We start from the raw sequence: 115,343 nt of genomic DNA on the forward strand, positions 1-115,343 counted from the left end.
CTGGTCGACGTCCTCTGGGCACTGCTGCGCGACAACCGTCCCTGGCAAACCAGCACACCCGCAGCCATCAACGCTTGACACGATCATTGAGATCCTCCGGTGCCTTCGTGGTGTGGGCGGGTAGCTGGCCAATGACGTCGTCGGTGTTGGCCACCAGCGGTGCCTCCTGCCGGCCGGCGGCGGCCAGCGTCTTGATGCCGTGCCCGGTGAGCATGCAGACAACCAGCTCGTCCTGGTGTATCCATCCCCGGTCGCGCGCGGTCCGCACGGCGGCGAGATTGGCCGCCGCGCCGGATTCGATCAGCAGGCCTTCGTCTCGCGCGAGGGCTTCGGCCGCCTCCTCGGCTTCCGCGTCCCGTACCGCGACCATCGCGCCACGCGTTTCCCGCACCAACCGGAGCGTGTAGGTGCCGTCGGAGGGATAGCCCCGTAACGGGTCGGATATCGCCGATATCCGAGTGGACACGGTCGGCCATGGCGTGACCCGCTCGACATCGCGGTCGAACGCGTCGACGATCGGGGCACAGCCATGGGCTTGCACTCCAAGAATCCGCGGCAGTTCCGTATGCATCCCGGCGGCACGCAGTTCCTGGTACGCCGTGACGATCCCGTGTACGAGCGGGCCAGAGCCGATCGGTACCACGATCCAGTCCGGCACCTCGCTGAGCTGTTCCGCGAGTTCATAGCCCGCGCTGCGCAGGCCGGATACCGCCACCGGATTGACGAAGGTGGTCGTCAGGTTCAGCCATCCCAGCCGTGCGGCCAGCTCGCGCGCGACCTGGAACGAGTTGCTGTAGTCGCCGCGTACCCGTAGCACGGTCGCGCCGTGTGCCTGAGCGACCGCTGCCTTGCCGGGTGGGACCGCCTCCGGCACCAGCACGACCGAGGGCAAGCCGGCGCGGGCGGCGTAGGCGGCGGTGGAGCCCGCGGCGTTTCCGCTGGACGCGCACACCACTGCCGGCGCGCCCTGGGTGATCGCCTGGGCGATACCCACCGCGGTCGCCCGGTCCTTGAACGACCCGGATGGATTGAGGTGATCGAGTTTGTACCGCAGCCGTTCAGTGGCACACCAGGCCCGGGTGCTGGTGGCAGACACCAGCGGGGTCTGTCCTTCGCCCATGCTCAGCCACGCGGTCTCCTGGCTGATCGGCAGCCGTCCCGCGTATCGCCAGGCACCCGTTGACTCCGTGGTGGCCGGCAGTGCGACGGGAGCGGGTGGGAGCACGACTGGTCCGCCGCAACCCGCGCAGTAGTCCGGAAACTCCGTGCGCTGCGGTCGATCGCAGAGCACACAGTGCGCGAGACCTTCGGGCCGGTCGCGGTGGTCCAATTCGGTCTCCTGTTCGTCAGTGCCACGCCGACCGCATCTGGTCGAAGGGGGAGTGCGGGGTAGCGAGATCTGTGTACTTGCATATAATGCAAGTAGATTGCGTATACTGATGTTATGAAGCAGCACAGTACGGAGTCGCCCTGTGCGGGTCAAGCGACGGTTGGGAGGAATCGGTGAGTGAGAGCCTCCGGCGAGGCCTGCGAGTGCTTGCCGCGCTCGCGGACGAACCGGCGACCGCGAGTCGGATCGCCGAGTCGCATGACATCAGCCTGTCGACGGCAGTGCGACTGCTGCGCTTGCTCGCGGACGAGGGGTTCGCGCTACGCGATGACGCCGGTCGATACCACGTGGGGAGCCAGTTACTGCGGGTTGCCTACCAGGTGGTGGCCGAGATGGATGTCCGGCAGGTGGCCGCACCGGTGTTGCGGGCATTGAACGCGGAAACCAACCACACCGTCCACCTCGGCTACTTCGAGAACCCGACGCTGATCTATGTGGACAAGTACGCGGGTACCGCGCCGGTCCAGATGCATTCCCGGATCGGACAGCCAGCACCGTTGCACTGCACCGCGATGGGCAAAGCCGTTGCCGCGTACTTGCCGGACGATGAGCGGGCCGCGTTGGTCACCGAGCTCGAGTTCGTCGCGAGTACGCCACGAACGATTACCAATGGCGCGGAGTACCTACATGCCCTCGATGAGGTGTGCGCTACCGGATACGCGCTGAACCTCGGCGAGCACGAGGAGGTGGTTTCCGCGGTCGCGGTTCCGATCCGCCGGCCGGACGGGCGTGTGCAGTATGCGATCGATGTGGCGGTACCGAACTTCCTCGTCGATGAGCAGGCACTGCGCGCGTTGATTCCGCGGGTCGTTGCCGCGGCCGCGGAGATCGAATCCGCGCTCGGCTACGCATAGGCGCCAGAGTCGGTTCTACTGGGCGATGGTCCACCCGCCGTCCACGGGTAGCACCACCCCGTTGATGTATGTCGCTAATGGACTGAGTAGGAACAAGACTGTCCATGCCACCTCATCCGGCTTGCCGGCCCGACCGAGTGGTATCCGGCCGAGGATCCGCTGGCCCAGTTCGGTTTCCGTGAACCCGGCGATTCGTGGCGTCGCGGTCATGCCTGGTGCGACGGCATTGGCGCGGAACTCGGCGGCGCGGTAGGTGGCGATATGCCGTGTATAGCCAGCGATACCTGCCTTGCTCGCGCAGTACCAGTCCGAAGCGGTACCAAGCAGGTTGCCAGCGACCGAGGCGATATTCACCATCGCGGCGCCCGCGGGAGCGCCTGCCGACAGCCAGCTGTCCACCATCGTTCGCGTACTGCCGATGGCGATACGGACGGCCTCGTCAAAGTCGAGATCGAACTGCGATGCCGGCCCGGCATTATTGACCAGATAGCGAATGGTGCCGAGGGTTCGGCTGTCCGCGAAACCGTCCGCAACCTGCTCTGGTGAGCTGACGTCCGCGATGATTTTCCGCGCCGTGCCACCGGTTCGGGCGATCTCCGCTGCGGTTTCCGCGAGTTCCTGGGCGTTCCGGTCCCATGCGGCAACGTAGAGCCCGAGCTCGGCGGCCCGTAGTGCGATCGATTTCCCGATCCCGCTTGCGGCGCCGCTGACCACCAGTACATCACCTGCGCTGAAGCCAAGGTCGATCCGTTGCTCAGACGCCATAACCGCCGTCCACATCGAGTTTCTGTCCGGTGATGAAACCGGCTCGATCGGAGGCGAGAAAGGTGACCGCCTCGGCTATATCGGTGGCGCGGCCGAACCGGCGCAGCGGGATGTTGCGTCGCGCTACCGCGAGGGCATGCTCGTCGAGCTCACCGGTACCGATCAACTCGGCGGCCATCCCGTCGGTCAGCATTCCTGGCCCGACACAGTTGAATCGCACTCCGAAGCGGCCTTCCTCGGCGGCAAAGGCGCGCACCAACGCCTCGACCGCGCCCTTGGTGCCCGCGGAAAGCCCGTCGCGCGCCGGGTAGCGAGTGGTCGCCGCCGTGGTGACCGCGACCACGTTGCCGGCACTGGCGCGCAGCGCGGGAAGTGTTTCGTGTACGACGGTAAAGAAGCCCGCGGCTTCCTGGTTCAGCTGTGCGATGTATCGCGCCGGCGGCACCGTGGACAGATAGGTCATCGGTACCTGCGGCCCGGCGGCGTGTACGAGTGTGTGGATCGCTCCGAATCTGGCTTTGGTCGCCGCGATGAACTCAGCCGCCGAGGAGCCATCGGTGAGGTCGAGCTGGGTTGCCTCGGCCGTTACTCCCGCCGACTCCAGCTCGGCGACCAACGCCTTCGCCGACGATTCCGCCGTGCGATACGTGAAAGCGAGGGAACTGCCTTCGATTCCCAGCGCACGACACACCGCCGTGCCAATTCCGCCGGTACCGCCGGTCACCACGGCGGCCCCTTGGCGTTCCGCGAACTCCGACACGACGACTCCTCGGTGCCAGTGAGCCAACAGGCACTTGGCTGAACCCAGGGTGACGATACCGTGGAATCAATACAAGACCAAGCGCTTGCTTGATTATCCTGAACGGGTGTGGTTGCCTGCCAGCAGGGGTGCGAACGCGGCGAGGTGAGGTGGCCAATGGTCGGGTCATGCGTGGATCGCTCGGTAATCATTACGGGTGCGGGGCAAGGGCTCGGTCGGTCGCATGCCCTCGAGTTCGCTCGGCACGGCGCCAAGCTGGTACTGAACGATGCAGGCACCGCGGTGCACGGAGTCGCCGAGGAGATCCGTGCCGCCGGCGGCACCGTCGTGGTGAGTACCGGCGATATCGCCGATTGGCACTATGCGGCGGAGCTGGTGCATACCGCTGTCGATGCGTTTGGCCAGCTGGACACTCTGGTGAACAACGCGGGAATCAACCGCGACCGGATGCTGGCGACGATGTCCGAACAGGATTGGGACGAGGTCCTCAGGGTCGATCTGAAGGGGCATTTCGCGCCCTTGCGGCATGCCGCGGCGTACTGGCGGGAGCGTGCCAAATCCGGTGGGAGCATCGCGGCGCGGATCGTGAACACCTCATCGGGCGCCGGCTTGCTCGGCAGCGTCGGTCAGGGCAACTATGCGGCGGCGAAAGCGGGTATCGCGGTACTTACCCAGATTGCCGCCGTGGAACTGGGTAGGTACGGCGTCCAGGTGAACGCTATCGCGCCCTCGGCGAGAACACCGATGACCGAATCGGTCTTTGCCGAGATGATGGCCAAACCCGCTGACGGGTTTGACGCCATGGATCCAGCCAACGTCGCGCCTCTGGTGGTGTGGTTGGGTAGCGCGCGCTCGGTCGCCGTCACCGGCAGGGTGTTCGAAGTGTCTGGTGGTGACGTGGCACTTGCTGATGGTTGGCGATACGGCGAACCAGTCGCCAAGCGGGATCGTTGGCAGGTCGACGAGCTCGACGCCGTCGTCGCCGAACTGCTCGAGCGCGCCGGGCCACCCGCAGCGGTATACGGAGCCTGATATGTCAGCTGGTCTGAAGTTGTCCGATGCGGACGAACGGTTTCGGCTGCGGGCACGTGCCTGGCTCGCCGACAACCTTGCCGGGGAGTTCGCGGACGTCGTCGGTACTGGTGGCCCTGGCCGGGAGCACCAGGCGGTGCGGCGGCGCCGGCAGTGGGAGCGCCGGTTGGGTGCGAGTGGCTGGATCGGGCTCGGTTGGCCGAAGCGGCATGGTGGACAGGACGCCTCGCTCCTGCGCCAGGTCGTCTTTCATGAGGAGTATGCCCGCGCCGGCGCGCCCGCACGGCTCGGGCATATGAGCGAACAACTTGTCGGACCAACGTTACTCACCTTCGGCACGGCCGAACAGCAGGCGCGGTTCCTGCCAGGCATCCTGCGCGGCGAGGTGTTGTGGTGCCAGGGATACTCCGAGCCGGACGCGGGTTCGGATCTGGCTGGCGTGCGTACCAGCGCGGTTCGAGAAGGCGGGCACTATGTGCTCAGCGGGCAGAAGATATGGACGTCCTTGGCGGATATCGCGGATTGGTGTTTCGTGCTCGCGCGCACCGACCCGGACCAGACGCGCCATCGAGGGTTGTCGTATCTGCTGGTGCCGCTGGATCAGCCGGGCATCGAGATCCGGCCGATCCGGCAGATCACCGGCACCTCGGAGTTCAACGAGGTGTTCTTCGATGGCGCGCGAACCGCGGTGGACAATCTCGTTGGCGCGGAAGGCGATGGCTGGCGGGTGGCGATGGGCACGCTGGCCTTCGAACGCGGCGTCGCGACTCTTGGCCAGCAGATCGGTTTCGAGCGTGAACTGAACGCGATCATCGCAACCGCCCGAGCGACCGGAGCCATCGACGATCCCGCGTTGCACGCACGTATCGTCGACGCGTGGATCGGGCTGCGGGTGATGCGCTACACCGCGCTCCACACACTGAGTTCCGCTGGCACGGGACCTTCGGGAAGCGAAGGCTCGATTTCCAAGCTGCAGTGGGCAAACTGGCATCGAAACCTTGGCGAGCTCGCCGTGGACGTCACCGGTGCGGCCGGGCTCGTCGCCGGCGGCGCTTCGGATGAGCTGACCGAGGAACAGTTGCTGTTCCTGTACACCCGGGCGGACACGATCTACGGCGGCACCAACGAGATCCAGCGCAACATTGTCGCCGAGCGAGTGCTCGGTATGCCCCGGTGAGCTGAGGAGTCGAGCCGTGCGCCAGTACGATCGAAACGAACCGCCGGGGCTGTCCGAGCCAACAGAGCTGTCCGAACCAACAGAGCCGTCTGAACCAATAGAGCGCAGGGAGATGCGCCGCACCGTGGCCGACTTCCTCGACCGGCACGCCGATATTCGCACGGCGATGACCAACGCCGATGGTTACGACAGGGAGCTATGGCGCCGGGGAGTCGACGAGCTCGGCGTGAGCGCGTTGCTGGTACCCGAGCGCTGCGGGGGGCTGGGGATGAGCTTTGCGGACGGCGCGGTGTTGGTAGCGGAGTTCGGTCGTCGGCTGGTACCAAGTCCGCTGCTGGACACCGTGGTCGCGACAGCCGTACTCGCCGCCTGTGGTACCGATGAGGCGGATTGGCTGCTGACCGAGATCGCGACGGAAGGACTGTCCGTAGCGGTGGCGTTCGCGGAACCGGAAGCCGGTTGGTGCGCCGATTCGCTCGCATCTCGCGCCGCGTCGCATTCCGCTGGCTGGACGTTGCGTGGCGCCAAGGAATACGTGGCGCACGGGGCGACAGCGGATCTTCTGCTGGTACCCGCGCGGACCACCGAGGGGGAGCTGCGGCTCTATGTGACAAGGGCCAGCGATGCCGGTCTGCGCCGCACCAGTCGGACCGCTCTTGACCATACGCGGACTCTGGCCGAGATCGAGTTCACCGATGCCGTCGCGGTGCGGGTGGACGGTTCCGCCGGTGGCGCGGACAGCGTCGCGTTGCTGAGCGGGCTGATGCTGACCGCGCTTGCCGTCGAGTCTGCCGCCGCGGCGCGGTCGTGCCTGTCGGGGATCGTGACGTATCTGTCCGTCCGGCAGCAGTTCGGTCGCGCGCTCGGTTCGTTTCAGGCGCTCAAGCACCGGTGCGCCGACCTGGCCGTACGCGTCGCTGGCGCCGAAGCCACCGCCTGGTATGCCACCGAATCGGTCGGAAACGGCGCCCAGGCCGCCACGACTCCCGAACTGGCCAAGGTGGTGTGTGCCGATGCACTGTTACGGGTCGCCGCGGAGTCGGTTCAGCTACACGGCGGTATCGGCTTCACGTTCGACCACGACGCGCACCTCTTCCTCAAACGCGGCAAGGCGAATCAGCTGCTGTTCGGATCTGGTCAGCAGTTGCGTACCCGGGTAGCCGAAGCCGCCGGGCTAGGCACCTAGCGCCGGAACTCCGGATTGACCGCGAGATAGCGGGCCGGGATCTCGCCGCCGCCGTCGACCAGGAGCTCGGCACCGCTGACGTAGCCCGCTTCGGGGGCGGTCAGCAGTAAGCAGGCGGAAGCGACATCCTCCGGGCTGGCCATCCTGGCCATCGGAATGGTTGCGGCTACCCGGAGCTGGCCATCCGCGTCGCCGTAGTTCTGTTGCGACAGTTCGGTGTGCACCAGGCCGACGGTGACCTGGTTGACCCTTACCTTCGGCGCGAACTCCATACCGAGCGTGCGGGTGAGCATGCTCAGCCCGGCCTTCGCGGCGGAGTAGGCCGCGGCGCCCGGCGCGGGGTGACGGCCTGCCACACTACCGATGTTGATGATCTGTCCACCCTCTGGCTGGTCTCGCATCACCTGATACGCCGGTTGCGCCAGGTAGAACGGCGCGAGCAAGTTCAGGGTCACCACCGCCGAGACGAATCGCGGGGATACCGTCGTACTGTCCGCGGGCGGTGCGCCGCCCGCGTTGTTGACCAGCACGTCGAGCCTGCCGAACCGTTCCTTCGCGGCCGCTACGACGGCGGCGGCCTGCTCGGGCTGCCGGATATCGGCCTGTTCGAAGACAGCCGTTCGTTCCCCGCTGGTGGGCAGCCGCTCGACCTCGGAACGACCGCATACCAAAACATCCGCGCCGGAGGCGAGAAATCGCTCGGCGATCGCGGCGCCGATTCCTCGGGTCCCGCCGGTGACGATGACGGCGCGGCCGACCTGCTCGCTCATCCCAGCCGCTCCACGATCGTGACATTGGCCTGGCCGCCGCCCTCACACATGACCTGCAGGCCATAACGGCCGCCGGTTCGATCGAGCTCGTGCACCAAGGTGGTCATCAGCCGGGCGCCGGTCGCGCCAAGCGGATGGCCGAGCGCGATCGCCCCACCGTGCACGTTCACCCGTTCCGGATCGGCTCCGCTCTCGTCGAGCCAAGCGAGCACTACCGAGGCAAAGGCTTCGTTGATCTCGATCCGGTCGATGTCGGTGATGGCGAGCCCCGCGCGGCTGAGCGCGTGCGCGGTAGCTGGGATCGGCGCGGTGAGCATCCACACTGGATCCGCGCCGCGCGCGGAGAGATGGTGGACCCGCGCTCGGGGCGTGATGCCATGCGCCCGTACCGCCTGTTCGGACATCACGAGCAGGGCGGCGGCACCATCGCAAACCTGACTGGAAACCGCCGCGGTTATCTTGCCCCCTTCGGTGATCGGCGCGAGTTTGGCCATCTTCGCCAACGAGGTGTCCTGGCGGGGACAGGTGTCTACTTCAGCGGCGCCGAGCGGCATGATCTCCCGGTCAAAGTGGCCATCTCGAATCGCCGCGGTGGCGCGCTGATGGCTCCGCAGTGCGAAGGACTCCATGGCTGTCCGGCTGATTCGCCATTCCTCGGCGATCATCTCCGCGGCGCGAAACTGGGATACGGAGGCGTTGCCATAGCGGCGTTGCCAGCCGGGTGAACCGGAGAACGGGTCGGCGAAGCCGAACTGTTCTCCGGCTGTCATCGCCGCCGAGATGGGGATGGCACTCATGTTCTGCACGCCGCCCGCGACCACGATATCCGCCGTTGCGCTCAGTACGGCCTGCGCGGCGAAGTGCAGGGCCTGCTGGGAGGAACCACATTGCCGGTCCACGGTGACGCCAGGTACGGCATCGGGTAATCCCGCGACAAGCCATGCGGTTCTGGCGATATCGCCGGCCTGCGAACCTATCGTGTCCACGCAACCAAGAATCACGTCGTCCACGGCGGCGGGATCGATTCCCGTTCGCTCCACCAGTCCGGCGAGGACGTGCGCGGCCAAGTCCGCGGAATGTACCTCCGCCAGCGCGCCACCTCGCTTGGTGACGGGCGTGCGCACCGCGTCCACGATGTAGGCCTCGGCCATATACGGACCCTCTCCGGTAGGGGATGCTGGGTTCCCAGGCATGCTGAGTCTAGCAAGCGCTTGGTTGGCGTACTAGGATTGGTGAGAACGTTCGAAGCGGGACGGTCACGGGAGGTTCGGTGTCGCGTGTAGTTACCGGAAGTTCCACGACGATCCCCGAGTGTTTACGGTCGGCGGCCGTCGAAGTGCCTGGCAGGCCGGCGATCATCGACGGCGACCGCTGGTTCAGTTACGCCGAGCTGGATGCGGCCGCCACCCGATTTGCCAGCGCACTGATCGCGCGGGGCGTGCGCGCCGGCGACCGGGCGGCGATCTGGGCGCCGAACACGGCGGAATGGGTGATCGCCGCGCTGGGTATGCATGCGGCGGGCGCGATCCTGGTGCCCATCAACACACGCTTTCGTGGGGCTGAGGCCAGTTACGCGCTGCGGAAGGTCGGCGCGACGGTACTGGTTGTCCAGGATGGCTTTCTGGATACCGGTTACCTGGCCATGGTCAGGGAAAGCCTGGGTTCCGAAACCGGCACGGCGCCAGCGGAGCGTTCTCCGGTTCCCGGTATACCCACGTTGCATACCGTCGTCACGACCGACGACCGCGGCGATGACTCCGTGTGGCCGTTCGACCGATTTCTCGAACTCGCCGATAACGGGCACAGCGCCGAGGTGGATCGTCGGATCGCGACACTGCGCGGGAAAGACGTGGCGGATATTCTGTTCACCTCGGGTACTACCGGATATCCGAAGGGAGCGATGGTCAGCCATCGGGCCAATCTCGTGGTCAACGCGGCCTGGAGCGATATGGTGGGACTCGAGCCAGCTGACCGGTACCTGCTGGTCAATCCGTTCTTTCACAGCTTTGGCTACCGCGCGGGTATTCTGGCTTGTCTCATTCGCAGGGCAACCATGATCCCGCTCCCGGTATTCGATGTGGACACCGCGCTGCGGGCCATCGCGCGGGAACGCGTCACGGTCTTTCCCGGTGCGCCGGCGGTGTATTCCGCGATCCTGGCGCATCCTCGGCTCGCCGATTACGACATCGGCTCGGTGCGGCTCGCGGTGACCGGCGCTACCGTGGTTCCGGTCCCGCTATTGCGAAGTATGCGCACCGAACTGGGCTTTCGAGACGTGATCACCGCTTACGGGTTGACCGAGACCTGTGGCACGGTAACCGTTTGTCCACCGGATACCGACGAGGATCGGCTGTCTACCAGTTGCGGTAAGGCGATTCCCGGCACGGAGGTGATCGTCGTCGACGCGGCCAACCAGCGGCTGCCAGCAGGAGAGACCGGCGAGATACTGGTACGTGGCGACAATGTGATGCTTGGCTACTACGCGGACCAGGACGCTACCGACGCCGCGATCGACTCGGCTGGCTGGCTGCGCACCGGTGATATCGGTTGGCTGGATTCCGACGGGTATCTCCGGGTCACCGACCGGCTCAAGGATATGTTCGTGGTTGGCGGGTTCAACGTTTATCCGGCCGAAGTCGAAAGACTGCTCGCCGAGCACCCCGCGGTGTCCGAAGTGGCCGTGGTCGGCATGCCGGATGAGCGCCTTGGCGAGGTTGGCCACGCGTACGTGGTGCGCCGGCGAGGTGTTGAACCGACCGAAGACGAACTGATCGAACATTGCCGGGCGATCATGGCGAACTTCAAGGTGCCGCGAAAGGTGTCGTTCTGCCCCGAACTGCCGCGTACCGCGAGCGGCAAGGTGCAGAAATTCCGGCTCGGCGCCGCAGGCTGATGGTCTCCCGGTAGCGACTGCGGCGCCAGCCTCCCTGGCTTGACGGTGGAGTCCTTGCTGGTAAGCTAAACCAACCAAGCGCTTGCTACGGATCGCGATGCGAGGAGCCGTGGATGGTTGATAAGCGGATGACGGGAGCTGATGTGATCTCCCGGTTGAGGTCCGGGATGACCATCGGGATTGGCGGCTGGGGATCGCGTCGTAAACCGATGTCCTTGGTACGGGAAATCCTCCGTTCGGACCTGCGAGACCTGACGATCGTCAGCTATGGCGGCCCCGATGTCGGCCTGTTGTGTGCCGCGGGCAAGGTGCGCAAGCTGGTGTTCGGCTTCGTCTCGCTGGACTCGATCGCGCTGGACCCGCATTTCCGGGCCACCAGGCAAGCCGGCGCTATTGACGTCGTCGAGCTGGACGAGGGAATGCTGCAGTGGGGCCTGTACGCCGCTGGGCTCAACTTGCCGTTCCTGCCAACCCGTGCTGGCCTTGGTTCGGATGTCCTTACCCATACTCCGGAACTGCGGACGGTCATTGACCCGTACGACGGTGACGAGCTCGTCGCGATGCCTGCCTTGCCGCTGGATGCCGCGGTGGTGCACATGAACCGTGCTGACGAACACGGCAACGCGCAGTTTCTCGGTCCGGACCCCTACTTCGATGACCTGTTCTGCATGGCTGCCGAGCAAGCCTTCGTGTCCTGTGAGCGGATCGTGCCCACGGCGGAATTCACCGAGGTTGCCCATCCGGCGACGTTGCGGATCAGCCGCATGATGGTGACCGGAGTTGTCGAAGCCCCCGGCGGCGCGCGTTTCACCTCATGTGTTCCGGACTATGAGCGCGATGAGGAACTGCAACGCGAGTACGCCGCGGCCGCGGCCGATGACGAGGCATGGCAGGCGTTCGCCGGACGGTACTTGCGGGAGGCATTGGCATGACCGATTCCACTGTGCCCGCCGACCGGTGGGCGGAGCCGGACATGACAACCGGCGACGAAACGGTGACGCGCGCCGAAGTCTGCGTCGTTGCCTGTGCCGAGGTGTTCCGGGGCAGTGGGGAAATAATGGCCAGCGCGTTTGGCACCATACCGGCAATCGGCGTGCGCCTTGCCCGGCATACCTTCGCCCCCGATTTGTTGCTATCGGACGGTGAAGCGCTGTTGATGCGCGGTACCTGGCCGGTAGGCACTCCGGCGGAAGGCGACATCGAGGGCTGGGCGCCCTTTCGGGCCGTCTTTGATCTGGTGTGGCACGGGAAACGGCATGTGATGATGATTCCCAGCCAGCTCGATGTTCATGGAAACATGAATATTTCGGCGATCGGCGATTACCACCGGCCGAAGGTGCAGTTGCTCGGTGCGCGTGGCGGTCCGGGGAATACAGTTTGTCATCCAACCAGCTACTGGATACCCAAACATTCCCCGAGGTCTCTCGTGTCCAAGGTGGACATGGTTAGTGGTGTAGGTCATGACCGGGCAGCCGCCGCCGGTCCCGCCGCGCGGCGCTACCACCAGTTGCACCGGGTGGTCACGAATCTCGGCGTTCTGGACTTCGCCGCTGATGGCCGGCTTCGTCTGGTATCCGTGCATCCCGGCGTGACCGTGCCGCAGGTACGCGCGGAAACCGGGTTTCCGCTCGACTTGGCCGGTGCCACGGAGAACACGGTGGCCACCACCCGGTTGCCGACGGCTGCCGAGCTGCGACTGATCAGGGAGGAACTCGACCCAGCGGGTCTGCGGGAACACGAGGTGCCGTCGTGAACGCGGATTCGTCTGCGATTGCGGCCCCGCTGTACACCAGGGCCTGCGAGCTGTTCGGGGTGCGATACCCCATCGTGCAGACCGGTATGGGTTATGTCTCGGATGTCGGGCTGACGGCCGCTACCGCGCGGGCCGGCGGTCTTGGCATCCTCTCCGCGGCGCTGCTCGACTATGCCGAGCTGGCTACCGCGATCGAGGCGATACAGGCGAGAACCGATCGGCCCTTCGGCGTGAACATCCGTGCCGATCAGCCCGATGTGGCACGCCGGATCGATCTGCTGATCAGCGCCGGCGTGCGCGTGGCCTCATTTGCCCTTGCCCCACGGCAGGGCCTGATCGACCGCTGCAAAGAAGGCGGTCTTGTCGTGCTGCCTTCCGTCGGGGCACGGCGCCATGCCGAGAAAGTCGCCTCCTGGGGCGCGGATGCCGTCGTCGTGCAGGGCAGCGAAGGTGGTGGGCACACCGGAGGGGTACCCACCAGCCTGCTGCTGCCGCAGGTGGTGGACGCCGTTGATATCCCGGTACTCGCCGCGGGTGGTTTCTTTGACGGCCGTGGCCTTGTCGCGGCGCTTTCCTATGGCGCCGCCGGTGTCGCGATGGGTACGCGTTTCCTGTTGACCAGCGATTCTCCCGTTCAGGACAGCATCAAAGCGGCCTATCTGCGTGGAACCGTCGATGACACCGTGCTGACCACCGAAGTTGACGGCGTGCCCCAACGGGTGCTGCGCACCGGCATGGTGGACAGGCTGGAACGAGGTTCCACGGCTGGCCGGTGGCTGCGCGCCGGCCGCAACGCGATCGCTTTTCGCAAGCTGTCCGGAACCCGCTGGCGCGACCTGGTGCAGGAGGGCCTTGCGATGCGCAAGGACGGGCAGCTCACCTGGAGCCAGGTGGTGATGGCGGCAAACGCCCCGATGCTGTATCGCGCCGGCCTACTGGACGGCGAGGCGGAGCTCGGGGTGTTCGCCACCGGCCAGGTGGTGGGGCTGATCGACGACTTGCCCAGTTGCGCGGGGCTGATCGAGCGGATCGTCGGGCAAGCCACGGAAGTATTGCGGGGATTCGGTGTCGCTCCCGATACGGATACCGCGGGGTCCATAGCCGACAGCAAGGCGGTGGACCGTGCCTGAACCGAGCGCGCCTCCGGTCGCGCATAACCTGCTTGCCGAGCGTACCGTGTTGGTCACCGCCTCGGCCGGCACCGGCATCGGCTATGCCACCGCGCGGCGGTGTGCCGAAGAGGGAGCGCGCGTCGCGATCAGCGACCGGCACGAACGCCGACTGGCGGAGGCAGCCGATCAGCTCGCCGAACTCACCGGCACACGCCCGCTTGCCGTGCCCTGTGATGTCACCGACCGGGCACAGATCGATCGACTGGTGGACACCGTCGCGGCGGAGTACGGCGGCATCGATGTACTGGTGAACAATGCCGGGCTCGGCGGTACGGCGAGCGTGCTCGAGATGACCGACGAGCAATGGGACACGGTGTTGGGGATCAGCCTGACCGCGACCTTCAAAGTCACCCGTGCCACGCTCCGGCATATGGTTCCAGCCGGCCGTGGCGTCATCGTGAACAACGCCTCGGTGATCGGCTGGCGCGCACAGGCTGGCCAGGCGCACTACGCAGCGGCCAAGGCCGGAGTGATGGCACTGACCCGCTGTGCGGCCATGGATGTGTCCGAGCACGGAATCCGGATCAATGCCGTCGCACCCAGTATCGCGACGCATCCGCATCTGGCCAAAGTCACCAGCGCCGAACTGCTCGCCACGCTCGCGGAGCGCGAGGCCTTCGGCCGCGCGGCCGAACCGTGGGAGGTAGCCAACGTGATCGTGTTTCTGGCCAGCGATTACTCGTCGTACCTGACCGGCGAGGTCGTCTCCGTCAGCAGTCAACACCCGTGACTCGCAACGAAATGAGGCAGCAATGGTCGACCCTGCCGCGGTGGGAAATGCCGGCACGGCGTTTCGAATGGACATCGAGCGCGGCAAGATTCGAGAGTTCGCTCATGCCACGCGCAGCGCCGATCCACGTTACCTCGAAGTGGATCGGCCGGTTGTCCCGCCGACTTTCCTGACCACAACCTTCTTCTGGCAGCACGACCAGGCGGACCCGTGGCCGTCGGTTCAGCTGGACCAGCAGCGCGGCCTACACGCCGAGCAGGAGTACGAGTTCTTCGGCCCGCCTCCCCGCGCCGGTACTCGACTCACCTGCCAATCCCGGATCGGTGAGATCTACACCAAGCAGGGACGCCGGGGCGGTGAACTCACCTTCGCGACCATGCACACCGATTTCTGGGACGAGGATGGCCGGTTGGTCGCCCGGGCGACCATGACCGGCGTGGAAACCGGCCAGCCACCGAAGGGGGAGACGTGACCGTGCCAGCCGCGCCCGCAGCCTGGCGGATCGGTCCGGTTTGCCGGACGGATTTCGTTCGGTATCAAGGCGCTTCCGGTGATATGAACCCGATCCACCACGATGAGCCGTTTGCTCAGGAAGCCGGGTTCCCGACCCCGTTCTCGGTGGGCATGTGGCAGGCGGGGCTACTCGGCAGCTATGCGGCGAGCTGGCTTGGCCCGGAGAACGTGCGCCGGTTCCGAATCAGATTCCGGGAGCAGGTATGGCCCGAGGATGTGCTCACTTGCGACGGAAAGATCCTGCGGGAGTATGCCGAAAATGGCCAACGGATAGCTGAGGTTGAGCTGACCTGCCGGCGGCAGACGGGCTCCGTGGCGGTTACGGCCCTGGCAACCTTTGTGATCCCCGCCGAGACGGAGGCAGCCGATGGCGAATGAGCCGGTTCCGTCGTCAGAACCGAACCCAGTGCGCCGTACCGTCCGCGCGGACGGCGTGGCTGAGCTGGTCGTAGACCACCCGCCGGTGAATGCGTTACCGGTAGCGGGATGGTTTGCCCTCGCGGAAGCCGTCACCGCCATGGGCGCCGACCCTACCGTGCGGTCCGTTGTGCTGCGGGCTGCGGGGCGTGGGTTCAACGCGGGCGTGGATATCAAGGAGATGCAACGAACCGCCGGATTCAGCGCGTTGGTCGGGGCGAATCGCGGGTGCTACGCCGCGTTCAAAGCGGTGTACGAGTGTCCTGTCCCGGTCATCGCCGCGGTACACGGATTCTGCCTTGGTGGTGGTATCGGACTCGTCGGCAACGCCGATGTGATCCTTGCCGCCGAGGACGCGACCTTCGGGCTGCCCGAAGTGGACCGTGGGGCACTTGGTGCCGCGACGCATCTTGCCCGACTGGTACCACAGCACCGGATGCGTGCGATGGTTTACACCGCGGCCACGGCCACCGCGGCGGAACTACACGGCTATGGTTCGATCCACGCGGTCGTTCCCGTAGACCAGCTGCGTGCCTCCGCGTTGGAGCTTGCCGCGCGGATCGCTGGCAAAGACCCGACGGTGATCCTCGCGGCGAAGGAATCGCTCAACGGAATTGATCCCTGGGACGTGAACCGCAGTTACCGGTTCGAGCAGGGCTTTACGTTCGAACTCAATCTCGCCGGCGTGGCCGAGGACCTGCGTAGCGAATTCGGCCGCTCGTCGCTACCCGGCGAAGGGGCTGGCTGATGGATCTGACCTGGAGCGAGCGGGAACAGGCCTTTCGCGCCGAGGCGAAAGCATGGCTGACCGCGAACGTGCCTGCCGAGCCACTGCCTTCCGGGGACACCAGGGAAGGGTTTGCCGCCCATGTCGACTGGGAGCGCAGGATGTTCGCGGACCGTTGGTCGGTGGTCTCCTGGCCGCCCGAATACGGTGGCCGGGATGCGAGCCTGTGGGAATGGCTGATCTTCGAAGAAGAGTACTACCGGGCAGGGGCGCCACAGCGGGTCACGCAGAACGGCATATTCCTGCTCGCGCCAACCTTGTTCGAGTTCGGCACGCCGGAGCAACAGCGGTACTGGCTGCCCCGAATGGCCGCCGCGGAGGATCTCTGGTGTCAGGGCTGGTCCGAGCCCGGCGCGGGGAGTGATCTCGCGGCGATCCGCAGCCGTGCCGACCGGGACGATCAAGCGGGTGGTTGGCGGCTCACCGGACAGAAGACGTGGACCACCCGTGGCGCTTTCTGCACGCACCTTTTCGGACTGTTTCGCAGCGGTCCCAGTGCCGACCGGCACAGGGGGCTCAGCTATTTCCTGGTCCCTTTGGATACGCCTGGGGTCACGGTGCGGGGATTTCCGCGACTGGACGGCGACGAGGGTTTCGCTGAGGTGTTCTTCGCGGACGCCTTCGTGCCGGATAGTCACGTACTCGGCGAGGTGCACGAGGGTTGGCGGGTGGCCATGGCCACCACCGGCTCGGAACGCGGCCTTACCCTGCGCTCGCCTGGCCGGTTCAAGCACGCCGCGGATCGGCTGATCGCGGAGGTCGCGCACCGCCATCCGGCGGCGACGGATGCGCTGATCGAGAGGGTGACCGGAGTGTGGCTGAGGGCTTTCGCCTACCAGCAGTTCACCCTGGCACAGGTAAGTCAGCTCATCGCTGGCGAAGCACCCGGTGCCCGATCCAGCCTGAACAAGGTCTACTGGTCCGAACTGGACATCGAGCTGCACGAGACCGCTCTCGAGCTGCTGGGTATGGACGGTCAGCTGGACAACGAGTGGAGTCGAGGTTTCCAGTTCTCGCTGGCCGGCCCGATCTATGCCGGTACCAACGAGATTCAACGGAACATCATCGCCGAACGGCTACTCGGCTTGCCGAGGAAGTGATCCGATGCGATTCGCCCCAACAGCAGAGCAGCAGGACCTTCGGATCGCGGTACGGGAACTGATGCGGGACCGTTGCCCATCCTCGGTGGTACGCGCCGAGCCGGACGATCCGGCGATCAACGGGCTGGCCGAGGAAATCTGCCGGATGGGTGCGCTCGGCTTGCTTGTCGCCGAGCGAGACGGCGGCCTTGGCTTGGATGAGAACTACCTGGTTCCGCTGATGGTCGAGACCGGCTGGGCGGCGGCGCCGCTACCGCTGGTGGATTCTATCGCGTTCGCTCCGGGTTTACTGTCCCACGCCGGGTATTCCGACGGTCCGGATTACCGGAAGCGGTGGTGCGTAGCGGATCCAGCGAAGCGAGCTGAGACACGCTTCGGCCAGCCAGCAGGATTGCTGCTGCGGGGCGGATTCGGTGGTACCGGGGCGGTCCAGTTGGTCGATCTCGACACCGCGGTCCGTAGCCACCTCGCCGCGATGGATCCATCCGCCGATGTGCACGACGTTCGCGGCGGGCAGGAGTTGGCCATCGTGGACGATCCAGTCCTTGTTCGGCAAGCATGGCAACGTGGCGTGCTTGCCGCGGCCGCCCAGCTGATCGGACTCGCTCGACATATGCTCGAGATGACAGTGGACTATGTCGCGGGGCGCACCCAGTTCGGCGTTCCAGTGGGGAGTTTCCAGGCCGTCAAGCATCGCCTTGCCACGGCCCTACTCGCCGTCGAGTTCGCGGCGCCCGTAGTGGATCGCGCCGGACACTCCATGGCCAGTGCGAATCCCGGGGCCGACCGGGATGTGTCCAGTGCCAAGGCACTCGCCTCGGAGGCCGCTCGCGCGGTGGGCAGGGAAGCCATCCAGTGCCACGGCGCGATGGGCTATACGACGGAGTACGACCTGCAGCTGTACCTGAAGCGGGCTTGGGCACTCGCCGCGGACTGGGGATCCGCCAGCTGGCATCGCGCGCGCCTTGCCGGCCACCTCGGCATGAGCCTTACCGGCAGTACGCCAGCCGGGTAGCGATGTGGTCGCAGTCGACAACGGGAAGGCAGGAACGGCATCGTGAGCGACAGGGACAACACCGAGATCGTGACCTACGAGCAGCGAGGCGGGGTCGCTGTCGTGACGATGAATCGGCCGAAGTATCGCAATGCGCAGAATTCAGCGATGACATACGCGCTGGATGACGCCTTCTACCGAGCGAGCGCGGACAACGATGTCAAGGCCGTGGTGCTGGCTGGCGCGGGCGAGCACTTCTCGGCTGGACACGATATCGGTTCGCCCGACCGAGACGCCGATGCATCGTTCGATCGCCGAGCTGGCCTGTGGTGGGACCACACCGACAAGCACGGTATGGACAACCGGCTCGCGCGCGAGTCCGAGGTCTACCTCGGGATGTGCCGGCGCTGGCGAGAACTGCCCAAGCCGATGGTCGCGATGGTGCAGGGTGCCTGCATCGCCGGCGGACTGATGCTCGCCTGGTGTGCCGATCTGATCATCGCGGCCGATGACGCGTTCTTCGCGGATCCCGTTGTGCGGATGGGTATACCTGGCGTGGAGTACTTCGCCCACCCATGGGTACTCGGACCTCGGTTCGCCAAGGAGTTCCTGTTCACCGGAGAGCGGTTTGCCGCCGACCGTGCGTTGGCGATCGGTATGGTGAACAGGGTGGTGCCGCGTGCGGAACTGGAAGCGGAAACGTTCGGGGTTGCCGAGAAAATAGCGGAGATGCCACGCCTCGGTCTCGCTCTCACCAAGAAGGCGATCAACCAGGCCGAAGACCTGATGGGGATGCGTTCCGGAATGGACGCGGCATTCGGTCTGCATCATGCGGCACACGCGCACAACGCGGAAGTGGGTGCCGATTCGCTGGCCGGACACACGGCCAAGTCGATGAAGGCGTCGGCGGACAAGTCCAGTTGAGCTGATCTGTCGAACCGCGTTTCTTAGTGATCTTGCGGTGGCTGGCTGTCGTGGGGCGTGGCGACGTCGTATGTTCGCGTTCTTTAAGGTTAGCGTGCTTATCGGGTTCGCGCGGGAGGTTGCCAGGCTGCGCCTGACCGCAATCTTTACGGATCTTGCGGTCGTCGTGCGACCGGGACTCGCTGCGTGCTCGTGCCACTCGACGCGTGATCGGCGAAATAGAGTTGAGCTGGTCGCGTGGCCGGCTCCGGCGAACGTGGCACGAACGCAGTCGGACAGTGGAGGTCGCGGTGGTCACGGTACCGGATCGGAAAGAAACGATCATGGCAGTATCGGCCGAATTGTTTGCCACGAAGGGTATTGGCCCAACCACGGTTCGGGATATTGGTGAAGCCGCCGGAGTGTTCTCCGGCAGCCTGTACCACTATTTCAGGTCCAAGAACGCGATCGTCGATGCCGTGCTGGCGCGGTTCATGGACGATATCGGTAGTCGGTTCCAGGCCGCCGTCACGAGAGCCGGTTCGCCCGTGGCAGTCGTCCGTGCCTTGATCAACGAAACCCTCCTGGTTATCGACGACCATCCGCATCCGACCAAGATGTACCAGAACGATCGGCAGTACCTCCGGGACAATGGGCTGCTCGAACGCGTGGACAGCGCTTCCCGCGCCATGCGGGGGTTCTGGCTGACTGCTATCCGTGCGGGCATCGCGGATGGCAGTTTCCGCGCGGACATACCACCTGAGGTGTTCTACCGTTCGCTGCGGGACACGTTGTGGGCGACGATGCACTGGCCGAACCGATCGCGGTACTCGACCCCGGAGTTTGCCGAGCTGATCAGCACCCTGTTCTTCGATGGGTTCGTCGTCAACCATCCCTGATTCATTGCTGGCGCTCCAACCAGCGGAAACGCCAGTACGACGGAAATCGTCCCCCGCTTAGGTCTGCCATTTCCGACCGTCAGCTGCTAACCTCGAATCAAGCGCTTGCTCAACTCGCTCTCCAGCGAAGGGATCACCGTGCGGAATCTCCAGGATCAGTTGGATCGGTTCGCCGGAGTCGCCGCTGAGCCACGGCGGGTAGCGCGATACCCGGTTAACGAGGCGATGATCCGGAACTGGGTAGAGGCGCACGACGACGATAATCCGATCTATGTGGACGATGCGGCCGCTCGGGCGGCCGGGCGGCCCGGGGTCGTATGCCCGCCGGCGATGATCTCGACGTGGGTGATGGCCGGTTATCGCCGGTACCGCGAGATACATCGACTGCGCGCGGAAGGTCACACGGAGGACTTTCCCTACTCGCGACTGCTCAGCTTGCTTGATGAGGCCGGCTTCACTTCCGTGGTCGCCACCGATCTGACCCAGGAGTATGTCCGGGACATTCATGTCGGCGAGCACATCACCGCGCATATCACCATCGAGGCGATATCGCCGATGAAGCGGACCGCGCTTGGCAACGGTCACTTCATCACGCTGCTGAAGAAGTACGTGAACCAGGATGGCGAGCTGCTCGTCGAGGAACGTTTCCGGCTCCTGCGCTTCGCCCCCGAATCGCGGAAGGATCCCTGATGAGTCATCAGTCAACCGCCGTACCGCCGCTGATCATCACCGAGGACAACAGGTTCTGGTTCGCCGCGGCAGAGCAGGGGTGGCTGGCGATCCAGCGCTGCACGCGGTGTCATACACTGCGTCATCCGCCCGCGCCGTGCTGCGCCCGGTGCCAGTCGTTCGAGTGGGATACCATCGAATCCAGTCGAAGGGCGAATCTGTGTAGCTACACGGTAATCCACCATCCGCGCGATACGGCTTTTGACTATCCGCTCGTGGTCGGACTCGTAGATCTTCCCGAAGGTATCCGGCTGGTCGCGGACATTGTCGGGATCGAGCCGGACGAGTTGGTTGCCGGCATGGAACTCGACGTGACCTTCGCAGAACACGCGCACGGCGCCGTCCTGCCGCGTCTGACCAGGCCGGAGGTGTGGCGGTGAACCAGCGCTTGACGAACTTGTCAGCGTGTCCGGTCGGTACGGCACTGCCGGAACTCAGCCTCGCGCTGGACCGCACGTCGATCGTGGCCACCGCGCTCGCTTCGCAGGACTTCGAGGATGTGCACCATGATCCGGCGAAGGCCGAATCGCGTGGCGCCTCGGATATCTTTCTGAGTATCAACGCGACCAACGGCTTCGTGGACAGATACATCACTGACTGGGCCGGACCGTCGGCCCGGATCACCAAGGTTTCGCTGCGTCTTGGCGCGCCGAGTTTTCCCGGGGACACTCTGCGAATGACGGGCGAGGTCACCGAGGTGGCGGGTGCGGCCGTGACGGTACGGGTGCTCGGGCACAACGAGCGTGGTGTGCACGTTACCGCCGATGTCACGGTGCTTGCCGGTCTGGCGGGGACCGAGTGATGTCCGGCCGGGGTTTCTCCGGTGTCGCCGCGATCGCGGGGATCGGGGCCACCGAGTTCTCAAAGGACTCCGGGCGTAGCGAATGGCAGCTTGCCTGCGAATGTGTGCTGGCCGCGCTCGAGGATGCGGGTATCGGTGTTCCGGAAGTCGACGGCTTCGCGCTGTTCACGATGGAGAACAATCCCGAGATAGCGGTAGCCCGTGCACTGGGGATTCCCGAGCTGACCTTCTTCAGCAGGATCCCGCACGGTGGTGGTGGCGCCTGCGCCCCCGTTCAGCAGGCAGCCATGGCCGTATCCACGGGGATCGCCGAGGTCGTGGTGGTCTACCGAGCCTTCAACGAACGTTCCGGGCACCGGTTCGGCGCTGGCCCGCCGAAGTTCGCTTACAGCCCGTCCACCGACCAGGAGTACCGCAACTGGATCAATCCGTATGGTTTGCTTACCCCCGCGCAACAAGAGGCCTTCCTTGCCAGGGAGTACATGCGCAAGTACGGTGCCACGAGCGCGGATTTCGGCCAGGTTTCGGTGCTTTCCCGTAAACACGCGGCGAACAATCCCAGGGCGTGGTACTACCAGCGGCCGATCACCATTGCGGATCATCAGAGCTCGAGGATGATCGCGGATCCGTTGCGCCTGCTCGACTGTTGTCAGGAAAGCGATGGTGGCCAGGCGCTCGTCGTGGTCAGTACCGAGCGCGCGCGGGATCTGCGCCGGCCGCCAGCGGTAATCAGAGCGGCGGCTCAAGGTGTTGGTCCACAACAGATCTCCATGAGCAGTTACTCTCGGTCGGAAATCGAGCGGTTGCCGGAAGTCGGTGTCGTCGCTAAACAGTTGTGGCGACAGTCTGGCCTGCGTCCGGCCGAACTGGACGCTGCGGTGCTCTACGACGCGTTTACCCCGATGGTGCTGCTGCAGCTCGAAGAATACGGTTTCTGTGGTGTCGGTGAGGCGAAAGACTTCATCGCTGATGGCCATCTCGAGGTTGATGGTCGACTGCCGATGAACACCCACGGCGGCCAGCTGGGTGAGGGCTATATCCACGGCGTCAATGGGATCGCGGAAGGTGTCCGGCTCATCCGTGGCGGCTCGACCAATCAGCCGGCAAAGCGCGTCGACAGTGTGCTGGTGACGGGTGGTTCTCCGGTGCCGCACAGTGCGATCGTGTTGGGTACGGACGGTTAGAGGTGCGAACGTGTCCCTTCCGTTGAATGACGAACATCGGGCCCTCGCCGAATCCGTGCGCGGATTCGTGGGACAAGTGGCGCGGACAGATTCGGTGCGGGACGAGTTTGCCGGGTTCGCCGCCGGTGGTCGTCCGAAACACTGGCCGACGTTGCTGGCGCAGGGATTGCACGGCGCGCATCTCCCCGAATCGGTGGGCGGTGCCGGCGGCGGTCTACTCGATCTTTCGGTGATCGTGGAAGAGTGCGGGAAAGGGTTGCTGCCTGGGCCGTTCCTGCCGACCGTGTTGACCAGCGCGGTGCTGGCCGCTGCCGACCGAACTTGCCCCGCGGTCGCCGAACCGCTCCGGTCATGTGCTGATGGAGCTACCGGTGCCTTCGTCAGTGGTGCGGGGCTGTCCGCCACCGAGGTCGCGGGAGGTTGGCTGGTTACCGGCGAATCAGCACCGGTGGTGGGCTTGCCCGGAGCGGAGATCGTGCTTGTCCGGGTCACTCAGGTGGATGGCGAACCGCTCTGGTTCGTAGTTCCGGCCGATCGGTGCCCGGAAACGGTTGTGCCGGACAACGGCGTGGACCTCACGCGTTCGGTTGGCCGTCTTGTGCTTCGTGGATATCGGGTACGTCGAGGCGAGGCACTGCCGCAGCCCGCCGAAGACGCGGTCGACCTTGTGGTGAACGCCCTGGTCGCGGCCGAGGCGAGCGGGATCATCAGGTGGTGCCTGGATACCGTGGTCGAACACGTCAGCGGCCGCGAGCAGTTCGGTCGCCCGGTGGGAAGCTTTCAAGCCGTGCAACACAAAGCGGCGATGCTGCTTGTGCACGCGGAGATCGCCTGTGCCTCGGCGTGGGATGCGGCGCGGGCGGAAGGAACGGACTACGCGCAACAACGGATCGCCGCCGCGCAGGCAGCGATCACCGCACCCGCGCTCGCCGTGGACTGTGCGCTCGACTCCGTCACGCTGCTCGGCGGCATCGGGTTCACCTGGGAACACGACGCGCATCTTTACTGGCGAAGGGCGATCAGCATCGCTTCGGTCGTCGGTGCGGAGCGCGATTGGTCGAGCCGGCTCGGTTCTACTGCACTATCCACGCACCGTGACTTCGGGCTGGCTGGCGCGGAAGCGCCCGAGCTGCGCGCCTATGTGGCCGAAGTGCTTGCCGAAGTAAACGAACTTCCTTCGGACCCGGTCGGTGCTGCGGGGCTCGCATGGTCCGGCCCACGCCGTAACCGGTTGGCCAGTGCCCGGCTCGTCGCTCCGCACTACCCCGAACCGTATGGGATCGCTGCAGGGCCGGCCGAGCAGGCGGTGATCAGCGAAGAGTTCGCGCTGGCTGGACTGGATCAGCCGACTACGGTCGTCGGGGAGTGGGTGCTGCCCACCCTGCTGACCCATGGCAGCGCCGAACAGCAGCAGCGCTTTGTCGGGCCCACGTTGCGCGGCGAGATCGTGTGGTGCCAGCTGTTCAGTGAACCTGAAGCCGGATCCGATCTCGCCGGGTTGCGCACCAGTGCACGCAAGGTCGAAGGTGGTTGGTCGATCAGCGGTCAGAAGGTGTGGACGTCAATGGCGCACGAGGCCGACTGGGGCGTGTGTCTGGCTCGGACAGATCCCGGGGCAGCCAAGCACCGCGGACTGTCCTACTTTGTCATCGATATGCGATCACCGGGAATCGAGGTGCGACCGCTGCGCCAGGCCACCGGGAGAACCGAGTTCAATGAGGTTTTTCTGGACGAGGTCTTCGTGCCGGACGATAGCCTCGTCGGATCCAGCGGAAGCGGCTGGAAGCTCGCGGTCACCACATTGTCCCACGAACGGCTCAGCATGGGATCGGTCCAGTTTGGGCACGGCGGTACCGATGCGATCCGGCGGCTGCTGGCCGACGGCGCGCCGGTACGCAGGTCCGATGCGATCCGCGTCCTCGGGGAGAACACCGCGCGGGAGATCGCGCGATCCACGCTCAATCTGCGAGCGATGCATGCCAGGCTGGCCGACCTCGACCCAGGCGCGGAAATGAGTGTGCTCAAGGTGTACAGCGCGATCGCGCAACGATCCAACTCGCGAGCGCTACTTACCTTACTGGGATCACTCGGCTGTGTGGCGACTGGCGAATCCGATCCGGTTATCGACCATATTGGACTGCCTGCCGTCCTGCTTGGCGGCGGCACGATCGAGATCCAGCTCAACGTCATCGCGCAGCGGGTCCTGGGCCTGCCTCGCGAGCCGATGCCGTCCGGTTAGCCGAGCCGCAGAGGAGTAACCCACCATGCAACTGGACCTGTCGCCAGAAGCCAAGGCGCTGCGTCGGCGGCTGCGTGACTACTTCGCCAGCCTGATCAACGATGAGGATCGTCGCGACCTGGCCGAGCAGACCGAAGGTGGTCCGACCTTCAGCCGGCTGTGGCGACAGATCGGTGCCGATGGGTGGCTCGGCGTTGGCTGGCCGGAGAAATACGGTGGCAATGGGGAAGACCCGGAGGCGCTGTTCGTCTTCTACGACGAAGCGCTACGTGCAAGCGCGCCACTATCGCTGGTCACCTTGAACACCGTGGCGCCGGCGCTGATGAAGTACGGTACATCGGAGCAGAAAGACTACTTCCTGCCAAGGATTCTCGCCGGTGAACTGATCTTCGCGATCGGCTACACCGAACCGGACGCTGGTACGGACCTCGCCGCGCTCACCACTCGAGCCAGGGTCGACGGAGATGAGCTGGTGATCAATGGAAACAAGATCTTCACCAGCGCGGGAATTTATGCCGACTGGATATGGCTGGCGGTACGGACCGACCCGCAAGCACAGCGTCACCGGGGTATTTCAGTGGTACTCGTACCGACCGACGACCCCGGATTCTCCGCGACGGAGATCCGTACGGTCGGTGGGATCAGCACCGCGGCGACCTACTACACGGACGTCCGGGTTCCGTTGTCCAATGTGGTAGGTGAACTTGGCGGTGGCTGGCGGATGATCACCAATCAGCTCAATCATGAGCGGGTCGCACTCGCGGCTCGGGGTGGGATCGCCAATGAGCTGTTCACCGAGGTTCTCGAGTGGAGCAAGCGGCAGCGCTGTGGCGATCGCCGGCTGTTCGACCTCGGCTGGGTGCGCGACACGCTTGCCGAGGTGTACGCCTTGTTGAGCGCCAGCGATCTGATCAGCCTGCGCCTGGTCGCTGACGTGGCGAACAACAGCCTCAGTGGTGGTGACTCGGCCGCGGCCAAGGTGTTCGGTACCGAAGCGGTGGTGACCGCGTACGGGAAGCTGCAGGAGGTGCTTGGTGCCGCCGGGTTGGTACGGCCGGGTAGCGACGGTGCCGCGCTGCGCGGACGGGTTGAGGCACTGGGTAGAAGGGCACAGACCAACACCTTCGGCGGCGGTTCGAATGAGGTGATGCGCGACATCGTCGCGGCCTCGGCGCTGGGTATGCCGGTTGCTGGGCGACGTGGCACCGGGACGAGCCAGCGGAACAATGGAGGCAACTGAGATGGACTTCACGCTGGATGACGATCTGCGGGCGCTCGCCGAACTGAGTGGACGCATTCTTACCGACTTCGGGGAGCCGGCGCATCTCGCCAAGGTCGAAGCGGACCACGGCGGGGTCGATTGGCAGCTGTGGGCGGCATTAGCCGAAGCTGGCCTGCTGGGTATCGCCGTTCCCGAGCGTGTCGGTGGCGCCGGGATGGGGATGCTTGGCCTGGTCACGCTGCTCGAGCAGCAGGGCCGGTCGGTGACGCCGGTGCCACTGTGGTCGACGGCGGTCGCCATGCAGGCACTCGTCCAGTTCGGCTCAGCCGAACTGGTTGACCACTGGTTACCGGAGCTGCTGACTGGCTCAACGGTGCTGAGCTGTGCCTTCGCGACATCCCCAGGGGAGACCGCGGTGGCCACCGCGACCGCGAACGGCGCGGGATGGTTGGTGCGCGGCGACCTCGGGCCGGTGCCAGCTGGCGATATCGCCGAGGCGATCCTGCTACCGGCCGTTACCGAGGGCGGCGAGCTGATCATGGTTGTTCTGCGCACCAAGCAGACCGGCGTACACATCACGCGGATTGGCGTCACGAGCAGGGAAAGCTATGCGCTGGTATGCCTCGATGGCGCTCAGGTGGACGCGGGTCAGCGGCTTCCCGGGGATGGATCGCGGATTCTCGAGTGGACCGTGCGGCGCGCACGCGTGGCGCTTGCGGCACTACAGCTCGGTGTTTGCGCGCAGGCATTACGGATGACCGCCGACTACACCGCCAAGCGGGTGCAGTTCGGCCGGCCGCTGGCCACGAATCAAGCCGTCACTCAACGCGCGGCGGACGGCTACCTCGATGTCGAGGGGATACGGCTGACCACTCAACGCGCGGCGCTGCTGATGGACGGCGAGCACACCGACGAAGAGCCAAAGGCAGCGCTCACCGCCAAGTGGTGGGCGGCAACGGCGGGGTTACGCGTCGTGCACACCGCCCAACATCTGCACGGCGGAATTGGCGCGGATATCGACTACCCGATCCATCGGTACTTCCTGTGGGGGCGACAGCTTGCGTTCACCATGGGGAGCGCGGGTGCGATCGCCGCCGAACTCGGTATCGAACTAGCGCACGGCGCTTCGATTGGTGCTCCCGCACTGACCGAACCCAGGCATACCGAACCAGCGAGCTAGGAGGATTGCGATGCCCGCACCGGTGATTGTGGATGCCGCCCGCACGCCCTACGGCAAGCGTGGCGGGGTACTCGCCAGCTGGCACCCTGCCGAGCTGCTTGGCCTTGCGCAGGCAGATCTGTGCAAGCGAGCCGGAATCGATCCGGCCGAGATCGGCGAGATCATTGGCGGCTGTGTTACCCAGGCGGGGGAGCAGGCCGGACATATCGTGCGGACCGCCTGGCTGCATGCCGGCCTACCAGAGGAGACCGGCGCGACCACGATCGACGCGCAATGTGGGTCCGCGCAACAGTCCGTCCACCTGGTCGCGGCACAGATCGCCGCCGGCGCGATCGACGCGGGCCTTGCCTGTGGCGTCGAAGCGATGTCCAGGGTTCCGCTGAGAGCCAATATCGGCGAAGGGATCGGCTCACCGCGCCCGGACAGCTGGGCCATTGACCTTCCCGCGCAGTACGAAGCCGCGGATCGGATCGCCAGACGGCGTGGTTTCACCCGTGCCGAGATCGACGCGTTCGGCCTCCGCTCGCAGCAGCGGGCTCGCGCGGCATGGGATGCCGGCCGGCTCGACCGCCAGATTCTGCCGGTTCCGACCGCGGACGGTGGCACGATGACCGTGGATGAAGGCCTGCGGGAAACCAGTATGTCGGCGCTGGCTGGGCTACGGCCGATCCTGGGCGACGGCTTGCATACCGCGGGGACCGCCTCGCAGATCTCCGACGGGGCAAGCGCCGCGCTGCTGGTCGAGGAAGGCAGGGCGCGCGCCATCGGCTTGCGTCCACGGGCGCGGATCCTCGCGCACTGCCTGGTTGGCGCCGAACCGAGGTACCTGCTCGATGGGCCGGTCCGGGCGGCCGAGCGGTTGCTGGATCGCACTGGGACGACCATCGCTGATTTCGACCTTTTCGAGGTGAACGAAGCCTTCGCGGCCGTACCGATGTCGTTCGCTCGGGCGCACGATGTCGATCCGGAGAAACTCAATGTCAACGGTGGCGCGATCGCGGTTGGCCATCCGGTCGGTTCGAGCGGTATCCGACTCCTTGCCACGATCATCGACGAGCTGGAACGCCGGGATCAGACACTCGGCCTGGTCGCGGTATGCGCTGGCGGCGCGATGGCCACGGGCGCGGTGATCGAACGGATCTGAGCGTTCTATCGAGCGAGGGAAAGGAGCGCCGATGACCGTGCGGGACGAGGTGCTCGCCGCGTTGACCGCCCCTGGCGCACCCTTCGAGATCGGGGAGGCTGATGTACTGGGTGAACCGATGCGGGTATTCGCCAACCGGCACCGCGCCCTGAGCGAACTGATTCGCGGATCGACTCGGTTCGGCGACCGGCCCTATCTGGTGACCGAATATGGCAGTCTCAGCTTCACCGCGCACTATCGAGCCGTTGCGGCGATAGCCACCGCGTTGCGTACCGAGTATGGCGTCGGCAAGGGCGATCGGGTCGCCATCTGTGCGCCAAACTGTCCAGAATGGATTATCGCGTTCTGGGCTACGGTGTCGCTCGGCGCCATCGCCGTCGGAATGAATTCGATGTGGACGGCTCAGGAGACCGAGTACGGGTTGGACCTGACCGAGCCGGTGTTGCTGGTCGCGGATGGCCCGCGCGCGGAGCTTGCCGGTAACCGGGAGGTGCCGGTGCTTACCGTGGAATCGGGTATTCCGGAGCTGATCGACCGATACGCGGATGCCGAGCTTCCCGAGGTCCAGGTGGACGAGGACGACCCCGCGGTCATCCTGTTCACCAGCGGCACGACGGGAAGGGCAAAGGGCGCCACCCATTCGCACCGCAACGTGCTCGCCGCCTGCTGGTTCCACCTCGTCAACGACGCGGTGGCAACGGAGCTGGGCAACCCGCCGGGGTACCGGCGGTTCCTCCTCGTGACGCCGCTGTTTCATATCGCTTCGCTGCACAACCTTGCCGTGGCCCGGCTCGTCGATGGTGACACGGCGGTACTGCATCTCGGCCGGTTCGATATCAACGAGGTGCTGCGCCTCGTCGAGCGGGAACGGGTCACGAACTGGGGCGCGGTGCCCACGATGGTCTCGCGGCTGATCGAGCATTCCCAGCTGGCCGCATACGATCTGAGCTCATTGCGCGCGATCTCGGTCAACAGCGCGCCGTCTTCGCCGGAACTGAAACAACGCCTGCGCGAGGTGCTACCCGCGGCGGAGCGTTCCCTTGGCACCAGCTATGGGCTTACCGAATCGTCGACCGCGGCTACTCTGGCCTCGCCCGCGGACCTGCGCGCCGATCCGGAAACAGTCGGATCGCCAGTGCCCACAATGGAGGTCGAGGTTCGTGATGTGCACGGCAATGCGGTCGTGGACGGCACTGAGGGGGAGATCTGTCTGCGCGGGCCGCAGATGATGCTTGGCTACTGGCGTGATCCGCGGGCCACCGAGGCATCGAGCGCGCCGCATCGTTGGTTCCGCACCGGTGATCTTGGCGCCATGGTGGATGGTCAGTTGCGGGTGTCGAGCCGGCGATCAGATCTGATCCTGCGCGGCGGGGAGAACGTCTATCCGGCCGAAGTGGAGAACCAGCTGAGTACCCACCCAGCGGTTCGGGAATGCATCGTGCTCGGTACGCCACATCAGGATCTCGGGCAAGAGGTGGCGGCCGTTGTGGTGGTCTGGCCAGGGATTGTGGTTACCGAGCAGGAATTGCGGGACTATGTGGGGACACAGATCGCGCGCTACAAGGTGCCTTCCCGGTGGGTGATCACCACCCATGGGCTGCCAAGGAACGCCACCGGAAAGGTCAACCGGGCACAGGTGCGGTTGACCTCGCGCGGCTAGCTAGGTGTCGTCTGGCCTCACGATCCCGCGAGCGACACCGAGTTCGACAAGGTCCTGTGGACGCAGTCGAAGCTGGTTGGCGATGGCGGGTACGTCCGCTTCGGGGCGTTTGAGGATCGCGGTAGCGGCTTCGGGGGAGGTCACCGAGAAGTAGCTGTCCGGTGTTACCCAGGTGTGTTCCGGCGACGCGAACGCCAGCGCGCCGCCCGAACCGCCCTCGCCGATCACCAGGGAGGTTACCGGTACCGCAGCTTCGGCGATCGCGGCGAACAGCTCGGCGATCGCCGAGCCGGCTCCGGCACGCTCGGCCATACCGTCATTGGCCGCGCCATTGGTGTCCACAAGCGTCAGTACGGGGATGCTCAACCTGTCGGCGAGCCGAACCAACCGCGCGGCTGTCCGGAAACCGGCGGGCAACGTGGCGGTGCCGCATTGTGCGGCGTAGGCGACCGCCTCGCCGTGCCGGAACCCGATACCGCACAGCACACCGGCGTCCACCCCGCCGCACCGGTCCCCGCTGAGGTTCTCGCGCCAGGCGAAGTAGCTATCCAGATACCTCGCCGCGCGCGGCCTGCTGGGTTCCCGTGCCGCGCGCACCGCTGCCCAACCGGTGGCTGGTGCCGTGCTGTGGCCGAGCGCGGCCGGCGGTGGCGCAGCCTTCGATGCCGGGCGGGTGAGCAGTCGGACCCAGCGCGTCACGGCGGCACCAAGCGATTCCGGTGTGACGATCTGGTCCACGTGACCGCCGGCGAGCTGCCCCTCCGCGGTGTACGCCGTCGGATCCCCCTCGGGCCGTACCCGCGAACCAGCGAAGCCGACCTGCGCGCCGGTAAGAGCAAGCGTCACGTCCGCGCCGGCGCCGAGTGTGGCCCAACCGCCACCCGTTGTCGGGTCGCGCAGTACCGCCAGCTGCGGCAGACCGGCCTGCCGGGTCAGTGCCGATTCCCTGGCGATGCGCTGTAGTTGGCTCAGCGCCCGCATACCTTCCTGCATACGGCTGCCGCCCGTTGCCACGAGAGACACCACGGGCGCCCGTAACTCTCGCGCCGCCCGGAAGGCCGCCGCTATCCGGTTTCCCGTCTCGCCGCCGACGGAACCACCGAGAAAACCGAACTCGAATGCGATAACGACGGTCCGCGTGCCGCCGATGTCCCCAACTCCGCATACCACCGATTCGCGTTCACCCGTGCGATCGGCGGCTTCGGCGAGCGCGCGGGAATAACCTGGCCACTCGATCGGTCCGTCCGTAGTGGACACCGTGACTTGATCGGTGGCGAACTCGACAAACGAGGACGCCACCCGGTCGATGACCGCGCGCGCCGGTTCAGCCATGCAGAGCCCGCTTCATCACCTTGCCCATGTCGTTGCGCGGCAAGGATTCTTGAAACCGTACCACCCTCGGCCGCTTATGCGGGGTGAGCAGCCGTGCCACATGATCGGCCAGCTCGCGTTCGGTGGGCGGGGTACCGTCCGGTACGACCCACGCCACGATTCGCTCGCCGAGGTCGTCGTCCGGTTCGCCGGTAACAGCCACCTCGGCAACCGCGGGATGCTCGAGCAGCGCGTTCTCGATCTCACCCGCGCCGATCTTGTAACCACCGCTTTTGATGATGTCGGTGGCTTTCCTGCCGACGATTCGAATGTAACCGTCGGAATCCCGAGTGGCCACGTCGCCGGTGGCGAACCAGCCGTCCACGAACGCCGCTGCCGTCGCGTCCGGGCGGTTCAGGTACTCGGTGAACAGGTTCGGGCCACGTACGTGGATTTCTCCCACGGTTTCACCATCGCTCGTGTCGATCGTTGTGCCGGCCTCATCGACGAGGCGCAACTCGACTCCGTGCAGCGGAACACCCACGGTTCCCGGCTTGGCCGGCCCCCGTGCGGGGACACTGGTGTTCATCAGTGTCTCGCTCATCCCGTACCGCTCCACGACATGCTGACCGGTCGCCTCGAAGATGCGCTGGTGATCGGTAACCGGGAGGGCCGCCGAGCCGGATACCAGCAGCCGGGCACCGCGTAGGGCAGCCGCGAGTGCGGGGGCATCGGCGACTTCCAGTGCGATCCGGTGATACATCGTGGGTACGCCGAACAGCATCGTGCCGTCGTCGGCCAGGGTGTTCGCGAGCTCAGCGGTGTCGAACCGACCAAGGTGGCGCACCGAACCACCTCGGCGCAGGGGGCCGAGGATGCCCAGAATCAAGCCGTGTACGTGAAACAGCGGCAGCGCGTGCACCAGTACGTCCTCGTCGGTCCACTGCCAGATGTCGGCGACCGCGTCCAGCGTCGCGGCGATCGCGCCCTGGGTAAGCACGACACCTTTCGGTAGACCGGTTGTTCCCGAGGTGTAGACGATCACCGCCGGCGCCGCGTCGTTCGGCTCCGGCGTCGCGGCTACCGGCGAAGGGCTGAGGTCCACATCGTGTCGCGGCAGTGCGGCCAGCTCCGGTGGCAGCTGTGCCGCCGGTTCGGCGAGTACCAGCGCGGGCGCACTGTCCGCGACGATATGCGCGAGCTCGCGCTCGCCGATCTTCGGGTTCACCGGAACTACGGGTACTCCAGCCAGCAGAGCGGCTACCACCCCCACGCTGGTCTCTAATGTGGACGTTGCCCACACCGCGACCCGGCTGGCGCCCGTGGCGCGCAAGGAGTTGGCGAGTCCGCCCGCGACGGCGGCCAACTCGGCGTAGCTCAGTGACCGATCCGGAAAGCTCAGTGCGAGTTTGCTGGACGCGGTTTCCAACACGGGAAACAGCCCCGCGGATGCCTGGTCGGACACGAGTGCTCCTTATCGTCGATATGCCATGCGCTGGCCTGCCCGCGCCGGTCAGCCGAAGCCGGGCACGATCAGGACGAGCCAGATCACGAGCGGGGCCACGGCTACGATAATGCCCCCATAAACCAGAAGCTGTTGGAAGAACCGGTCTCGGTCCACGTCCTGGGCACTGGCCAGGACAAGGGCGCCGTTGGTGGAAAACGGGCTCACGTCCACGACCGTCGCGGATACGGCGAGGGCGGCAATCAGCACGACCGGACCGACCGTGCCGTCCAGCAGGAATGGCACGGCAAGGGGGATCAGCGCGCCCATAATGGCTACCGAGGAAGCGAACGCGGAGACGATGCCGCCGATGTAGCAGATCAGCAGCGCGGCGAGCAGTGGGATGCCGACGTCGGAAACCGCGTTGCCGGCATAGTCGATGGTGCCCATTTCCTGCAGCACCCCGACATAGGTGAGCATGCCGCAGATCAGCAGCACGGTCGGCCAGGTGATCTGATTCACTGCCTGCTTGCTGGTTTCCGGCCAGACCACGCTGAGCAGGACCGCGACACTGATCGCGGTGAGGCCAACATCCAGGTCGAACCCCAGCGCGCAGACCACCAACGCGACGAGGCCGATGAGCGTAGCGATGCGTGGCGGCGTCAGTCGGATCGTCGGATCGTTGGTGTCCTGGTCCTCGCTGGCGCCAGTGCCTTCCGGTGAGCCGGTGCCTTCCGGTGCGCCAGTGCCGGCAGGAACGAGACGTCCAGCCCTGCGGGCGAGTCGCAGCCCGCCACAACTGACGAACACGATGATCGCGATGATCAGGTTGGCCAGGAAACTCGCCAGGAAGAGTACGAGTTCGTTGCCGGGCAGGTTCTCCCGCGCCACGATGCCGTTCACGATCGTGCCGTAGATGCTGATCGGCGAGAAACCGCCGGCCTGTGCCCCATGCACCACCATCGCGCCCATCAGCAGCGGGCTGATGCCGTGCCGTGCCGCGAAGCCCAGCGCGATCGGGGCGATGATCGCGACCGCCGCGGGGCTCACCGCGCCGATGGCCGTCAGGGTCGCGGTGACCAGGAACATCACCCAGGGAATGAGTGCCAGCCGGCCACCGACGAGCCGGATTGAGGCGCTGATCAGCCAGTCGGTGGTGCCGTTCGCTCTGGCGATGGCGAACAGGTAGGTCACCCCGACGAGGACGACGAACAGGTCCCCGGGAAACCCGGCGAAGATCGCGTCGGCGTCCATGCCCGCGGCCAGCGTGCCAACCCCGAACGCGGCCGCGAACGCCAGTGCCCCCATGTTGATCGACCGGGTGGTCGCGACGATGAACAACACCGCGAGGACGAGTATCGAGACGAGTTCGGCGGACATGCGGGGCTCCCGTCGTTGGGCTCGCTGTGTCGAACAACTGGCCGAGTGGCTGAACCACTTTGCGGGAACTTGGCGACCCTTGTCAAGAGGGAAATGGGCGAGTGGCTCAGCCATTTCCGCTAGCTGCGGTACCCTGTACGAAACGCTGACCAGTACTGACAGACAGGGGAGCGAGTGTCCGACGCCCTGCGCCCGATGGCCAAACAGCGGCTCTACGAGCAGGTGATCGAGCGGCTTCGGGAGTACGTGGAGCGCGCCGGCCTGCGCGGTGGGGACCGGCTTCCGGCGGAGCGCGAGCTCGCGCAGCGCCTCGAGGTCAGCAGGGCGTCAGTGAAACAGGCGATCGTGGTGCTCGAAGTGCAGGGTCTGGTCGAGGCCCGGCATGGGGGCGGAACCTACCTGGTGCGCGACACCCTGGCCGCTGAACCGGTCGATGAGCTGGTGCGCCGCAGGCGCAGATTGCCCGATGTGCTGGAAGCACGGGAGGCACTGGAAACCAAGCTGGCTGAACTCGCGGCCGAGCGCCGGACGGCGCAGGATCTGGAGGCGATCGCCGGCGCGCTCGAGCACATGCGACAGGAGATCGAGGATGGCGGCCACGGAGTGGAGGGTGACCGCCGGTTCCATGCGGCGGTCACCGTCGCCGCGCACAGTTCGATGCTCGCCGAGTTCATGCGCGCGATGGCCGAGCAGGTCACCGAGAGCCGGACCGAATCGCTTCGCCAGCCCGGCCGGCCGAACAGATCACTGAGCCAGCACCGAGCGATTTACGAGGCGATCAGCAACGGGGCGCCGAGTAAGGCGGCCGCCGCGATGCGCCGGCATCTGCGCACCGTCGCCAAGGTGCGGCTACTTTCCTGGAACCCCGATGACGAGGAAACCGATCTCGCGGATTAGCCCGCGCGGGCGTTACCGGGAAAGCTCATCGGCGATGAGTGCCACCTGTAATGAGACGCGCGTGTCCGGATCGTCAAGGGAAACGGTCAGTAGCCGTTCGATTTTCGCCAGGCGGTCGTAGAACGAAGCCCGAGAAAGGTGGACCGCGGCGGCGGCGTCGGACTTGCTTGTGGGGTGTTGCAGCAGTGCCCGCAACACGGAAAGCAGATCGCTCCCGTGTCGCGCGTCGTGATCGGTGAGGATCTCGAGTTCCCGAGCGACGAACGCGCGAACCCGCTCGTCGTCACCGAGCATGGCGAGCAAGCCACGTAGGTGCACGTCTTCCAGCCGGTGCACCACAGGACGGGTCGTAGCTGGTGGAATCGATTCCACCACATGCCGCGATTCGCGAACGGTGCGGTCGATATGCCCAGCCTGGCCGACTGCTCTGCCCGCGCCGATCAGGACGACGTGATTTCCGGCTACCCGCTCGGCCAGCGTGGCCACGTACGGTTCGGGATCCGCCGAGGGCAGGAACGAAAGCAGTATTCGGACATCTCGGTCGATCTCGCAGATCAGCGCCGGAACGTCGATCGCATAGGCCGCGTGGGCTACCGAGGCCAGTACGTCGTCCACAACGGACTGACCGCGACCGGGCCGCTCCTGGGTGCTCGCTTCGGGGCGGACGGTGAGGCCGACGAAGATTCGGTTGGCGGTGGGCAGACCGGCCAGTTCGCAGCGGCGCAACAGATCCGGCTCGGTGGGATCGGCGAGTAGTCCGAGCAGCAGTTCGTGATGGACGCGCCGGTCGAGGCTGTCCCGATGGCGGTCCTGCAGCCGGTGCATCGCCAGCGCGGCGGCCGCCCGTTCCGCTACCACGGTGAGGCGCCGTGCGGGAGCGGTCGGTGCCTGCACGATCAGCCGGCCCCAGCCCTTGTCGCGCCGGCCGAGTCGAGTGAGCAGCCAGCCGTTCGCCGCGTCCCATGTGGTGCGTGCGAGGTGCTCGACCGCGCGTGAGCGGGATTGCCAGTCCGCGAGGAAGTCGCTGATGTCCTCGGGGCCTGCCCGGTAGTCCAGCACCCGGTGTTGCGCGTCCTCGAGCACGACGGCCGCGCCAGCGAGGCGCTGCACCGCGGCCAGTATCTCCGCGGGGCCGGCATCCTCGATGCTCAGCGCGGTGAACGTGTCGTGTACGCGTTCGGCCTCGCGGAGTTCGGCCAGCTGTTCGTCGACGATTCGCTCACCCACATCCTGGGTCACCGCGGCGAAGCGCACCTCGCGAGTCAGCGCGACGAGCGGCAGATTCAGCCGCTCGCAGGCGGTGATCAGCGGCGATGGCACCTGGTCCCAGCGCCGGCCGAGTTCGATGAGCAGGCCGGCGGCGTTGGTCTCGGACAGGCTGCTGGCGAGCGCTTCGAGGTCGGGCGTGGTTTCCGGAAACGCGATTCCGGTGCTGAGGACCAGGTCGCCGCCGCGCAGCAGGGGCGCGATGTCGGAAAGCTCGGTGGTGTGTACCCAACGTACTTCGCGTGCCAAACCCGATTCGCCGGCCAGGACTCGCGGACCCGCTGCGCGCAGTACGGGCATCTCGAGTGCCTGCGCGACGGTTACGACGGCCACTGGTCACCTCGCCCTGACGTATTGTCGGATAATCGTTCCTGATCCGACATTATGTCAGGTTCGTTCCTGGGTGTGCCCGGCTAGTCTGCGGTCGAGCTATAAGGAGGCGAATACATGACCACGTCGATCACGCACTGGCTGGATGGCGCCGAATTCCGCGGTGACCCGAAGGGTTGGGCCGATGTCACCAATCCCGCCACCGGCCAGGTTTCCGGTCGCGTGGCGCTGGCCAGCGAGCGGGATGCCGAGCAGGTCATCGCCGCCGCGGCCAAGGCAAGCGCCGAATGGGGTGCCACCTCGCTGGCCAAACGGACGCAGATCCTGTTCGCCTTCCGCGAGCTGCTCAATGAGCGTAAGGACGAGCTGGCCCGGCTGATCACCGCCGAGCACGGCAAGGTGCACTCCGATGCGCTGGGTGAGGTAGCCCGTGGCCAGGAGGTCGTGGAATTCGCCTGCGGTATCTCGCATCTGCTCAAAGGCGGGCACTCGGAGGGCGTGTCAACCGGCGTCGACGTGCACGCCAAACGCGAGCCGCTCGGCGTTGTCGGCATCATCAGCCCGTTCAACTTTCCGGCCATGGTCCCGATGTGGTTCTTCCCGATCGCAATCGCCGCCGGCAACGCGGTTGTCCTCAAACCAAGTGAGAAGGACCCCTCAGCCGCGTTGTGGATGGCTCGCCTGTGGCAGGAGGCGGGGCTGCCTGACGGGGTGTTCAACGTGCTGCACGGCGATAAGGTCGCGGTGGACGCACTGTTGCACAGTCCGGAAGTGGCGGCGATCAGCTTCGTGGGATCCACGCCGATCGCCTCGTATGTCTATGCGGAAGCCAGCCGGCACGGCAAGCGTGTACAGGCGCTTGGTGGCGCGAAGAACCATATGGTCGTACTGCCGGACGCCGATCTTGATCTCGCGGCCGACGCCGCGGTCAGCGCCGGCTACGGCAGTGCGGGTGAGCGGTGCATGGCGATCAGCGTAGTCGTCGCGGTGGACCCGGTCGGGGATGATCTTGTCGCCCGGATCGCCGACCGTACCAGGACGCTGGTCACCGGAGACGGCCAAGCGGGTACCGGGGTCGAGGCCGATATGGGACCGCTGGTCACCAGGGCGCATCGAGACAGGGTCGCCGGCTTCGTGGCGGCCGGTGAGCAGGCAGGCGCCACACTGGTTATTGATGGCCGCGTGGTCGAGCCGAGGGGCGGTCAGCATGGCCATTGGCTCGGTCCGACGCTTTTCGACCATGTGACGTCCGATATGGACATCTACACCGAGGAGATCTTTGGCCCGGTCCTGAGCGTGGTGCGGGCGTCGTCGTATGCCGAAGCCGTCGAGCTGATCAACAATAACCAGTATGGGAACGGCACCGCGATCTTCACCAACGACGGCGGAGCCGCTCGCCGTTTCGAAGCGGATGTCCAAGTAGGCATGATCGGGATCAACGTGCCCATCCCGGTCCCGGTCGCTTTTTACTCGTTCGGTGGTTGGAAGCAGTCGCTGTTCGGTGACACCCATGCGCACGGCGCGGAAGGAGTACATTTCTTCACCCGCGCGAAGGTCGTCACGTCCCGTTGGATCAATCCGGCCGCCCGACCTGCTGGTGGCCTCGAACTGGGGTTCCCGCGGAATGTCTGAAGATCACGGGGTATCGCCCGGCCTCCGGGCGGCGCTCGATCCGGAGCGTGCCTATGAACTTGATCGCCGGCACGTGTTTCACTCCTGGTCGGCCCAGGCCACAGTGGACCCGATGGTCATCACCAAGGCCGATGGGCCCTATGTCTGGGACCGGCATGGCAATCGACTACTGGATTTCACCTCCCAGTTGGTATTCACCAACCTCGGGCACCAGCATCCAGCGGTGGTAGGCGCCATCCAGGAACAGGCGGCCACGCTGTGCACCGTGGCCCCGTCACACGCCAACGGTGCCCGCTCCGAGGCCGCCCGGCTGATTGCCAAGCACGCCCCGGACGGCCTCGACCGGGTGTTTTTCACCAATGGCGGTGCGGATGCCAATGAACACGCGATCCGGATGGCGCGGCTGCATACCGGCCGGCCGAAGGTGCTTTCCCGATATCGTTCGTACCATGGGGGAACCCAACTCGCGCTCAACGCGACGGGTGATCCGAGGCGATGGCCGAATGACACCGCGTCGACCGGCACGGTGCACTTCTTCGGGCCGTACCGATACCGCAGCGCCTTCTCCGCGAGCACCGAAGAAGAGGAGTGTCAACGGGCGCTGGCCCACCTGGAGCAGGTGATTGCCCTCGAGGGACCGTCGACAATCGCCGCGATCCTGCTCGAGTCGATTCCCGGCACCGCGGGCATCATGGTCCCGCCGCCGGGCTACCTTGCCGGCGTCCGGGAACTCTGCGACCGATTCGGCATCCTGCTCATCGCCGATGAGGTGATGTCCGGATTCGGTCGGGCGGGCGAATGGTTCGCCATCCAACGCGATGCGGTCGTACCCGATCTGCTGACCTTCGCCAAGGGTGTGAATTCGGGGTACGTCCCGCTTGGCGGTGTGTTGCTCGGGGAAGCCGTCTACTCGACTTTCGCCCAGCGGCCCTATCCCGGCGGGCTGACGTACTCCGGCCACCCGCTGGCCTGCGCGGCCGCGGTGGCGACGATCGAGACGATGGAGCGGGACGGAGTTGTCGCGGGCGCGGCGGAACTCGGCACGGAGGTGTTCGGTCCTGGGCTGGCCGAGCTGGCCGCTCACCACGAGTGGATCGGGGAGGTTCGTGGTACTGGCGTGTTCTGGGCCCTTGAGCTGGTGACGGACCGGGCATCACGGGAACCCCTCGCGCCGTACGGAGGAACCAGTCCGGCTATGACCGAACTCGTCGCGGCCTGCCAGCGGCGTGGTCTGCTGCCCTTCGCCAATGCCAACCGCATTCACCTTGTTCCTCCGCTGACGATTACCGAGGAACAGGCGCGGACCGGGATCGACATTCTCGATCAGGCCCTTACCGCGGCATGTGCGAAGCTCGGCTGAGTCACGTCCGTCAGTGCGCCACCGCCGCTGTGCAGCGATGCGCAAGCAGCTCGAACGCCGCGCCGAGTTCGGTGGGCCCGACCACTTCGATATCCGCGTCGAACATGCCGATGGTGGCGGCGAGGCCAGGCCAGGACCAGGAGCTCAGCGTCAGCAGGCAGCGGTCCCTGGTGAGTTCCTCGACGACGCCATCGCGGAGGTACTGGGACACCGTTTCGGCTGGTAGGTCCAGGATCACCTGACCGCGGCATGGTTGACCACCAGTCGTGCTGAACTTGCTGGTCACGAAACTGGCCACATCGTCGGCGGGCAACTGTCGTGGGGTGAACCGCGGCCCGGTCGGGGTGCGCGGCGAGATGCGGTCGGCGCGGAAGGTTCGCCAGTCAGCGCGGTCCAGATCCCACGCGACGAGGTACCAGCGGCCGCCCCAGGTGACGAGGTGGTGCGGTTCCGTTCGGCGTGGTGCCGCGGGATCGCGGACCCGTGCTGCCGAGACGGGCCGGTAGTCGAAGCGCAACACTTCCCGTGCCTGTACGGCGGTGCTCAGTGCCAGCAGTACCTCGGCGTCGACCTGCGGGTTCCGTTCCGACGCCGGATCTCGGATCGCCGTGATCCGCATCGTGTCGATCCGGTGGCGCAGCCTGCTCGGCATCACCTGCCGGACGGTACGCAAGGCGCGCGCGGCGGCTTCCTCGATACCGGCGCTGGCCGTGGTGGCGAGTTGGAGGGCAACGGCGAGCGCGATGGCCTGCTCATCGTCGAAGAACAGTGGGGGTAGGTCCTGACCGGCCCGCAGCCGGTACCCGCCATCGGGCCCCTTGCTGGTCGCGATCGGATAGCCGAGTTCGCGCAGCCGGTCGATATCGCGGCGCACGGTGCGCGAGCTGACCGCCAATCGATCGGCAAGCAGCGCGGCCGGCCAGTCCCTGCGCGCCTGAAGTAAGGAGAGCAGGGACAGCAATCGTGCTGAGGTTGTCGGCATACGTCCGATTCTCGCTGAAGTAGCGGACACAACCTGGCCGCTACTGCCGTGATCCTGGATTTCGGATCGACCAACGACGAGCCGAAGGACAACACGGATGACCAGTACAACGGATCGCGCCACAAACCTGGACGCCGAACGGGGCGAGCTGCTTGCCGCGCTCGCGGAGGCGCGTGCCAATCTGATCGCCACGACCGAAGGGCTTACCGATGAGCAGGCGGCCGAGCGGCCAACGGTCAGTGCGCTGTGCCTCGGCGGCCTACTGAAACACGTGGCGGAGGGCGAGCAGCAGTGGATGAGTTTCGTGACTGATGGCCCCTCGGCGATGACGTTCGAGCTGCCTGACGGCGCCCGCTGGGCGGACATCATGGCCGGAACCGCGCGGGAGGTTCCACAATGGATGATCGAGTACGCGGAAGGATTCCAGCTGCGGTCGGGCGAGACCCTGGCCGGAGTGGTGGCGAACTACGAACGAGTCGCCGCCCGCACCGAGAAAATCATCGCCGAAGTACCGGATCTCTCCGCGGCGCGGCGGCTGCCGGCCGTGCCGTGGGGAGATTCCGGGAAGATGTTCAGTATTCGGCAGGTACTGCTGCACCTCATCGCTGAGGTCGCCGAGCATGCCGGGCACGCCGATATCCTCCGGGAGACGCTGGATCACGGCGGTAAGGACTAGCTACCTCGTCCGGGGGATACCGGAACCAACATGCAAGTACCTACTTGCATGCAAGCGGCTACTTGCGTATCGTCTTCGGTATGGCTGATGTGTACCAGGCCCTCGCTGAGCCGACTCGTCGGGCCATCCTCGATGAGCTTCGGGAACAAGATGGCCAGACGATATTCGAACTTTGCGGCAGGCTTACCGGAAAACACGAGCTGAGCTCGTCCCGGCAAGCGATCTCGCAGCATTTGGGGATACTCGAAGGGGCCGGTTTGGTCAGAACCAGTAGGCAGGGGCGGCGCAAGCGGCACAGCCTGGACACGTCACCGCTGCGGGAAATTGTCGAGCGATGGCCAATTGAGGACGAGAGGTAGCGGATCGTGCGGATCAACATCACCAGCGTGTTCGTGGACGACCAGGACAAGGCGCTGCGGTTCTACACCGAGGTTCTCGGTTTTCAGAAGAAGGTCGATGTGCCGCTTGGCGGGCCGCGCTGGTTGACCGTGGTGTCTGCCGAGGAGCCGGACGGCACCGAGTTGCTGCTCGAGCCGGATGGACACCCCGCCGTCGGGCCTTACAAGACGGCGTTGGTCGCCGACGGGATTCCGTGCACGTCGTTTGCCGTCGACGATGTCTTCGCCGAGGCCGAGCGGCTGCGCGGGCTCGGTGTGCGGTTCACCCAGGAGCCGACCGATATGGGAACCGTGACTACGGCTGTCTTCGAGGACACCTGCGGCAATCTCATTCAGATCGCCGCCGAGAAGTAGCTAATTACCGGTCCTGCCCGCGCTCCGGCGAGCGGGGATGGAGACCGGCTCACCGGCTGGGCCTTCGAAGCGTCGGCCCCAGCCGGTGAGTATCGCGGTCAGCATGACCAGCGTCAGTACCAGTGGATACCAGGTGACCACGAATAGCGTCAGCGCGGATACCTGCGCGGTGCCCGGCACGTCCGCGGTGAGCGAACTGGCGATCAGCAGGAACGAGCTGACGACGGGCACGATCGAGCCGATGCCGAGGACGACACAGTCCATGACGTTGGCGCGCCGATAGGGATGCAGGCCGGCGGCGGCGCCGATCCGGTCCGCGAGGGGACCGTAGAACAGCATGGTCGGCCCGTTGACCCCGGCAAAGAGTCCGCCAGCGAGTACCGCTCCGGCTCCGATCGTCAGTTCAGCGCCCCGTGGGTTGGTCGGGTTCGACCAGCGTGCGATCGCGTTGACCAGTATGTCGAAGGCCCCGGATGCCTCGAGCACGCCAATGATGGCGAAAATGACCAGCCCCAGTCCGATCAGTGGCAGCATGTCCGTCACGCCTGTCACCAGAAAACCGGTCGCCGCACCGTCTTCCGCGCCGATGATCGCCGAACCCGGTACCAGTCCGGTTGGCACCGCGACGATGAGCCCCGCGGCCAGGCCGGCAGAGGTGGCCAGGAAGATGTCTCGCTTCCAGAAGGCGACACCGACCAGCACCGCCACGGCCACCAGCATCAGCAGTGGTTTGGCGCCAGCGGTCAGGCCGGCGGTGGCCGAACCCTGCTGATCAGCCATCGCCGGACCAGCGATCGCGTACAGTACGACGCTCGCGGCGAACGCGGTCAGCGCGTAGCGAGCGCGCGAGCGTACGACTCCGGCGATATCCGCGACACCTTCGCGGCCGCGATAGCGCTGGGTGGTGGCCGAGACGATCGTGGAATCCGAGATCGGCGCGATGTTGTCGCCGAAAAGCGCGCCGGACAGGATTGCCCCGGCGAGCAGGAGCGGGTCGGCGCCGAGCGCGATCCCGGCGGGAAACAGGATCGGGAACGCGGTGAACAGGGTGCTGATCGACGAACCGGTTGCCATGGCGAGTGCACCCGCGAGCACGAAGACAACGGCTGGGAACAGACCCCCGGACAGGCCAAACTGGCCGGCGAGCCACACCATCCCGCCGGCGACCCCGGACACATCAAGCAATGCCGCGAACAGGCTGACGACCAGCAGGATCAACAGGAGCGTTGCCGACATCGGGGTGGCGATACCGCGCAAGGCGGCATTCCAGTAGGACTGGTAGTTCCGTGCAAGCAGCGCACCAGCCAGCAGCCCGAGCAGTCCGGCGACCGTCAGCGCGGTCATATCGAAGGTTTCGAACACGACGAAGTAACTGATCACGCCGATCATGAAGATCAGCGGCGCGGCGAAGGCGAGGTACCAGCCGCCAATGAAGTGCAGTCGCTCGGGTTTGGCTGCGGAATCCACGGGGTGCTCCTTCACTCGCGTTGGCCGGTATGCCTTCGGTAGTCCCGGACGGCGGACAGCAACCGGTCGATATCGCTGTCATCGGAGTAGTAGTGCAGGGACACACGCAGTCGGCTGCCGCGCGGTGCGGTACTGATCTTGCGTTCGGTGAGTAGCCAGCCCGCCAAGGCATCCGGATCCTGCTCGACCAGCGCGACCTGTGGCCCGGCGAGGTCCGGATCGGTTGGCCGGTCGACCCGTTCGCCCATCGCGCGGAGTTCGCCGGTGAGGTGCTCGGCGCGGCGTTGCAGCTGGCGCCAGCCAGCCGTTTCGTCCACTGTGTCCAGTGCGTCCAGTCCGCCGAGAGCGGCGTAAACCGAGGGGACCCCGACCGTGCCGGTTTCGAAGCGCGCCGCCGTGTTGGGATAGTCGACGGTTTCGGCGTCGAAGGCGAACGGGTTACCTCGGCCGAACCAGCCGGTGAGCGCGGGTGATTCCAGCGCCGAGGGATCACGTGCGTACAGGAACGCGATGCCCGGAAGGCCGAGCAGATACTTCAGCGCGCCGACGACAAGGAAGTCGCAATCCAGCTCGTCAACGTTGCACGGTACGACGCCGGCACCCTGGTAGGCGTCCACGAAGACCTTCGCGCCAGCCGCGTGCGCGGCCTCCGCGATCGCACGTACCGGCGGGCGCGTGCCGTTGGCGTAGCCAGCAAGCGGCACTGAGACCATGGCCGTGTTGTCGTCGATAGCTTGCTGCCAGGCCGCTGGGTCCAGCGCCTGTTCCGCCGCGACCGACCGGACCGGTATCCCGTCTTCCGGTGCTCGCCAGACATGGCCGATCGACGGGAACTCGAGTCCACTTGAGACGATCGCAGCACGTGGTTGTTGCCGGAACGCGGGAAGGTTCGCGCGTACCTGATAAGCGGCGACCGACGCGTTCGGCGCGAGCGCGATCTGGGCAGGTGAAGCGCCGAGTCGCGCGGCCATCCGGTTCCGCAGCTGCTCGGCAAGTTCCATCCAGCGGCCCCATGGCGCGGGGTTGGCCATGAGGTCGTCTTGCATATCAGCGAGGCGCTGGCGTACGTCGATGGAAAGGGCCCCCTGGCTGCAACTGGCGAAGTGGGTGACCGCCGGCAGGGTAGGAAAACGATCACGGAAGGTGACAAGATCAGCGGGTGATGTGGACTCCGGCATCGGGTGATGGTGGCGTGAATTATTAATGGAGTCAATATTGATATTATCGCTGGATGGTTGCGGGTGGGCGGCGCGGTGGTAGTGCGGATGCGGTCGCGCTGGGGCGGCGCATCCGGTCGGCCCGCAAGGAGCGCGGGCTGACCTCGGTCGAGTTGGCCGACCTCGCCGGTGTCTCGCAGGGGTTGATCAGTCAGGTGGAAAACGGCCGCAGTGATCCGAGCCTGGAGACACTGCGGCGGTTGGCCGAAGCGCTGGATCTGCCATTGTTCGACCTCTTCCAGGAAACCGCGTCGCATGGGGTGGCTGTCCGGCGATCGGATGCCCGACCGGCGGTGACGACACCGCGGTCGGAGTTCAGTTATGCGAAGCTCTCGCCACCCGATCCGGTCCTCGAGGTCCTGCGCGGTCGGTTGCGACCGGGCGCGGTATCCAGCGCGCAGGAGCATCGTCACCCCGCGCACGAGTGTGTGTTGGTGGAGCAGGGCACGTTGACTGTCCAGGTGGAAACCGAAGAGTTGACCTTGGGGCAAGGGGATAGTTGCGCCTTCGACTCCCGGCGACCGCACCGCTACCTGAACCGCACCGACGAGGACGTCAGCTTCCTCGTCTTCGCCACCCCGCCGAGCTTCTGATACGTCGGGTGCGGTGCGCGTTCACGCCGTAGACTGCCGGAGTGACCCCTGCGATGTTCCGCGAGTTGTGCCTCGGCTTTCCTGGCACGGGCGAGGAGTTCCCGTTCGGCGAGGCGAACAGCGTGTTCAAGGTTGCCGGCAAGATGTTCGCGCTCAGTCCACTCGCGTCCGAGCCATTGCGGGTGAGCTTGAAGTGTGACCCCGACGTCGCCGTGAACCTGCGGGCAAACTATTCCGCGATCACCGCCGGATATCACCTGAACAAGCGGCACTGGAACACCATCGTGATAGACGGCACGGTGCCGGACGAGTTGCTGCGCGAAATGGTCGAAGACTCCTACGATCTGGTGGTCGCCGGGCTTTCCCGGCGTCAGCAGGAGAAGCTGCACTGGATTGGGCTCAGTCGCGAGTCCTGAGCGCTCGGTGATAGTGGACGGTTCGGAAAATCACGCGCGCGCCCCGGCGGAATCCGTTACGCTGGACGGTATGGGTCAAGCACTCCAGTTCTACCTCTGATCAACAGCAACCGAGCCACCCGCGCCATGTGCGCATGAGGTGTTGCTCGGCGGCGCCGTGCCCAGACCTCCCGGGCCATCCGGCCAGGTCACTCTCATTGGCAACTCCAGTGGCGCCGCGCAGGTGAAGTCATGCCTTGTCGAAGCTGAGCCGTAGCACGGCTCGGCTCAACCATGCGTTGCTGTACAGATTAGATAGGAGTACGTCATGCCTGCCCAGAATGGCTACCGCATCAGGAAGCCCGCGCATATCGCGTTCATGTCGATCCCGGCGCACGGGCATGTGAATCCGGGCCTCGGCTTGGTATCGGAGCTCGCTCGGCGGGGGCACGGTGTCACGTATGCGGTCCCGGAGTCCTTCGCGCCTCAGGTGATCGAGGCCGGGGCGACCCATATCGGCTACGAGACGATGCTGCCGACCGGGGAAAAGGGCGACGAGTGGACCACGGACTACCTCGAGGCCGCGAATATGTTCCTCGATGAAGCCATCGCGGTAGTGCCCCAGCTTCGCGCGGCGTACCAGGACGACGTCCCCGACGTGGTGGTACACGACATCGGTGCGCAGCACGCACCGGTGCTGGCCGCGTGCTGGGGAGTGCCGGCCGTTTCGCTGTCACCCACGCACGTCGCCTTCGAAGGATTCGAGGAGGTGTTTGGCATTGGGCACGAGGTGGACGGGCTGGCCACGCACCGCGCGGAGTTCCAAGCGTTTCTCGACCGCTATGAGACCGGGCTGGACTACGAATCGATGATGCGACCGCCCAACTCGTTGGTGACTATCCCGCGCAGCTTCCAGTACTGCGGGGATCGAGTCGCCGACGACGTGATCTTCGCCGGTCCGATGCTCACCGAACGCGCCTTCCAAGGCGACTGGCAGCCGCCAACCGGTAAGCGCGTGCTGCTGATCTCGCTGGGTTCGGCCTACACCAACCAGCCGGAGTTCTTCCGTGACTGTGTGCGGGCTTTCGGCGACGATCCGAGCTGGCATGTGGTGCTCACCATCGGCAAACACGTGGATCGCGCGGCGATCGGACCTGTTCCGGAGCATTTCGAGGTGCATCGGTGGGTACCGCAACTGCGGATACTGTCCTATGCGGATGCTTTTATCTCGCATTGCGGTATGGGTGGCACGATGGAGGGACTGTACTCGGGGGTGCCGATCATCGGCGTGGGGCAACTTGGCGAGCAGTACGCCAACGCGGCCAGGATCGCCGAACTTGGGCTCGGGGTACACATTCCGCTGGAGGAGGCCACGTCCGAGTCGTTGCGTGCCGCCCTGGAACGGGTGAGCACCGACGCAGCGATCCAGGAGAACATCGCGGCGATGCGGGCGGAGATCAACGCCGCCGGTGGCGTGCGAGCTGGGGTCGAGCTGATCGAGTCGGCCCTCGCAACCTCGTCGTCTCCGGAAAAGCCGACTCGCGTCTAACGCGCGCCGTCGATCGTTTCGGCGATCTGGTCGAGGTTGGCGCGGACATCCCGAACACGCGCGTCGAGGGTGTCCGCGCTCCGCCGGTCCGTGGGGTCCTTCTGCACGGTATGGCTCAGCTCGCGGTACCGCACGACGAGTCGGTCGAACTCCGTGCTGAGTTCGGCATCGTCGTGCACCGTGACCAGAGGTTCTAGGCGCAGCACCGTATTGGCCATCGCGGAGATCTCGGACCGCAGCCGTTCACCTTCGGCGGCCAACGCGGCCGCGTCTTTCGCGCGCCGCCGGCGGCGCTCCCACCAGCGGCCAACGACGGCCACCGCGATGATCAGTACGACCGCGGCGCCGATGATCCAGCCCCACGGCGGTCCGGGTGCGGTGAGCTCGTCCACGAATGCCTGAGCGGCAACCGCGTCATCGCCAGCGGGAAGATTGGCCACGGCAGCGGCGGAATCACCATCCGCGCTCCAAGCTGCCGCGGAATCCGGGCTGAGCGCGAGCACCGTGCCACCACGGTCGAGGGCCAGTTCCTGGGCGAGGTCCTGCAACTCGCTTTCGGTGCCGTCTGGCAAGGTCACTACGGACAGCTCGAGGTCGTGATCGGCGCGGGCCTGTTGCACGACCTTGGCGATCCGGTCCTGCGCACCGTCGCCGGCCACACCGTTGTCCCGGAGATCGGCGGCGATCTCGTCGAGGTCGACGCCAGCCGGCTGTGCGATGACGGCGTCGGCACGGGCAATGTGGTGGCCGGACATGATGAACACTCCGCGGTAGAGGTATCTGGGCGGTAGGGAATCTGGAGGGATTGAGCGTGCGAGAACGGTACGTGACGGACCCCGAAGGGATGCAGTGGGTAGTGGGACGCAAGTTCCTCTTTGGTGCCCCACGTTACCGGGGGTTTCGATTCGGTCTCGGCAAGAAGCGCAAGTTCGAGCCGCCGGTGACGGCCGCCGAACCGGCGGAACAGGCCGAGCCGCCACCGCACCGCATCGCACGCAGCCGCCCCGTGCCCCAGGGGCCCGTCCGGCATGACCCGCCCGCCCGATACCGCGATATGGACGGGTACTACCGACGTCGCCCTCGGCGGCGCGGCGGGATGATTTTCGTGCCTACCGGTGGCTTCGGCGGCGGTGGTTTCTCCGGTGGTGGCGGCGGAGGGCTGGGCAGTGGCGGCTCAGGTAGTCGCGGTGGCGGCGGCTCGGGTAGCAGGGGCGGTGGCGGCTCCGGAAACCGTGGCGGCGGCGCTGGCGGCGTACTGGGTGGTCTTGGAGCCGGCGCTGGGGCACTGGCCAAGATCGCCTCGACCGTGCTCATCGTCATCGCCATCTCGGCAGCGATCTTTCTCACTATCTTCGTAGCCCTGCCAGCCCTCGTGCTGTTGTTCGAATTGTTGCTCGTCGCGTTGCTGATCGGTTGGCGCGCCCTCACCGGCCGTCCATGGGTGGTCGAGGCGCGGCAGAACCGCGCGGCGCCCATCGTGCATACCTGGGCGATCCAGGGCTGGCAGGCCGCGGGCGGTACGGTCGATGAGGTGGCCGAAGCACTCCGTCGCGGGCAGACACCGGAACCGGTCGGCGCGGAAGCGTTGGAAAACCACGGAACCTGACCGGTAACCGGATCATCACAGTGCGAGCGTTCTACCCCAGCCGCACTCCGTGGTCTGCTTGTCGTGCGGTGTCTGAGGTCAACGGCAACTACGGCAGTGTCGAGGTGTGTGCGGCAAATGGACGATGTGCTTGATCTTCGTGTACTTGGTCCTTTTGAAGTACGCAGGAATGGCAGCGTCGTTCCCATCACGGCGGGAATGCAGCGGGCCGTGCTGGCCAGCCTGGTGCTTCGAGACCAGGCCGTCGTACCTGTCCGCACACTTGTCGACGATCTGTGGGGTTCAACGCCGCCAGAATCGGCGATAGCGACGGTGCGCAACTATGTTCGTCGGCTCAGACGGGTGTTGCCAGCGGGCGTCGTGGAAACCGCCTCGTCCGGCTACCGGTTGCGGGTCTCGCCGGAGAAGGTGGATTCGCATCGCTTGGTAACGCTTGGCGCGCGGGCCAAGGAGATGGCGAATTCCGATCCGGACGGCGCTGTTGTGGTCTTTCGGCAAGCCATGGAGCTGTGGCGAGCGACCCCGTTGCTGAACATCGGTGACATTCCGCTGCGCACGTGGCAAGTACCCCGACTCGAGGAGATCTACCTCGACATCGTGGAGGAATATCTCGATCTTGAACTGCGTCGTGGCTCCGCACAGCAGGTACTCGCCGACATCACCCGTTTCCACATGGAGTATCCACTGCGGGAACGGATCGCAGGTCAGTTGATGCTCGCGTTGTATCGGACCGGTCGCACCGCCGAGGCGACCGAGCGGTTCCGTCGGCTCCGGGCTTCCTTCGTCAACCGGCTCGGCATCGAGCCAGGCCCCCGGCTCAGCCAGCTGCATCAGGCGATCCTGCGTCAGGATCCCGACCTGGCTGCTCCGGAGCAGGACGGGCCACCCGCGGACGCCCCCGTCGCGGACCACACCGCGAGCCTGCCGAGTGTGCCGCATGACTTCGTTGGCCGCGGTGCCGTCCTTGGCGAGCTCGACGGCCGGCTCGAGAGTTTTACCGCCCACCCAACGGATGCGCTGACCTGGGTCATACACGGGCAGGGTGGAGTTGGGAAGTCGACCGTCGCGCTGCACGTGGCGCGCCGCTTCGCCGATCGTTTCCCGGACGGTTCGCTGTACGTGGACCTCCATGGGTCGACGCCGAGCGCGCGCCCGCTGACCACCATGCAAACGCTCGCTTTGCTCATCCGTGAGCTGGGCGGCGCCGAAGTCGACCCACGGTGCGCGCCGGAGGAGGTCGCGCGGATGTATCGCGCCCGCTTGCGTGGTAGGCGGGTCTTACTCGTGCTGGACAATGCGATCAGCTTGGCGCAGATCGCGCCCGCGCTTCCTGAGGAGCTGGGTTGCGCGGCCATCATCACTACCCGGTCGCCGTTTGGCGAGGGGATCGAGATGTGCCGGGTCCACTTGTCTGCCATGCCGGAGCACGAGGCCATTGAGCTGTTGGCGCGTACCGCGGGTAAACGCAAGGTCGCTGAGGATCCGGTGCATGCTGAGCGGCTGGTCACGCTGTGCGGCGGACTTCCACTCGCATTGCGATTGGTGGGCACGCGTGCGGCGTTGCGGCCGCATTGGCCCCTCGAATCCTGGGTGGGTCTGCTCGCTGACGAGCGGGGACGACTCGACCAGCTGCAACACGAGAGTGTCGACCTGCGGGCGAGTTTGCTTGTCAGCATTGAGAGCCTGCGCTCGTCCGCTGACGAGCTCGATCAGGCGGCGGTGGCATTGTTTGATCTGGCTGGGGCGATACCGGCGCCGGGAATCACTCCTGCCTTGGTGGCGGGGCTGACGGGGTGGTCGCCCGAGTGGGCGGATTCGGCGCTGGTGCGACTGACCGAAACGCATATCATGTTCAGCCCACGTCCTGGCTACTACTCGTTTTACGATCTGATCGCGCTGCTGGCCAAGGAAGCCGCCGCGGACCGTACTGAAGTGGACCTCGGCGAGCTGGTGTTGGGTGCCTGTCGCTGGTATCTGGCCGCGGCGCGGCAGGCAGCCGCCGCGATCACCGGTGCCCCCTCGCCCCGGGGGCTTGCGCAATACCATCCTGTTGATGACATAGAGACCCTGCGGTTTTCGTCCGTTGGTGCCGCGACGCGGTGGTTGAACCACGAGATCGAGCTGATCGTCGCGATATTCCGGCACGGCGCCGGCCTACGGGCCAGCGAAGCGGCATCGTTGCTGGTACCGCTGACCCACGCGTTGGCCTTCTATTTCAACATCACCATGCGATGGCGGGAAAGGGACGCCATCGCCACCTGCATGCTCGAGCTGGCTCCCGGAACTGATGATGAGCTACTTGAGCCCGTTGCCCTTGCGCAGCTCGTCAACGTCGAGGGGCAGCGCGGCAACCTGACTGAGGCCGCCCGGCTAGCCGAGCGAGCGCGGGAACTGTTCGTCAACGGCGGTCACGAATCGAACGTGGACTACGTCGGCCTCTTGCTGAACTGGTCGACGGTGCTGTTCCTTTCCGAGCAGGTCGAACAGGCCACGGCGTTGTGCGAACGGGCAATCGAATCGTCGGCGGAGCACGGGTTCTCCTATCTCACGGCAGCCGCCCTGTGCAATCTGGCCAGCGTCCGCCGGATCTACGGGGACACGACACACGCCCTTTCGTTACTCGAGCGTGCGGCAGATATCCATGAAGCCTGCGGGAATCGCTACGGACAAGCGATGACCTACAACGTGCTGCTCGCAATCCACGGAGAACGTGGCGATCACCGTGCGGTGTTGCGTGATTCCTCCACCGCGCTCAAGTTGTGTGACGAGCTTGGTGACGGCTACTGCACCGCCGAGTGTCACGCCCGCACGGCACGGTCACTGGCGGCGCTGCGGCGGCACGAGGAGGCCGACGAACATCTGGCGAGAGCCCACGAGGTCATGGCCGGCATCAGTGGCAGGGAACGGCTCCGGCTCGAGCCCCTGCTGGACAACATCGAGATTCGTAACAGCTGGCGGGACGGCCTGCGCGGTCAGTGAGTTAAGGCCGCTGACCTGCTGGTATGTCGCCGAGATAGCGGCTGGATAGCGCGAGAGAGAAAACCGGAACGATCTCGCGAATCATGGCGGTCTGATGCGGGTCATGTTGACAACCGCGAATGGAGGCCGCCGTGCGAAGTCGGCGTACGAATCGGAGAATGCTCGCGGGCGCGGGCATGTTGTGTGCGGCATTGGCCGTCGGCGCGGCCGGACCACCCGCGGCTGCCCAGCAGCAGGAGCAGCAACTGGCTCCGGTCATGGTGACCTTGGATGCCTCCGGCTCGATGGCGGACACGCTGCCATCCGGCGGCACGAAGATGGACGCAGCCAAGAGCGCGCTAACCGGTCTTGTGGACAGCGTGGACGAAACCGCGGAGTTGGGCCTGCAAGTCTACGGTAGCCAGACAGGGGAGAGCCCCGAGGAAAAGGCCGAGGGGTGTACTGACGTCGTTACGGCGCAGCCCGTAGGTCCGGTCGAGCCGGACACCATCAAACAGGCCGTGAACGACGTCGAACCTTCCGGCTACACACCGATCGGCGCGGCGCTTCGGGCGGCGAGCGACGAGCTGCCTTCGGAAGGGCCACGTGCTGTCGTACTGATCTCGGATGGTCTGGATACCTGCGCGCCACCGGACCCGTGCGAGGTGGCCAGCGAACTCGCGGAGGACGGCGTCGACCTCTCCGTACACGCCGTGGGTTTCCAGGTCGACGCCAAGGCACGCGAGCAACTGTCCTGCATCGCCGAATCCACGGGTGGTAGTTATACCGACGCCTCGGACGAGGGGCAGCTGGAAGAGGAACTGCCTGAGGTGGTCAAGCAGGCACAGCGCACCTACGAGGCGCAGGGAACACCGATCACGGGCACCGAGGACTTCCCCAACGCGCCGTCGATGACCCCGGGCCAACACCTTGACACCATTGACGCGGGGCAGACCAAGTACTACCGACTCGCCGTACCGGAGAACTACACGGCGCACGTCTCGGCCACGTCGATCATTCCCAACGACGAGAACAACATGGGGGTTCCCAGGCTCTACACGAGAATATTCGACGAGGCCCGGAAACAGTGCGCCGAGAACTTCGACATCCAGTCCATGTGGCAGCCGCATTTGACCTCCACGATGAGCTGGAACCCGCAGGAGGACAGCGGTGACTGCAACCCTGGTGACGAGGTCTACTTCGCGGTCGAGCGAGAGGGGCCCGATGACACGAAGCACTGGACGTACGAGCTGGAACTGATGGTGACACTCGAGCCGCCAGTAACCGGGTCGGCTGGTCCCAAGGCGAACTCAACCGATGTTCCTTTCCAGCAACCGAGCGGTACGGAAAAGCCCGTAACTGGTGGTGGTAGTTTCAACGACGCGACTGAGCTTCCTGGCAGCGGCGTCTATGTGGACGAGATGCGACTGGGCGAAATGGCCACATACAAGGTCAAACTCGACTGGGGTGAGTCGGTTTCGGCGCAGACCAATGTGGACGGTCGAGGGATCGATGATGTGATCACCGTCGACACGACCCTCCGTACTCCGCAGCGGTCGTTGACATCCGAGTCGGTGACACAGCATGTGTACTTGAACGACAACCAGGATTCCGCACAGCCGGCAACGATGGCCCGGGTGCTCTACGACAACCGCGCGGAAGGCTACCCATCGCTGGCTGGCTGGCATTACATCACGCTGCAGAGCAGCACGGGTGAGAGCGACGAGTCGATGCCGGTGCGGTTGTCCGTCAGCAAGGGCGGTGAGCGCGTCGAGGCGCCCGCGTACGCGAACGCGGAAGGCATGCCAGCCGGTCCCGTCACCAACACGGAAGACACTCGGAACGACGCCCAGCACGACGTGACGGCCCAAGCACAAACCGAGCAGGTCTCTGGGCCGCCAACCTGGTTCTGGATCCTGATCTCGGCCATAGGCGGCGGTGCGCTACTTACTGGCGGCCTGCTACTAGGACGTCAACGCAAACGAAACAGCCGTCGAGCCAACCAGCCGCTCAACTACTGATCGGGCATAGATCTGCCGGGTAACCGCGGCACGCTGGTCGTCGTGCCGCGGTTACCCGGCGTATTCCGGAAGAATGCGTGGTGACACTGGGCGGTGTGTCCTGCGCACTGAAAGATGCTGGAGTCGAAATTGACTAAGATTCATCGAGCCGAAGTAGTCGGATCGCTGTTGCGCTCCGAGGCCCTCAAGGAAGCGCGTCGCGCCGTCGCGGAGAACGAGATTTCAGCTCGGGAGTTCAAGCGCCGAGAAGACAGGGCGATCGACGACGCCGTCGAAATTCAAGAAAGTGCCGGGCTCGACAACATTACCGATGGTGAACTTCGTCGAAGCTTTTTCTGTGACCACATCGTGACGGCCCTCGATAGCGTCAGCGAGATCGAAGCTCCGCCGCTCGATCTATTTCACGTCGTTACTGGCGAACGGGTACGCATGGGTATGCCAGTTACCGTAACGGGCAAGATCGCCGGTAAGCGGATGCTTTCAACTGAAGAATTCAGCTATTTGCGGTCTCGGAGCACTGTGCCCCTCAAGGCGACATTATCTAGTCCTATTACGCTCAACTATCTCTGGAACCCGGCATATACAACCGAGTACTATTCTGATCCCTATGATCTGTTTCGGGACGCGGCGCAGATCTTGCGGAACGAAGCGCTCGAGCTCGCTAGATTGGGATGCGAGTATATTCAAATCGATGCTCCGGAGTTGATCCAGGTCCTTGCTGACGATGCAAGCTGGCAGCGGTGGCTCCGGCTCGACCTGCAGCCGGAGCGAGTCATTCCAGAAGCTGTCGAGATCATCAACTCCGTTGCCGAGCCCATCCCCGGCGTAACCTTTGGCCTGCATGTCTGCCGCGCGAATGCGACGAATATGGCGATCGCGTCTGGTGGCTATGGAAACTTTGTCAGCAAACTCGTGCCGCGCGCCACGAACTTCAGCAACCTGCTTCTTGAGTACGATGATGAACGGTCGGGCGACTTCGCTCCGCTCGCCGAGATTCCGGATGACAGGAAGATTGTCCTTGGTCTCGTCTCGACGAAACGCGGCCAGCTGGAAAGTCAGGAGGAGCTCCGAACCCGGATCAATGAGGCGGCCAAGTACACGGGTATCGACAGGCTTGCGTTATCGACGCAATGTGGGTTCGCCTCGATGGAAAGCGGTAACGATCTAACGATGGCTCAGCAAGCGAACAAACTGCGCCTCGTCGTCGATACCTCCCGCGAGGTCTGGCCATAGACCATTGTCCAGTCGAACGTGATCCTGCTGGATCAGCCCGCCACCCGCTCGCCGGATACCGTATTGGGGGCAGCCCTAGCGTCCTCGATATCGGTCCTGGCGATGACCGCACTCAGGCCGCGACGCCCACGGGTTGTAAAGATCATGATGGCGGACACCAGCACGAACACCATGGCCCACATGCCGCCGAGCGGGACGACCTCGGTGACCAGAATTCCGTAACCGCCGATACCGCCAAGGAAACGCAGTACTCGCGTGACCGGTGTGGTGAAACGAGGGTTCGTTGGTCGCAGCAGCACGGCGCGTTCCCCGATGGTGGATCCCGTTGCCAACACGACGACGAACTGGATAAGCAGCGGTAGCCAGGTGCTCAGCACGGGTTCGACCGGGGACTGCGGCACGCCGAAGGGTTCGCCGGTGCCGATCAGCAGGCCGATCCGCCACAGCAATCCCACTACGGCGCCAGCCAGGAACAGGAACAGCAGGTCGCAGAGCATCCCGAGGAACCTGCGGCCGGCGGTGACGCGGCCGAGTGCCGGCGAGCCGACCGGGCGCGCGCGGCGGACGACAGCCAGCGCGATAAGGGAACCAAGGAACGCGCCAGTGGTGTTCGTCAGCAGATCGGAGACATCGAATACCCGATACGCGCACTCGTAGAGGCCCCAGACGCCGGTCAGCTGCGTCAGTTCGACCACTAAGGACACCGCGAGCCCGGCCGTGGTGGCAATGACCACCCCACGGCGAAACATCGTACGAAGCAGGAAGCCAAGTGGCATGAACAGCGCCACATTGAACAGGAACTGCATCACGGCCGGGTTGGTGAGGACAGCTCGTGGTCCGGACACGTCGTACTTGTTGATATCCGCCACGGCCTCGGCGAGATTCAGCTGAACCCCCGCGCAGGTGTACCCTTCGGACGGCAGCGGAAGCAAGGTATACGACCAGATCGCGATCGCGTAAACACACGTCGAAACCCAGCCCAGCAGTCGTGCCAGCGAAAGTCTGCCGTGTCGGCGATAGGACACGACGACGATCGGGATGAACAATGCGACCGCCAACGCCATACCGACGAAGATCGCGATCAGGCCAGACGCCACTGTGCTAGACACGGCGAGGACCGTAACGCAACAGAGTGGGATCCACTATCTGGGACCGCGTTTTCCCTGAAGAAGGCGATCATTCGGGCAAGTGTCACCTTGACAGGCAAGTTGACACTTGCGTATAAGTGGTATGTGGACGATGAGGGTGATCTGTTCAAGGCGATTGGTGACGCGACGCGACGCGCCATTCTGGACGAACTGGCCGACCAGGATGGTCAGACCTTGTTCGAGATCTGTGGCCGGCTGACTATGAAGCACGGCCTTGCCTCGTCGCGGCAGGCAATCTCGCAGCATCTTGGGGTGCTCGAGCAGGCAGGCCTTGTGCACACCCGACGGGAGGGCCGCTACAAGTTTCACCATCTCGACACGAGCCCGCTGCGCGCGATCACCGAACGGTGGCCGGTGGACCAGCCTGACCCGAGCTAGTCCTGCTGGGCGGCGGTTTCCGCCTCCGCCAGCATGGCTTCGCGTTCTCGCGAGGAGATATAACGACCCCGGGACACCACGGCGTCGATCGTGGTCGTATGGCGAATATCCTCGAGCGGGTTCTGGCGCAGGATCAGCAGGTCGGCCAGCTTTCCAGGGGTCACCGTGCCGGATTGCTCGCCCCAGCCGACACACCGCGCCGCATCCCTGGTTGCCGCCTGCAGCGCGCGCATCGGGGTCAGTCCGGCTTGGACAAGTAGTGCCAGCTCGTCGTGCATTGAGAAACCGGGAAAAACAAAGGGAATCCAGCAGTCGGTACCGGCGATGATTGGTACGCCCGACCCGGCGGCCGCGCCGGTCAGGCGTGCCTGCGCCGCGACGTACTCGCGCATCCGCGCGTTCTGCTCAGGAGGTCGGTTCAACCTGGCACGCGCGTTGGCCAGCCACTGTTCCCGCATGGTCGGTTGGATATAGCGCTCAAGTAGATCGAGCAGTCTGGAATCGGCGAGAAGGTCCTCGCCGGGCAACCTGGCCGTCCGTTCCACGCCCAACGTGGGCGAGTACCAGGTGCCGTGCCGGCGCATCAGCGCGAACAGCTCTTCGGCTTGCCGTCGATCGTGCCGCCGCACCGAGTCCATCTCCAACTGGCCCATGGTCTCGGCCCATTCCCCGGCCCTGTCCGGATCGGCGAACACCTCGCGCAACCGGCGATAGCGGTCTTCCCTGTCGGTTGCGGTGGACAGGTAGATTCCGTACTGGTGCTCGAGCGTGTGCTGGCCCGACCGAATCGCGTCCTGAGCCGTCACCTGCGCGGGAATATGGCCGGCGAACCAGATGTCCAGCCGGGCGGCTTCCGTTGCGATAGCGTCATAGACGTCCGGCGCGAGATACGAGTAGACCTTGACGAAATCGGCCCCCATCTCGTGCGCGCGCTGGACCGCGGCCCGGCCTTCGGTCGGCGTCCCAGCTTCGATCACACCAGCGCCAGTATCGCCGCCACCCCACGCCGAGTGGGGGCCATCGACGAGCTCGCTTGCCAGCACCATCCGCGGTCCGGGAACCTGTCCACTGTTCAACAGCTCACGGACTTCTTCCATACCGGGCGGGCCGACCATCTCCCGGACACCCGTCACACCGTTCGCGAGGTGCAAGGGTGCGAAGGTGTCGAGCAGCCATCCGCCATGCGTATGCGTATCCCAGAGCCCCGGCAGGACGTACTTACCGTGTACATCGACGACGGTCACTCCGTCGGGAAGATCCCGCAATGGGTACCGGCCGACGGCCACGATCCGATCACCCGCGAGTACCACGGTGGTATCCGGCCACGGTGCCGCTCCGGTGCCATCGAGCACCGTGCCGTTCGCCAATACGGTGACCTGGCCACCTCGGTCGAGCTCGGGGTCGACGCGAGCACCGGCGCCGGTTGTCGCCATCGCGGAATCAACGGACGCGGTGATACCGACGCCGGCCGCAACCCCGACGCCGCGGCCGAGCCAACTCAGCACCTGTCTCCGGGAAGCCATACCGCACGATACCGCCCGAGAACAGTCAGCTGATCGGTTGCCGTGCGGTAGCGGCGCCCCTGTCGTGGATAGTCCATATGGTCTAATCCCTCAGGTGTTCAACTCGCTGGGCAGGATCGACATGGTCGCCGCGACGATGCCTGGCCCGGTTGCGCCCCGGCAGGGGATGGCGGTTCGGTGAAACCCGCACTTCTCCCGTTCATCCCAGCAGTGCTGTTCTTCCTGGTGTTCCTGATCAGCTTCCTGCGGGACAGGCGAAAACTGCGCAACGGCGTCTACCTGTTCTTCACCTTGGTGTTCTTCGCGCTCGGCGTGCTGTTTCTGGTCGCGTCAGTGTCCCAACAAGCTGCCGCCATCCTGCTGTTCATCGCCGTCGCGCTGATTCCGCTTTCGGCGTTCGCGCTTGGCGCGTTCCTGATCGGTAACGGCATCACGATGTTGCGCCGCGAGGGGCGGCGGCCAGCCAACCTGCTTTCGCTACTGGCAGGGGCCGGCATCATCGCGTTCATCCCGGTGAGTTTCCTGGTTGACCAGATCGACTGGAAGCCGCTCACCGCGGTCGCTGGCGCGATCAGCGCGGTCCTAGTCTACGTATCGTTCCTGTTTATCTGCTTCTTGCTGTATGCCATCGTTTACGGTCGGATTCGCAGTAGGCGCGCAGTGGATTTCATCGTCGTGCTTGGCGCGGGGCTGCTGGGTGGGAGGCGGGTTCCACCACTGCTGGCAAGCAGGCTGGATCGTGGGCACCGGCTGCTCGACGCGCAACGCGCGCGCGGAGCGAACCCGGTGCTGGTGACCTCGGGTGGGCAGGGGCCTGACGAGGAACTGCCCGAATCCCACGCCATGGCCGACTATCTGGTGGAAAAGGGCGTATCCCGCGAGTTGATCATGATGGAAGATCAGTCACGGACGACCTCGGAGAACCTGACGTTCAGCAAGGAGCTCATGCGCGAGGCCCGGGGCGACTACCGGTGTGTGATCGTGACCAACAACTTTCACGTGCTGCGCGCCGCCCTGCTCGCGCGCAAGGCAAAGGTGAACGGCCAGGTCGTTGGCTCACCCACCGCGTGGTACTTCTGGCCGAGCGCCACCATTCGCGAGTTCATCGCGGTGTTCCTGGAACATCGCGTATTGAACTTCACGGTCTGTGGACTGATTGCCCTGTCCCAGGTGATGAACGAGTTCTAGCGCGGTTACTTGCCGTCCTTGCGGCGCACCAGTTCGGTGATCCAGATCGGCGCGAATGGCGAGGTGCAGTTTGGCGGAGTGGGGTAGTCCTTGAGCACCTCGAGACGCTCACCGATGTCGATAGCCCGAGCTCGGTGCTCCGCGTGTTCGATACCGATCTGTGCCAGGCAGTGATTCATTGCCCACTGCAAGCGATCAGGCGCGTCCTTCAGCTCCGACTCGATGATGTCGAGCAACTCGGTGAGGTTGAGATCATCCGGCGTTTTCGCCACGCGTTCCGTGGTCAGCGCCCACCCGGCACTGGCCACCACCGGGTCTGGATCGGCTGACCAGGCCAGCCGCAACTGCTCGGCGTGCGGGCTCTTCTTCGCCACATAGCTGACCAGCCAGTCATGCACCTTCGGAGTGCCAGCCGCGCGTAACATGACGTCCACCGAGTCGCGGTCGAAGGCCTTCGGGCGGCAGATCAGCAGCGCCAGCAGCTTCGCGGTGGTGTCGCCGGTCTCCCACAGCTGAACCGCGAGCTCCTGCTGCGTTTTCAGCCGTTTGGCTACCGCGCGCAGCTTGCCGAGGTTCACGCCGTGATCATCGCCGTGCTTCGCGTTCGCCGCCCGCATCTTCGGGTCTTCGAGTTTGGCCAGCTCGGCCAGCACCTCGTCCACCGTTGCCGTCTCGGCCACCGCATCCTCCCGTTCGCCGGTGCTGAGTTCCAGCCTACGGGAAACCAGCGGTAGTGCCGGTGATACTCGTAGCCGGAGCCCCTAACGGAGATTGTCTTAAACCGACAGATTGTCCGGAACGAGCGCGTTTGGCTGATGTTTCTCAGAGACCGTAGGTCTTGCCGATGATGTCCCGTTGGATCTCACTCGTCCCGCCGTACACCGTGGACACGACCGCCGAGCGCAGTAGCGCTTCCATACCGAACTCGGTGGCGTAGCCATATCCGCCCATCATCTGCATGCCTTCCAGCGCAACGTGTTTGGCCAGCTCGGTGCATTTGAGCTTGACCATTGAAGCTTCGCGAGGAAACACCATGCCGGGGTTCGCATCGATCGCGGTAGCTACGTCGCTGAGCAACAGCCTCGCGCATTCCAGCTCCGTCGCCATATCCGCGATGCGATGTTTGAGCGTTTGGAAGGTGCCGATCGGTTGACCGAACTGGTCACGGTTGCGCACATAGTCGACCGTGTCGTCGAATGCCCTTCGTGCGACGCCCAGCATCATCGCGCCGAGGATCATTCGTTCCAGGTTCAGCCCTGCCGTCAGCTGTGTCCATGCCTTGCCCGGCGTGCCAACTACCGCCGAATCGGGGACGAAGCAGTCGGTCAGGTACAGGTCGTTGACCTCCCGGCCGCCCATAGTCTCGATCCCGCTGATCTGTAGACCGTCGATATCGGTCGGCAGCATGAACTGGGTGAGGCCTTTGTGTTTGGAGTCTTCCTTCGACGTCCGGGCGATCAGCAAGATGTGATCGGCGATATGTGCGTTGGAACACCAGGTTTTCTGACCGTTGAGCAGGTAGCCGCCGTCGACGCGGTCCGCCCGGCAGGCGAGGGCGGCCACATCGGATCCCGCACCTGGTTCGGACATCGAGATCGCTTCGATTCGGCCGCGCACCACCCCGTCGAGCACGACGCGTTTCTGCTCCTCGGTGCCGAACTTCTGGTAGGAGGCGGCCGCGATGATCGTGGTCGCGAAGCCGCTGATCGGCGCTCGACCGTATGCCGTCTCCTCCAGGAACAGGCACAGTTCCGTCATACCGAGGCCCGCTCCACCGTATTCCTCCGGGATGAGGATACCGAGCCAACCAAGTTCGGCCATCGTTGTGTAGAGCCGCTGGTTGTGCGGTTCCTGGCCGTTCACCGTGAGCTTGTCCCGCTGCTCTTTCGTGCCGCATTCGCGACGGCAGAACTCGCTGACCGCATTGATCAGGTCCTGTTGCTCATCGGTCAGGATTCTTGGCATAGCTGGTTTTCCTCCAGGAAGGTGACGGGTCGGACGGTCAGTACATCGAGTTGATCTCAGCCGCGTAGCGTTCGTCGATGACCCGCCGGCGTAGGCTGAGTTTGGGAGTCAGTTCACCGGTCTCGGCGGTCCACGGGCCGGCTAACACTCGGTAGTTCTTGACTTGCTCAACATGAGAGAGTCCCGAGTTCGCCTGGGTGACGGCCTTGTCGAGCGTGGCGAGGACATCAGGATGCCGGGAAAGCGCGCCCTGATCGGCGGAGTCGAGGCCGTTCGCCTGAGCCCAGCCGGGCAGTACATCCTCGTCGAGGACTAGCAATGCGGTGACATAACGTCGATTGTCGCCGATCGCGACCGCCTGCCCCACAAGGGGATGCATCCGAAGCAGCGACTCGATCTTAGTGGGTGCGATGTTCTTGCCCCCAGTGGTGATGATGATCTCCTTCTTGCGGTCGACAATGGACACGAGGCCACGCTCGTCGATCGTGCCGATATCGCCAGTCGGTAACCAACCGTCGTCATCGGTCGCGTCCTGGATACCACCGTCCGCGGTGAGATAACCGGGAAACACCACCGCGCCCCGTACCAGCAGCTCGCCGTCGGCGGCGACGGAAACGTCGACGGCGGGCCCGGGTCGCCCGACCGCGCCGAACGAGAACGCATCCGGGGTGCTCACCGTCGCGGCTCCGGTGGTCTCGCTGAGCCCCCACACCTCGTATACGGGAAGGCCCAGACTGGCAAGGAACTCGAGTACCTCGCGTGGGATCGGCGCCGCACCGCTGACGGCGCGATGACAATCGTCCAAGCCGATCGCCGCCCTGATCGGACGTAGCACCTTGTCGTCCAGCTCGTCCAGCTGCGCGGCGAGCTCGGCGGGCGGCGGATTGCCGGTAGAGCGCAGCTGAAAGATCTCGAGTGCGATATGCCTTGCGTGCGTTACGATCTCCGCTCTGTCCGCGGGCAGCGCGTCGAGCTGCGCCCGTAGCCCAGCGGCAAGCTTTTCCCATACCCTTGGTACGCCGAAGAATCCGTTTGGCCGTACCGCCACCATAGTCGGCAGGAGCTGGTCCTGCTCGGCGCAGATCGTGACATGTCCCGCGTTGCAGATTGGCAGATAGATCCCGAGTACGCGCTCGGCGATATGCGCGAGCGGGAGATAGGCGATCGATCGAGGGTGCTCGGGTACCGGTACGAGGTGGTCCTGCATCAGGGATTCGTGAATGACGTTGCGGTGCGAGAGCACCACGCCCTTGGGCTCGCCGGTAGTTCCCGAGGTGTACACGATGGTCAGCGGCTGATCAGGTAACACCGCGTCGGTCAGTGTCTCGAAGGGGGTGCTTGGCTGTTCGGGCCGTGCTTCGCCACGCAGATCGGCGTAGCTGACGAGACGTGCGTCGCCGGCTGGCAGGACGTCGGGATCGAGGACGATGATCGTGCGAAGGTGCGGAAGGTCGTTCAACACCGGTCGCCAGCGGTCTAGCTGCTCGGCGCCCTCCAGCACGACGACCGTGGCCGCGCTGTGCCGGGCCACGAAACCGATCTGCTCGGTGCTCAAGGTGTCGTAGGTGGTGCACGGTAGGGCGCCGAGGTGGATCGCGGCCAGGTCGACGATCCAGTGTTCCGGCCGCTTGGACATCGCGATCAACATCCGATCGCGCGATCGTAACCCGATCGCCGACAGTCCCGCCGCGAGCACGGCTACCTCGGCGCGCAGCCCCGACCAGCTCAGCGTCGTCGCGCGTGGGCCAATTCCACTGGTGAGTGCCGGTTGTTCGGGAAACCGCCGCGCGTTGTGCCGCAGCAGGCGGGTGATGGTCTGCCCTTCGACAGCGATGTTGAGCTGTTCGACGACGCTACTCACAAGCTGTTCCCTTCATTGCGAACAGTAGGTTGGGCATGCCGCGCACGATGAGTTCGGTTGCCGGCACCCGCCGGTCAGTCGGCGCGGGCCGGGTTGTCAAGCATCGGTACGAGAAACCGCCGGGCCACCTCGCCCAGCTGCGCGTCGTCCTCGATATCGACCAATTGACTGGGGCTAACCAGGAAGGACGTGGACACCCGGACCATCAGTTCGGCGACCAGTTCGACATCGACGGTGCGTGCGACATGGCCCGCGTCCTGTTCCTTGCGGAGCTGACCCGCGACGAATCGGCGGACCGTGGCGGTGGTCCGGCCACCGCCGACAATCGACGGAACGACGAGGTCCGGCTCGGCGGACATCAGCTCGCCGATCAACGGGTTCTGCCGAATAGTCCGCAACGAGCTCACGAAACCCAGCACCACCCGGTCGGCGATCGTCGCCGCGCCGTGGATATCAATGAGGAACTGGGTGAAATACCTGCGGAACTCCCGTCGGATTACCTGTTCGACCAGCGCGTCCTTGGTGGCGAATCGGCGATAGACGGTGATCCGGGATACGCCCGCCAGCCGGGCGACATCCGCCATCGTGGAGCGCCGGATTCCGATACGGCGAAACTGCTCGTAGGCCGCGTCCAGGACGTGCACCGTGCTCTCATCGTCCTCGACGCGGTCAACCGCTTCGGCGAACGCTCGGTCCAATAGTGACTCCGCGTCCGGCGGTACAAGGCGCAGGGGCTCCATGAACCGTCCTTCCCTGGTGTGTTGTCGGGAATTGTGCGCTACTTTGATACCTGGTTACAAGAGTTGTATCATCATATCAACGTTCTGGCACTCAAGGAGGAGTTCAGCCATGACGGATATCAGCAGGCGTAAGGCATTGATCACCGGTGGAGCGCTGGGCGCGCTGGGCGCACTCGTTGCCGCCGCACCAGCACAGGCAAAGGCGCTTGTCGGGTGGAACTGGTCGCCGACTCGTTCGATCGCTGGCTCCGGTGCGGGTGTCGATCCAGCGTGGGTGTGGGACAAGCAAGCCGATCCCTTACTGGCCTCGCTGCTGGACAGTGGCGCGGTGCCAAAGATCAACGAGCTGCTGTGGAACTGGGAACGCAATGACCAGCCGCTGCCAGCCGGGCTGCCGGCGTCGTTACGCGACTTCATGAACACCGCGCGGCAGCTGCCCGCCTGGGCCGATCGGGACAAGCTCGAACTCGCGGCCGAGTTCAACAAAGCCCGCGGGATCTATCTGAACCTGTGTAACGGGCTCGGTGGGGGAATGCTGGCGACGGCCATCCCCAAGGAGGCGCGTTCGGTATATCACTCCGCGGGTGGCGCCGATATGGAAGATCGCGTTGCCAAGACCAGCCTCTTCGGGTTCGCCGTTGGCTCACTGAACGCCTACCGGCCCGATGGCACCTGCGTCGTCGAATGTGTGAAGACCCGGTTGGTGCACGCCGCGGTTCGGCATCTACTCCCGCAGTCACCGGATTGGCAGGACGGCGCCAGGGAGAACATCCCGATCAGCCAGGAGGATATGCTGGTCACCTGGCATACCTTGCCGACCTATGCGATGCGCAAGATGCGCGAATGGGACGTCCCGATCACTGATGACGAGGCCGAAGCTCATCTGCACGTATGGCAGGTGACTGGTTACCTGCTCGGTATCAACGAGGAGTACATCCCGGCCACCTGGGAAGCCGCCTACGACCAGTCGGATCAGATTCTTGCGCGGAACATGGGACCAACCGAGGAGGGCGTCAAGCTGACCGATATCTTGCTCGGTCAGCTGGCCGAGCAGACCAGTCCGGGCAGTGTGAGTCGGCCGTTGGTCAATTCCATGGCGCGGTATCTGATCGGCGATCAGTATGCCGACTGGAATGGAATCAAGCGTGAGCCGCTGTGGGACCGAGTTATTCCACGGGCATGGCCGACCTTGGTGAAATTCCGTGAAGGCGTGATAACGGCACCGTTCGTCCCCGAGGCGGCATGGGTAATTGATGAAGCCGTGCGACAGTACATTCTGTTCTATCTGACCAAGGGGCAAGAGACCAAGATCGTGATTCCGACCATGAACCGTCCAAAGTGATGCCCGGATCCGATGGCGCGGCGATCGGTCGGCGTAGGTTTCTCGGGTTCGTCATCGCGGCGCCGACCTTGGTGGCGGCCGCTGAGCTGACACGGCCAGAATCGGCCGCCGCCACACCGACGCCGGTGGCCGGACAGGTTCCCTCGCCGGAGATCACCAAGATCGTCGACCTGACCGATATGATGACCGCGGCCACGTTGCCGACAGCTGGTCTGATCAGAGTTGAAGTGCACGAGGACGGCACGGTGTCTTTCGCGCTACCGCGTGCCGAGGTCGGCCAGGGCATCACCACGTCGACGGCGATGCTGATCGCCGAGGAAATGGACGTACCGCTGGACCGGGTTCGGGTCACCCTGGCCGACGCCCGTCCTGAGCTGGTGTTCAATCAGATCACCGGCGCGTCGAACACGACCCACTCGACGTATACCCCGATCCGCACGGCTGCCGCGATCGCCCGGCTCCGCCTGCTGGAAGCCGCGGCCACAGTCCTCGGCTCGGCGGCCAGCGAGCTCACCGTGCGAGCCGGCGTGATCGCGGATCGCGCCGGAAACAGCGTGCCCTTCGGCGACCTCGCGGCCAAAGCGGCAACCGATCGGACCGAACAGGTATCGGTGGAACTCAAGGAGGCCAAGGACTTCAGCGTTATCGGTACACCGCGCAATCGGATTGACGCGGTGGCGGCGGTGACCGGACGCAAGAAGTTCACCATGGATCTGGACGTCCCTGACGCGAAATCGACGATGGTGTGCCGAGCTCCGACGATCAACGGCACGGTTGAATCGGCCGCGAATCTTGCTGAGGTCCGCGGTATGCCAGGGGTGACCGATGTCGCGGTGGTATCCACCGGCGTAGCGGTGCGCGCGGAGACCTTCGGCCAGTGCGTCGACGCGGTCCGCGCGCTGCGGGTTTCCTGGAAGCCAGGTACCGCGGAGGGAAAGTCGGATGAGTCCGTACTCGATGAGTTGCGGGCGGCCGAACTGCCGCTCGGGCCACGGCCGCCGGTAGCCAATGTGGACGAGCGGTTCACCTTCTACTTCCGCAGCAACAGCGCGCTCGAACCCAACTGTGCGATCGCCGATGTACGCGCCGACCGCGCCGAGATCTGGTCGGGGCTGAAGTCGCCGATCGTGGCCAAGCAGGAGATCGCGGTCAAACTGGGTTTGCCGCTGACTCGCGTCACCGTGCACGTGACCGACAGTGGCGGTTCCTTCGGACGCAGGCTGTTCTACGACGCGGCGTTGGAGGCCGCGGAGATCTCCCAGCAGTTCGGCAAACCAGTCAAGCTGATGTGGCATCGCGCGGATGACTCCCGCCAGGGCCGCACCCACCCGATGTGCATCTCGCGAGTTCGCGCTACCTATGCCGGCAACACGGTGCTGACCTATCGTCAGCGGCACACCAGCGTGGCGACCGACCTCGGCCACGGCTTTGGCGAGATCGTCACGGCGCTGGCGGCCAGGCTGCCGGTCGGAGATATCGGGTTCTCCGAGACCTTTTTCCAACTCAGCCAGGAGATGTCGTACAAATTCGGTGCAAGTACCCGGTGGCTGAACGAGACCGACAAGGGTTTCAACACGGGCAGCATGCGCAATGTCTACTCGCCGGATGCCACCTGTGCCCGCGAACTCGTTGTCGACCAGCTCGCGGGGAAGATGAACAAGGACCCGTATCAGTTCCGTCGTGAATTCCTGCGTGACGACCGCGCCAAGGCAGTACTCGACAAGGTTGCCGAGGTCGGTTCCTGGGGTCGGCAGATGCCAGCGAACACCGCGCAGGGCATCGCTTTCCATGCCGAGTACAAGTCGGTCAGCGCCGCCCTTGTCGAAATCGACTGTCGCCCGGAAACCGTCAACCGGGAGATCCGGGACGGGGTAGCCGGACCGCGCGTGACCAAGGTGGTGTTCGCGGTAGACGTGGGTCTTGCGGTGAATCCTCGCGGGCTCGAAGCGCAGATGATGGGCTGCATCTGCGATGGCATCGCGCTGACCCTGACCTCGAGTCTGCACCTACGCGACGGACACTTCCTCGAAGCGAGTTGGGACAACTATTTCTACACGCGACAGTGGAACACGCCGCCCGAGCTGCAGATCATCGTTATGCCGAACACCTCCGAGCAGCCGGGTGGCGCCGGCGAGTTGGGTGTCGCTCCCTCGATGGCCGCGGTTGCCTGCGCCTACGGTCGCGCGACCGGAACCATGCCGACCAGTTTCCCGATCAACCACGACACGCTGTCCTTCGAACCGAAGCCGACCATTCCACCCGTACCCGAGTCGCCCACCGACGGTATTCGTCGCGCTCGCTGACCACGCCGCAGCTCTGGAGATCACCTTGCCCAAGCACACTTTCCGCGTTAACGGCGAGCAGGTGACCGTTGACGTCGCCGATGACGTGCGCCTGCTGTGGGTGCTGCGCGACCTACTCGGGATCACCGGACCGAAGTACGGCTGCGGTATCAACGTCTGCAAGGCATGTACCAGTCACCTCAACGGCAACGCGGTCAATCCTTGCGCCATACCGGTCAACGACCTCGAACCAACCGACGAGGTGACGACCATCGAAGGGCTTGCGGCGACCGTTGATCAGGATCTGCATCCGATGCAGCGGGCCTGGCTCGAACAGGACGTGGCGCAATGCGGCTACTGCCAGCCTGGCCAGATCATGGCGGCGGTGGCACTCGTTCGCGAGGTAACCGCGCACGGCAGGGAGCTGACCGAAGCGGATCTGGACGGTATCCGCAACATCTGCCGTTGCGGTACCTACCCACGAATCCGCGAGGCCATCAAAAGCGGGGCCAAGGAGATGTAGTCAGCAGACATCCAGCATCGGCACCAGGAATCGCCTGGCAAGCGCGGCCAGCTGCGCCTCGTCGTCGAGATCGACGATCTCGCTCGGGATCGCGAGGAACGAGGCACATACCCGCACCATCAGCTCGGCGACCAGGTCCGTATCGGTTTCCTTGGCGACCGTACCGGCCTGTTGTTCGCGGCGAAGCTGGCCGGCGACGAACCTCCGCACCGTGTCGACCAGCGACTGGCCGCGGCTACCGATCATCGTCGGCACGAGCTCGGTGGGCTCGGTGGCGAGCAGACCGCCGATGAGCGGGTTGTTCCGGATGGCCCGTAGTGAGCTGACGAACCCCAACACCACCCGATCGGCGGCGGATTCGGCGCTCTGGATATCGGCGAGGAACTGGTCGAAGTATCGCCGGAACTCGCGCCGCATGACGTGCTCGATCAGCACGTCCTTGGTGTCGAACCGGCGGTAGACGGTGATCCGGGAAACTCCCGCACGCCGGGCGACGTCGGACATCGTGGACCGGGAAATGCCCATCCGGCAGAACTGCTCATGGGCCGCATCCAGGATGCGGGTTCGCTGCGCGTCGTCGTCTGCCACCTGCTCGAGGGAATCGGCGTAGGCACGCTCGAGTAACGAGCCCGGGTCCGAACTCGTTAGCGGTACCGGTGGTGCGGGCTCCACTGTCCCTCCTCGCGACGGGTGATTTCCTGTCATATCTGAAACGACGACCTCGTCATCTTGCCGGGTTGGCCTTGTGAATACCAACACGCTGTGCTCTGATTGATACACTGAATCACTGCTTGTTTCATCATCTCATCAAGAGTTCTTGATGAGCGGCGGTGCACCTAGCCAATAACTGAAACAGTGTTCCCAACCTCAATGTGGAGGACGGCAGGCATGGAAGACTTCAGCAGGCGCAAGATGCTGGCGACAGGTGGAGCATTAGGGGCGCTTGGCGCGCTGGGTGTGGCGGCTCCCGCCGCGGCGCGTCCGCTGTGGACCTGGTCGCCGGCCGGCTCGGTGGCCGGCAGCGGGAAGGGTGCCGACCCGAGGTGGGTATGGGACGACGTGGCGGACCCCTTGTTCGCCAACCTGCTGGAAAAGGGCAATGTACCGAAGTTCAACGAGCTGCTGCGTAGCTGGACCAAGAACAATCAACCACTGCCGCCCGGCATGCCGGCGGATATCCGGGATTTCCTGGAAAGCGCTCGGCAATTACCGGCGTGGGTGGATCAGGACAAGCTGACCGTCGTTGACGAGTTCAACAAGAAGCGTGGGCTCTACTTCGGCGCGCTCTACGGATTCGGTAGCGGCATGGTCAGTACGGCGATTCCCAAAGAAGCGCGTGCGGTCTACTACTCCTTGGGTGGCTGGGATCTGCGGGACCGCCTCTCCAAGACGGCGAAGCTTGGCTACGACATCTGCAACGCCCAGCCCTATGCGCCGGAAAACGAAATAATCGTCACCTGTTTGAAGACCCGCATGATCCACGCGGCGATACGCCACCTGCTGCCGCAGTCCTCGGGTTGGCAAGGGTCCGCGGACGAGGAAATTCCGATCAGCCAGGCCGATATGATGGTCACCTGGCACAGTCTGCCGACGCACGTGAACCGGTTGATGACCAGGTGGGAGATCCCGGTCTCCGCCGAGGAGTCCGAAGCGTTCCTACACACCTGGCAGGTATGCGCCTATATGTTGGGCATCAAGGAAGAATACATTCCAGCCTCGTGGAATGAGGCGGAGGAGCAGGCGAAACAAGTTTTTGATCCAGTGCTGGCTCCTACGCCGGAGGGCATCAAACTCGCCGATCAGATCACCAGTATGGGCGATCGGATTGATGGAACGATCATGAGTAAGGGCGTCCTCGAGTCGTTCACTCGCTATACCCTTGGCGACGAGGTTGCGGACTTTCTTGAGATACCACGGCACTTCTTCTGGGATAACCTCCTCAAGCGGGGATGGCCGCTGTTCATCAAAGCCCGCGAGGGTTTGATCGAGTTCCCGATGGGGCCGGAGGTATTCGACAACTTCGACGAGATTCTACGCAAGGTTGCCCTGTTCTACCTTTCCGAAGGTAAGAAGATCAGCATTGAGATCCCGGAGCGAAACCGACCGGAGTGAGCTGCCCGGGGCACTGTCCGGATGGTGAGCCGTGACTCCATAACCGCCCGTGTCTAGTCGGTTATGGAGTCGCGCCAGAACAGTTCGACTAGCTGGTCCACGGTCTGCTGCATCTGCTGCAGTGCTTCGGGGATCTGTGCGCGGCCGAACCGGGTGCGCGGGCCGTTGAGGGTCAGGATGGCGACGAGTGTTCCCGCGCTGTCCCTGATCGGTCGGGACAGCGACAGCAGCTCCGGTTCGAGCTCGTTATCGATGATGGCAAAACCCTGTTCGCGCACCTGTTCGAGCTCGTTGAGCAGCGTCGCACGGTCGGTAATCGTGTTGGGGGTGAAGGCTTCGAGCTTTTCCGGAAGCAAGGCACGCAGCGTATCCGCCGACTGCTCGGCCAGCGCCACCTTGCCGGTGGAACTGGCGTGCATCGGGTAGTGCTCGCCGACCATGTTCTTGGAGAGGATGCCGACCACATGGGAACCAGCTGCCTCGGCGACGAGATCGAGTCCGTCCTGGGCATTCGGGATGGACAGGGCCGCCGACTCGTTGAACTTGTCGGCCAATTCCTGCAGCACTGGCTGCGCGTGCGCGGCGAGACCGGCATACGGGTCGGCGTGCCGGCCTAGCCTGGCGAGTTCCCAGCCGAGGACGTAGCTGGTACCAATCCGATCGACGAGACCACCCTGTTCGAGGCTGTACAGCAGCCGGAACGCCGTTGGCCTGCTCAGTTCGCTGGCTTTGGCCAAGGTGGTGACCGTGGCGCCAGTACGGGGCTGCGCGGCTAACGAGCGAAGCAACCGGATCGCCTTGGTCACCGACTTGTTGGTCAGCTCGGTGCGCTCGGGCTCCTCGCCCATCTCGTACCCGTCTCCCGCGCTCACGGCCCCATGCGGTCTGAGGGCCTACTGCAGGCCTTCAGGTTAACAGGCGTGTTCACTTTGTGGACGCCCCTGCTGGGCGAGTCGTGCGGGGAGTGCCGGTAGGCGAGCCTGGTTGGCCGGTTGGTCAGTACTGACCTGTCCGGGCGGTGCGGTTGAACGCCCTGCCGGGGTGGCCCGCGCCCAGTCGTACCGTTCCTGGCTCGAAAAGTTTCTCGCGTAGCGTTCTACCTTCGTATTCCGTCCACATCGCCTCGCGACGTTGAAGTTCCGGGACGACCAGCTCAATGAAGTCGGCGATATCCTGGTATTTGATCGCGTGTCCGAGGTTGAAGCCGTCGATACCCGTTTCGGTGACCCAGTTGATCAGTTCATTGGCCACGGTTCGCGGTGAGCCAACGATGGTGGGGCCGCTGCCGCCGATCCCGATGAACTCGGCGATATCGCGGGGAGTCCATTCCTTGTCCGGGTCCATCTTGGAAAACAGGTCGATCATGGTCTGCCCGGCGTCAGTTCGCACATGTCGCAGCGGCACATCTGGCGCGAACTGGGACATGTCGAGCGCGGTCCAACCGCTGTACCTGGCCATCGCGCCGGCGTAGCTCACGAGCTCGCGGTACCGTGCGTACTTCGCCCACGCCTGTTCATCGGTCGGGGCGCAGACCACGTTGAGCATCTGCAACACGCGCACGCTGTGCGGATCGCGGCCGTGCTCTGCGGCGAGCGTGCGTAGCGCGTCGACCTGACGCTTGAGCGCGGGTTTGGAGACGGCGTTGACGAAAACGCCTTCGGCGTGCGCGGCGGCGAGAGCGCGCCCCTTGGTTGAGCCACCTGCCTGAAAGATCACCGGCGTGCGCTGTGGGGACGGTTCGCACAGCGCGAAGCCCGGCACGGTGAAGTACTTCCCGTAATGGTTGATGTCGTGGACCCGGTTGGGGTCGGTGTAGATACCGCGAGCCTTGTCGCGGACTACCGCGCCGTCCTCCCAGGAGCCTTCCCAGAGCTTGTAGCAGACCTCGAGGTGTTCGGCGGCTACGTCGTAGCGCTCGTCGTGCGGCGTCAGCCCGCCATTGCCGAGATTGCGTGCCGCGCTGTCGGCATAGGAGGTGACCAGGTTCCAGCCGACCCTGCCATCGGTGAGATGGTCCAGGGTGCTGAACCTTCGGGCAAGCGCGTAAGGGTGTTCATAGCTGGTCGACGCGGTCACCCCAAATCCAATGTGCTCGGTCACGCTGGCCATGGCCGGTACGACCAGGAATGGATCGTTGGCCGGTATCTGCGCGCTGTCGGCGAGCGCGGCGGCCGCGCTGCCCTGGTACACGTTGTGGTATCCGACGTTATCGGCGAAGAACACGCCATCGAACCGTGCCTGTTCGAGCAGTTTCGCGTAGTCCGTCCAGTACCGAAGGTCCTTGTAGCCTACGCCCTTGTCCTGGTGGTGCCGCCACAGTCCCGCCGAAAGGTGGGCAGGTCCGTGGAAATCGAAGGCAAACAGCCGAATGCGTTTGGTCAGCATCAAGTGCTCCTGTTCATGAACCGAAGGCTGCGTCGCAAATGCCTGCGGTAACGGGAAACGGTTCAGTGGCCTCGCTCGCGTATTGCGCCGAGCCGTCCACGGTGGAAGACGAGTGGTTCGCCGTGGCCAGCTTCCAGCCGGCATACTTCGGCGATCACGATGAGGTGATCTCCGCCAGGGAGCTCTTGCGTGATACGGCAATCGATCCAGGCATGCGCGCCGGCGATTTGCGGTGCGCCGGAGGTGGATTCGTGCCAATCCACCTCGGCGAACTTGTCGTGCCCTCTGGTCGAGAGCGCGCGGCAGACGTGCCGCTGTTCGGCGGCGAGGACACTGGCGCTGAACTGACCGGAAGGGCGGATTCTTGGCCAGCTGCGCGATGTTGTCGTCACGCTGAAACTCACCAGCGGCGGGCTGAGGGACAGCGACTGGAACGTGCCGACGATGAGTCCAGCCGGGCTGTTCGTCCCCGGCTCGCGACCTGCCACGACGACCACGCCGGTGGGAAGATGGCCCATGACGTCGCGAAAATGAGTTGGTTCGATGGTCGGAGTCGACATGGTCATGATCGCGTTCCTTCCAGTTGGTGACCGGTTGTCGAGCGGATCAACGGCTGCTCGCCAGATCCGTGCGGATCTCCCTGGCGACCCGCAAGCCACTTTCGACCGCGCCGTCGATGAAGCCGGCCCAAACATTCGCGTAGTCGCTGCCCGCGAAATACAGGGCGCCTTCGGGACACTGCTGGGCTAAGAAGTAACGGGTGAGCTGGCGCGGTTGCTGGATCAGCCAGGTTTGCTTCGAATATGGATCCGACATCCAGTCGTGCCCGGTGACGTCGAGAACCTCCAGGTCGTCCCGCCAGACCCGCAGCGCGGCGCGAACGGCGTCGGTGTCGTTCGGTGAGATCTTGCGTGCGTCGGCGCCAAAGGACACCAGAACGGCGTCATCAGTGCCGATGAACTCGGTGCGTGCAACGGAAAGTGGGTGCTCGGCGGAGGAGTAGGCGAAGAACGGCTCGATCGGTCCGCGAACGCGGATCCATACCTTCACTCCCTTGGACGCCGTCCCTTCCGCGCCCGCGGCAAGCTTCTCGGCGCATAGTTCGGGCGAGACGGTCAGATCGCCAAGCAGGTTCTGTGGCAGGGTTAGCACCACCCTGCGCGCGGTGATCCGCTCACCGGTCGCGGTTGTCACCACCGCACCGGTCGCATCATGCTCAACCCGGCGGACCTCGGTGGAGGTGCGAATATCCGCGTCAGTCTCGGCGACGATCGCCGAGACAAGCGACCGGGTCCCCGACGCTAGCCGGAACACCGCCGACGCTTCGTGCATCAGGTGCCAGGAACCAGCGGTGGCCGCGGTCCAGCGCAGTGCGCTGGTGAAAGCGGCGTCTTCGAGTGGCGCGTTGACATGTCCCACCCAGGCGGCTTCGTTGGCCTGGTATTGGTCCACGGGAAGGTCGAGTTCGTCGAGCTTGTCGCGAAGGCTGAGACCGTCAACCGACTCGAGCCCCGTACCGGACAGCGGTTCATCTGGTCGCGGGATGTGTCGCATCGTCTCGTCGAGTAGGTGTCGCATACCCGGGTCGATCAGTTCCATGAAGCTCTCGAGCGAACCGTTGCGGACCTCGTTACCAGCCAACCAGTACGCCTCCGCTGGCCGGGGACCACGGGTGACCGGTAACCCGTAGCGGGTGACCTCCGCCCAGACGTGTGGCTGAACCCAGTGCAGCCATGTTCCACCCATCTCCAAGTCGCGGCCGAGCCGATGATCTGTCCACACTCGACCGCCGAGCCGGTCACGAGCCTCCAGAACCGTGACGCGTACGCCGTTCCTGCCGAGTTCGCGAGCGGTAATCAGGCCGGCGATCCCGCCGCCGACCACGACGACGTCAGTTTCCTCATGCACCGCGAAAGCACTCCTCTGGTCGGTAACTAGGTTCCGCGAAGCGATCTGCACACTTAACGAACAGTATGTTCGCTATATGAACGTATGTTTCATTCTCAGTCCGCAGTCACCAGGGCGTCAATACGCTTCTCGGGCGAACCGTTGCGATGCATGGTCGTTGGGTATCCAAGGATGCTTGACCGGGCGCGATAGAGACTCCTACTCTTCGGATACGTGTTCGTAAAATGGTGACAGTGTCCACTAATTGAACACTCTAATGATCGGAGGCATGTATGCACGCCGTCAGGTTCGATTCCGTGTCGGGAGCGATCGAGCGGCTTGCCGAGGGGTATTCGGTGGTCATCGTTGACCCGGTCAACGCGCCGGAGGAAGGCGAGCTGGTGTTCGCCGCCGAACGGGCAACGGCCGCCCATGTCGCGTTCATGGTGCGCCACACGGCCGGTTTCGTGCGCACCGCCATTACCGCGGAGACCGCCGCGCGGTTGTGCTTGCCACCGATGGCCTACGTGCACGCGAATGGCGCCGGCTCCGCGTTTACCGTCACGGTCGATGCGAGTGAGGCAACGAGCACTGGGATATCCGCGCGCGACCGTGCGCGAACGATACGCGTACTGGCTGACCCGGTGGCTGGTCCGGATGAGTTGACGCGGCCCGGTCACATCGTGCCAGTCCGTGTTCGGGACGGCGGCGTGCTCGCCTGTCCGGGTCGCGCGGAAGCGGCCGTCGACCTCGTCCGGCTGGCCGGGGCCGGTACCGCCGCCGCGCTGTGTCCGATCGTCAGCGAGTCACGCCCGGTCCGGTTGGCCATGCCGCAGGAACTGCGCGCGTTCTGCGATCGGCATGGCCTTGTACTTGTCACCGTGCAGGATGTCGTTGCGCGGCTGAGTTGTTCCGGTGAACGGATCGCGAAAGCGGCGTCCTAGCTCGCCGGTGTCGGACTACTGGCGCCTTGTCCGATACAAATGTATCGTAGGCGTCGATGGACGAGGATGGCATCCGCGCGCGGATTCGCGAAGCGGCATTCGAGGAGTTCACGGCCCATGGCTTCAAGGGGGCGACGGTCCGCGGCATAGCCGAAGCGGCCGGGGTCTCGCTTGGCATGGTGCAACGGCACTTTCCCAGTAAGGACGAGTTACGCAGGGCCTGCGACACACACGTTCTCGCGGTGCTGCGGGAAGTGCGTGACTCGGTCATCGCCGTCGACGCGGCACCGGGCGGCGCACTGCCGGGGACCGCGCAGCAGGCGGTGGCCAGGCTCGCGCCTTATCTGGCTATGGCGCTATTGCGGGACAATGGGTCCACAGCGGAATGGTTCGACGAGCTCACCGAGCTGTACGGCACGACGCTGACGAGCGGAGGGCTGGGCATCACCATTCCAGCCGACGAGGACGCCGAGGCGGTCATGGCCGTGCACGCCGCCATGCAGATGGGGCTTACGGTGTTCGTCGACCAGGTTTGCCGCCGGCTCGGGGGTGCCGAACTGGATGCCGAGATGGCCTATCGCATTGGCCGTGCCCGTCTTTTCCTAGCGAGCGAACAACTTGTCTCGCCAGAACACGCGGACCGCATCAGGGAGTCCTTGGCGCGGCATGCGGCAGAGGGAGGAACCGCGCAGTGAGCACCACGAAGATCACGCTATCCGGCACGAAGAAAACCATGCTCTATACCCTCTACTTCCGGGCCATCGACGCGCGTTCCCCTCGGCCACTGGTCGCCGATGACTGGGCGGCCAGCGTCCTCGACCGGCTGAACGTCAACCGGCTCAGCCTTGTTGGTCGGTCCAGCGACCGGTTCATTGGCCTCCTGCGGGCCAGGCGGATCGATGGCTGGACGCGCGATTTCCTTGCCGAACACCCAACCGCGGTGGTGCTGCATCTCGGTTGTGGACTGGACAGCCGCGCATTCCGGCTGCCGGTACCACCAGAGGTCCAGTGGTACGACGTGGACTTTCCAGAGATCATCGAGTTGCGCGAACGGTTCTATCCAGACCGGACCAACTACCGCCAGATTGCCTCATCGGTCACTGAGCCGGAATGGTTGGACGAGATCCCCTCGGACCGGCCGACACTGATCATCGCCGAGGGCCTGCTGATGTATCTGTCGGAAAGTGATGTGCACCGACTGCTGGCAAGCGTCACCGAACGCTTTCCGGGTGGCGAGCTGATCTTCGATGGTATGGGCCGCGTGCTTGCCCGGCTGTCCAAGATGTTTGGCTGGACGCTTGATGACCCGGCCGAGCTGGAACGCAGGCATCCTCGGCTGCGACGGGTCGACCATATCGACATCTCCGCGGACTACCGGCTGATCCAGGAACGTTGGTATCGAAATCTGGTTGGCCTGCTGCGCCGCATCCCCGCCGTGCGGAAAGCGCTACACCTGTTGCGATTCCGCTTCTAGCCACGACGGCCTCGTGCGGTACACGGTGGTGGCGAACGTCGGCAGGGCCGCGGTGCTCGGTGCATAACAACCTTCGGGCTAAGATAATCGACGTTCGGTTACATGTGTGGAAGGGGGCCGCGTTGTCTCGGGCTGGTCGTGGCGATTCGCCGGATGCCGTTGACTTGATCGTGGAGCAGTGGCGGCACAGCCGGCCAGAACTGGATACCTCAGCGCTGGCGGTGCTCGGTAGGTTGCACCGAAGTTATCGCCGGTACCACGCGCAGATTGGCGCGTTGTTCGACCGCCACGGCATCAGCATGGGTGCCTTCGACCTGTTGAGTGCGCTGCGTCGCAGTGGCGAGCCGTACCGGTTGTCGGCGGGAGTGCTTGCCGAGCAGACGCTGGTGACCACCGGTGGACTGACACAGCGAGTCGATCGGCTGGAAGAGCAGGGTCTGGTGGTCCGTGAGCGGAACGTGGGGGACGGGCGGGTGGTGCATGTCCGGCTTACCGATGAGGGCCGGGCGCTCATCGACAAGGTGGCCGATGACCACTTCGCGAATGAGCGGGGGATGCTGATTGGCTTGACTGGAGCGGAGCGGCAACAGCTCGCCGGCCTGCTGCGCCGCCTGGAACGGTCGATGGAACTCGCCGAGCTGGCCGCGGACAGTGCGGCTGAGGAATGACTTACCGCTCGTCTGGCGACGATGCTTCCGCCCATGGCAGTGGCTGGTCGTTTAGTCCTATGTAGATGCTCTTTTGGTGGGTGTAGGCGAGGATTCCGTCCCGTCCCTTTTCGGTCCCGAGCCCGCTTTCCTTGACGCCGGAAAACGGTGTCGATATCGAGAACTGCTTGTACGTGTTGACCCATACGGTCCCCGCCTGGATCGCTTTGCCGATCCGCCAGGCCTTCCGGTAGTCGCTGGTCCAGATTCCGCAGGCAAGCCCGTACGACGTGTCGTTCGCCTGCTGGATGAGGTCCGTCTCATCGTGGAACGGCAGGACGACGGCGACCGGGCCGAAGATCTCCTCCTGACAGGTCGCGGCTGAGTTGTCCAGACCGTCTAGCACCGTCGGAAGGTAATAGGCGCCGGTTCCCAGTTCTGGATCGGTTGGCGCCGCGCCACCGCAGTGGACTCGGGCGCCTTCGAGCCTGGCGCCGTCCACCATCGCCGCGACCCGGTCACGATGGTCGGGGTGCACCAGAGGGCCAACCTGTGTCCTCGGGTCGGTACCGGGGCCAACCCGCAGTGCGCGGGTCGCGGCTACCAGTCGTCGCAACAGCTGGTCGTAGATCACTTCGGCGACGAAGATGCGCGAACCGGCGACACAGCTCTGCCCGGAGGACGAGAAGATACCGAAAAGTAGGCCGGCGATGGCATGCTCGAGCGAAGCATCGGCAAAGACGACATTGGGCGATTTCCCACCAAGCTCGAGCGAGACCGGCATGATCTTCTCGGCCGCGTTCCGGCCAATGGTGCGACCGGTAGCGGTGCCGCCGGTGAACGAGACCTTGCCGATCCCTGGATGGCGCACCAGCGCGTCACCGACCGTTGCGCCCGGGCCGGGTAGCACGGAGAACAGGCCGGGCGGGATGCCCGCCTCCATGACGATGCGACCAAGTGCGAGCGCCACCAAGGGAGTCCACTCGGCTGGTTTGAGTAGTACCGCGTTGCCAGCGGCCAGCGCGGGCGCGACTTTCTGCGCGTCGCTGGCGATCGGCGAGTTCCATGGGGTAATCGCCCCTACTACGCCGATCGGCTCGTGTGTACTCATGCTCAGGTAGTCCCCACGTGCCGGTGTTACCCGCGCCTCGCGGGTTTCCGCCGCCGCCGCGAAGAAGCGGAAAGTGCCCGCGGCACTGGCCACCAGCGCGCGCGTTTCGGCAAGGGTTTTACCCGTGTTGCGGGTTTGCAGTAGCGCCAGCTGCTCGGTATCGCGCTCGATAAGTGCGGCGATCCGGTACAGATAGCTTGCCCGCTGGTGCGGAGCCAGGCCGCGCCATGTCGGATCATCAACAGCGTCCTGGCCATGCCGTACCGCGATGTGCACATCTTCGGGGCTTGCCGCGTGCACCGCGGCGATCCGGTCACCAGTCGCTGGATCTATCGGCTCAAGCAGTTCACCAGTTCCCCGGCGCCACCGACCGCCAACCAGAATCTCGTCGCTGATTGCGACTTCGGGCGCGGCTACCGTGCTGCGGAGCATGCGTCGCTTCCTCTCATGTGTCAAGCCAGGGTCAACCGATCCAGTTGGTAGTTAACATCCAAGATAAATCGATCAATGGCTAGCTAACTCAGCCTCAGCACGACGCGTATCCAATCAGAGAAAGCCTTGTGGTCCGCCGCGCTCGATGCTACAACCTTAAGCATCAATAGTTTAGAGCTAAGATAATAATCAAGGAGGGACGATGTCCACAGCTGCCACGGGCACTGATCTGGATGCACTGATCGACAGCTGCATCGCCAGTAGGGAAAGCCGGGACGAGGACTGGGATACCCTTGCGTTCCAGGCAAAGGCCGGCGAGGAGTTCCGGCGGGCGCAGATCCGCTACATCGGATCAGGGGCAACGGGTCACCACGAGGGCGATAATCGGATCCTGCCTTCCGAGCATTTCACCTTCTCCAACATGCGGCTGCCCGTCGGTGGTATCGGCCCCGAGCACACCCACCATGACGTGGAAGAGGTGTTCTTCGTACTCGAAGGGACACTCGAGGTCGCCGTACATGACGTCGAGGACGGCACGAAGACCGCTAGCCGCCGGCTCGGCTACCGGGACCTGATTCGGGTTCCCGCCGGAGTTCCGCGCAGCCTGCACAATGTTGGCGACACCGATGCGCTGTTCTGCGTGGTCATTGGGACCCAGAAACCGCAGCTGCCAACGTATCCGACGACCTCGCCGATGCACGGCGTCACGAGGGACTGACCGGCGGCGGGTGGTACACGGCGGAGTGGCTGATGGATCGACTGGTATGGCTCACCCAGCAGCGCTGGCTGGCCGAGGGTGTGCACGAGCTACGATTCCGGGCCTCGGACGGCGGCGAACTACCCGAATGGGAACCCGGGGCGCACATCACGATCACCTTGCCAAATGGGCAGGCGCGGGACTACTCGCTGTGTAGCGATCCTGCGGACCGGACGGAGTGGACGGTCGCGGTGTTGCGCGAGCGGGATTCCCGCGGTGGTAGCTCCTATGTGCACGAGCAGTTGCGGGTAGGTGAGCAGCTCGCCGTTGCCGGTCCGCGGAACAACTTCCCGCTACGACCGGCGGATTCCTACCTGTTGATCGCCGGCGGGATAGGTATCACGCCGATCAAGGCGATGGCTGAGCGGCTCGCCGCGCAGGAGGTTGAATGGTCGATGCTGTACTGCGGTCGCTCCCGCGCGGGGATGGCCTATCTGTCCGAGTTACACGGCATCGCTGGGGCGCGCCTACGGCTACACTGCGATGACGAGCAGGGCGGCCCACCAGACCTGGCGACAATCTTGGCTGGCTGTGCTGATGGTACCCAGGTTTACTGCTGTGGCCCGGAAGCATTACTGGCCGCGGTCGAATCCCAGATGGTTGATCCGGATCTATTACACATTGAACGGTTCCGCGCGGCGGCGCCGGTCGAAGCAACTGGTGACGAGTCGGCCTTCGATGTCGTGTGTGCTGGTTCCGGCCTCCGCGTGACCGTCCAGCCCGGAGTGTCGATCGTGGATTCTCTTGCGTCGGCTGGAGTGGAGGTACTGACCTCGTGCCGGGAAGGGATCTGCGGTACCTGCGAGACCAAGGTGCTTGGCGGCGTGCCGCAACACCGCGACTCCATTCTCACCGACCAGGAGAGGTCGGCCGGCGAGACGATGATGCTCTGCGTCTCTCGCTGTCAGTCCGCCGAGCTGGAGCTTGACCTGCCCTGATGAAAGGAGCGGAGATGACACTCGAACTGACACCACACCAATCGCGCGGCCGACCACCGACGAGCTACGAGGATGCGCTGGCCGACGAACTCGAAGCGATCTACGGCAGAGGAATACACGAGCTTCCTGGCGTCGTGGTCGCACTCAACGAAACCGGCGTTCGCCCGGCCGGCGGGCAGGACTGGACCGAGGACAGCTTCGCCGCGGAGCTGGCCAGGCTGGCGCGGCGGTGGTGAGCGCGATGACACGTACCGAAGTTCTGAACACGGTAGACGGCCGGGTAACACTTGGTTTGCGGGACAGGTGGTACGCGCTATGTCCGTCAACGCGCGTACGCGCTGGCGAGCTGACCCGGATAGATCGAGCTGGCGAGGAACTGCTGTTGTGGCGGGATACCGCCGGGGCGGTACATGTCCAGGAGGACCGGTGCCCACACAGGGCGGCCCGGCTGTCCCTCGGTGTACACATGGGTGACCGCATCGCCTGCAATTACCACGGCGTGCAAGTTGACGCGAACGGGGTGGTGGTATCCGTTCCGGGTAGTCCAGGCTGCGCCCTCGAAGGCCGCGCCGCGTTGCGGACCTTTCCCGCGCAGGAGCATGCGGGTGTCGTGTTCGCCTGGTTTGGCAACGACGAGCAGGCTGATCCGCTGCCGCTGAAGGTGCCTACACCGATCGCCGGCGGGGAGTGGGACAGTTTTCCCTGCTACGTCGAATGGGATGCGCCATGGTTGTACTCGCTGGACAACCTGATGGATCCGATGCACGGCGCGTTCCTGCACCGTAACTCGCACTCGATGTTCGCGGGTAAGCGCGAGGCCGCTTTCCAGGTTCGGGAAACCGACCACGGTTTCGTCTTCGAGAAGACCGACCAGCACGGAGTGAACTTCGACTGGTCGGAATGGGTCGACAACGGGCTGCAATGGGTCGGTCTGGAGATCCCATATCCGGACTCGGCTGGACCGGGCGGGCCATTTGCCATCGTGGCCACCGCGACACCGATCAACGAGTATCAGCACGTCGCCTTCTTCTGGCGCTGCCGCAAGGTAACCGGTTGGCAGCGGGACAGTTGGCGGTTCCTGTACCAGGCGCGCCTCGAGGAACGACACTGGGCGGTGCTCGAGCAGGACAGGGTGATGCTCGAAGCGATGCCCGCCGACGCGCATCAGCGGGAAGGCCTTTACCAGCACGATATCGCGCTAGTCCGGTTGCGGCGGATGTTGCGTTCCGCGGCAAAAACGCAACTTGCCGATTCGGAGAGCAAGTCGAAACCCACCCATGCCCCCGCAGCTGTCCGATAGGTTTGTGAGGCGAGAAAAGTGCAGTCCATTAAATCGTTTGTGGACACTCCACAGGAACCGGTCGCGCGACTGCGGGCGCTGCGGTCAGTGACACTGTGCAGCCCCACCGCCGACTCGGCCGCCGAGTTCTACTCGCAGGTCTGGGGCCTCGGTACCGTGGAATCCGAACGCGGTGCCGCCTGGCTACGCGGCACCGGAGCGGAGCACCACATCCTCGAGGTACGGCACGCGGAGCGCAACGCACTCGGCAAGATCGCTTTCGCGGTGGCCACTCCTGCCGAAGTGGACGAGGCTGGTCGGCGGCTGAGCGCACTCGGCGTGCCGATGTTGGTCGAACCGGGACCGCTGGAACAGGTTGGCGGGGGTTACGGACTGCAGCTGATCGACCCCGAGGGTCGGTTGGTCGAACTGTCCGCGAACCTGGAGGCGGTCGTACCACAGGACCCGGAGGGCAGGGCGGCGGTGCCGCGCAAACTGGCTCACGTGGTACTCAATACCGTGGACATCGACGCGGCCTGCGCCTTCTACACGAAGGTGCTGGGGATGCGGATCTCGGACTGGTCCGAACACCAGATGGCCTTCCTGCGGTGCAACGCCGACCACCATGTGATCGCGTTCAACGCGGCTGAATGGACCTCGATCAACCACGTCGCCTACGAGATGGGCTCGATCGACCATTTCATGCGGGGAATCGGCCGATTGAAACACCACGACATGCTCCCGCTATGGGGGCCGGGGCGGCACGGCCCGGGAAGTAACACCTTCTCCTATTTTGCCGACCCCGCGGGGCTGGTCTGCGAGTACACCTCGGAAGTGGCGCAGGTGGACGAGGACGCCTGGTTGTGCCGAGTATGGCGGCGTACCCCGGAACTGTCGGACCTGTGGGGTACCGCGGGGCCACCGTCTCGGGATGTGCGTGAACATATGGCCGGCGTACCGGACCCAGGCTACCGTCCGGCGAGGACCGCGTCGTGAAGGTCGCGGTGCTCGGGTGCGGTGCCATTGGCGCGGTTGTAGCCCATGCCCTTGCCGATGGCGAAGTCTCCGGCGCCGAACTCGTCGGCGTCGTACATGCTGATGCGACTGATCCACCTGGGCTTCCGGTGCTTGACTTCGGGAGCGCCGTGGATCGCGCCGATCTGGTTGTGGAGTGTGCTGGGCAGGCGGCGCTTGCCGAGTTCGGGTCGAGGGTCCTGGCCGCAGGCAAGGATTTGCTGGTGGTCTCTGCCGGCGCGCTCGCCGACGATGCGATCTTCGGTCGCCTCACTGGCTACGACGCCGGACGGGTGTACCTGTCCACGGGTGCGATCGGCGGACTGGACCTGTTGGCGGCCGCGGCGCGTGCTGGCGGGCTGTCGTCGGTGCGACTGACCACGACGAAGCTGGCCGGCAATCTCGTGCAGCCGTGGATGGACCAGGAACAGATCAAGCTCCTTCGCAAAACGACCGAACCCATCGAGTTACTGCGCGGCCCCGCGCGCAAGGTCACCGCCGCGTTCCCGAAATCGGCGAACGTCGCGGCCTCGGTTGCGCTGGCCGTCGGCGACTGGGACCTGGTAGACGCGGCCGTCGTCGCCGATCCTGACGCGGAACTCACCAGCCACGTGCTTACTGCCGAGGGCACCGCTGGCAGCTACCGGTTCGAGATCCGTAACCATCCTTCCGCTCGAACCCCGACGACCAGCGGCATCGTGCCGCATGCCGTCCTGCGCGCGATCAGGTCGATGACCGGAAGGGCGGTGCTCCCGCTGTGAATCCGGTTACTGGAGGGGCGAGCCCCGTATGGCTGGCAACGGATCAGGTGCACATGGTGCGTTCCGGAACCTCAGGGACCCCGGTGCTGCTGTTGCACGGGATCGGTGGTTCGAGTGCGTCCTTTCACGAACAGCTTGGGCCGCTCGCCAGGGAACACCAGGTGTTTGCCTGGGATGCGCCCGGCTACGGCGCTTCGGCGGATCCCACGACCGCTCCTGGTATGGCCGGGTACGCTGAGATCGCGGCCGAATTACTGGCCGATGTGGGCAGGGCACACGTGGTTGGCGTTTCCTGGGGCGGGGTTATCGCGACGCGGCTGGCAGCCGAATACCCCGAGTTGTTGCGATCGTTGACCCTGGCCAGCTCAACCCGCGGATCAGGACGCAGCGAGCAGGCCGCAACCGGGATGCGGGCGCGGGCGAGCGAACTGGCCGATCTCGGGGCGGCCGGATTCGCCCGCGCGCGTGGCCCACGGCTGCCCGCGCCCACTGCGGACCCGCGACTCGTCGAGTCCATTGTGGCCACAATGGCGAAGGTCAGGTTGCCCGGCTATCTGTTCGCCGCCGAGTCGATGGCTGAGACCGACCACACCGAGCGACTTGCCGAGGTCACGGTCCCGACACTGGTACTGGTCGGTGCGCTGGACGAGATCACCGGACTGGCGGAGAGCCGCCAGCTGGCTTCGGCTATCCCCGGCGCACGGCTGCGTGTCCTGCCCGGGGTCGGCCATGCGGCGAACCAGGAGTGGCCAGTCGAGTTCAATCGGGTCGTTCTCGATTTTATGTCCAAAGTAGATGAGTCTGACCAGTGCCAAGGCGGTACATAATGGATCTTGCGGGTAAGACGGTTGTCGTCACCGGCGCCGGTCGGGGACTCGGATTAGCGATCGCCCGCGCGGTGGGTTTAGCCGGCGGTACGGTCGTACTGGCCGAGTACTCCGCCGACCTGGCGGCAGCGGCCGCTGCCGAACTACGCGCCGAGAGCATCGAGGTACATCGGGTCGATACCAATGTCGCCAGCAGCGAGTCCGTGGCCGAACTCGCGCGGCAGGTCGCGGAGCTCGGACCGCTGCACGGGCTGGTCAACAATGCCGCGCTGGCCAATGGCGTTGGGGGTAAGTACTTTCCGGATATCCCTGTCGCGGAGTGGGACCGCCTGATGGCGGTCAACGTCCGGGGCCCATGGCTCGTTGCCGCCACGCTCTACCCGCAACTGGCGGCATCCGGCGCGGGACGGATCGTGAACATATCCTCGGACGCGGCGTTCTATGGCTCGCCTCGACTGGCCCACTACGTCACCTCCAAAGGTGCGATTGTCGCGATGACCAGGGCGATGGCCCGGGATGCCGGAAAGGACGGTATCACCGTCAACGCCCTCGCCCCCGGACTGACCGAAGGTGAGGCGACCGAGGCGATTCCCGCCGAACGGTTCGAGCTCTACCGCTACAACCGCGCCATCGACCGCCCGCAGCGGCCGGAAGACCTGACCGGCGCGGTGAGCTTTCTGCTTTCCCCCGCGGCCAGCTACATCACTGGCCAGACCCTGTTGGTCGACGGCGGTTTCGTGTGCCGCTGAGGCGGACGGACACACCAGAAAGGTAGGGCTAGGCGATGGACCTGGGGTTGCGTGGACGTACCTACCTCGTTACCGGAGCTAGTTCCGGGGTTGGCCTTGCCACCACGGAACTGTTGCTGGCCGAGGGGGCGAACGTAGCGGCTTGCGCGCGGGACGGGCGCCGGCTGACCGAGGTCGTCGGGCGACTGGCAGGCGCCGACCGGGCGGCAACCTTCGCCGCGGATGTGCTCGACACAACGGCGGTACAGGATTTCGTCACCTCGGCCGCGGACCGGTTCGGCGGGATCGATGGGGTAGTCAACAACGCCGGCCGGTCACTGCTGGCGAGCTGGACGGAAACCACCGATGAGCAATGGCGGGCCGAGCTGGAACTCAAGCTGTTCGGGGTCTTACGTCCAGTGCGGGCCGCATTGCCCTGGTTGTCCAAATCAGACAGCGCGGCGGTGGTGAACGTGAACGCGGTGTTGGCGCGGCAACCCGAACCGCGGCTGGCCGCGACGTCCGCGGCGAGAGCAGCGCTGCTGAACTTGTCCAACACGCTTGCGGTCGAGCTCGCGGGATCCGGGACACGGGTGAACTCGGTCTGCCTTGGACTGGTGGATACCGGGCAGTGGCGCCGCCGCTACGAAGCCGCGGACACGGATCACGGGTTCACCGAATGGGCCGCGGAGCTCGCCTCCGATCGCGGTATCGCCCTCGGCAGGCTCGGTAACCAGGATGAGGTCGCTTACCCGATTGTGTGCCTGCTCTCGCCCCGCGCCTCGTATATCACCGGCGCCGCGATCGATGTGGACGGCGGCGTCGCACGCTACGTATGAATGGAGAAGACCGATGAACGGCGGCGATCTGCTCGCGCGCATCATGCGCGAACACGGAGTTGGCACCGCGTTCGGTGTGGTGAGCGTGCACAACCTGCCACTTGTCGAGGCGGTAGACCGGGACCTGGAGTTCGTACCGGTCCGGCACGAGGCGGCGGCGGTGAACGCCGCGGACGGCTATGCCCGCAGCACGGGCGGGCTTGGCGTCGCCATCACCAGCACCGGTACCGGCGCGGGCAACGCGGCCGGCGCACTGATCGAAGCCCAGACCGCACGGAGCCGCGTCCTGCACGTCACCGGCCAGATCGATGCGCGATACCTTGGCCAGGGCCGTGGGGTCATCCACGAAACACGCGATCAGCTCGGCATGCTGCGCGCGGTGTCGCGGTACGCGGAAACCGTTCACTCGCCCGAAGCCGCCGCCGGTATTCTCCACCAGGCCGCGCTGCGGGCAGCCACCGCGCCGTTTGGGCCGGCAAGCGTTGAATGGCCGATCGATCTGCAGTACGTGCCACACGACGACCCGTATTCGACGGGAGTGGTCCAAGCGCTCCCGGAGATCGATGACGCCGAGGTCGCCGAGGTTGCCAGGTTGATCACCAACGCTCGCCGCCCGCTGATATGGGCCGGCGGTGGCGCCACTGGTGCCGGCGCCGAGATTAGCGAACTGGCCGAGCTGCTTGGTGCCGGCATTCTCACCAGTAACGCCGGGCGGGGAACCGTCCCCGAGGACGACGAACTCGTGCTTGGCAACTTCGCCAGCAATCCACGGATGCGGCCATTGTTGGCCGAATCCGACCTGTTGATCGCGGTCGGAACGCACTTCCGGTCCAATGAGACCAAACACTATCAACTCGAGCTGCCGGAGCACTGTGTACAGATCGATGTGGACCGCGAGGCGATCGGCCGGAGCTATCCCGCTGCCGCCGGCATTGTCGGCGAAGCTCGGAGGGCGCTTGCCGCGTTGCTGGCCCGACTCGGGGAACCGGGGACAGAGGAGGGTTGGCCGGCACGTGTGCGGGCAACCCGCAGCGCGGTACGTGACCACCTTGCCGCCGCGATAGGGCCCTACCTGCCGATCTGCCAGGCCATCCGAGAGAATCTGCCTCGCGAGGCGGTGATCGCGCGGGATGTGACCATTCCGGTCAGCCAGTGGGGTAACCGGCTGCTACCCATCTACCATCCAACGACCAACCTGTTCCCGCTCGGTGGTGGTATCGGTCAGGGACTGGCGATGGGGATCGGCGCGGCGGTGGCCAATCCAGCTCAGCCAACCGTGGCGCTCGTCGGTGACGGTGGACTCGCCGTCCACCTTGGGGAACTGGCAACCCTTGCCCAGCAGCGCCCATGGTTGGTCGTCGTGCTGTTCAACGATGGTGGTTACGGCGTGCTGCGCAATATGCAGGACGCCCATTCGAGCCACCGAGCGGGTGTGGATCTCTACACGCCCGACTTTGGCAAACTCGCCTCCTCGCTGGCCTTGCCCTACCAACTAGTGAGCTCGCCGGAACGATTCGCCGAAGTGTTCGGCAAAGCTATCGCCGACCATGGACCGTCTATTGTGGAAGTTGACGTGACGGCATTGCCTGAACCGCCGGAACCGTTCGTTCCTCCCGTCGCGACCCCCGCCAGGTAGGAGCCACCGATGACGTCCCCGACAGCTGCCATCCACCACCACTCGCATGGTCCGGCGAATCGTCGCAAGCAGGTTCTGGAGACCGCCGCCCCGTTGTTCGTGGTTCCACCGCAACCTGGACCGGTTCGCGGTGGGGTAGTAGTCCTGCACGACCTTGCCGGGCTGACCGAGGAAGTCGAGCGTTGTTGCCGGTGGCTGGCAGCCGAGGGTTGGCTCGCCGTGGCGCCGTATCATTACTACGAATCCGGCGGCAGAGGACGAGCCGAGCCGCTGGTGCCTTCCTACGCGCGGCATCCGCTCAGTGCGGATGGACTCCGTACGGATGTCGTGGCCGCGGTGGATTACCTGGTACGGCGGCGGGGACTGCCGGCCGAGTCGTTGTCGGTGCTCGGTTTCGGCACGGGCGGTCACCTTGCCGGATGGGCTGGCGCGCACTGCCAGTTCGCTTCGGCCATCGCGATCACCCCGGCTGAGCTCAACTTGGCCGGCATGCCACCACTGAGCCAGCTCGTACCGGCAGCGGAAACCCGCTGGCTGGATGCTAGTGCGCGGAGCTGGGCGGAGATCAGGCGGTTCCTGAGCTTCGCGGCGAAGCCCGACAGCACCCTCGCAATCAACGCAGATTCGCGCACCAGGGAGTGAAGATGAGTGCAGCACCCGCGGATTCGTCAGCCACGGTCGGCGCCATAGCGGCGCGGCTCGAACGGCTACCCAGCTCACGCTGGCAGGCCAAAGTGCTGATCCTGCTCGGCACGGTCGTGTTCTTTGAAGGTTTCGACCAGATGCTGGTTTCGTACACGCTTCCGCTGATCAAAGAGGAATGGAGCCTCAGCTCGTTCGAACAGACCGCCGCCGTGACGGCTGGTTCGGTGGGCATGCTGATCGGGGCACTGTTGTGCGGCATGCTTGCCGACCGGTTCGGCAGGGTCCGAATGGTGGTGATCGCGATCCTGATCACCGCGATATCCAGCCTGTTGCTGATGGTCTCGACGGACTTCGTGCAGTTCGTCGTCCTGCGTTTCGTGCAGGGGCTCGGTATCGGTGGCGAGGTGCCGGTGGCCGCCGCTTTCGTCAGCGAGATCGCGAAGGCGAAGGGGCGCGGCCGGTTCGTGTTGCTCTACGAACTTGCCTTCCCCGCGGGATTGACCGCCGCCGCCGTGATCGCGACGGCGATCGTGCCCCAGTTCGGCTGGCGCGCGCTCTACCTGATCGGTGCGATTCCCGCGATTCTGGCATTCCTGGTGCACCGCAAGGTCCCGGAGTCACCACGGTGGCTCGCCGCCCGTGGTGACTTCGCGCGGGCCGAGCAGGCGATGCGTGCTATGGAGGAAGGCGTACGCAAAGCGACCGCCCGGCCACTGCCACCACCCGTACCGCACGATGATGTGCCCGCCGAATCACGCGGTCGGATCCGTGACCTGATCGGACGGAAATACCTGCGCCGCACCACGATCGTAGCTGTCCTGTGGTTCTGTGGTTACTTCGTCAACTATGGCCTCACAGCTTGGCTTCCGACCATCTACACGTCGGTCTATCAGATTCCGTTGCAGACCGCGTTGAACTACACCCTCTACACGAGCCTCTTCGGCTTCGGTGGTTGCGTGCTGGTGATGTTGCTCGTCGACCGGATCGGCCGCAAACCGGCACTGATCATCGGGCTTGGCGTGGGCGGGCTCTTGCTTATCGTGCTTGCCATGCTCGGCGCGGCAAGCGGTCTGGCCGTGGCATTGTGGTGCAGCGTATCCGCGCTGTTCATCTTCGCGGCCAATATCTGTCTCTACGTCTACACGGCTGAGTTGTATCCGACGCGGGTGCGCGCGCTCGGCGTCAGTATGGGCGGCGCGTGGAACCGGGTTGGGGTGATTCTCGGGCCGATCGTCGTCGGTGGGTTGATCGCGGCGGGGGCAAGTATTGCCGTTGTGTTCGCGGTGCTCGGCGGCGTTGGTGTTGCCGCGGGACTGGTCGCGTTTCTCGGTGAGGAAACCGCCGGGCGAAGGTTGGAGGAGATCTCCAGGTGAACCCGCGCGGGTCCGGCGATGCGGCCAAACATTCGAGTCCGGTTGGTTGGCAGGAGCGCAGCGAGTCCACTCCTCGGTGCTTGGGGCCAGGGGTGCTTGTTCAGGGATGCTTCTTCAGGGTGTCAGAAGGCCGAAGACGACGGCGAGTACGGATCCGGCCGCGATTCCGCCGAGGACCTGAGCGAGGGTGTGATCACCAAGCTGGACGCGGGACCAGGCAATTGCCGCGACGATGAGCCCGCTTAGCCACAGCCATGGTGTGTAGGCAAGGACGAGAATCACTACGGCTCCGGCGCTGGTCGCGGTGTACATCGATACCTTCCACCAGACCGTGATGACCGCACAGACGATGAGGCACCCGATCATCGCGATGTCGAGTGCGATCAGCATGCGAGGTGCCCCGAGGATGATCAGCAACGCCAGACCGATACCGGAGAATCCGATCAGAGCGATGAACGGGATGACGCGTCCTTGACGGTCGCGCACGTGGTGCCCGTCCCAGCGGCGGGTTCGGGCGCCCCAGACGATGACGGCCATCGGCAACACGCTGCTGGGGGGCCGCGATCAGCAGGCCCCAGCCGAGGGTAGGTCCGACCGCGCGGGTCGCCTGCCATGCGATCGCAAGCGGGAGTGCTACGACGACGACCCACGGGGCGAAGATTTCGGTTACGAGCCGAGCCATTCGGTACGCAACGGTATTCGCTGGTAGGTCGGCGGCAGCACTGGTCACGTCTCTCCTTGGCTGGTCAGGGTGGCGGGTATGGCGATTGGCGTAGGGCAGGTCAGTCGAGTGTGGGCCACATGGCGGCTAAGCCGCTTTGCAGCGCATCAAACGCTTCCTCGGTTCGGCGGACGGCTCCGGGATAGGTCTCATCGGCGCTACGTCCAAAACGGATCTCGTTGGCGTTGTAATCCGAGAGGACCCATTGGGCGCTGAAGACCTGCGAGGCTACGAGACGCGCGGAGAACCCGTCGGTCAACCCACCGGAAGTGAGCAGTTCGCCGGCGAGTTCGTGTTCCAGGTCGAGCATGTCCACGGTCAGTCGGGCCAGCAGGGCTGGCGTGGAGTTGCACAGCCGGTGGAACGTGATGGCTGCTGGTGTGTCGTTCAGTCCAGTCAACGGGTCACGGTCGGCAAGTCGATCGAGATGGAACTGGCGCAGCGCGGTCAGGGTCGGTACGTCGGACTGGCGCTCCCGCAGGACCCAGGCCGGGCTCTTCCGCTCGTCGATGAACCGGCGGAGGACGAGATCTTCCTTGGTCGGGAAGTAGGCGAACAGGGTGGGTTTGGAGACCTCGGCGGCCGCGGCGATTTCGGCTACTGAGACGCGGTCGAACCCCGAGTGTTGGAACAGGGTGTAGGCCGCCTCCATGATGGCGTCATGGGTGCGACGTTTCTTGCGTTCCCGAAGTCCAAGTTCTCCCACGGGCCCAGGTTCTGCCATGGACCAAGCGTAGTCACGGCTGTCCAGGTTAACAACTTGCCTCGAGTTGTATAGTTTACCGAGTTAAGATTTTTCGTTTCGCATCTGCGAGGTCTTCACGGCTATGTCCCAGCCTGCCCAGAACTCCGTCGAGCCCGAAATTCATGCCGAACGTGACTACATGGACGTCTGCCGTGCGCAACTCGCCCGTATGCGCGAGGAGGTTCGCGCGCACCTGGACACGGGTGCGGGTGAAGGCGAAGACGTACTGGACAAGTACTTCAACCATATGCTGCGCCAGTTCCGTGCCCAGGTGGTTGAGGAGCTGGCTGATCTGGACGATGTTCCGTTGTTCTTTGGCCGCCTGGACTTCCCGGCTGGCGAGATCTACGAGGGCATTCGAGAGACCGGATCGATAACCCACACCCTGACCAGCGACCTGGTTTACGTCGGGCGTCGAGGAGTGCGTGACGACGGCGGCGAGCCAATGGTCATCGACTGGCGCGCCGAGCTCTCGCGCGCGTTCTACGAGGCCAGCCCCCAGGATCCGATGGGTGTCCGAACACGCCGCCGGTACGGTTTCGATCATCACGGTGTGCTGACCGCATACGAGGACGAACCTATCGCGGAGCTGCGGGCTGCCATCGGTGGCGGTGGTTTGCTCGTCGCCGAGATCGAGCGGCCACGCAAGGGTCCGATGCGGGACATCGTGGCGACGATCCAGCCCGAGCAGATGAGCCTCGTCCGCGCTCCGCTGGACCGTACGGTCTGTATCCAGGGCGCCCCGGGTACGGGCAAGACCGCGGTTGGCCTACATCGCGTGGCGTACTTGCTCTACGCCGAGCGGGAACGGCTGCGCAAGAGTGGGGGCGTGGCCGTAATCGGGCCGAACCGCTCGTTCCTCTCCTACATCCGCAACGTGCTGCCCGCGCTAGGTGAGGTGGAGGTATCGCAGGCCACTCTCGATGAGCTCATCGGGTCCGGCGTCGTGGTCCGGCGTACGGACGCGCCGCTGGCGGCGGTGGTCAAGGGTGACGTGCGGATGGCCGAGGTGCTCCGGCGCCACCTGTGGTCGCGGGTCCAGGCGTTGACCGAAACCGTCGAGGTCAAACACCAGCACCGCACCTGGCGCCTGTACCCGGAGGAGCTGGCTGACGAGGTCCAGGATGTGCTGGCCCGCGGGGTTGACTATGGCGCGGGGCGCGAAGTGCTCGCGAACCGTCTCGCGCATCTGGTGCTCCGTCAGCTGGAGCGGGCAGGCAACTCATCGTCCACTTTGACTGAACTGCGGCGGAACAGGGCGATCAACCGCGCGGTGGGGCAGATGTGGCCCACGATCGACCCGACCCGGTTGGTTTTCGACCTGCTCACTGACCAGGCCCAGCTGGCGCACGCCGCCGAGGGCGTTCTCACCGGCGAGGAACAGCGGGCGATCTTGCTGTCTCCGCGTCCACGTAGTGCGAAGTCCGCGCGCTGGAGCAGCCTCGACCTTGCACTGTTGGACGAGGCCGCTACGTTGGTTGAACGGCCAGCGAAACTCGGACATGTGGTGGTCGACGAGGCACAGGACCTGAGCCCGATGCAGTTCCGCGCGATCGCTCGGCGGATGGCTGGTTCCGGCACCCTGCTTGGCGATCTGGCGCAGGCCACCAGCTCTTCCGCCGTTCAGGACTGGACCACGGTGCTCCGGCATCTGGACCGGCCGGAGGGCAAGGTCGAGGAACTGACTCGCGGATATCGCGTACCGGCACAGGTCATTGACTTCGCCGCCAGGCTGCTTCCCTACATCGCCCCGGATCTGCGTGGTCCAGCGTCGTTCCGGCAATCCTCGGAATCCTTGCGGATCACCCGGACCACGCCAGGGGAGGAGACCGACACCGTCATCACGACCTGTGCCGCCGCGCTCGCACGCGAAGGAGCGCTCGGCTTGATCGCGGCCGATGTGGATATCCCGGAACTTCATCAAGCGCTGTCCGACAACGGATTGCCACATATCGTGCTGGGCACCGAGGAAGCGGACCTGGAATCAGAACGCCTCATCCTGGCACCGGTCTCGCTCAGCAAAGGGCTTGAATTCGACACCGTGGTCGTGGTGGAACCAGCCCGGATCGCCGGCAGCGAACAGCGCGGTCTACAACGTCTCTACGTCGCGCTGACCCGCGCCGTAAGCAACCTGCATGTCATCCATACCGAGGATCTACCGGAACCATTGGCCACGGAGCCCGCGATGACGTACTGAAACCCAGGCTGGCTCGCGCGATTCCGACAACCCACAGGGCGCGCTATTCGGCCTCCCGAGGCTTGGCGGAGGTCTTCCCGGTCGCTGGCTTGCGGAGTAGCCCGCGAAGGCGGGTCAGCACATCCACCTGCGCGGGATTGTAAATGTCGACCATGGCCTTGCGAACGTTCTTCGTCGCGTACTGCTCGCCCCGTGGCGCGTCCATCGGTGCGGTGAGCAAGTCCGGATGTTCCCGGTATATCGCTTGTACGAGCGGAACCAGGCGCTCGGCGAGGTCCACGCGGGCCCGTTCATCGGCGTCGGCGGGTAGGTTCTCGAACTCCAGGCCTACTGGGTCGATGATGGGTCTGCGCACGAGACCGGCGTAGCTCGCCATTCCCTCGGGGCCGAGTACCCGGCCGAGCACGGTGAGGAACGTCCGGTCCTCCTTTGACATCGGCGTTTCAGTCGCGGCCGGTACGAACTCGGGAGGTAGCTCGGTCGGAGCCGACTTCTGCAGGATGTAGCCCAGCTCCACTCTGGCTCGCTGCAACCGTTCGATCGTGGCCGCGAGTTCCGCGTCGAGCGTGCGCAATGCTTGCTCCGGGTGGTCGTCGGCGTCTCCCATCTCGGCGATCTGGGTCAGGGAGAAACCCAGGTCAACCAACCGCTTGATCCGCAGCAGCCGGACGAGGTGGGCGACGCCGTACTGTTTGTAGCCGTTGGCGCGTCGTTCCGGCTCAGCGAGCAGGCCGACCTCGTGGTAATGCCGCACGGCCCGCAGGCTGGTGCCCGCGAGCTCGGCGATCTCACGCGTGCTCCACGCCATCGCCAGCCCTCACCTCGCTCCGTTTCGGCGTTCGGGATCGTCTCTCGCTATTCGAAACTATGCCGTGGGGGCACGGTCAAGCGCGAGCCAAACGTGGTCTCCTCGACCGACCCAGTCCCGAACTGGTGGTGACCTGTATCACGTCATTGCGGTGTTGAGTGTGCCGTAGCGGCACAGCTTTTCCTTGTTCGCAACGCGTAATCGAATCCGAGGCCCACTCGTTCGGTACTGGAGACACAGTGAAGAGAACCTGGACTGTCACGGCTTTCGCGCTCGCCGTACTGATGTTGGTCGGCGTGCCGGCAGGCTCGGCCGCCGCGAAGCCCGGGGTCGCCGAGCGTGGTGTGACCCATGAGCAGAACGACCGTGTTCCTGAAGGGGCCGTTTGGACCGAGCGCTACTTTCCTTCGTCGGACGGATCGGAGACTGAGCTGCATGCCGACGTCTTGCTACCGAAGGATCTTCCGGAAGGCGCGAAGATTCCGGTGATCCTGTCGGTCGGGGCCTACTTTGGACATTCCGGGCAGCTGGGCGACGAGGGCTGGTCGCATGCGGGACCCTCCGATCGGTTCGCGGATCTGGTCGAGGGTGGCAGGCTGTTCGAGCGGGGCTATGGCCTCGTTCAGGTTGATCTGCGGGGCTTTGGCGGGTCGACTGGCTGTCTGGATTTCATGGGCGCGGGTGAGCAGGCCGATGTGCGGGCGGCCATCGATTGGGTCGCCGAGCAGTCGTGGTCGACGGGGGCGGTTGGGATGTATGGCAAATCCTACGATGCGATCACCGGGTTGGTCGGCAACAATCTTGATCAGGAGTCGCTGCGGGCTGTGGTCGCGCAGGAACCGGCTTGGGATATGTACAACCTCGTACGCTCGAACCGGGTCGCGAAGCTGAGTGGGGTGCTCGCGCCCAACACCTACAACCAGATCGCCCAGCTCCCGCAGCTGCCGGACGACACGAAGCGCTACCGCAAGAACGCGCGGTACGAGCAGCGGCATCCCGAGTGCGTCGCCTACAACACGGAGAACAACCTGAAGGCCGACCCGCGGTCCGAGTACTGGCGGCAGCGTGATCTCGCCGAGCAGGCGAAGGGTAGTGACACTCCGCTGTTCGTTACGCAGGGCTTTGTCGAGCCGAACACGAAACCCGAGGCAATGCAGGAGTATCTCGCCAACCATCAGGGCATCCAGCGCGGTTGGCTTGGCCCGTGGGAGCACGTGCGCGGCAACGATCGCAACCAGGACGGCAAGCTCAAGATGGGGCGCGCGGGCTGGTTCGACGAGGTGATGGCTTTCTATGACGAACACCTCAAAGGCCACGACACGAAGACCGACTACCCGAACTTCGCCATCCAGGACAGCAACGGCGACTGGCGCGCGGAGGAGACCTGGCCAGCCGCGCGGGACTCGCGTGCGGTCGCGCTGCGCGATGGTTCCTACGCGGACACGGGTGAGGACGGCGGGCAGGCAAGCTACTTCAGCTGGTCCCACCCGGTCGAGCAGGACATCCGGATCACCGGTACACCGCGAATCGACATGGCCACCAGCGGCGTCGGTAACGTCATGGTGAAGCTCTACGACGTGGCGCCGGAAGGCTCCTCGACCATGTTCGACGAACAAGTGTCCCTTGTAGACAGTTCAGGGGACGTTGGTATCGAACTCAAATCAACCGACTGGACAATCCCGAAGGGACACTCGCTGACGGTTGAGATCGGCACGATCTACGACGGTGGCTGGATCGACACGCCGACCGGTAGCCAGATCACCGTGCGCGACGCGCGGCTCAACCTCACCACCGACGACCCGGCCAGCGACAAACCCGCCGACGGCGAGAAGTCTCCGTACCTGGACACCTATCGCCAGATATACGCCAAGGAACTGACCCACGGCGATCCGTCGTTCACCGTGCCCACACCACGCGGCTGAGTACGACGGGAAGGGAAGGGCCATGACCAACCGGTCTCGTGACGACGAACACCGGAAACGGCTACGCCCGTTCCGCCGTCACCACGCGGTCTACCGCCAGCTTTACACCACCATCGTCACCAGCCAGGACAACGGCACGACCCGTTACACGGTCGAGTACGACGCCGCCAGGGACGACGGGCACATCGTGCTCTACGCCGACGAATACCAGCTGGCGACGGCAGAGCCGCCAGCTTCCTTTCCCGTGCCCGGTGGCGTCATCGACGTGAACGTATCGCTCTACGGAGTCACACGGGTGCACCTCCTCGGCGACGACGGTCACCAGCGGCGACTCACACCCGTCGCCGGCACGCTCGAGGACCTCCGCTGGCGGCTACATCGCCAGCGGCCCGGCCTCAGCGCACTACTCGCATGGCTGGCGATCACCGCGCTGCTCGCCAATCTCGTGCTGTCCGTACCGCAGGCCATCGAACTCCTTACGACAGTCCCAAGGATCCGCGACATCGTGGGCGGCACGTTCACCTCGCCAGTCCAGCTACCCGGGTGGCTCACCGTCATCGTGACACTCACCGGCGCACTTGCCGCCGTCGAACGACTACTGATGCTGCGCCGCAACCGCGTCCTCGACATCGAGACACTATGGACAAACCTGTGAGACCGTGGTGGGGGCGATCGACGGTCGGGCGCGTTTCGGGTTGGCGCCCCGTAGCGGGTCACCAGGCGACCATTGCGGCGGGCTGACAGCGGTCAGGACGGTGCCTTGTCGCCGATCACCGCCTTGACAAGCTCGACGACGGCGTTGGCGCCGTAGCTCCGGTACCCCGAGTGGTTACGCTCGGGTTCGGGTAGCAGTCCGGTCTGATGGTAATGCCGTACTGCCCGAACCGTGACCCCGGCATAGCTTGCCAGTTGACTGATGGTCAGCATGCATTCCATTGTGCGCGGTAGTTAACCGGTGTGCCGGTGCGACACCTAGCCACGGACCACGCGCAGAGCACAGTTCGCTGACTTCTCGAACGGCCGCAGCACGTCCCGGTCACCGTCATCGACGATTACCGTATGCTCGCGGTCGATCGGTGCCCAGTATGCGAACGGTTCGCTCGCGAGCTTCGAATGATCGACGAGAACGTAGGACTCGCGGCCCGCGTGCAGCATCGCGTGCTTAAGTTCCGCTTGTTCCAGCGTTGGACAGCTCAGGCCGCGCTCGACCGAGATACCGTCAGCTCCGAGAAAGACCCTGTCCGGTCGCACGTGCGCCAGTTGCCTTTCGACGGTTGGCCCAAGGATCGCTTCGTTCGGGTAGCGGAGCTTTCCGCCCAACACCACAACCTCGATGTCCGGGTTGTCGGCGAGTGCGAGCAACACGGTCAGCCCGTTGGTGACGACGGTGAGCCCGGACCGCTCGGCAAGGTGGTGCGCGAGCCGACCGGTGGTCGTGCCAGCGTCAAGCAGCACGACGTCACCATCCCGTACGAGACTGGCCGCCGCGCGTGCCACGGCGTTCTTCTCCTCGGCGAAGCTGGCGTCTTTCTCGCGCAGTGTGCGTTCGACGCCCGGCCCGGTGTCGAGCGCCCCGCCATAGGTGCGTACCACGTGACCCTCGCGCGCCAGTTCCGTGAGGTCGCGGCGAATCGTCGACGACGAGACGCCGAACTGCTCGGCGAGCTGCTGGATGTTGCAGTCACCACCGCGCACGGCGGCAAGTAGCTGCACGCGCCGCTGGGTCGTCGTCTGTCGGGGAACGCTCACGGAGGCACCCTACGACGCCTCGGGTGGGTAGACCGTACGGAGCTTGCCGGAAAACGGCGCCAGTTCGACGGCGGCCTTGAACGCGGCATGCATCGTGCCGGGGTCAGCCCTGCCGGTGCCCGCAATGTCGAAGGCCGTGCCGTGATCGACCGACGTACGCAGAATCGGTAGTCCGACGGTCACCGAAACGGTGCCATGGAAGTCGACTGTCTTCGACGCGATGTGGCCCTGGTCGTGGTAGAGCGAGAGGACGCCGTCATAGCGGCCTTCCAGCCCCTGGTGGAACACGGAGTCGGCAGGCACCGGGCCGGTGACGTCCAGTCCTTCGGCGCGGCTGGCCTCGACCGCCGGCCCGATCGCGACGATCTCCTCGTCGCCGAACTTGCCGCTCTCGCCACCGTGTGGGTTCAGCGCGGCCACGGCCAGTCTTGGTTCGTCCGTGCCGAACACCCGCAGTGCCGTGTAGGCCTCGTGGATCGCGTGCTCGATGTTGGGTTCGGTGATCTTGTCGAGCGCCTGGCGGAGGGACAGGTGCCGGGTGGCGAAGAATATCTTCAGCCCGCGTACCCAGAACATCGTGTTGAACCGTGTGGAGCCGGTCAGCTCGCCGAGCATCTCGGTGTGCCCGAGGTGCGTTGATCCAGCCGCCCAGATGGCTTCCTTGTTGATCGGCGAAGTGACGACGGCGTCCACGTCGCCAGCCAGCGCCAGTTTCGTTGCCGCCTCGATCGCGGCGACCGCCGCGCGACCGGCCGTGCCGTCCACCGCTCCCCACGGCAGATCGCCAGGGGCGATCCCGAGGTCGAGCACGTCGATCACACCAGGGGAGAAGTGTGCCTGCGACACCGCACTGATCGCGTTGATCTCGACATCAAGCGCGCACACTTCGGCAGCGCGCCGCAGCACCGCGGCATCGCCGACGGCGAGCGGACGAGCCTGCTCGGTTGCCCATGGTTCGGCGAGTGTACGAGCGGTGATCTCAGGGCCGATACCAACGGGGTCGCCGACCGTGACGGCGAGAATGGGGCGTTCGGTACTGGTCACTGCGGTATTCCTCGCTTTCGTTGCGCGATAACACTGATCAGGTGCTCGACACAGCTGACCGCGGCGTCCCGCTGGCCGATGAGACCACCTTTCGTCGCGAAGGGAAGACCGTCGTGCGGTCCGCCAACGAGACTGCCCGCCACGGCCAGCGGCAGGACCTCGGTGTCGATGGCGAAGCCGTCACTGGCGAGCGCCGCGGTGGTTGCCTCCGCGATATCGCCGCCGGTGGCGTAAAGCCCGCCAAAGCGATGCTCGGCAAGCAGGATCGCGGCGGCCGCGGCGAGTATCCGCGGGATATGTTCGGCCGCCCGCGGCGCAACGCGTTCACCCGGGTCGGGAGGGACGGTCCGAATACCGACTACCCGGCTGCCCTGCTCCACCACGGCGGTCGCCCGGTCGGCGATGGCCCGTGCGTCCAGCCCTTCCATGGACACGTCGACGAACCGAGCTTGTAGCACCTGCTCCAGTTCCACGACCTGCTCGCTGGTCACGCCAGTGATACTGCCGACGACGGCGAGCACGGGTGGTAGGTCGTGCACGCCCGGGCCGATCCCCAGCGCGGCGGCGAGCAACACCGCGAACGGTCCACTGTCCACGGATACCCATTGGGTCTGGCGTTCCCGTCGCACCTGCGCGGCCGCCTCGGCGATCGTGCGCAGGTGCGCATTGGTCGTCGCGTCACAGACGACGAACGGCGCGGACGTACTGGCGAGTCGCGCGGCGACGGCGTCCACACCGGACTCGACGACGTCCAGCGGAGTCTCGGTGATCTCGCGGCCGGTGCCCTCGCGCAGAATGGTCGCGACGCGGGAAAACCCAACCGGAGTCAGTGGATCGCGTGCGACCGGTGTCTCCGCGAGCGGGACGCCGTCGACGAGGTGCAGCCCGCCGACCGTGGTCCTGCCCGCGTCGGGGAAGGCGGGCACCACGAGCGCCCTCGTGCCAGGGGCGAGCGCATCGAGCAACGCATCGGCCTCGGCTCCGACATTGCCGCGCAGCGTGGTGTCCACCCGCTTGCAGACCAGCTCCACAGGGGACACGGCCCTGACCGCCGCTTGTACGAACTTCTGTGCCTGCTTGGGTTCGGCATGGCGCGTGCCCACATTGAGCACGACGACATCGGCGCCGCCCGCGCTGCTGACACGGTCAACCCCGCTCACCGACACGGCGCGCATCCCGGCCCGCGCGAACCGCGCGCCGGTCGCATTGCTCCCCGTCAGGTCGTCGCCGATGACCAGCACGTGTGCACTCACAGCACCGCTCCGGCCAGCAGGACCAGTGGCAACGACCCGAGCCAGACCACCGTTGTGATACCGGACCAACCGCGTATCGCCGCCACACCGTCAAGTCCGGTGAATCTCGTGACGACCCAGAAATACGAGTCGTTGAAATAGCTGAACACCATCGAGCCCGCGCAGCATGCGATCGCGGCGGCGAGCGGGGACACGCCGAGACTGCCGACCAACGGCGCGCTCACCGAGGCGGCCGTGATCATGGCGACGGTGCCGGAGCCCTGCGCGAGGCGCACGAGTGTCGCAACGAGGAAGGGCACGAGCACGCCGGGCAGGCTCCACGAAGCGATGACGGTGGCCAGTTCCTGCCCGACGCCGGTGTCGCGTAGCACTTGGCCGAACGCGCCGCCCGCGCCGGTGATCAGGATGATCAGGCCGGCCGAGGCGGCCGCCTGGGACAGCCAGTCCGCGACCTGGTTGCGGGTGGTCACGCGGGGCAGCAGCACGTAAACGGCCAGCACGAGACCGATGAGCAGTGCCACGACCGGGCTGCCGACGAACGCGAGCACACCGACGATGCCCGAGGGTTCGTAGTCGTCGGCGTCGAGCACGCCCCTGGCGCTCTGATCGATTGCGGTCGCGACAGTGTTGACGACGATCAACAGCAGGGGCACGACCAACGGCAGCGCGGCGAGCCAGGTGGGCATGCGACGTGGGGTTTCCGCAGCCGACTCCTCCCGAAGACCACCGGCGTGCTCGGCCCCGTCGTCAGTGCTGCTATCCGCGGAGCCGTGGGTCGTCGGCACGGCGTCGGGGGTGACCGTCGCGGTGCTGTAGACCTCGCCACGTACGTCCGGCAGCACGTGTTCTTCGAGGCGCGGTCCGATCCATTTCGCATAGAGCACCATGAGCGGAACGAGTACCAGCGTGCAGACGACGCCAGCGAGGATCATCCCGCCCACGTCCGCGCCAAGGATCCCGGCGACCCCGAGCGGTCCCGGGGTGGGCGGCACGAGGTGGTGGGTCAGCGTCATGCCACAGCCGAGCGCGAGGGCCAGCGTGACGTAACCCGCCTTCTTGCGACGCGCGATCGAACGGGCGAGTGGGTTCATGATGACGTAGCCGGAGTCGCAGAACACCGGGATGGACACGAGCGCGCCGGTACCTGCCATCGCCCACGGCTCACGCCCTTTGCCGAACATCTTCACGAAGGCCCTCGCCAGCGCGTCGGCCGCTCCCGAGACCTCCAGGATCTTGCCGACCCCGACACCGAGCCCGATGACGATGCCGATGTCACCCATCGTCGAGCCAAAGCCGTCAGTGATCGAGTTCAGCACGTCCGTCACCGGTGCGCCCGCGACGAACCCGGTCAGCAGAGCGGCGATGAGGAGCGCGATGAACGCGTCGAGCCGGGTGCGGAGAACGACCACCACGATCGCGGCGATCCCGAGCACGAGCGCAGCCAGCAGTCGGAGATCCACGCTGATCCTCCTAGGCGGATGGGAAGGTGCCCATCATGCCGGCCAGGAGGTGATCAAAACAAGCATCTTCGCGAACAAAGTTGCTTAAACTGTGCAACTAGAGTTTGTTCAGCCTTGAATGAACCTCGTTGGGTCGGAGGCGTCGATATTCATACTGTCTGGACGGATCAGTTGCGCGACCTTGGTGACACGGCATCCGAGGTGGGTGGCGGCGGCGAGTGCTTCCGGGGCCGGGCCGTTGCCGTCGTCGACGCTGCTGACGCCGTAGGGATTGCCGCCCGCTTCGTCGACGGACGGGTGGGTGTATCCCATTGGGATGATGTAGGCGCCCCAGTGCATGAACACGGTGTACATACTGAGCAGGGTGGACTCCTGGCCGCCGTGTGGGCTGCCGGAACAGGTGAATCCACTGACCGGCTTGTCGGCGAGAATGCCGCGTTCCCACGGATCGCTGGTGGTGTCGAGGAACTGGCGCAGCTGTGCGGCGACATTGCCATACCGGGTCGGCGTACCGAATACGTAGCCGTCGGCCCATTCGAGATCCTCGAGCGTGGCTTCCCGGATATGCGCGGTTGCCTTGGCGTGCGCGGCCCAGGCCGGGACCGAGTTGACGACCTCGACGGGTGCGAGCTCGGCGACACGCCGCAGGCGTACTTCGGCTCCGGCGGCGGCCGCGCCCTTGGTTACCGCCTCGGCGAGGGCGTGCACGTTGCCGGTCGAGCTGTAGTAGATGACGGCGATACGAGTGGACATGGATCGTTCCTTCCTAGCGTTCGGGCGGGATGTTCTGGTTGGCTCGCAACAGGTTGTCTGGGTCGTACATGGTTTTGATGGCGCGCAGTCGTTCGTAGGTGCGGGGTCCGTATGCCGCGCGGATCCGTTCCTGGTCGGCGTCGCGGGGCAGGTAGTTGACGTAGGCGCCCCCGGCGGAATAAGGAGCGAGTGTCTGGATGAGTTCACTCGCCCACGCCCGGTTGTCGGCATCGGCTCCCGGGTCGTCCCATTTGGCTTCGACGAAAACGTTGTAGGCGGCGTGCCGGAATCCGACGGCGGTGCTTGCCGGGTCGATCCGGGATACGGCGCCGTGGAAATGCTCGATGTTGATCTTGCTGTCCAGCGAAGGTGCCGAGCGAACGTACGCGGTGAGGATGTCGACCAGGTTCTCGTCGAGGTGGTGCAGTGTCGTCGTGTTCCAGTACACGCGCTGGCGCCAGCGGGCGGCGGTGTCGAGGAAGTTCTGGCTGGCGGTGTAGGCGCGGGTGGCGATGGTGTCGTCGATGGGCGGGGCCGAGGCGCGGAGATGCTCGATGAACGGCGCGGCGGTGGCCGCGTCGCCGATGACCCGGGGAATGATCAGGATGGCCGGCTCGCCATGGTCGTCGTGGCCGAAGACGAGATCGGCGACCGTGTGATCGGGCAGTTCGTCGGCGCGGGCGCGGTAGCCCGCGGTCACGGTCTGGGCTTGCTCGAGAGGCCACGCCAACAGGCCGGTAGTGACCTCGGTGGCAGGGTGTATGGCGAACTCGAGCCCGGTCACGACGCCGAAGTTGCCGCCACCGCCGCGTAGCGCCCAGAACAGGTCGGGTTCATGGTCAGCGTCCGCGCGCGTCACCGACCCGTCCGGCAGGACGACGTCGGCGGCACGCAGATTGTCCACGGCCAGGCCATGAAGTCCCCGCAGGGCGCCGATTCCGCCGCCGAGGGTCAGACCGGCGACGCCGGTGCTTGAGACGATGCCGCCCGTGCTGGCGAGTCCGTGCCGCTGGGTGGCGGTGTCGTAGTCGCCCCAGGTCGCTCCCGCGCCGGCCCGCGCACGACGGCGTAGCGGGTCGACACGGACGTCCCGTAGCCCGCTGAGATCGAGCATCAGGCCGCCGTCGGCGGCGGCGAACGCGGCCGCGCTGTGGCCGCCGCCGCGGAGGGACAGCGGCACCTGGTACTCGCGCGCCACGCGAATCGCCGCTTGGACGTCCGATATTCCCCGGGCGGCGAGTATCGCGGCCGGAGTCGCGTGTGGACGTGCGTACAGGTCCATGCCGGGCGCTTCCCGGGTTTCTGATCTACTGTAGACAGTTCCGGAAGTGCTGCGGCGCAACTGCTCCGCCCAGGTCGTCATTGGTCATCGCCTCATTCGGTACGGATCGGTCTCGGACTGCCAGCCATATAATCATAAGTCACTTACTAATGTATAGTAGCTGACGCCATGATAATGTGAGGCGTATGGAACACCCGTACAGCCAGGGCGAGGACTTCTGCCCGGCGTACCATCACGCGGTTGAACTGATCGGGCGCCGGTGGACCGGAGTGATCCTGCGGCAGCTCCTGCTCGGTAGCTCCCGGTTCGCCGAGATTCGCGACGCGATCCCGGCTCTGACTGACCGGATGCTCGCCAGTCGTCTGCGCGAACTCGAGGCGGAGAGCATCGTGACACGTACGGTCATCGATACCATTCCCGTGCAGGTGCAGTACGAGCTCACGGACAAAGGGCGCGACCTGGAACGAACGATTACCGCGCTCAGTGAGTGGGCCGACCACTGGGAAGGTGATCGCGGCGAGTCGCCGACCGCGAGCTGATTCGCCGCGTGGCGGCTAGTCGACTACTTTTCGGGAGCCGCTGCTCGGGGTTCGATGGCGGGCCGGGCGGTTCGACTACGCCGGTGGTTCGGCTTCCAGTCCCAGTAGGGTGTATGCGCCCAGCAGCAATTCCTCGCGCAGCTCGTCTTGTGGTGCATCCGCGAAATGCGCGATGGGGTCGGTTGCGGCGGCGAAGGCTTGGTACGCCCTCAGTCGCATGCGCCAATCCGGGTCCGGTCCGGTCAACAGTTCGGTGGCGCGTTCGGTGATGCCGAGCGTTCTGGATACGAGGTCGGTCGTTTCGTTTGTGTACACAGAGGCGTCTCTGAACAACAGCCCCATCACGTCCCGGTGTTCCGTGAGGACGGCAATGCAGCCCTGAAGTAGCGTGCGTCGAATCTCGCTGGGGCTGGACGCTGCGGCCGCATCCTCGACGACCTTCTCGAGTTCGTTGAGCGGGTCGCTGATCAGACACTCGAGTATCTCGGCCTTGTTGCGGAAATGGTGGTAGAGCGAGGGTTTGGTGATACCTACCTGCTCTGCGATCGCTCGTACGGACGCGGCGCGGTAAGTCTGCGTACTGAACATCTCGCGCGCGGTGGCCAAGATCAGACCGCGGGTGTCTCTCGCCTCCTGCTGTGTCAACTCCACCCTCCGTAGTCGAAGCACGAGTGATCGTAGTCGAGCCGATTGGCCGCCTTCGTTAGCGTACGCACCTTTCCGACCGGTTGGTAGGCACCGTGGCCATATTGCCGACCTACCGGTAGGTTGGTACAGTCCTAACAAACCTACCGGTAGGTCGGATATCGGCACTTCGATGACGAAGGAGCAAGTAGTGGTGGATATCGAGATCGGGGGCACCGTTCGTCCCCAGTTCGAGCGCGTTGCTGAGGCGATGGGAAAGAACTTCGCCAGCGGAAAGGAAGTGGGTGCCGGCGTCTGCGTCTATCACCGTGGGGAACCGGTAGTAGACATCTGGGCCGGTGCGGCCGATCCGGAGGCGAAGCGGCCGTGGCAGCAGGACACGATGGCCGCGCTGGCCTCGACGACCAAGGCGATGGCCGCCGGGGCGGCGTTGCTGCTCGTCGAGCGCGGTGAGCTGGAGCTGGATGCACCGGTGGCGCGCTACTGGCCGGAGTTCGCGGCCCAAGGCAAGGGCGAGATCACGGTGCGCACGGTACTCAGCCATCAGTCCGGTCTGGTCACGCTCGAGGGCTGCCCGCTCTCCCTGGAATCCATGAAGGACGGTGGTCACGCGATCATCGATGAACTCGCGGCGTCGACCCCCGAATGGGAGCCGGGTACCGCGCATGGTTACCACGGGCTCACCATCGGCCATCTGATCGGTGGGATCGTGCACGCAATCACGGGGCAAACGGTCGGCACGTTCTTTGCTTCCGAGATCGCCACGCCCCGCGGCCTGGACTGCTACATCGGCCTGCCCGAGGAATATCTGCCGCGCGTCGCCGCGATCATTCCGCCGAGCGACGAGGAGATCATGGCGGGCTTCAAACTGCCTGGCATGGAGAAGATGGGCGCCGCCATCAACGATCCCAGTTCGCTGCCGTACCGGGCGTTGTTCGGCAGCATCGATATGACTTTCGCTACCGCGAACGACCCCAGCAACGTCCTGGTGGAGGCGCCGAGCAGTGATGGCGTTGCCACGGCCACCTCGTTGGCCCGCTATTTCGCGATGCTGATCGGTGAGGTCGACGGCGCACCGGCCTTGCTGAGCCGCGCGCTGATGCAGCAGGCGCGCACCGTGCATTGCCAAGGAGAAGACCGCGTCCTGTTGATGCCCACCGCCTGGGGATTGGGTTTCAGTCTTCCGCATGGCCCCCTGTTCGCTACACGGCCGCGGCTGGGCGAGGCATTCGGTCACGGCGGGGCAACCGGGTCCTTCGCCCTCGCGGATCCGGAGCGCGAACTCGCATTCGCCTACATCCCGAACCGGATGTCGGAACTCCTTGAAGGCGGCGATCTGCGGGTCGACAACCTCGTCGACGCCGTATACGCGTCCGTCGATGGAGACTGACGCCGGTACGGCGGACCTGCTGGCATTGGAGAAGATGAATTGTCCGACACAGTCCCCATGCACTCGGTGCTCATCGAGAGCGGAGTTGCCGTTCCGATGCGGGATGGCACCGTGTTGCGCGCAGACGTCTGGCGTCCCACCGAGCCTGGGCCGCACCCGGCCATTCTGATCCGCACCCCGTACGGCCGGACGCTCTTCAATGCTGATGCGCTGCGTCCGGAACACTGTGTACGCGGCGGTTACGTGTGTGTGGTGCAGGACGTTCGAGGTCGAGGCGGATCCGACGGCGACTGGGTGCCCTTTCAGTGGGAGCAGGAGGGCATTGACACCTACGACAGCGTTGAGTGGGTTGCCGAGCAGTCGTGGTGTGATGGCGCGGTCGGTATGTGCGGCTCGTCGTACCTGGGCATCGTGCAATGGCTCGGCGCGGCCACCCGACCACCGCATCTTCGGGCAATCGCACCGGGAATGACGACCAGCGGCGAGCTCGAACTGGCCGAGGCCGGGGGAGCATTGCGACTCAACCAGCTTGTCTACTGGCTGGCGCTGACGACCATGGAATGGCTGGCCGTACGGCAGGCTGCCGGGCACCGCGTTGACCCGGAGGTCCAGCAACGCATGCTCGAACTCCTCGGCGACACGTCACCCGCATGTTGGCACCTGCCGCTGAAAACGGTGCCACAGTTCGATTTCCCGGATTTTCCCGTCCAGTTTGGTGACCTCCTCACCGGCGCGTTCAGCCAGGTCGCTGCCTTCGACTACGACAGCATTGAGATACCCACGCTCTCGGTTGCCGGTTGGTACGACATCTACTGCGGGGCGACCATCGCGAGCTATGAACGTATGCGGAACATGGTGGGGCGGGATCCCGAGCAAGCAGGGGCGCATCGTCTGATCGTCGGACCGTGGACGCATGACGGCCACTTGCCGGCGGTACAAGGACAATGCAACTTCGGACCTCACGGTTACTCGAGCTTCGCTGATGTGCCCGGACAACATCTTGCCTTCTTCGATGCGCACTTGAAGAACGCGGGCGCAGCGGCGCCTCCGGTGCGGTACTTCGTGATGGGAGCGAACGAATGGCGCACGGCGGCATCCTGGCCGCCTCCGGGAACTGAGCCGAAGGTCTGGTATCTCACCAGCGACGGGCGAGCCAATAGTGCGGCTGGCGATGGCCGGCTGGTGCTCGGGCAGCCACTCGCCGGTGCTTCAGAAGACGCCTGTCACTACGATCCGGAGTATCCGGTGCCCACCCACGGTGGACACGTGGCCAGCATGGGCACCGTGGTGGGCGGGCCACTGGATCAGGTACACAACGAGGCGAGATCGGACGTGCTGTGCTACACGTCCGAACCGCTCGCCGACCCGATCGACACCATCGGTCCGGTCGCCGTTGGACTGTTCGCCGCGACCTCCGCACGAGACGCCGACTTCGTGGTCAAACTCGTCGACGTCGCTCCCGGCGGGCCCGCGCTGCTCGTCACCGACGGAATCTTGCGCGCCCGGTACCGCGACTCCGGCGACGACCCGACTCCCACTGAGCCGGAAACCGTGTACGAGTTCGAGGTGAACATGCGGCCCACGGCGTGGCGATTCCATGCCGGCCACCGGATCAGGCTGGATATCGCCGGGAGCGACTTTCCACAGTATGACCGCAACACGGGAACCGGGAACGCGCTCGGTGCTGATGCGGAGGCGATGCCGGCTATCCACCGAATTCGGCACACGTCAGCTCAACCGTCAGTATTACGGCTGAGTACGGTACCTATCGCAGGTGGCGGTGGTGATTGAACACGAAGCCGAGAAGCCGGAACGCTTGCCGTCGACGAAAGCGAATATATACATTGGACGGCCTGTTCTGAATCCCGATCGGAGGCTACGTGGCTGTGCGTGCGAAACTTCGCCCCGTGATCGCGATCGTCGCGATGAGTGTTCTCGTCTCTGTCGGGGGCGACGCTTTCCGGGTTGCCTCCGCGTCACCGGATGAACGATCAGCGGCGGCCCGCCCATGCCAGGAGGCGCCCGACGATATGCCGGTGCAAACCGGGGCGGTGTTCAGCGATCCAGCAGGGGGTGACCCGACCGCGATCGTGCGGGCGGTATGCAGTCTGATCAAGCAGGCCGATGCGGGTTCACGAATCCGGTTGGCACATTTCGCCATCACGGGCGATGCTGGAATGGATTTTGTCGACGAGCTCATCGCCGCACACCGCCGTGATGTGGACGTGCAGATGGTGATCGACGGTGGCAAACGCCTGGACGATCCCGTGATGGACAAGTTGCAACAGGAACTCGGTACGGACGAGTCGGCGCGTTCCTGGGTTCACCCATGTAGCCGGCTCTCTCCCGAGGGAACGACCGCGGCATGTATCGGTGACAAGGGCCAGCACAACAAGTTCTTCCTGTTCTCCAAGGTTGGCGGGAGTTCAGATGTTGTTGTTCAATCGTCGGCCAATGTCACCGATCTGAACTCCACCGTGTTCTGGAACAACGCGGTGACTTTCGTCGGCAACACCGACCTGTACGCGGGGTACGACAGCTACTTCGACGATATGGCGAATGAGGTGGAGACCGACGACTACTATCGAGTCGTGCCGACCACCATGCCGGATGGCGAAGTGCAAGCACATTTCTTCCCGCGCGCTGGCGATGATGCATCTACTGATCCGGTCGTGGAAAAGCTCGACGATGTCAAATGTGGTGCCAGCACGACGATCCGGATCGGTGCGGCCGAGTGGGACTCCTATCGCATCGCCATCGCCGACCGGCTGGTCGAACTGGCTGGCCAGGGGTGCACGATCTACGTCGTACATGCCGAGATCGACGATGATGTTCGCAACCTTCTCGCCGACACGCCAGGGATCGAGCTTCGGGAACTTCGCTCCTCACCTGACCTGCCCGGCAATATCCACTCGAAGTACATGACCGTCGACGAGTCCGATTCGGACACCGCGGCGAGCTGGGTACTGACCGGAAGCCACAACTACAGCGAGAACGCTCTGCGGCGCAACGATGAAACCCTGCTGTACACGGATATCAGTAAGATTCACGAGCAGTACGAACAGAACTTTGCCGCAATGTGGCAGGCGGCGGCACCCGCGAGTTCGTAGCGGTAGCCGGGTCCGTTTGAACCGCATTTCTCGGGGATCTTGGGGTCACTGAGTGCAGATACGGCCTGCCCCGCACAGTTTTCCCGGACTCGCGCCGGCTTGCCAAGGCCACGCAAGCTCTAGGCGATCGCGGCCGCGATGCCGTGCAAGATTCGCCCAGCCGCGGCGAGGTGTGCGTGGTGCCGGCTGCCTTTCCGGCTAGCGACCAGAATGCGGCGGACGAGGCGTGGTTTGCCGGTAACTGGTAGCCGGCGAAGCCTAGCCTGTGCTGGGATCTCCACCAGGCGAGGCAGCAGGTAGACGCCGTAGCCTGCGGTGACAAGATGCAGGACGGTTTGCCAGTCCGTGGCATAGTGCCCGATCCGCGGCCGGAAGCCTGCGGTGGTGCATGCGCCGATCGCGAGTGCGTGCTGTTCGGTGCTGGTGGGTTCGGCCACGATCCAGGTTTCCGAGGCCGCCTCGGACAGGGTGATCGAGTCACGTTCGGCAAGGTGATGGTCGTCCGGCACCAGTAGGTCGATGACGTCGTCGAGTAGCGGACTCTGGTCGAAGCGTGGGTCGTCCAACGTGGGGCTGTTGGCGTTCGGCACCACGACGGCGAGATCGGCTTCCTCGCTGAGCAGCAGCTCGAAACACTCCGGTGTTTCCGCCTCGCGTAGGTGCACCCGCATCGCCGGGTTGCTCTCTTGCAGGGCCGACGCGGTCGGGATCAATAGCGCCGTGAGCGCGCTGGGGAAGCCACAGAGCCGAACGGTGCCCGGCGGATTCGCTTCGTGTTTACGGATATCCGCGGCCGCTTCTTCCCACTGACGAAACAGTTCGTGCGCATGACGGAGCGCGAGATGGGCCGCCGAGGTGAGTTTGACGCCTCGGCCTTCGTGAACGAGTAGCTCCACCCCGAGGTCATTGGCGAGTGCGCGGACCTGTTGGGACACGGCGGATGGAGTCAGGTGCAGTGCCCTGGCGGCAGCGGTGACACCCCCACATTGCTCGACGGCTCGCAGTACCTGAAGACGGCGCAAGTCGATCATTTAGAGCATATTACAGGGTTCTCTGCAGAATTGTTCAATTGACATGAAACATTCGCTGGCAGAAGGTACTCCCCATGACCGAGAAAGTGATCGCGGACGAAAACCCCATTCGCCTAGGGTTGCTGTATCCGGATACGCGTGGCAGTGGGGAAGACGACTTCTACGCGCTGGCACGTCAGATCGATCCGGCGATCAGAATCGGTCTTGGTTATGTCCCGTGGCCGGAAGGCCGAGAAAAGGCACATCTCCTGGACGGCAAGGGCAAGCGTGAGGTCCTGCGTGGACTGGGGGATGCGGCCGGCCTGCGGGTGGCGGCGCGAGCGGTTCGGCCGATGGCTCCTGGCGCGGTGACCTGGGCGTGCTCGAGCGGGAGTTTCCTGCATGGCCTGGAAGGCGCGCGCGGGCAGACGCGGCTCATCCAAGCGGAGGCCGGAGCCCCGGCGAGTAGCACCTCTATGGCCTATGTCGCGGCCCTAGCCGCGATGGGGATTACCCGCGTCAGCCTGGGATCGGTCTACCACCCCCTCGTGACCGATGTATTGATCGAGCTCTTGGCTGACGCGGGCGTGGAGACCGTCCATCGAATCGATCTGGATGCTCGCTCGGATCGCCAGCTCGCCGCGTGGGAAGGGCCGCGATTGCTGGAAATCGTGGATCGGAGCAATACCGCGGCCGCCGAGGCGGTGCTGATCCCGGAAACTGCTTTGCACACGGCGGCGCATCTCGAGGATCTGGAGCTGCGTGCCGGGAAACCGGTGCTGACCGCCACCCAGGTCACGCTCTGGCACGCGCTGCTGCTGATGGGGATTCAGCGACCGCAAACCGGACTCGGCGCGTTGTTTCAGGTGGTAAACCAGCCCACTTCCAGCTGACCAGTCAGGCAGCCAACCACATCAGACGTTCTGCCAGCGGACCGCACTAGCTTTCGGAGGACCTGATGGGATTTGACGTCTCTGCCTCCGCGTCCGTCGAACCCGCACCCGCCGTCCGGCGTCGCGTGGTTGCGGCCTCGGCGCTGGGCAACGCGAGTGAGTGGTACGACTACGCCGTCTACGGTTATGTCGCGATCGAGATGGGGGCCGCCTTCTTTCCCGGCGAGTACTCGACGATCGCAAGTCTCCTGGTGTTCGCGGTGTCGTTTGTCCTACGTCCGCTTGGCGGCATCGTCTTTGGCACGCTAGGTGATCGAATCGGCCGGAACCGGACCCTCGCGGCCACGATCATCCTGATGTGTGTCGGCACTTTCCTGATCGGCATGCTGCCCACCTACCAGGCCGTGGGGATCTGGGCGCCGGTCGGGCTGGTCATTCTCCGTGTGGTGCAAGGGTTCTCGACCGGCGGCGAGTACGGCGGCGCGGCTATCTTCATGGCCGAGTACGCGCCCGACCGCAAGCGTGGTTTCTGGGGAAGTTTCCTCGAGTTCGGCACCCTGTGCGGGCTGGTCCTTGCCTCGGTCGTCGTGCTGACACTCAACGCGTTGTTGGGTAGTGCCGCGATGGCCGAGTGGGGCTGGCGCATCCCGTTCCTGCTGGCTCTGCCGCTCGGGTTGGTCGGCCTCTACCTGCGCATGAAGGTGCACGACACCCCGGTCTTTCGGGAACTCGCGGCCGAAGACGGTCAGCACAAGTCGACGCGGGGGATGTTCCGGATCCTGTCCGCGTACTGGCCGGCATTGTTGCGGATTGGTGCACTGGCCGTCGCGTTGAACATCACGCAGTACACCCTTCTTGGTTATATGGCCGTCTATTTCCAGACCTCGGTAGGCTTTACCGGCGGCCAGGCGACCACCATCCTGCTGATCGGTCAGGTCTGCATGCTGGTGGTGATCCCCTTCGCTGGGTCCCTTTCGGACCGGATCGGTCGCAAACCGTGCTGGTGGATCTCGCTCGGCGGCCTCTTCGTGTTGGTTATACCGATGTTCTGGCTGATGACGCGTGGGTTCGCGCTGGCCATTGTTGCGTTCGCGATTCTTGGGCTGTTCTTCGTCCTGCAATTGGGAAATACGAGCGCGACATTACCGGCTATGTTGCCGACACATATTCGATACTCCGGTATGGCGGGCTCGTACAATATCTCCACCGCGGCGCTCGCGGCCACCGCGCCGCCGATTTCGGAGATCCTGATCGAGGCCACCGGAAACAATCTCATTCCCGCCTACTACCTGATGGCAGGCTGCGCGCTTGGCGCCATCGCGCTGATCACGATGCCTGAGACCGCGGGCTCTTCGCTGCGTGGCCGAGACACCCCTGGCCTCGCCTCGCAAACCGAGCGGTGACCGACAAGCAGCCGGGTCTGTTCGGCGCCGATCCGCTATGCGCGGAGGTGTGCGACGGCGCCGTCAGGTGTCTCGACCTGGCAATGCGGAGTTTCGTCCGCTCGTTCAGCCGGAGTCTCCGGACTATGCGGCACGGCTATGGCAGTCGATGGCAGCAGTCGGCGCATCCTTTCGGACTGGACTGGACGTACCTGCGCAGTTCATCCATCCGTGCCTGACTTGTTCTGGTTTGGCGGTCCGGAAGGCACACGCACTCCCGCGCGCGATCTCGCTTCCGCGGTCGAGCGGCGTGCCATGCGGGCAAGGACCGAGAACACCGCGATATCGCTGCACCATCTGCTCTCCGGGGGTGCCGACGAGGCTGATATCCACTCCGCCCGTACGGACCAGCACCTGTTGTCCGCTCTCGCTGACCAGACGGTCCCAGTTGTCATAAGGGGGCGGGTAAGCCTGCCGTAGGCGTTGTCGTGGTGGCTGCGCCGAAGTGCACGGGAATGGCCCTGGGGAGGCTCCGCGGTCATGGCCGAGCTCGAACTGCTCGAGAACGATGACGTCCTGTTGACCATCGTTGGCGAGCCAGTAGGCCGCGGCGCTACCGATCGCGCCGGCACCGACGACGACGGTCTGGACATGCATTGTCATGTTCACTCCGCTCCGTCCAGAATGCCCCGATTTCTCGTGGGCGGCGTCATCGGAGGATAGGGCCCTGCGCGGACGGGATCTGTACTCGTGTCGTGAACTCCGTGAGGCGCCTTCGACAAGTGTCGGACACCGCCACGGGCTCTATTGCGCCGTTGAGATTGTCGTCATGAACATGCAATGCTTGCTGGGTGGTGAATATTCGCGATATCGAACACGGGGTGCACCGTGAGCTGAGCGCGGACCAGACGTACGGCGGCTATCTGCGCCTGCCCGCGTTGTTGTCCGCGCAGCGCCCGGCCAGCGACCCGGAGCACCATGACGAGCTGCTGTTCATCATCCAGCATCAGACGAGTGAGCTCTGGTTGAAGCTGGTAATACACGAGCTGAGTTACGCGCGCGACCGGATCGCGGCCGAGCAACTGCGCCCCGCGCTGAAATCGCTTGCCAGGGTGAAATCGATCCAACGCCAACTGTTCGAACAGTGGGCCGTGCTGGAAACGCTCACCCCGATCGAGTACGCCCAGTTCCGCACCTTCCTTGGGAAAGCGTCGGGATTCCAGTCGGTGCAGTACCGAGTTGTGGAGTTCCTGCTTGGCAACAAGAACGCGGAGATGCTCGAGGTGTTCGATCCGGAAGAGCCGGGGCGGGCCGAACTGAGCGCTGCCCTGCGCGAGCCCAGTCTCTACGACCAGGTGCTGCGGCATTTCGCCAGGCGTGGGCACGCGATACCGGCCGTGCTGCTGGACCGGGACGTGACTCGTCCACACGAATTCAACGCGGAACTCGTTCCCGTGCTGCGCCGGATCTACGAGAACGTGGGCGAGTACTGGGAGGAGTACGAAACCTGTGAAGTGCTCGTGGATATCGAGGAAACCTTTCAGCTGTGGCGATACCGGCATATGAAAACCGTGGAGCGGATCATCGGGCATAAAACCGGGACCGGTGGATCGAGCGGCGTTGCCTTCCTGAAAAGGGCACTGGAGCTCACGTTCTTCCCGGAAATCCTCGCGCTGCGCTCGGAAATCGGAAAATGACCAGGCGGCTGGCGCGGCAACTCGATGAACAGGACCCGCTCGCGGACTATCTCGACCGGTTCCTGCCCGGCGACGACTCGGTGCGCGCCTACTTGGATGGCAACTCACTCGGCAGGCCACCGAAAGCCACGGTGGCCGCGATCGAGGACTGCTTGCACAAGCAGTGGGGAACCCGGCTGATCCGGTCCTGGACCGAGGAATGGCTCGCGCTACCAACCGTGGTTGGAGACGAACTCGGGACAACGGTGCTGCGGGCCGCGCCGGGGCAAACCGTGGTCGCGGACTCCACCACGGTGTGCCTATACAAACTGCTGCGCGCGGCCTGTGCGCTACGGCCAGGACGGACCGAGATCGTTACCGATGTGCACAATTTCCCCACCGACCGCTACGTGGTCGAAGGGATCGCCAGCGAACTCGGCATGACCCTGCGCTGGCTCGAGCCACCAATACGTGGCGGTATCACTCCGGAGCTGCTGGCTCCGGTGCTCGGCGCACAGACCGCGGTGGTTACCTTTTCCCACGTCGCCTACCAGTCGGCCGCGATCGCTGACATGGCTGGGATCACCGCGCGCGTACACGACGTTGGCGCGCTCGTGGTCTGGGATCTCTGCCATTCGGCCGGCGCGATCCCGGTGGATCTGGACACGGCCCGGGCGGACTTCGCCGTCGGCTGCACCTAC

At 65.0% G+C, this 115,343-nt stretch carries 110 protein-coding genes (1 of these 110 running past the window's edge); 72 read left to right on the forward strand and 38 right to left on the reverse strand.

The features are described from left to right. Window positions 1-67: 67 nt before the first annotated feature. Complete coding sequence (gene thrC / locus EV191_RS24510) at window positions 68-1,330, reverse strand: threonine synthase (protein WP_165913081.1); 1,263 nt, start codon at window positions 1,328-1,330, stop codon at window positions 68-70. Between the two features lie 173 nt (window positions 1,331-1,503). Between thrC and EV191_RS24515 the strand changes: the two genes are divergently transcribed. Continuing rightward, window positions 1,504-2,244 carry an IclR family transcriptional regulator gene (locus tag EV191_RS24515; protein WP_132879811.1) on the forward strand — a complete coding sequence of 247 codons (741 nt, stop codon included), beginning with the start codon at window positions 1,504-1,506 and terminating at the stop codon, window positions 2,242-2,244. 15 nt (window positions 2,245-2,259) lie between these two features. On the opposite strand, the gene EV191_RS24520 is transcribed toward EV191_RS24515, so the two are convergent. Both EV191_RS24520 and EV191_RS24525 read right to left on the reverse strand, forming a co-directional pair. After that, window positions 2,260-3,009 carry an SDR family NAD(P)-dependent oxidoreductase gene (locus tag EV191_RS24520; RefSeq protein ID WP_165913082.1) on the reverse strand — a complete coding sequence of 250 codons (750 nt, stop codon included), beginning with the start codon at window positions 3,007-3,009 and terminating at the stop codon, window positions 2,260-2,262. Then, window positions 2,999-3,769 (reverse strand): SDR family NAD(P)-dependent oxidoreductase, encoded by a 771-nt coding sequence (locus EV191_RS24525; protein WP_132879814.1) that lies wholly within the window; start codon window positions 3,767-3,769, stop codon window positions 2,999-3,001. The genes EV191_RS24520 and EV191_RS24525 overlap by 11 nt, the downstream gene beginning before the upstream one ends. Before the next feature lie 156 nt (window positions 3,770-3,925). On the opposite strand from EV191_RS24525, the gene EV191_RS24530 reads away from it, so the two are divergent. Genes EV191_RS24530 through EV191_RS24540 form a run of 3 tightly spaced genes read left to right on the forward strand, consistent with a single transcriptional unit; the run spans window position 3,926 to window position 7,164 of the window. Further along, window positions 3,926-4,801: an SDR family oxidoreductase gene (locus EV191_RS24530; RefSeq protein WP_132879815.1), complete on the forward strand. Its 876-nt coding sequence runs from the start codon at window positions 3,926-3,928 to the stop codon at window positions 4,799-4,801. 1 nt (window position 4,802) lies between these two features. Next, entirely contained in the window at window positions 4,803-5,978 is a 1,176-nt protein-coding gene (locus EV191_RS24535) for an acyl-CoA dehydrogenase family protein (protein ID WP_132879817.1), read from the forward strand. 16 nt (window positions 5,979-5,994) lie between these two features. Beyond that, window positions 5,995-7,164, forward strand: a complete 1,170-nt coding sequence (locus EV191_RS24540) for an acyl-CoA dehydrogenase family protein (protein WP_132879818.1) — start codon at window positions 5,995-5,997, stop codon at window positions 7,162-7,164. Here EV191_RS24540 and EV191_RS24545 read toward each other — a convergent pair. Then, entirely contained in the window at window positions 7,161-7,934 is a 774-nt protein-coding gene (locus EV191_RS24545) for an SDR family oxidoreductase (protein WP_132879820.1), read from the reverse strand. The genes EV191_RS24540 and EV191_RS24545 overlap by 4 nt on opposite strands. Then, a complete protein-coding gene (locus EV191_RS24550) occupies window positions 7,931-9,085 on the reverse strand; it encodes an acetyl-CoA C-acetyltransferase (RefSeq protein WP_132879959.1) in 1,155 nt (384 codons plus the stop codon). Before EV191_RS24550 ends, EV191_RS24545 begins: the two co-directional genes overlap by 4 nt. A 119-nt stretch (window positions 9,086-9,204) precedes the next feature. Here EV191_RS24550 and EV191_RS24555 point away from each other — a divergent pair, with 119 nt between their 5' ends. The 21 genes from EV191_RS24555 (at window position 9,205) to casG (ending at window position 30,255) form a co-directional block, all read left to right on the forward strand. Beyond that, a complete protein-coding gene (locus tag EV191_RS24555) occupies window positions 9,205-10,827 on the forward strand; it encodes an AMP-binding protein (protein ID WP_132879821.1) in 1,623 nt (540 codons plus the stop codon). Window positions 10,828-10,940: 113 nt separating this feature from the next. Next, complete coding sequence (locus tag EV191_RS24560; protein ID WP_132879823.1) at window positions 10,941-11,759, forward strand: CoA transferase subunit A; 819 nt, start codon at window positions 10,941-10,943, stop codon at window positions 11,757-11,759. Between the two features lie 41 nt (window positions 11,760-11,800). Further along, on the forward strand, window positions 11,801-12,580 hold the full coding sequence (locus tag EV191_RS24565) for a CoA-transferase subunit beta (protein WP_132879960.1): 780 nt from the start codon (window positions 11,801-11,803) through the stop codon (window positions 12,578-12,580). Window positions 12,581-12,609: 29 nt separating this feature from the next. After that, window positions 12,610-13,710, forward strand: coding sequence for an NAD(P)H-dependent flavin oxidoreductase (locus EV191_RS24570; protein ID WP_207894676.1), 1,101 nt, complete (start codon window positions 12,610-12,612; stop codon window positions 13,708-13,710). Then, on the forward strand, window positions 13,703-14,482 hold the full coding sequence (locus EV191_RS24575; protein WP_132879826.1) for an SDR family oxidoreductase: 780 nt from the start codon (window positions 13,703-13,705) through the stop codon (window positions 14,480-14,482). The genes EV191_RS24570 and EV191_RS24575 overlap by 8 nt, the downstream gene beginning before the upstream one ends. 22 nt (window positions 14,483-14,504) lie before the next feature. Further along, complete coding sequence (locus EV191_RS24580) at window positions 14,505-14,954, forward strand: FAS1-like dehydratase domain-containing protein (protein ID WP_132879828.1); 450 nt, start codon at window positions 14,505-14,507, stop codon at window positions 14,952-14,954. Next, entirely contained in the window at window positions 14,951-15,373 is a 423-nt protein-coding gene (locus tag EV191_RS24585) for a MaoC/PaaZ C-terminal domain-containing protein (protein ID WP_132879829.1), read from the forward strand. The genes EV191_RS24580 and EV191_RS24585 overlap by 4 nt, the downstream gene beginning before the upstream one ends. After that, entirely contained in the window at window positions 15,363-16,160 is a 798-nt protein-coding gene (locus EV191_RS24590; RefSeq protein ID WP_132879831.1) for an enoyl-CoA hydratase family protein, read from the forward strand. The genes EV191_RS24585 and EV191_RS24590 overlap by 11 nt, the downstream gene beginning before the upstream one ends. After that, window positions 16,160-17,299, forward strand: coding sequence for an acyl-CoA dehydrogenase family protein (locus tag EV191_RS24595; protein WP_132879833.1), 1,140 nt, complete (start codon window positions 16,160-16,162; stop codon window positions 17,297-17,299). The genes EV191_RS24590 and EV191_RS24595 overlap by 1 nt, the downstream gene beginning before the upstream one ends. A 4-nt stretch (window positions 17,300-17,303) precedes the next feature. Continuing rightward, a complete protein-coding gene (locus tag EV191_RS24600; RefSeq protein WP_207894665.1) occupies window positions 17,304-18,314 on the forward strand; it encodes an acyl-CoA dehydrogenase family protein in 1,011 nt (336 codons plus the stop codon). A 39-nt stretch (window positions 18,315-18,353) separates the two neighbouring features. After that, entirely contained in the window at window positions 18,354-19,217 is an 864-nt protein-coding gene (locus tag EV191_RS24605) for an enoyl-CoA hydratase (protein ID WP_207894678.1), read from the forward strand. 323 nt (window positions 19,218-19,540) lie between these two features. Next, window positions 19,541-20,095 carry a TetR/AcrR family transcriptional regulator gene (locus EV191_RS24610; RefSeq protein WP_132879837.1) on the forward strand — a complete coding sequence of 185 codons (555 nt, stop codon included), beginning with the start codon at window positions 19,541-19,543 and terminating at the stop codon, window positions 20,093-20,095. Window positions 20,096-20,233: 138 nt separating this feature from the next. Next, complete coding sequence (locus EV191_RS24615) at window positions 20,234-20,785, forward strand: FAS1-like dehydratase domain-containing protein (RefSeq protein ID WP_132879839.1); 552 nt, start codon at window positions 20,234-20,236, stop codon at window positions 20,783-20,785. Further along, window positions 20,785-21,204 carry a Zn-ribbon domain-containing OB-fold protein gene (locus tag EV191_RS24620; protein ID WP_132879840.1) on the forward strand — a complete coding sequence of 140 codons (420 nt, stop codon included), beginning with the start codon at window positions 20,785-20,787 and terminating at the stop codon, window positions 21,202-21,204. Before EV191_RS24615 ends, EV191_RS24620 begins: the two co-directional genes overlap by 1 nt. Next, a complete protein-coding gene (locus EV191_RS24625; RefSeq protein WP_243659204.1) occupies window positions 21,201-21,626 on the forward strand; it encodes a MaoC/PaaZ C-terminal domain-containing protein in 426 nt (141 codons plus the stop codon). Before EV191_RS24620 ends, EV191_RS24625 begins: the two co-directional genes overlap by 4 nt. Beyond that, entirely contained in the window at window positions 21,626-22,810 is a 1,185-nt protein-coding gene (locus tag EV191_RS24630) for a lipid-transfer protein (RefSeq protein WP_132879842.1), read from the forward strand. Before EV191_RS24625 ends, EV191_RS24630 begins: the two co-directional genes overlap by 1 nt. Window positions 22,811-22,820: 10 nt before the next feature. After that, window positions 22,821-25,049, forward strand: coding sequence for an acyl-CoA dehydrogenase family protein (locus EV191_RS24635; protein WP_132879844.1), 2,229 nt, complete (start codon window positions 22,821-22,823; stop codon window positions 25,047-25,049). 25 nt (window positions 25,050-25,074) lie between these two features. Then, complete coding sequence (locus EV191_RS24640) at window positions 25,075-26,289, forward strand: acyl-CoA dehydrogenase family protein (RefSeq protein ID WP_132879845.1); 1,215 nt, start codon at window positions 25,075-25,077, stop codon at window positions 26,287-26,289. A gap of 1 nt (window position 26,290) precedes the next feature. Next, window positions 26,291-27,451 carry an acyl-CoA dehydrogenase family protein gene (locus EV191_RS24645; RefSeq protein ID WP_132879847.1) on the forward strand — a complete coding sequence of 387 codons (1,161 nt, stop codon included), beginning with the start codon at window positions 26,291-26,293 and terminating at the stop codon, window positions 27,449-27,451. 10 nt (window positions 27,452-27,461) lie between these two features. Next, window positions 27,462-28,595, forward strand: coding sequence for a steroid 3-ketoacyl-CoA thiolase (locus tag EV191_RS24650; protein ID WP_132879848.1), 1,134 nt, complete (start codon window positions 27,462-27,464; stop codon window positions 28,593-28,595). Window positions 28,596-28,626: 31 nt separating this feature from the next. Next, window positions 28,627-30,255: a steroid-24-oyl-CoA synthetase gene (casG, locus tag EV191_RS24655; protein WP_132879850.1), complete on the forward strand. Its 1,629-nt coding sequence runs from the start codon at window positions 28,627-28,629 to the stop codon at window positions 30,253-30,255. On the opposite strand, the gene EV191_RS24660 is transcribed toward casG, so the two are convergent. Genes EV191_RS24660 through EV191_RS24670 form a run of 3 tightly spaced genes read right to left on the reverse strand, consistent with a single transcriptional unit; the run spans window position 30,256 to window position 34,390 of the window. Beyond that, entirely contained in the window at window positions 30,256-31,587 is a 1,332-nt protein-coding gene (locus tag EV191_RS24660; RefSeq protein WP_132879851.1) for a carboxyl transferase domain-containing protein, read from the reverse strand. Further along, on the reverse strand, window positions 31,580-33,031 hold the full coding sequence (locus tag EV191_RS24665) for an acyl-CoA synthetase (protein ID WP_243659205.1): 1,452 nt from the start codon (window positions 33,029-33,031) through the stop codon (window positions 31,580-31,582). The genes EV191_RS24660 and EV191_RS24665 overlap by 8 nt, the downstream gene beginning before the upstream one ends. Before the next feature lie 48 nt (window positions 33,032-33,079). Then, a complete protein-coding gene (locus tag EV191_RS24670) occupies window positions 33,080-34,390 on the reverse strand; it encodes an SLC13 family permease (protein ID WP_132879853.1) in 1,311 nt (436 codons plus the stop codon). Window positions 34,391-34,564: 174 nt separating this feature from the next. Here EV191_RS24670 and EV191_RS24675 point away from each other — a divergent pair, with 174 nt between their 5' ends. Beyond that, window positions 34,565-35,287: a FadR/GntR family transcriptional regulator gene (locus EV191_RS24675; protein WP_132879855.1), complete on the forward strand. Its 723-nt coding sequence runs from the start codon at window positions 34,565-34,567 to the stop codon at window positions 35,285-35,287. Between the two features lie 12 nt (window positions 35,288-35,299). Here EV191_RS24675 and EV191_RS24680 read toward each other — a convergent pair whose 3' ends face one another. Then, complete coding sequence (locus tag EV191_RS24680; protein ID WP_207894667.1) at window positions 35,300-36,886, reverse strand: PucR family transcriptional regulator; 1,587 nt, start codon at window positions 36,884-36,886, stop codon at window positions 35,300-35,302. A gap of 114 nt (window positions 36,887-37,000) precedes the next feature. Here EV191_RS24680 and EV191_RS24685 point away from each other — a divergent pair, with 114 nt between their 5' ends. Together EV191_RS24685 and EV191_RS24690 are read left to right on the forward strand one after the other, a co-directional pair. Next, a complete protein-coding gene (locus EV191_RS24685) occupies window positions 37,001-38,515 on the forward strand; it encodes a CoA-acylating methylmalonate-semialdehyde dehydrogenase (RefSeq protein ID WP_132879856.1) in 1,515 nt (504 codons plus the stop codon). Continuing rightward, window positions 38,508-39,875: an aspartate aminotransferase family protein gene (locus EV191_RS24690; protein WP_132879858.1), complete on the forward strand. Its 1,368-nt coding sequence runs from the start codon at window positions 38,508-38,510 to the stop codon at window positions 39,873-39,875. The genes EV191_RS24685 and EV191_RS24690 overlap by 8 nt, the downstream gene beginning before the upstream one ends. 10 nt (window positions 39,876-39,885) lie before the next feature. Here EV191_RS24690 and EV191_RS24695 read toward each other — a convergent pair whose 3' ends face one another. After that, window positions 39,886-40,857, reverse strand: coding sequence for a helix-turn-helix transcriptional regulator (locus EV191_RS24695; RefSeq protein ID WP_132879859.1), 972 nt, complete (start codon window positions 40,855-40,857; stop codon window positions 39,886-39,888). A gap of 97 nt (window positions 40,858-40,954) precedes the next feature. On the opposite strand from EV191_RS24695, the gene EV191_RS24700 reads away from it, so the two are divergent. From EV191_RS24700 to EV191_RS24710, 3 genes are all read left to right on the forward strand, one after another. Further along, window positions 40,955-41,533, forward strand: coding sequence for a DinB family protein (locus tag EV191_RS24700; RefSeq protein ID WP_132879861.1), 579 nt, complete (start codon window positions 40,955-40,957; stop codon window positions 41,531-41,533). A gap of 80 nt (window positions 41,534-41,613) precedes the next feature. Beyond that, window positions 41,614-41,892: an ArsR/SmtB family transcription factor gene (locus tag EV191_RS24705; protein ID WP_132879863.1), complete on the forward strand. Its 279-nt coding sequence runs from the start codon at window positions 41,614-41,616 to the stop codon at window positions 41,890-41,892. Between the two features lie 3 nt (window positions 41,893-41,895). Continuing rightward, window positions 41,896-42,285, forward strand: a complete 390-nt coding sequence (locus EV191_RS24710; protein WP_279388462.1) for a VOC family protein — start codon at window positions 41,896-41,898, stop codon at window positions 42,283-42,285. Here EV191_RS24710 and EV191_RS24715 read toward each other — a convergent pair whose 3' ends face one another. Further along, window positions 42,286-43,752: a Na+/H+ antiporter NhaC family protein gene (locus EV191_RS24715; protein WP_132879866.1), complete on the reverse strand. Its 1,467-nt coding sequence runs from the start codon at window positions 43,750-43,752 to the stop codon at window positions 42,286-42,288. 11 nt (window positions 43,753-43,763) lie between these two features. After that, a complete protein-coding gene (locus EV191_RS24720; protein WP_132879867.1) occupies window positions 43,764-44,930 on the reverse strand; it encodes an aminotransferase class V-fold PLP-dependent enzyme in 1,167 nt (388 codons plus the stop codon). A 53-nt stretch (window positions 44,931-44,983) separates the two neighbouring features. Between EV191_RS24720 and EV191_RS24725 the strand changes: the two genes are divergently transcribed. From EV191_RS24725 to EV191_RS24735, 3 genes are all read left to right on the forward strand, one after another. Continuing rightward, on the forward strand, window positions 44,984-45,562 hold the full coding sequence (locus EV191_RS24725) for a helix-turn-helix domain-containing protein (RefSeq protein WP_132879868.1): 579 nt from the start codon (window positions 44,984-44,986) through the stop codon (window positions 45,560-45,562). A 41-nt stretch (window positions 45,563-45,603) separates the two neighbouring features. Then, window positions 45,604-45,978: an MmcQ/YjbR family DNA-binding protein gene (locus EV191_RS24730; RefSeq protein ID WP_243659206.1), complete on the forward strand. Its 375-nt coding sequence runs from the start codon at window positions 45,604-45,606 to the stop codon at window positions 45,976-45,978. A gap of 307 nt (window positions 45,979-46,285) precedes the next feature. Next, the gene (locus EV191_RS24735) at window positions 46,286-47,506 is read left to right on the forward strand and encodes a macrolide family glycosyltransferase (RefSeq protein WP_132879870.1); all 1,221 of its coding nucleotides are present in this window, start codon (window positions 46,286-46,288) and stop codon (window positions 47,504-47,506) included. Here EV191_RS24735 and EV191_RS24740 read toward each other — a convergent pair. Then, window positions 47,503-48,261, reverse strand: a complete 759-nt coding sequence (locus tag EV191_RS24740; RefSeq protein WP_132879872.1) for an Rv1476 family membrane protein — start codon at window positions 48,259-48,261, stop codon at window positions 47,503-47,505. The genes EV191_RS24735 and EV191_RS24740 overlap by 4 nt on opposite strands. Before the next feature lie 56 nt (window positions 48,262-48,317). On the opposite strand from EV191_RS24740, the gene EV191_RS30215 reads away from it, so the two are divergent. The 4 genes from EV191_RS30215 to EV191_RS24765 all read left to right on the forward strand — a co-directional run bounded on the left by EV191_RS30215 (window position 48,318) and on the right by EV191_RS24765 (window position 55,324). Next, a complete protein-coding gene (locus tag EV191_RS30215; protein WP_165913083.1) occupies window positions 48,318-49,112 on the forward strand; it encodes a hypothetical protein in 795 nt (264 codons plus the stop codon). A 117-nt stretch (window positions 49,113-49,229) separates the two neighbouring features. Next, window positions 49,230-52,091, forward strand: a complete 2,862-nt coding sequence (locus EV191_RS24755) for an AfsR/SARP family transcriptional regulator (protein WP_132879875.1) — start codon at window positions 49,230-49,232, stop codon at window positions 52,089-52,091. Window positions 52,092-52,222: 131 nt separating this feature from the next. Next, entirely contained in the window at window positions 52,223-54,091 is a 1,869-nt protein-coding gene (locus EV191_RS24760; protein WP_165913084.1) for a vWA domain-containing protein, read from the forward strand. A 114-nt stretch (window positions 54,092-54,205) separates the two neighbouring features. Further along, the gene (locus tag EV191_RS24765) at window positions 54,206-55,324 is read left to right on the forward strand and encodes a cobalamin-independent methionine synthase II family protein (RefSeq protein WP_132879878.1); all 1,119 of its coding nucleotides are present in this window, start codon (window positions 54,206-54,208) and stop codon (window positions 55,322-55,324) included. Window positions 55,325-55,356: 32 nt separating this feature from the next. On the opposite strand, the gene EV191_RS24770 is transcribed toward EV191_RS24765, so the two are convergent. Further along, complete coding sequence (locus tag EV191_RS24770; protein WP_132879880.1) at window positions 55,357-56,433, reverse strand: VanZ family protein; 1,077 nt, start codon at window positions 56,431-56,433, stop codon at window positions 55,357-55,359. Window positions 56,434-56,556: 123 nt separating this feature from the next. Between EV191_RS24770 and EV191_RS24775 the strand changes: the two genes are divergently transcribed. Continuing rightward, a complete protein-coding gene (locus EV191_RS24775; RefSeq protein ID WP_132879881.1) occupies window positions 56,557-56,850 on the forward strand; it encodes an ArsR/SmtB family transcription factor in 294 nt (97 codons plus the stop codon). On the opposite strand, the gene EV191_RS24780 is transcribed toward EV191_RS24775, so the two are convergent. Beyond that, window positions 56,847-58,373, reverse strand: a complete 1,527-nt coding sequence (locus tag EV191_RS24780) for an amidohydrolase family protein (RefSeq protein WP_132879882.1) — start codon at window positions 58,371-58,373, stop codon at window positions 56,847-56,849. The two genes, EV191_RS24775 and EV191_RS24780, sit on opposite strands and share 4 nt — an antisense overlap. Before the next feature lie 177 nt (window positions 58,374-58,550). Between EV191_RS24780 and EV191_RS24785 the strand changes: the two genes are divergently transcribed. Then, complete coding sequence (locus EV191_RS24785; RefSeq protein ID WP_132879883.1) at window positions 58,551-59,561, forward strand: YdcF family protein; 1,011 nt, start codon at window positions 58,551-58,553, stop codon at window positions 59,559-59,561. 5 nt (window positions 59,562-59,566) lie between these two features. On the opposite strand, the gene EV191_RS24790 is transcribed toward EV191_RS24785, so the two are convergent. The 4 genes from EV191_RS24790 to EV191_RS24805 all read right to left on the reverse strand — a co-directional run bounded on the left by EV191_RS24790 (window position 59,567) and on the right by EV191_RS24805 (window position 64,127). Beyond that, window positions 59,567-60,241: a DNA alkylation repair protein gene (locus EV191_RS24790; protein WP_132879885.1), complete on the reverse strand. Its 675-nt coding sequence runs from the start codon at window positions 60,239-60,241 to the stop codon at window positions 59,567-59,569. Window positions 60,242-60,383: 142 nt separating this feature from the next. Then, window positions 60,384-61,526 (reverse strand): acyl-CoA dehydrogenase family protein, encoded by a 1,143-nt coding sequence (locus tag EV191_RS24795; protein WP_132879887.1) that lies wholly within the window; start codon window positions 61,524-61,526, stop codon window positions 60,384-60,386. Window positions 61,527-61,563: 37 nt separating this feature from the next. Next, window positions 61,564-63,387, reverse strand: coding sequence for an AMP-dependent synthetase/ligase (locus EV191_RS24800; RefSeq protein ID WP_132879888.1), 1,824 nt, complete (start codon window positions 63,385-63,387; stop codon window positions 61,564-61,566). Between the two features lie 74 nt (window positions 63,388-63,461). Then, a complete protein-coding gene (locus tag EV191_RS24805) occupies window positions 63,462-64,127 on the reverse strand; it encodes a TetR/AcrR family transcriptional regulator (protein WP_132879890.1) in 666 nt (221 codons plus the stop codon). Between the two features lie 109 nt (window positions 64,128-64,236). Here EV191_RS24805 and EV191_RS24810 point away from each other — a divergent pair, with 109 nt between their 5' ends. The 3 genes from EV191_RS24810 to EV191_RS24820 are packed head-to-tail and all read left to right on the forward strand — an operon-like array spanning window position 64,237 to window position 68,274. Continuing rightward, window positions 64,237-65,469 (forward strand): oxygenase MpaB family protein, encoded by a 1,233-nt coding sequence (locus EV191_RS24810; RefSeq protein ID WP_132879892.1) that lies wholly within the window; start codon window positions 64,237-64,239, stop codon window positions 65,467-65,469. Next, on the forward strand, window positions 65,469-67,772 hold the full coding sequence (locus tag EV191_RS24815) for a molybdopterin cofactor-binding domain-containing protein (RefSeq protein WP_132879894.1): 2,304 nt from the start codon (window positions 65,469-65,471) through the stop codon (window positions 67,770-67,772). Before EV191_RS24810 ends, EV191_RS24815 begins: the two co-directional genes overlap by 1 nt. Window positions 67,773-67,797: 25 nt before the next feature. Further along, entirely contained in the window at window positions 67,798-68,274 is a 477-nt protein-coding gene (locus EV191_RS24820) for a (2Fe-2S)-binding protein (protein WP_132879895.1), read from the forward strand. Here the strand turns inward: EV191_RS24820 and EV191_RS24825 are convergent, their stop codons facing one another. After that, window positions 68,275-68,946 (reverse strand): TetR/AcrR family transcriptional regulator, encoded by a 672-nt coding sequence (locus EV191_RS24825; protein WP_243659207.1) that lies wholly within the window; start codon window positions 68,944-68,946, stop codon window positions 68,275-68,277. A 216-nt stretch (window positions 68,947-69,162) separates the two neighbouring features. Between EV191_RS24825 and EV191_RS24830 the strand changes: the two genes are divergently transcribed. Continuing rightward, window positions 69,163-70,386 carry an oxygenase MpaB family protein gene (locus EV191_RS24830; RefSeq protein WP_132879898.1) on the forward strand — a complete coding sequence of 408 codons (1,224 nt, stop codon included), beginning with the start codon at window positions 69,163-69,165 and terminating at the stop codon, window positions 70,384-70,386. 53 nt (window positions 70,387-70,439) lie between these two features. On the opposite strand, the gene EV191_RS24835 is transcribed toward EV191_RS24830, so the two are convergent. The 4 genes from EV191_RS24835 to EV191_RS24850 all read right to left on the reverse strand — a co-directional run bounded on the left by EV191_RS24835 (window position 70,440) and on the right by EV191_RS24850 (window position 74,730). Beyond that, the gene (locus EV191_RS24835; RefSeq protein WP_243659208.1) at window positions 70,440-71,258 is read right to left on the reverse strand and encodes an IclR family transcriptional regulator; all 819 of its coding nucleotides are present in this window, start codon (window positions 71,256-71,258) and stop codon (window positions 70,440-70,442) included. A gap of 124 nt (window positions 71,259-71,382) precedes the next feature. Continuing rightward, a complete protein-coding gene (locus EV191_RS24840; RefSeq protein ID WP_132879900.1) occupies window positions 71,383-72,771 on the reverse strand; it encodes an LLM class flavin-dependent oxidoreductase in 1,389 nt (462 codons plus the stop codon). Window positions 72,772-72,833: 62 nt separating this feature from the next. Beyond that, window positions 72,834-73,337, reverse strand: a complete 504-nt coding sequence (locus EV191_RS24845) for a flavin reductase family protein (RefSeq protein ID WP_132879902.1) — start codon at window positions 73,335-73,337, stop codon at window positions 72,834-72,836. A 40-nt stretch (window positions 73,338-73,377) separates the two neighbouring features. Further along, window positions 73,378-74,730: a flavin monoamine oxidase family protein gene (locus EV191_RS24850; protein WP_279388459.1), complete on the reverse strand. Its 1,353-nt coding sequence runs from the start codon at window positions 74,728-74,730 to the stop codon at window positions 73,378-73,380. A gap of 245 nt (window positions 74,731-74,975) precedes the next feature. Between EV191_RS24850 and EV191_RS24855 the strand changes: the two genes are divergently transcribed. The 4 genes from EV191_RS24855 to EV191_RS24870 all read left to right on the forward strand — a co-directional run bounded on the left by EV191_RS24855 (window position 74,976) and on the right by EV191_RS24870 (window position 77,744). Then, window positions 74,976-75,602: a 3,4-dihydroxy-2-butanone-4-phosphate synthase gene (locus EV191_RS24855; RefSeq protein ID WP_165913085.1), complete on the forward strand. Its 627-nt coding sequence runs from the start codon at window positions 74,976-74,978 to the stop codon at window positions 75,600-75,602. 56 nt (window positions 75,603-75,658) lie between these two features. Then, on the forward strand, window positions 75,659-76,297 hold the full coding sequence (locus EV191_RS30860) for a TetR/AcrR family transcriptional regulator (protein WP_132879905.1): 639 nt from the start codon (window positions 75,659-75,661) through the stop codon (window positions 76,295-76,297). Then, window positions 76,294-77,076 carry a class I SAM-dependent methyltransferase gene (locus tag EV191_RS24865; RefSeq protein WP_165913086.1) on the forward strand — a complete coding sequence of 261 codons (783 nt, stop codon included), beginning with the start codon at window positions 76,294-76,296 and terminating at the stop codon, window positions 77,074-77,076. The genes EV191_RS30860 and EV191_RS24865 overlap by 4 nt, the downstream gene beginning before the upstream one ends. A gap of 122 nt (window positions 77,077-77,198) precedes the next feature. Further along, entirely contained in the window at window positions 77,199-77,744 is a 546-nt protein-coding gene (locus EV191_RS24870; protein ID WP_132879908.1) for a MarR family winged helix-turn-helix transcriptional regulator, read from the forward strand. Between the two features lies 1 nt (window position 77,745). On the opposite strand, the gene EV191_RS24875 is transcribed toward EV191_RS24870, so the two are convergent. Next, complete coding sequence (locus tag EV191_RS24875; RefSeq protein ID WP_132879910.1) at window positions 77,746-79,266, reverse strand: aldehyde dehydrogenase; 1,521 nt, start codon at window positions 79,264-79,266, stop codon at window positions 77,746-77,748. 202 nt (window positions 79,267-79,468) lie between these two features. Between EV191_RS24875 and EV191_RS24880 the strand changes: the two genes are divergently transcribed. The 12 genes from EV191_RS24880 to EV191_RS24935 are packed head-to-tail and all read left to right on the forward strand — an operon-like array spanning window position 79,469 to window position 90,063. Continuing rightward, window positions 79,469-79,984: a cupin domain-containing protein gene (locus EV191_RS24880; RefSeq protein ID WP_132879911.1), complete on the forward strand. Its 516-nt coding sequence runs from the start codon at window positions 79,469-79,471 to the stop codon at window positions 79,982-79,984. Window positions 79,985-80,016: 32 nt separating this feature from the next. Next, window positions 80,017-80,961, forward strand: coding sequence for a PDR/VanB family oxidoreductase (locus EV191_RS24885; protein WP_132879913.1), 945 nt, complete (start codon window positions 80,017-80,019; stop codon window positions 80,959-80,961). A gap of 14 nt (window positions 80,962-80,975) precedes the next feature. Then, window positions 80,976-81,197, forward strand: coding sequence for a recombinase-like helix-turn-helix domain-containing protein (locus tag EV191_RS24890; protein WP_132879914.1), 222 nt, complete (start codon window positions 80,976-80,978; stop codon window positions 81,195-81,197). A gap of 5 nt (window positions 81,198-81,202) precedes the next feature. Continuing rightward, window positions 81,203-82,261 (forward strand): aromatic ring-hydroxylating oxygenase subunit alpha, encoded by a 1,059-nt coding sequence (locus EV191_RS24895; protein ID WP_132879916.1) that lies wholly within the window; start codon window positions 81,203-81,205, stop codon window positions 82,259-82,261. Between the two features lie 18 nt (window positions 82,262-82,279). Beyond that, complete coding sequence (locus EV191_RS24900) at window positions 82,280-83,236, forward strand: VOC family protein (protein ID WP_243659210.1); 957 nt, start codon at window positions 82,280-82,282, stop codon at window positions 83,234-83,236. Next, entirely contained in the window at window positions 83,233-84,015 is a 783-nt protein-coding gene (locus tag EV191_RS24905) for an aspartate dehydrogenase domain-containing protein (protein ID WP_243659211.1), read from the forward strand. The genes EV191_RS24900 and EV191_RS24905 overlap by 4 nt, the downstream gene beginning before the upstream one ends. Window positions 84,016-84,071: 56 nt before the next feature. Next, complete coding sequence (locus EV191_RS24910) at window positions 84,072-84,842, forward strand: alpha/beta fold hydrolase (RefSeq protein ID WP_243659212.1); 771 nt, start codon at window positions 84,072-84,074, stop codon at window positions 84,840-84,842. Beyond that, window positions 84,842-85,591, forward strand: a complete 750-nt coding sequence (locus EV191_RS24915; RefSeq protein ID WP_132879918.1) for an SDR family oxidoreductase — start codon at window positions 84,842-84,844, stop codon at window positions 85,589-85,591. Before EV191_RS24910 ends, EV191_RS24915 begins: the two co-directional genes overlap by 1 nt. Before the next feature lie 35 nt (window positions 85,592-85,626). Beyond that, window positions 85,627-86,409: an SDR family oxidoreductase gene (locus EV191_RS24920; RefSeq protein WP_132879919.1), complete on the forward strand. Its 783-nt coding sequence runs from the start codon at window positions 85,627-85,629 to the stop codon at window positions 86,407-86,409. Window positions 86,410-86,422: 13 nt separating this feature from the next. Beyond that, window positions 86,423-88,045 carry a thiamine pyrophosphate-binding protein gene (locus EV191_RS24925; protein ID WP_132879921.1) on the forward strand — a complete coding sequence of 541 codons (1,623 nt, stop codon included), beginning with the start codon at window positions 86,423-86,425 and terminating at the stop codon, window positions 88,043-88,045. A gap of 9 nt (window positions 88,046-88,054) precedes the next feature. Continuing rightward, window positions 88,055-88,687 (forward strand): dienelactone hydrolase family protein, encoded by a 633-nt coding sequence (locus EV191_RS24930; protein WP_132879922.1) that lies wholly within the window; start codon window positions 88,055-88,057, stop codon window positions 88,685-88,687. A 2-nt stretch (window positions 88,688-88,689) separates the two neighbouring features. Next, a complete protein-coding gene (locus EV191_RS24935) occupies window positions 88,690-90,063 on the forward strand; it encodes an MFS transporter (protein ID WP_207894669.1) in 1,374 nt (457 codons plus the stop codon). A gap of 114 nt (window positions 90,064-90,177) precedes the next feature. Here the strand turns inward: EV191_RS24935 and EV191_RS24940 are convergent, their stop codons facing one another. Both EV191_RS24940 and EV191_RS24945 read right to left on the reverse strand, forming a co-directional pair. Beyond that, window positions 90,178-90,600, reverse strand: a complete 423-nt coding sequence (locus EV191_RS24940) for a phosphatase PAP2 family protein (protein WP_341539639.1) — start codon at window positions 90,598-90,600, stop codon at window positions 90,178-90,180. A gap of 245 nt (window positions 90,601-90,845) precedes the next feature. After that, on the reverse strand, window positions 90,846-91,508 hold the full coding sequence (locus EV191_RS24945) for a TetR/AcrR family transcriptional regulator (RefSeq protein WP_165913088.1): 663 nt from the start codon (window positions 91,506-91,508) through the stop codon (window positions 90,846-90,848). Window positions 91,509-91,611: 103 nt separating this feature from the next. On the opposite strand from EV191_RS24945, the gene EV191_RS24950 reads away from it, so the two are divergent. Next, window positions 91,612-93,726: a HelD family protein gene (locus tag EV191_RS24950; protein WP_132879924.1), complete on the forward strand. Its 2,115-nt coding sequence runs from the start codon at window positions 91,612-91,614 to the stop codon at window positions 93,724-93,726. A 43-nt stretch (window positions 93,727-93,769) separates the two neighbouring features. On the opposite strand, the gene EV191_RS24955 is transcribed toward EV191_RS24950, so the two are convergent. Then, window positions 93,770-94,534, reverse strand: coding sequence for a helix-turn-helix domain-containing protein (locus EV191_RS24955; RefSeq protein ID WP_132879926.1), 765 nt, complete (start codon window positions 94,532-94,534; stop codon window positions 93,770-93,772). Window positions 94,535-94,773: 239 nt separating this feature from the next. Here EV191_RS24955 and EV191_RS24960 point away from each other — a divergent pair, with 239 nt between their 5' ends. Beyond that, on the forward strand, window positions 94,774-96,456 hold the full coding sequence (locus EV191_RS24960) for a CocE/NonD family hydrolase (protein ID WP_243659213.1): 1,683 nt from the start codon (window positions 94,774-94,776) through the stop codon (window positions 96,454-96,456). A 22-nt stretch (window positions 96,457-96,478) separates the two neighbouring features. Further along, window positions 96,479-97,111 carry a hypothetical protein gene (locus EV191_RS24965; protein WP_132879927.1) on the forward strand — a complete coding sequence of 211 codons (633 nt, stop codon included), beginning with the start codon at window positions 96,479-96,481 and terminating at the stop codon, window positions 97,109-97,111. A 92-nt stretch (window positions 97,112-97,203) separates the two neighbouring features. On the opposite strand, the gene EV191_RS24970 is transcribed toward EV191_RS24965, so the two are convergent. The 7 genes from EV191_RS24970 to EV191_RS25000 all read right to left on the reverse strand — a co-directional run bounded on the left by EV191_RS24970 (window position 97,204) and on the right by EV191_RS25000 (window position 103,997). Then, window positions 97,204-97,383, reverse strand: a complete 180-nt coding sequence (locus tag EV191_RS24970) for a MerR family transcriptional regulator (RefSeq protein WP_243659214.1) — start codon at window positions 97,381-97,383, stop codon at window positions 97,204-97,206. Between the two features lie 45 nt (window positions 97,384-97,428). Next, window positions 97,429-98,205, reverse strand: coding sequence for a DeoR/GlpR family DNA-binding transcription regulator (locus EV191_RS24975; protein ID WP_132879929.1), 777 nt, complete (start codon window positions 98,203-98,205; stop codon window positions 97,429-97,431). A 9-nt stretch (window positions 98,206-98,214) separates the two neighbouring features. Further along, the gene (pdxA, locus tag EV191_RS24980) at window positions 98,215-99,249 is read right to left on the reverse strand and encodes a 4-hydroxythreonine-4-phosphate dehydrogenase PdxA (RefSeq protein WP_132879931.1); all 1,035 of its coding nucleotides are present in this window, start codon (window positions 99,247-99,249) and stop codon (window positions 98,215-98,217) included. After that, window positions 99,246-100,502, reverse strand: coding sequence for a four-carbon acid sugar kinase family protein (locus tag EV191_RS24985; RefSeq protein ID WP_243659215.1), 1,257 nt, complete (start codon window positions 100,500-100,502; stop codon window positions 99,246-99,248). Before EV191_RS24985 ends, pdxA begins: the two co-directional genes overlap by 4 nt. After that, complete coding sequence (locus tag EV191_RS24990; protein ID WP_207894671.1) at window positions 100,499-101,962, reverse strand: GntP family permease; 1,464 nt, start codon at window positions 101,960-101,962, stop codon at window positions 100,499-100,501. The genes EV191_RS24985 and EV191_RS24990 overlap by 4 nt, the downstream gene beginning before the upstream one ends. A gap of 108 nt (window positions 101,963-102,070) precedes the next feature. Next, window positions 102,071-102,715 (reverse strand): NAD(P)H:quinone oxidoreductase, encoded by a 645-nt coding sequence (wrbA, locus tag EV191_RS24995; RefSeq protein WP_132879932.1) that lies wholly within the window; start codon window positions 102,713-102,715, stop codon window positions 102,071-102,073. A 13-nt stretch (window positions 102,716-102,728) separates the two neighbouring features. Next, the gene (locus tag EV191_RS25000) at window positions 102,729-103,997 is read right to left on the reverse strand and encodes an FAD-binding oxidoreductase (RefSeq protein WP_165913089.1); all 1,269 of its coding nucleotides are present in this window, start codon (window positions 103,995-103,997) and stop codon (window positions 102,729-102,731) included. Between the two features lie 185 nt (window positions 103,998-104,182). On the opposite strand from EV191_RS25000, the gene EV191_RS25005 reads away from it, so the two are divergent. After that, window positions 104,183-104,536: a winged helix-turn-helix transcriptional regulator gene (locus tag EV191_RS25005; RefSeq protein WP_132879936.1), complete on the forward strand. Its 354-nt coding sequence runs from the start codon at window positions 104,183-104,185 to the stop codon at window positions 104,534-104,536. A gap of 75 nt (window positions 104,537-104,611) precedes the next feature. Here the strand turns inward: EV191_RS25005 and EV191_RS25010 are convergent, their stop codons facing one another. Continuing rightward, a complete protein-coding gene (locus EV191_RS25010; protein ID WP_132879937.1) occupies window positions 104,612-105,181 on the reverse strand; it encodes a TetR/AcrR family transcriptional regulator in 570 nt (189 codons plus the stop codon). A gap of 172 nt (window positions 105,182-105,353) precedes the next feature. Between EV191_RS25010 and EV191_RS25015 the strand changes: the two genes are divergently transcribed. The 3 genes from EV191_RS25015 to EV191_RS25025 all read left to right on the forward strand — a co-directional run bounded on the left by EV191_RS25015 (window position 105,354) and on the right by EV191_RS25025 (window position 109,681). Next, complete coding sequence (locus EV191_RS25015; protein ID WP_132879939.1) at window positions 105,354-106,571, forward strand: serine hydrolase domain-containing protein; 1,218 nt, start codon at window positions 105,354-105,356, stop codon at window positions 106,569-106,571. A 39-nt stretch (window positions 106,572-106,610) separates the two neighbouring features. Then, window positions 106,611-108,362 (forward strand): CocE/NonD family hydrolase, encoded by a 1,752-nt coding sequence (locus EV191_RS25020; RefSeq protein WP_132879941.1) that lies wholly within the window; start codon window positions 106,611-106,613, stop codon window positions 108,360-108,362. A gap of 89 nt (window positions 108,363-108,451) precedes the next feature. Further along, window positions 108,452-109,681 carry a phospholipase D-like domain-containing protein gene (locus EV191_RS25025; protein WP_243659216.1) on the forward strand — a complete coding sequence of 410 codons (1,230 nt, stop codon included), beginning with the start codon at window positions 108,452-108,454 and terminating at the stop codon, window positions 109,679-109,681. A gap of 119 nt (window positions 109,682-109,800) precedes the next feature. On the opposite strand, the gene EV191_RS25030 is transcribed toward EV191_RS25025, so the two are convergent. Further along, complete coding sequence (locus EV191_RS25030) at window positions 109,801-110,712, reverse strand: LysR family transcriptional regulator (RefSeq protein ID WP_132879943.1); 912 nt, start codon at window positions 110,710-110,712, stop codon at window positions 109,801-109,803. Between the two features lie 74 nt (window positions 110,713-110,786). Here EV191_RS25030 and EV191_RS25035 point away from each other — a divergent pair, with 74 nt between their 5' ends. Further along, entirely contained in the window at window positions 110,787-111,584 is a 798-nt protein-coding gene (locus tag EV191_RS25035) for a maleate cis-trans isomerase family protein (RefSeq protein ID WP_132879944.1), read from the forward strand. 65 nt (window positions 111,585-111,649) lie between these two features. Further along, on the forward strand, window positions 111,650-112,987 hold the full coding sequence (locus EV191_RS25040; RefSeq protein WP_132879946.1) for an MFS transporter: 1,338 nt from the start codon (window positions 111,650-111,652) through the stop codon (window positions 112,985-112,987). A gap of 123 nt (window positions 112,988-113,110) precedes the next feature. Here EV191_RS25040 and EV191_RS25045 read toward each other — a convergent pair whose 3' ends face one another. Beyond that, window positions 113,111-113,587, reverse strand: coding sequence for a hypothetical protein (locus EV191_RS25045; RefSeq protein ID WP_243659222.1), 477 nt, complete (start codon window positions 113,585-113,587; stop codon window positions 113,111-113,113). On the opposite strand from EV191_RS25045, the gene EV191_RS30685 reads away from it, so the two are divergent. The 3 genes from EV191_RS30685 to EV191_RS25055 form a co-directional block, all read left to right on the forward strand. After that, on the forward strand, window positions 113,507-113,689 hold the full coding sequence (locus tag EV191_RS30685) for a hypothetical protein (RefSeq protein WP_243659223.1): 183 nt from the start codon (window positions 113,507-113,509) through the stop codon (window positions 113,687-113,689). The genes EV191_RS25045 and EV191_RS30685 overlap by 81 nt on opposite strands. A 128-nt stretch (window positions 113,690-113,817) precedes the next feature. Then, entirely contained in the window at window positions 113,818-114,663 is an 846-nt protein-coding gene (locus tag EV191_RS25050; RefSeq protein ID WP_132879948.1) for a tryptophan 2,3-dioxygenase, read from the forward strand. Continuing rightward, window positions 114,660-115,343, forward strand: partial view of a kynureninase gene (locus EV191_RS25055; protein ID WP_132879949.1) — the 5' portion only. 534 nt of this gene lie beyond the right edge of the window; the window shows 684 of its 1,218 coding nt (coding positions 1-684); it begins with the start codon at window positions 114,660-114,662; its stop codon lies off the right edge, out of view. Before EV191_RS25050 ends, EV191_RS25055 begins: the two co-directional genes overlap by 4 nt.

This window comes from Tamaricihabitans halophyticus, from assembly GCF_004340875.1.
GTDB lineage: Bacteria > Actinomycetota > Actinomycetes > Mycobacteriales > Pseudonocardiaceae > Tamaricihabitans > Tamaricihabitans halophyticus.

What these genes read in the sequence shown, in the direction of transcription:
- EV191_RS24520 (WP_165913082.1), bottom strand. Translation starts at nt 3,009, where the DNA reads ATGGCGTCTGAGCAACGGATCGACCTTGGCTTCAGCGCAGGTGATGTA.
- EV191_RS24530 (WP_132879815.1), top strand. Translation starts at nt 3,926, where the DNA reads ATGGTCGGGTCATGCGTGGATCGCTCGGTAATCATTACGGGTGCGGGG.
- EV191_RS24535 (WP_132879817.1), top strand. Translation starts at nt 4,803, where the DNA reads ATGTCAGCTGGTCTGAAGTTGTCCGATGCGGACGAACGGTTTCGGCTG.
- EV191_RS24545 (WP_132879820.1), bottom strand. Translation starts at nt 7,934, where the DNA reads ATGAGCGAGCAGGTCGGCCGCGCCGTCATCGTCACCGGCGGGACCCGA.
- EV191_RS24550 (WP_132879959.1), bottom strand. Translation starts at nt 9,085, where the DNA reads ATGGCCGAGGCCTACATCGTGGACGCGGTGCGCACGCCCGTCACCAAG.
- EV191_RS24560 (WP_132879823.1), top strand. Translation starts at nt 10,941, where the DNA reads ATGGTTGATAAGCGGATGACGGGAGCTGATGTGATCTCCCGGTTGAGG.
- EV191_RS24565 (WP_132879960.1), top strand. Translation starts at nt 11,801, where the DNA reads ATGACAACCGGCGACGAAACGGTGACGCGCGCCGAAGTCTGCGTCGTT.
- EV191_RS24580 (WP_132879828.1), top strand. Translation starts at nt 14,505, where the DNA reads ATGGTCGACCCTGCCGCGGTGGGAAATGCCGGCACGGCGTTTCGAATG.
- EV191_RS24590 (WP_132879831.1), top strand. Translation starts at nt 15,363, where the DNA reads ATGGCGAATGAGCCGGTTCCGTCGTCAGAACCGAACCCAGTGCGCCGT.
- EV191_RS24595 (WP_132879833.1), top strand. Translation starts at nt 16,160, where the DNA reads ATGGATCTGACCTGGAGCGAGCGGGAACAGGCCTTTCGCGCCGAGGCG.
- EV191_RS24600 (WP_207894665.1), top strand. Translation starts at nt 17,304, where the DNA reads ATGCGATTCGCCCCAACAGCAGAGCAGCAGGACCTTCGGATCGCGGTA.
- EV191_RS24610 (WP_132879837.1), top strand. Translation starts at nt 19,541, where the DNA reads ATGGCAGTATCGGCCGAATTGTTTGCCACGAAGGGTATTGGCCCAACC.
- EV191_RS24620 (WP_132879840.1), top strand. Translation starts at nt 20,785, where the DNA reads ATGAGTCATCAGTCAACCGCCGTACCGCCGCTGATCATCACCGAGGAC.
- EV191_RS24630 (WP_132879842.1), top strand. Translation starts at nt 21,626, where the DNA reads ATGTCCGGCCGGGGTTTCTCCGGTGTCGCCGCGATCGCGGGGATCGGG.
- EV191_RS24640 (WP_132879845.1), top strand. Translation starts at nt 25,075, where the DNA reads ATGCAACTGGACCTGTCGCCAGAAGCCAAGGCGCTGCGTCGGCGGCTG.
- EV191_RS24645 (WP_132879847.1), top strand. Translation starts at nt 26,291, where the DNA reads ATGGACTTCACGCTGGATGACGATCTGCGGGCGCTCGCCGAACTGAGT.
- EV191_RS24650 (WP_132879848.1), top strand. Translation starts at nt 27,462, where the DNA reads ATGCCCGCACCGGTGATTGTGGATGCCGCCCGCACGCCCTACGGCAAG.
- casG (WP_132879850.1), top strand. Translation starts at nt 28,627, where the DNA reads ATGACCGTGCGGGACGAGGTGCTCGCCGCGTTGACCGCCCCTGGCGCA.
- EV191_RS24660 (WP_132879851.1), bottom strand. Translation starts at nt 31,587, where the DNA reads ATGGCTGAACCGGCGCGCGCGGTCATCGACCGGGTGGCGTCCTCGTTT.
- EV191_RS24670 (WP_132879853.1), bottom strand. Translation starts at nt 34,390, where the DNA reads ATGTCCGCCGAACTCGTCTCGATACTCGTCCTCGCGGTGTTGTTCATC.
- EV191_RS24685 (WP_132879856.1), top strand. Translation starts at nt 37,001, where the DNA reads ATGACCACGTCGATCACGCACTGGCTGGATGGCGCCGAATTCCGCGGT.
- EV191_RS24690 (WP_132879858.1), top strand. Translation starts at nt 38,508, where the DNA reads ATGTCTGAAGATCACGGGGTATCGCCCGGCCTCCGGGCGGCGCTCGAT.
- EV191_RS24695 (WP_132879859.1), bottom strand. Translation starts at nt 40,857, where the DNA reads ATGCCGACAACCTCAGCACGATTGCTGTCCCTGCTCTCCTTACTTCAG.
- EV191_RS24700 (WP_132879861.1), top strand. Translation starts at nt 40,955, where the DNA reads ATGACCAGTACAACGGATCGCGCCACAAACCTGGACGCCGAACGGGGC.
- EV191_RS24705 (WP_132879863.1), top strand. Translation starts at nt 41,614, where the DNA reads ATGGCTGATGTGTACCAGGCCCTCGCTGAGCCGACTCGTCGGGCCATC.
- EV191_RS24720 (WP_132879867.1), bottom strand. Translation starts at nt 44,930, where the DNA reads ATGCCGGAGTCCACATCACCCGCTGATCTTGTCACCTTCCGTGATCGT.
- EV191_RS24725 (WP_132879868.1), top strand. Translation starts at nt 44,984, where the DNA reads ATGGTTGCGGGTGGGCGGCGCGGTGGTAGTGCGGATGCGGTCGCGCTG.
- EV191_RS24735 (WP_132879870.1), top strand. Translation starts at nt 46,286, where the DNA reads ATGCCTGCCCAGAATGGCTACCGCATCAGGAAGCCCGCGCATATCGCG.
- EV191_RS24740 (WP_132879872.1), bottom strand. Translation starts at nt 48,261, where the DNA reads ATGTCCGGCCACCACATTGCCCGTGCCGACGCCGTCATCGCACAGCCG.
- EV191_RS24755 (WP_132879875.1), top strand. Translation starts at nt 49,230, where the DNA reads ATGGACGATGTGCTTGATCTTCGTGTACTTGGTCCTTTTGAAGTACGC.
- EV191_RS24765 (WP_132879878.1), top strand. Translation starts at nt 54,206, where the DNA reads ATGCTGGAGTCGAAATTGACTAAGATTCATCGAGCCGAAGTAGTCGGA.
- EV191_RS24780 (WP_132879882.1), bottom strand. Translation starts at nt 58,373, where the DNA reads ATGGCTTCCCGGAGACAGGTGCTGAGTTGGCTCGGCCGCGGCGTCGGG.
- EV191_RS24795 (WP_132879887.1), bottom strand. Translation starts at nt 61,526, where the DNA reads ATGCCAAGAATCCTGACCGATGAGCAACAGGACCTGATCAATGCGGTC.
- EV191_RS24805 (WP_132879890.1), bottom strand. Translation starts at nt 64,127, where the DNA reads ATGGAGCCCCTGCGCCTTGTACCGCCGGACGCGGAGTCACTATTGGAC.
- EV191_RS24810 (WP_132879892.1), top strand. Translation starts at nt 64,237, where the DNA reads ATGACGGATATCAGCAGGCGTAAGGCATTGATCACCGGTGGAGCGCTG.
- EV191_RS24815 (WP_132879894.1), top strand. Translation starts at nt 65,469, where the DNA reads ATGCCCGGATCCGATGGCGCGGCGATCGGTCGGCGTAGGTTTCTCGGG.
- EV191_RS24830 (WP_132879898.1), top strand. Translation starts at nt 69,163, where the DNA reads ATGGAAGACTTCAGCAGGCGCAAGATGCTGGCGACAGGTGGAGCATTA.
- EV191_RS24840 (WP_132879900.1), bottom strand. Translation starts at nt 72,771, where the DNA reads ATGCTGACCAAACGCATTCGGCTGTTTGCCTTCGATTTCCACGGACCT.
- EV191_RS24845 (WP_132879902.1), bottom strand. Translation starts at nt 73,337, where the DNA reads ATGACCATGTCGACTCCGACCATCGAACCAACTCATTTTCGCGACGTC.
- EV191_RS30860 (WP_132879905.1), top strand. Translation starts at nt 75,659, where the DNA reads ATGGACGAGGATGGCATCCGCGCGCGGATTCGCGAAGCGGCATTCGAG.
- EV191_RS24875 (WP_132879910.1), bottom strand. Translation starts at nt 79,266, where the DNA reads ATGCTCCGCAGCACGGTAGCCGCGCCCGAAGTCGCAATCAGCGACGAG.
- EV191_RS24880 (WP_132879911.1), top strand. Translation starts at nt 79,469, where the DNA reads ATGTCCACAGCTGCCACGGGCACTGATCTGGATGCACTGATCGACAGC.
- EV191_RS24885 (WP_132879913.1), top strand. Translation starts at nt 80,017, where the DNA reads ATGGATCGACTGGTATGGCTCACCCAGCAGCGCTGGCTGGCCGAGGGT.
- EV191_RS24890 (WP_132879914.1), top strand. Translation starts at nt 80,976, where the DNA reads ATGACACTCGAACTGACACCACACCAATCGCGCGGCCGACCACCGACG.
- EV191_RS24895 (WP_132879916.1), top strand. Translation starts at nt 81,203, where the DNA reads ATGACACGTACCGAAGTTCTGAACACGGTAGACGGCCGGGTAACACTT.
- EV191_RS24915 (WP_132879918.1), top strand. Translation starts at nt 84,842, where the DNA reads ATGGATCTTGCGGGTAAGACGGTTGTCGTCACCGGCGCCGGTCGGGGA.
- EV191_RS24920 (WP_132879919.1), top strand. Translation starts at nt 85,627, where the DNA reads ATGGACCTGGGGTTGCGTGGACGTACCTACCTCGTTACCGGAGCTAGT.
- EV191_RS24925 (WP_132879921.1), top strand. Translation starts at nt 86,423, where the DNA reads ATGAACGGCGGCGATCTGCTCGCGCGCATCATGCGCGAACACGGAGTT.
- EV191_RS24930 (WP_132879922.1), top strand. Translation starts at nt 88,055, where the DNA reads ATGACGTCCCCGACAGCTGCCATCCACCACCACTCGCATGGTCCGGCG.
- EV191_RS24935 (WP_207894669.1), top strand. Translation starts at nt 88,690, where the DNA reads ATGAGTGCAGCACCCGCGGATTCGTCAGCCACGGTCGGCGCCATAGCG.
- EV191_RS24940 (WP_341539639.1), bottom strand. Translation starts at nt 90,600, where the DNA reads ATGGCCGTCATCGTCTGGGGCGCCCGAACCCGCCGCTGGGACGGGCAC.
- EV191_RS24945 (WP_165913088.1), bottom strand. Translation starts at nt 91,508, where the DNA reads ATGGCAGAACCTGGGCCCGTGGGAGAACTTGGACTTCGGGAACGCAAG.
- EV191_RS24950 (WP_132879924.1), top strand. Translation starts at nt 91,612, where the DNA reads ATGTCCCAGCCTGCCCAGAACTCCGTCGAGCCCGAAATTCATGCCGAA.
- EV191_RS24955 (WP_132879926.1), bottom strand. Translation starts at nt 94,534, where the DNA reads ATGGCGTGGAGCACGCGTGAGATCGCCGAGCTCGCGGGCACCAGCCTG.
- EV191_RS24965 (WP_132879927.1), top strand. Translation starts at nt 96,479, where the DNA reads ATGACCAACCGGTCTCGTGACGACGAACACCGGAAACGGCTACGCCCG.
- EV191_RS24970 (WP_243659214.1), bottom strand. Translation starts at nt 97,383, where the DNA reads ATGCTGACCATCAGTCAACTGGCAAGCTATGCCGGGGTCACGGTTCGG.
- wrbA (WP_132879932.1), bottom strand. Translation starts at nt 102,715, where the DNA reads ATGTCCACTCGTATCGCCGTCATCTACTACAGCTCGACCGGCAACGTG.
- EV191_RS25000 (WP_165913089.1), bottom strand. Translation starts at nt 103,997, where the DNA reads ATGGACCTGTACGCACGTCCACACGCGACTCCGGCCGCGATACTCGCC.
- EV191_RS25005 (WP_132879936.1), top strand. Translation starts at nt 104,183, where the DNA reads ATGGAACACCCGTACAGCCAGGGCGAGGACTTCTGCCCGGCGTACCAT.
- EV191_RS25015 (WP_132879939.1), top strand. Translation starts at nt 105,354, where the DNA reads ATGACGAAGGAGCAAGTAGTGGTGGATATCGAGATCGGGGGCACCGTT.
- EV191_RS25030 (WP_132879943.1), bottom strand. Translation starts at nt 110,712, where the DNA reads ATGATCGACTTGCGCCGTCTTCAGGTACTGCGAGCCGTCGAGCAATGT.
- EV191_RS25035 (WP_132879944.1), top strand. Translation starts at nt 110,787, where the DNA reads ATGACCGAGAAAGTGATCGCGGACGAAAACCCCATTCGCCTAGGGTTG.
- EV191_RS25040 (WP_132879946.1), top strand. Translation starts at nt 111,650, where the DNA reads ATGGGATTTGACGTCTCTGCCTCCGCGTCCGTCGAACCCGCACCCGCC.
- EV191_RS30685 (WP_243659223.1), top strand. Translation starts at nt 113,507, where the DNA reads ATGGCCGAGCTCGAACTGCTCGAGAACGATGACGTCCTGTTGACCATC.